Origin of the sequence: Fischerella sp. JS2, from assembly GCF_032393985.1 — a bacterium.
Classification (GTDB): domain Bacteria; phylum Cyanobacteriota; class Cyanobacteriia; order Cyanobacteriales; family Nostocaceae; genus Fischerella.
This window is the reverse complement of record NZ_CP135918.1, coordinates 5,767,157-5,882,499: the sequence shown is the minus strand read 5'-3', so window position 1 is coordinate 5,882,499 and position 115,343 is coordinate 5,767,157. Positions and strand designations below refer to the sequence as shown.

Annotated in this window: 107 protein-coding genes, 30 tRNA genes, 4 pseudogenes and 2 CRISPR repeat arrays (2 of these 143 running past the window's edge); of the genes and pseudogenes, 59 read left to right on the top strand and 82 right to left on the bottom strand. The window is 40.6% G+C overall.

Annotation, left to right across the window (positions count from 1 at the left end; genetic code table 11):
- A protein-coding gene (locus RS893_RS25270; RefSeq protein ID WP_315788385.1) for a hypothetical protein crosses the window boundary here: on the top strand, positions 1 to 111 show its 3' portion. It extends 1,419 nt beyond the left edge of the window; only the last 111 of its 1,530 coding nucleotides appear in the window; its start codon lies beyond the left edge, outside the window; its stop codon occupies positions 109 to 111.
- A gap of 139 nt (positions 112 to 250) precedes the next feature.
- Here the strand turns inward: RS893_RS25270 and RS893_RS25265 are convergent, their stop codons facing one another.
- On the bottom strand, positions 251 to 2,398 hold the full coding sequence (locus RS893_RS25265) for a flavin-dependent dehydrogenase (RefSeq protein ID WP_315788384.1): 2,148 nt from the start codon (positions 2,396 to 2,398) through the stop codon (positions 251 to 253).
- A gap of 162 nt (positions 2,399 to 2,560) precedes the next feature.
- Between RS893_RS25265 and RS893_RS25260 the strand changes: the two genes are divergently transcribed.
- Positions 2,561 to 2,794 (top strand): hypothetical protein, encoded by a 234-nt coding sequence (locus RS893_RS25260; RefSeq protein ID WP_009455806.1) that lies wholly within the window; start codon positions 2,561 to 2,563, stop codon positions 2,792 to 2,794.
- Positions 2,795 to 3,244: 450 nt separating this feature from the next.
- Here the strand turns inward: RS893_RS25260 and cimA are convergent, their stop codons facing one another.
- Positions 3,245 to 4,861 (bottom strand): citramalate synthase, encoded by a 1,617-nt coding sequence (gene cimA / locus RS893_RS25255; RefSeq protein ID WP_315788383.1) that lies wholly within the window; start codon positions 4,859 to 4,861, stop codon positions 3,245 to 3,247.
- A 414-nt stretch (positions 4,862 to 5,275) separates the two neighbouring features.
- On the opposite strand from cimA, the pseudogene RS893_RS25250 reads away from it, so the two are divergent.
- From RS893_RS25250 to RS893_RS25225, 6 genes and pseudogenes are all read left to right on the top strand, one after another.
- A pseudogene (locus tag RS893_RS25250) lies at positions 5,276 to 5,608 on the top strand (hypothetical protein).
- 14 nt (positions 5,609 to 5,622) lie between these two features.
- Positions 5,623 to 5,964 carry a hypothetical protein gene (locus RS893_RS25245; RefSeq protein WP_315788382.1) on the top strand — a complete coding sequence of 114 codons (342 nt, stop codon included), beginning with the start codon at positions 5,623 to 5,625 and terminating at the stop codon, positions 5,962 to 5,964.
- Between the two features lie 443 nt (positions 5,965 to 6,407).
- Entirely contained in the window at positions 6,408 to 8,483 is a 2,076-nt protein-coding gene (gene thiO, locus RS893_RS25240) for a glycine oxidase ThiO (protein WP_315788381.1), read from the top strand.
- 129 nt (positions 8,484 to 8,612) lie between these two features.
- Positions 8,613 to 8,792: a photosystem II assembly protein Psb34 gene (psb34, locus tag RS893_RS25235; protein WP_315788380.1), complete on the top strand. Its 180-nt coding sequence runs from the start codon at positions 8,613 to 8,615 to the stop codon at positions 8,790 to 8,792.
- A gap of 264 nt (positions 8,793 to 9,056) precedes the next feature.
- A complete protein-coding gene (locus RS893_RS25230) occupies positions 9,057 to 11,243 on the top strand; it encodes a tetratricopeptide repeat protein (protein WP_315788379.1) in 2,187 nt (728 codons plus the stop codon).
- Between the two features lie 46 nt (positions 11,244 to 11,289).
- On the top strand, positions 11,290 to 12,198 hold the full coding sequence (locus RS893_RS25225; RefSeq protein WP_315788378.1) for a DNA-methyltransferase: 909 nt from the start codon (positions 11,290 to 11,292) through the stop codon (positions 12,196 to 12,198).
- An 81-nt stretch (positions 12,199 to 12,279) separates the two neighbouring features.
- Here the strand turns inward: RS893_RS25225 and RS893_RS25220 are convergent, their stop codons facing one another.
- From RS893_RS25220 to RS893_RS25210, 3 genes are all read right to left on the bottom strand, one after another.
- Positions 12,280 to 12,693, bottom strand: coding sequence for a GNAT family N-acetyltransferase (locus RS893_RS25220; protein ID WP_315788377.1), 414 nt, complete (start codon positions 12,691 to 12,693; stop codon positions 12,280 to 12,282).
- A gap of 151 nt (positions 12,694 to 12,844) precedes the next feature.
- On the bottom strand, positions 12,845 to 13,711 hold the full coding sequence (locus RS893_RS25215) for an NAD(P)-dependent oxidoreductase (RefSeq protein WP_315788376.1): 867 nt from the start codon (positions 13,709 to 13,711) through the stop codon (positions 12,845 to 12,847).
- Between the two features lie 396 nt (positions 13,712 to 14,107).
- Complete coding sequence (locus RS893_RS25210) at positions 14,108 to 15,355, bottom strand: class I SAM-dependent methyltransferase (RefSeq protein ID WP_315788375.1); 1,248 nt, start codon at positions 15,353 to 15,355, stop codon at positions 14,108 to 14,110.
- 286 nt (positions 15,356 to 15,641) lie between these two features.
- Here RS893_RS25210 and RS893_RS25205 point away from each other — a divergent pair, with 286 nt between their 5' ends.
- Positions 15,642 to 16,319, top strand: a complete 678-nt coding sequence (locus RS893_RS25205) for a Uma2 family endonuclease (protein ID WP_315788374.1) — start codon at positions 15,642 to 15,644, stop codon at positions 16,317 to 16,319.
- Positions 16,320 to 16,323: 4 nt separating this feature from the next.
- Positions 16,324 to 17,343, top strand: a complete 1,020-nt coding sequence (locus tag RS893_RS25200; RefSeq protein ID WP_315788373.1) for a glutathione S-transferase family protein — start codon at positions 16,324 to 16,326, stop codon at positions 17,341 to 17,343.
- Positions 17,344 to 17,545: 202 nt separating this feature from the next.
- Here RS893_RS25200 and RS893_RS25195 read toward each other — a convergent pair whose 3' ends face one another.
- On the bottom strand, positions 17,546 to 17,695 hold the full coding sequence (locus tag RS893_RS25195) for a DNA-binding protein (protein WP_396336388.1): 150 nt from the start codon (positions 17,693 to 17,695) through the stop codon (positions 17,546 to 17,548).
- 239 nt (positions 17,696 to 17,934) lie between these two features.
- Between RS893_RS25195 and RS893_RS25190 the strand changes: the two genes are divergently transcribed.
- The 5 genes and pseudogenes from RS893_RS25190 to RS893_RS30575 all read left to right on the top strand — a co-directional run bounded on the left by RS893_RS25190 (position 17,935) and on the right by RS893_RS30575 (position 20,904).
- Positions 17,935 to 18,498: a metalloregulator ArsR/SmtB family transcription factor gene (locus RS893_RS25190; RefSeq protein ID WP_315788371.1), complete on the top strand. Its 564-nt coding sequence runs from the start codon at positions 17,935 to 17,937 to the stop codon at positions 18,496 to 18,498.
- A gap of 248 nt (positions 18,499 to 18,746) precedes the next feature.
- Entirely contained in the window at positions 18,747 to 19,592 is an 846-nt protein-coding gene (locus RS893_RS25185) for a DNA adenine methylase (RefSeq protein WP_315788370.1), read from the top strand.
- Positions 19,585 to 19,941 (top strand): type II restriction enzyme, encoded by a 357-nt coding sequence (locus RS893_RS25180; protein ID WP_315788369.1) that lies wholly within the window; start codon positions 19,585 to 19,587, stop codon positions 19,939 to 19,941. Before RS893_RS25185 ends, RS893_RS25180 begins: the two co-directional genes overlap by 8 nt.
- 12 nt (positions 19,942 to 19,953) lie before the next feature.
- Positions 19,954 to 20,379 (top strand): annotated as a pseudogene (locus tag RS893_RS25175) (DUF6997 domain-containing protein); the annotation flags it as partial.
- A complete protein-coding gene (locus tag RS893_RS30575; protein WP_425475846.1) occupies positions 20,380 to 20,904 on the top strand; it encodes a DUF7226 domain-containing protein in 525 nt (174 codons plus the stop codon). It abuts the pseudogene before it with no gap.
- 169 nt (positions 20,905 to 21,073) lie between these two features.
- On the opposite strand, the gene RS893_RS25165 is transcribed toward RS893_RS30575, so the two are convergent.
- Both RS893_RS25165 and RS893_RS25160 read right to left on the bottom strand, forming a co-directional pair.
- Positions 21,074 to 21,853, bottom strand: a complete 780-nt coding sequence (locus RS893_RS25165) for an ABC transporter ATP-binding protein (protein ID WP_315788366.1) — start codon at positions 21,851 to 21,853, stop codon at positions 21,074 to 21,076.
- Positions 21,843 to 22,964 carry a branched-chain amino acid ABC transporter permease gene (locus RS893_RS25160; RefSeq protein WP_315788365.1) on the bottom strand — a complete coding sequence of 374 codons (1,122 nt, stop codon included), beginning with the start codon at positions 22,962 to 22,964 and terminating at the stop codon, positions 21,843 to 21,845. The genes RS893_RS25165 and RS893_RS25160 overlap by 11 nt, the downstream gene beginning before the upstream one ends.
- Before the next feature lie 153 nt (positions 22,965 to 23,117).
- Here RS893_RS25160 and RS893_RS25155 point away from each other — a divergent pair, with 153 nt between their 5' ends.
- The 4 genes from RS893_RS25155 to RS893_RS25140 all read left to right on the top strand — a co-directional run bounded on the left by RS893_RS25155 (position 23,118) and on the right by RS893_RS25140 (position 26,015).
- Entirely contained in the window at positions 23,118 to 23,315 is a 198-nt protein-coding gene (locus RS893_RS25155) for a hypothetical protein (protein WP_009455825.1), read from the top strand.
- 157 nt (positions 23,316 to 23,472) lie between these two features.
- The gene (locus RS893_RS25150) at positions 23,473 to 23,724 is read left to right on the top strand and encodes a cytotoxic translational repressor of toxin-antitoxin stability system (RefSeq protein WP_315792092.1); all 252 of its coding nucleotides are present in this window, start codon (positions 23,473 to 23,475) and stop codon (positions 23,722 to 23,724) included.
- Positions 23,725 to 23,828: 104 nt separating this feature from the next.
- Positions 23,829 to 25,418 (top strand): glucose-6-phosphate isomerase, encoded by a 1,590-nt coding sequence (locus tag RS893_RS25145; protein ID WP_315788364.1) that lies wholly within the window; start codon positions 23,829 to 23,831, stop codon positions 25,416 to 25,418.
- A gap of 123 nt (positions 25,419 to 25,541) precedes the next feature.
- Positions 25,542 to 26,015 carry a dTDP-4-dehydrorhamnose 3,5-epimerase gene (locus RS893_RS25140; RefSeq protein ID WP_315788363.1) on the top strand — a complete coding sequence of 158 codons (474 nt, stop codon included), beginning with the start codon at positions 25,542 to 25,544 and terminating at the stop codon, positions 26,013 to 26,015.
- Between the two features lie 179 nt (positions 26,016 to 26,194).
- Here the strand turns inward: RS893_RS25140 and RS893_RS25135 are convergent, their stop codons facing one another.
- A complete protein-coding gene (locus RS893_RS25135; RefSeq protein ID WP_009455833.1) occupies positions 26,195 to 26,938 on the bottom strand; it encodes a response regulator transcription factor in 744 nt (247 codons plus the stop codon).
- A 158-nt stretch (positions 26,939 to 27,096) separates the two neighbouring features.
- On the opposite strand from RS893_RS25135, the gene RS893_RS25130 reads away from it, so the two are divergent.
- The 6 genes from RS893_RS25130 (at position 27,097) to RS893_RS25105 (ending at position 34,058) form a co-directional block, all read left to right on the top strand.
- Positions 27,097 to 28,182: a YheT family hydrolase gene (locus tag RS893_RS25130; RefSeq protein ID WP_315788362.1), complete on the top strand. Its 1,086-nt coding sequence runs from the start codon at positions 27,097 to 27,099 to the stop codon at positions 28,180 to 28,182.
- Between the two features lie 188 nt (positions 28,183 to 28,370).
- A complete protein-coding gene (locus tag RS893_RS25125; protein ID WP_315788361.1) occupies positions 28,371 to 28,550 on the top strand; it encodes a hypothetical protein in 180 nt (59 codons plus the stop codon).
- A 56-nt stretch (positions 28,551 to 28,606) separates the two neighbouring features.
- Positions 28,607 to 29,074 (top strand): MarR family winged helix-turn-helix transcriptional regulator, encoded by a 468-nt coding sequence (locus RS893_RS25120; protein WP_315788360.1) that lies wholly within the window; start codon positions 28,607 to 28,609, stop codon positions 29,072 to 29,074.
- 267 nt (positions 29,075 to 29,341) lie between these two features.
- Positions 29,342 to 30,814 (top strand): HlyD family secretion protein, encoded by a 1,473-nt coding sequence (locus RS893_RS25115; RefSeq protein WP_315788359.1) that lies wholly within the window; start codon positions 29,342 to 29,344, stop codon positions 30,812 to 30,814.
- 225 nt (positions 30,815 to 31,039) lie between these two features.
- Positions 31,040 to 32,314 (top strand): MFS transporter, encoded by a 1,275-nt coding sequence (locus tag RS893_RS25110; RefSeq protein ID WP_315788358.1) that lies wholly within the window; start codon positions 31,040 to 31,042, stop codon positions 32,312 to 32,314.
- 166 nt (positions 32,315 to 32,480) lie between these two features.
- Complete coding sequence (locus RS893_RS25105) at positions 32,481 to 34,058, top strand: DHA2 family efflux MFS transporter permease subunit (RefSeq protein ID WP_315788357.1); 1,578 nt, start codon at positions 32,481 to 32,483, stop codon at positions 34,056 to 34,058.
- 9 nt (positions 34,059 to 34,067) lie between these two features.
- Here RS893_RS25105 and RS893_RS25100 read toward each other — a convergent pair whose 3' ends face one another.
- Complete coding sequence (locus tag RS893_RS25100; protein ID WP_315788356.1) at positions 34,068 to 34,370, bottom strand: acylphosphatase; 303 nt, start codon at positions 34,368 to 34,370, stop codon at positions 34,068 to 34,070.
- A gap of 130 nt (positions 34,371 to 34,500) precedes the next feature.
- Positions 34,501 to 34,755 carry a polyribonucleotide nucleotidyltransferase gene (locus tag RS893_RS25095; RefSeq protein ID WP_315788355.1) on the bottom strand — a complete coding sequence of 85 codons (255 nt, stop codon included), beginning with the start codon at positions 34,753 to 34,755 and terminating at the stop codon, positions 34,501 to 34,503.
- Between the two features lie 208 nt (positions 34,756 to 34,963).
- Here RS893_RS25095 and RS893_RS25090 point away from each other — a divergent pair, with 208 nt between their 5' ends.
- On the top strand, positions 34,964 to 35,329 hold the full coding sequence (locus RS893_RS25090) for a DUF1823 family protein (RefSeq protein WP_315788354.1): 366 nt from the start codon (positions 34,964 to 34,966) through the stop codon (positions 35,327 to 35,329).
- A gap of 84 nt (positions 35,330 to 35,413) precedes the next feature.
- Here RS893_RS25090 and RS893_RS25085 read toward each other — a convergent pair whose 3' ends face one another.
- A complete protein-coding gene (locus RS893_RS25085) occupies positions 35,414 to 36,544 on the bottom strand; it encodes an FAD-dependent monooxygenase (protein ID WP_315788353.1) in 1,131 nt (376 codons plus the stop codon).
- Positions 36,545 to 36,779: 235 nt separating this feature from the next.
- Positions 36,780 to 36,866: transfer RNA gene (locus RS893_RS25080), tRNA-Ser, on the bottom strand.
- Positions 36,867 to 36,947: 81 nt separating this feature from the next.
- On the opposite strand from RS893_RS25080, the gene RS893_RS25075 reads away from it, so the two are divergent.
- Both RS893_RS25075 and RS893_RS25070 read left to right on the top strand, forming a co-directional pair.
- On the top strand, positions 36,948 to 37,316 hold the full coding sequence (locus RS893_RS25075; RefSeq protein ID WP_315788352.1) for a 2Fe-2S iron-sulfur cluster-binding protein: 369 nt from the start codon (positions 36,948 to 36,950) through the stop codon (positions 37,314 to 37,316).
- Between the two features lie 155 nt (positions 37,317 to 37,471).
- On the top strand, positions 37,472 to 38,002 hold the full coding sequence (locus tag RS893_RS25070; RefSeq protein WP_315788351.1) for a thermonuclease family protein: 531 nt from the start codon (positions 37,472 to 37,474) through the stop codon (positions 38,000 to 38,002).
- A gap of 17 nt (positions 38,003 to 38,019) precedes the next feature.
- Here RS893_RS25070 and RS893_RS25065 read toward each other — a convergent pair whose 3' ends face one another.
- Positions 38,020 to 38,910 (bottom strand): sugar ABC transporter permease, encoded by an 891-nt coding sequence (locus tag RS893_RS25065; protein WP_315788350.1) that lies wholly within the window; start codon positions 38,908 to 38,910, stop codon positions 38,020 to 38,022.
- Between the two features lie 102 nt (positions 38,911 to 39,012).
- On the opposite strand from RS893_RS25065, the gene RS893_RS25060 reads away from it, so the two are divergent.
- Positions 39,013 to 39,741 (top strand): DUF3891 family protein, encoded by a 729-nt coding sequence (locus RS893_RS25060; RefSeq protein WP_315788349.1) that lies wholly within the window; start codon positions 39,013 to 39,015, stop codon positions 39,739 to 39,741.
- Between the two features lie 240 nt (positions 39,742 to 39,981).
- Entirely contained in the window at positions 39,982 to 40,698 is a 717-nt protein-coding gene (locus RS893_RS25055) for a class I SAM-dependent methyltransferase (RefSeq protein ID WP_315788348.1), read from the top strand.
- A 278-nt stretch (positions 40,699 to 40,976) separates the two neighbouring features.
- Here the strand turns inward: RS893_RS25055 and RS893_RS25050 are convergent, their stop codons facing one another.
- From RS893_RS25050 to RS893_RS25035, 4 genes are all read right to left on the bottom strand, one after another.
- On the bottom strand, positions 40,977 to 42,110 hold the full coding sequence (locus tag RS893_RS25050; RefSeq protein WP_315788347.1) for a HAMP domain-containing sensor histidine kinase: 1,134 nt from the start codon (positions 42,108 to 42,110) through the stop codon (positions 40,977 to 40,979).
- A 7-nt stretch (positions 42,111 to 42,117) separates the two neighbouring features.
- Positions 42,118 to 42,828: a response regulator transcription factor gene (locus tag RS893_RS25045; RefSeq protein ID WP_315788346.1), complete on the bottom strand. Its 711-nt coding sequence runs from the start codon at positions 42,826 to 42,828 to the stop codon at positions 42,118 to 42,120.
- Positions 42,829 to 42,943: 115 nt separating this feature from the next.
- Positions 42,944 to 43,633, bottom strand: coding sequence for an NYN domain-containing protein (locus RS893_RS25040; RefSeq protein ID WP_315788345.1), 690 nt, complete (start codon positions 43,631 to 43,633; stop codon positions 42,944 to 42,946).
- 1,212 nt (positions 43,634 to 44,845) lie between these two features.
- Positions 44,846 to 45,364 carry a universal stress protein gene (locus RS893_RS25035; protein WP_315788344.1) on the bottom strand — a complete coding sequence of 173 codons (519 nt, stop codon included), beginning with the start codon at positions 45,362 to 45,364 and terminating at the stop codon, positions 44,846 to 44,848.
- Between the two features lie 1,179 nt (positions 45,365 to 46,543).
- On the opposite strand from RS893_RS25035, the gene RS893_RS25030 reads away from it, so the two are divergent.
- The 3 genes from RS893_RS25030 to RS893_RS25020 all read left to right on the top strand — a co-directional run bounded on the left by RS893_RS25030 (position 46,544) and on the right by RS893_RS25020 (position 48,497).
- The gene (locus RS893_RS25030; RefSeq protein ID WP_315788343.1) at positions 46,544 to 47,056 is read left to right on the top strand and encodes an inorganic diphosphatase; all 513 of its coding nucleotides are present in this window, start codon (positions 46,544 to 46,546) and stop codon (positions 47,054 to 47,056) included.
- 146 nt (positions 47,057 to 47,202) lie between these two features.
- A complete protein-coding gene (gene panD / locus RS893_RS25025; protein ID WP_315788342.1) occupies positions 47,203 to 47,586 on the top strand; it encodes an aspartate 1-decarboxylase in 384 nt (127 codons plus the stop codon).
- 11 nt (positions 47,587 to 47,597) lie between these two features.
- Complete coding sequence (locus RS893_RS25020; protein ID WP_315788341.1) at positions 47,598 to 48,497, top strand: MBL fold metallo-hydrolase; 900 nt, start codon at positions 47,598 to 47,600, stop codon at positions 48,495 to 48,497.
- A gap of 7 nt (positions 48,498 to 48,504) precedes the next feature.
- Here the strand turns inward: RS893_RS25020 and RS893_RS25015 are convergent, their stop codons facing one another.
- The 3 genes from RS893_RS25015 to RS893_RS25005 all read right to left on the bottom strand — a co-directional run bounded on the left by RS893_RS25015 (position 48,505) and on the right by RS893_RS25005 (position 52,132).
- Positions 48,505 to 49,599, bottom strand: coding sequence for an anthranilate phosphoribosyltransferase family protein (locus RS893_RS25015; protein ID WP_315788340.1), 1,095 nt, complete (start codon positions 49,597 to 49,599; stop codon positions 48,505 to 48,507).
- A 96-nt stretch (positions 49,600 to 49,695) separates the two neighbouring features.
- Entirely contained in the window at positions 49,696 to 50,634 is a 939-nt protein-coding gene (locus RS893_RS25010) for a LysR family transcriptional regulator (RefSeq protein ID WP_315788339.1), read from the bottom strand.
- A 283-nt stretch (positions 50,635 to 50,917) separates the two neighbouring features.
- The gene (locus RS893_RS25005; RefSeq protein ID WP_315788338.1) at positions 50,918 to 52,132 is read right to left on the bottom strand and encodes a HEAT repeat domain-containing protein; all 1,215 of its coding nucleotides are present in this window, start codon (positions 52,130 to 52,132) and stop codon (positions 50,918 to 50,920) included.
- Positions 52,133 to 52,776: 644 nt separating this feature from the next.
- Between RS893_RS25005 and RS893_RS25000 the strand changes: the two genes are divergently transcribed.
- From RS893_RS25000 to RS893_RS24990, 3 genes are all read left to right on the top strand, one after another.
- Complete coding sequence (locus tag RS893_RS25000; protein WP_315788337.1) at positions 52,777 to 54,468, top strand: ferredoxin--nitrite reductase; 1,692 nt, start codon at positions 52,777 to 52,779, stop codon at positions 54,466 to 54,468.
- A gap of 142 nt (positions 54,469 to 54,610) precedes the next feature.
- Positions 54,611 to 56,128: an MFS transporter gene (locus RS893_RS24995; protein WP_315788336.1), complete on the top strand. Its 1,518-nt coding sequence runs from the start codon at positions 54,611 to 54,613 to the stop codon at positions 56,126 to 56,128.
- Positions 56,129 to 56,993: 865 nt separating this feature from the next.
- Positions 56,994 to 59,228 (top strand): nitrate reductase, encoded by a 2,235-nt coding sequence (locus RS893_RS24990; RefSeq protein ID WP_315788335.1) that lies wholly within the window; start codon positions 56,994 to 56,996, stop codon positions 59,226 to 59,228.
- A gap of 283 nt (positions 59,229 to 59,511) precedes the next feature.
- On the opposite strand, the gene RS893_RS24985 is transcribed toward RS893_RS24990, so the two are convergent.
- A complete protein-coding gene (locus RS893_RS24985; RefSeq protein WP_315788334.1) occupies positions 59,512 to 60,870 on the bottom strand; it encodes a pentapeptide repeat-containing protein in 1,359 nt (452 codons plus the stop codon).
- 1,363 nt (positions 60,871 to 62,233) lie between these two features.
- On the opposite strand from RS893_RS24985, the gene ffh reads away from it, so the two are divergent.
- The 6 genes from ffh to RS893_RS24955 all read left to right on the top strand — a co-directional run bounded on the left by ffh (position 62,234) and on the right by RS893_RS24955 (position 66,812).
- Positions 62,234 to 63,694, top strand: coding sequence for a signal recognition particle protein (gene ffh / locus RS893_RS24980; protein ID WP_315788333.1), 1,461 nt, complete (start codon positions 62,234 to 62,236; stop codon positions 63,692 to 63,694).
- A gap of 217 nt (positions 63,695 to 63,911) precedes the next feature.
- Positions 63,912 to 64,172: a 30S ribosomal protein S16 gene (rpsP, locus tag RS893_RS24975; protein ID WP_016861838.1), complete on the top strand. Its 261-nt coding sequence runs from the start codon at positions 63,912 to 63,914 to the stop codon at positions 64,170 to 64,172.
- Positions 64,135 to 64,563 carry a KH domain-containing protein gene (locus RS893_RS24970; protein ID WP_315788332.1) on the top strand — a complete coding sequence of 143 codons (429 nt, stop codon included), beginning with the start codon at positions 64,135 to 64,137 and terminating at the stop codon, positions 64,561 to 64,563. The genes rpsP and RS893_RS24970 overlap by 38 nt, the downstream gene beginning before the upstream one ends.
- A gap of 62 nt (positions 64,564 to 64,625) precedes the next feature.
- Entirely contained in the window at positions 64,626 to 64,802 is a 177-nt protein-coding gene (gene rpsU / locus RS893_RS24965; protein ID WP_009455158.1) for a 30S ribosomal protein S21, read from the top strand.
- Positions 64,803 to 65,296: 494 nt separating this feature from the next.
- On the top strand, positions 65,297 to 66,250 hold the full coding sequence (locus RS893_RS24960) for a PhoH family protein (protein ID WP_315788331.1): 954 nt from the start codon (positions 65,297 to 65,299) through the stop codon (positions 66,248 to 66,250).
- A gap of 151 nt (positions 66,251 to 66,401) precedes the next feature.
- A complete protein-coding gene (locus RS893_RS24955) occupies positions 66,402 to 66,812 on the top strand; it encodes a ChuX/HutX family heme-like substrate-binding protein (protein ID WP_315788330.1) in 411 nt (136 codons plus the stop codon).
- Here RS893_RS24955 and RS893_RS24950 read toward each other — a convergent pair.
- The 7 genes from RS893_RS24950 to RS893_RS24920 form a co-directional block, all read right to left on the bottom strand.
- Positions 66,805 to 67,362, bottom strand: a complete 558-nt coding sequence (locus tag RS893_RS24950) for a GTP-binding protein (protein ID WP_315788329.1) — start codon at positions 67,360 to 67,362, stop codon at positions 66,805 to 66,807. The genes RS893_RS24955 and RS893_RS24950 overlap by 8 nt on opposite strands.
- Positions 67,359 to 68,240, bottom strand: coding sequence for a DUF4388 domain-containing protein (locus tag RS893_RS24945; RefSeq protein ID WP_315788328.1), 882 nt, complete (start codon positions 68,238 to 68,240; stop codon positions 67,359 to 67,361). The genes RS893_RS24950 and RS893_RS24945 overlap by 4 nt, the downstream gene beginning before the upstream one ends.
- 427 nt (positions 68,241 to 68,667) lie before the next feature.
- Entirely contained in the window at positions 68,668 to 69,549 is an 882-nt protein-coding gene (locus RS893_RS24940; protein WP_315788327.1) for a DUF4388 domain-containing protein, read from the bottom strand.
- A 689-nt stretch (positions 69,550 to 70,238) separates the two neighbouring features.
- On the bottom strand, positions 70,239 to 70,703 hold the full coding sequence (locus RS893_RS24935) for a hydrocarbon-binding protein (RefSeq protein ID WP_315788326.1): 465 nt from the start codon (positions 70,701 to 70,703) through the stop codon (positions 70,239 to 70,241).
- Between the two features lie 100 nt (positions 70,704 to 70,803).
- Entirely contained in the window at positions 70,804 to 71,391 is a 588-nt protein-coding gene (locus RS893_RS24930) for a roadblock/LC7 domain-containing protein (protein ID WP_315792091.1), read from the bottom strand.
- 245 nt (positions 71,392 to 71,636) lie between these two features.
- Positions 71,637 to 72,185 (bottom strand): GTP-binding protein, encoded by a 549-nt coding sequence (locus RS893_RS24925; RefSeq protein WP_315788325.1) that lies wholly within the window; start codon positions 72,183 to 72,185, stop codon positions 71,637 to 71,639.
- On the bottom strand, positions 72,185 to 73,057 hold the full coding sequence (locus tag RS893_RS24920) for a DUF4388 domain-containing protein (protein WP_315788324.1): 873 nt from the start codon (positions 73,055 to 73,057) through the stop codon (positions 72,185 to 72,187). Before RS893_RS24920 ends, RS893_RS24925 begins: the two co-directional genes overlap by 1 nt.
- Positions 73,058 to 73,721: 664 nt before the next feature.
- Between RS893_RS24920 and RS893_RS24915 the strand changes: the two genes are divergently transcribed.
- Positions 73,722 to 74,483, top strand: coding sequence for a DUF6816 family protein (locus tag RS893_RS24915; protein WP_315788323.1), 762 nt, complete (start codon positions 73,722 to 73,724; stop codon positions 74,481 to 74,483).
- Positions 74,484 to 74,531: 48 nt separating this feature from the next.
- Here RS893_RS24915 and RS893_RS24910 read toward each other — a convergent pair whose 3' ends face one another.
- Positions 74,532 to 74,978, bottom strand: coding sequence for a DUF2243 domain-containing protein (locus RS893_RS24910; protein WP_315792090.1), 447 nt, complete (start codon positions 74,976 to 74,978; stop codon positions 74,532 to 74,534).
- A 104-nt stretch (positions 74,979 to 75,082) separates the two neighbouring features.
- A pseudogene (locus RS893_RS24905) lies at positions 75,083 to 75,785 on the bottom strand (IS982 family transposase); the annotation flags it as partial.
- A gap of 98 nt (positions 75,786 to 75,883) precedes the next feature.
- Between RS893_RS24905 and RS893_RS24900 the strand changes: the two are divergent.
- The gene (locus tag RS893_RS24900; RefSeq protein WP_315788321.1) at positions 75,884 to 76,168 is read left to right on the top strand and encodes a hypothetical protein; all 285 of its coding nucleotides are present in this window, start codon (positions 75,884 to 75,886) and stop codon (positions 76,166 to 76,168) included.
- Positions 76,168 to 76,845, top strand: a pseudogene (locus RS893_RS24895) (DnaB-like helicase N-terminal domain-containing protein); the annotation flags it as partial. The gene RS893_RS24900 and the pseudogene RS893_RS24895, both read left to right, overlap by 1 nt.
- A gap of 13 nt (positions 76,846 to 76,858) precedes the next feature.
- Here RS893_RS24895 and RS893_RS24890 read toward each other — a convergent pair.
- A complete protein-coding gene (locus tag RS893_RS24890; RefSeq protein ID WP_315788320.1) occupies positions 76,859 to 77,452 on the bottom strand; it encodes an HD domain-containing protein in 594 nt (197 codons plus the stop codon).
- Positions 77,453 to 77,592: 140 nt separating this feature from the next.
- A complete protein-coding gene (locus RS893_RS24885; RefSeq protein WP_315788319.1) occupies positions 77,593 to 79,065 on the bottom strand; it encodes a TIGR03985 family CRISPR-associated protein in 1,473 nt (490 codons plus the stop codon).
- A gap of 129 nt (positions 79,066 to 79,194) precedes the next feature.
- Between RS893_RS24885 and RS893_RS24880 the strand changes: the two genes are divergently transcribed.
- On the top strand, positions 79,195 to 80,184 hold the full coding sequence (locus RS893_RS24880; protein WP_315788318.1) for a CRISPR-associated protein Csx3: 990 nt from the start codon (positions 79,195 to 79,197) through the stop codon (positions 80,182 to 80,184).
- 385 nt (positions 80,185 to 80,569) lie between these two features.
- Here the strand turns inward: RS893_RS24880 and RS893_RS24875 are convergent, their stop codons facing one another.
- Positions 80,570 to 80,944, bottom strand: a complete 375-nt coding sequence (locus tag RS893_RS24875; RefSeq protein WP_315788317.1) for a hypothetical protein — start codon at positions 80,942 to 80,944, stop codon at positions 80,570 to 80,572.
- Positions 80,941 to 81,273 carry a DUF5674 family protein gene (locus tag RS893_RS24870; RefSeq protein ID WP_315788316.1) on the bottom strand — a complete coding sequence of 111 codons (333 nt, stop codon included), beginning with the start codon at positions 81,271 to 81,273 and terminating at the stop codon, positions 80,941 to 80,943. The genes RS893_RS24875 and RS893_RS24870 overlap by 4 nt, the downstream gene beginning before the upstream one ends.
- Positions 81,274 to 82,280: 1,007 nt before the next feature.
- Here RS893_RS24870 and RS893_RS24865 point away from each other — a divergent pair.
- The 8 genes from RS893_RS24865 to RS893_RS24830 all read left to right on the top strand — a co-directional run bounded on the left by RS893_RS24865 (position 82,281) and on the right by RS893_RS24830 (position 90,523).
- Positions 82,281 to 84,095: a Cas10/Cmr2 second palm domain-containing protein gene (locus tag RS893_RS24865; RefSeq protein ID WP_315788315.1), complete on the top strand. Its 1,815-nt coding sequence runs from the start codon at positions 82,281 to 82,283 to the stop codon at positions 84,093 to 84,095.
- Complete coding sequence (locus tag RS893_RS24860) at positions 84,083 to 85,237, top strand: type III-B CRISPR module-associated Cmr3 family protein (RefSeq protein ID WP_315788314.1); 1,155 nt, start codon at positions 84,083 to 84,085, stop codon at positions 85,235 to 85,237. The genes RS893_RS24865 and RS893_RS24860 overlap by 13 nt, the downstream gene beginning before the upstream one ends.
- A gap of 15 nt (positions 85,238 to 85,252) precedes the next feature.
- A complete protein-coding gene (locus tag RS893_RS24855) occupies positions 85,253 to 86,062 on the top strand; it encodes an RAMP superfamily CRISPR-associated protein (protein WP_315788313.1) in 810 nt (269 codons plus the stop codon).
- On the top strand, positions 86,062 to 86,463 hold the full coding sequence (locus RS893_RS24850) for a hypothetical protein (RefSeq protein ID WP_315788312.1): 402 nt from the start codon (positions 86,062 to 86,064) through the stop codon (positions 86,461 to 86,463). The genes RS893_RS24855 and RS893_RS24850 overlap by 1 nt, the downstream gene beginning before the upstream one ends.
- Positions 86,463 to 88,157: an RAMP superfamily protein gene (locus tag RS893_RS24845; protein ID WP_315788311.1), complete on the top strand. Its 1,695-nt coding sequence runs from the start codon at positions 86,463 to 86,465 to the stop codon at positions 88,155 to 88,157. Before RS893_RS24850 ends, RS893_RS24845 begins: the two co-directional genes overlap by 1 nt.
- 219 nt (positions 88,158 to 88,376) lie before the next feature.
- Positions 88,377 to 88,580, top strand: a complete 204-nt coding sequence (locus RS893_RS24840; protein WP_315788310.1) for a hypothetical protein — start codon at positions 88,377 to 88,379, stop codon at positions 88,578 to 88,580.
- A gap of 445 nt (positions 88,581 to 89,025) precedes the next feature.
- Positions 89,026 to 89,253, top strand: coding sequence for a hypothetical protein (locus RS893_RS24835; RefSeq protein ID WP_315788309.1), 228 nt, complete (start codon positions 89,026 to 89,028; stop codon positions 89,251 to 89,253).
- Between the two features lie 133 nt (positions 89,254 to 89,386).
- Positions 89,387 to 90,523: a CRISPR-associated protein gene (locus tag RS893_RS24830; protein WP_315788308.1), complete on the top strand. Its 1,137-nt coding sequence runs from the start codon at positions 89,387 to 89,389 to the stop codon at positions 90,521 to 90,523.
- Between the two features lie 623 nt (positions 90,524 to 91,146).
- Here the strand turns inward: RS893_RS24830 and RS893_RS24825 are convergent.
- The 8 genes from RS893_RS24825 to RS893_RS24790 form a co-directional block, all read right to left on the bottom strand.
- Positions 91,147 to 91,518: a hypothetical protein gene (locus RS893_RS24825; protein ID WP_315788307.1), complete on the bottom strand. Its 372-nt coding sequence runs from the start codon at positions 91,516 to 91,518 to the stop codon at positions 91,147 to 91,149.
- A 9-nt stretch (positions 91,519 to 91,527) separates the two neighbouring features.
- Positions 91,528 to 91,965, bottom strand: coding sequence for a hypothetical protein (locus tag RS893_RS24820; RefSeq protein WP_315788306.1), 438 nt, complete (start codon positions 91,963 to 91,965; stop codon positions 91,528 to 91,530).
- Between the two features lie 270 nt (positions 91,966 to 92,235).
- Positions 92,236 to 92,829 (bottom strand): hypothetical protein, encoded by a 594-nt coding sequence (locus tag RS893_RS24815; RefSeq protein WP_315788305.1) that lies wholly within the window; start codon positions 92,827 to 92,829, stop codon positions 92,236 to 92,238.
- A gap of 225 nt (positions 92,830 to 93,054) precedes the next feature.
- Positions 93,055 to 94,455: a ThiF family adenylyltransferase gene (locus RS893_RS24810; RefSeq protein WP_315788304.1), complete on the bottom strand. Its 1,401-nt coding sequence runs from the start codon at positions 94,453 to 94,455 to the stop codon at positions 93,055 to 93,057.
- 225 nt (positions 94,456 to 94,680) lie between these two features.
- On the bottom strand, positions 94,681 to 95,166 hold the full coding sequence (locus RS893_RS24805; protein ID WP_315788303.1) for a hypothetical protein: 486 nt from the start codon (positions 95,164 to 95,166) through the stop codon (positions 94,681 to 94,683).
- An 8-nt stretch (positions 95,167 to 95,174) separates the two neighbouring features.
- Entirely contained in the window at positions 95,175 to 95,372 is a 198-nt protein-coding gene (locus RS893_RS24800) for a hypothetical protein (protein ID WP_315788302.1), read from the bottom strand.
- A 75-nt stretch (positions 95,373 to 95,447) separates the two neighbouring features.
- Entirely contained in the window at positions 95,448 to 95,822 is a 375-nt protein-coding gene (locus RS893_RS24795; RefSeq protein ID WP_315788301.1) for a hypothetical protein, read from the bottom strand.
- Positions 95,823 to 96,106: 284 nt separating this feature from the next.
- Positions 96,107 to 96,679, bottom strand: a complete 573-nt coding sequence (locus tag RS893_RS24790; RefSeq protein WP_315788300.1) for an NYN domain-containing protein — start codon at positions 96,677 to 96,679, stop codon at positions 96,107 to 96,109.
- A 256-nt stretch (positions 96,680 to 96,935) separates the two neighbouring features.
- On the opposite strand from RS893_RS24790, the gene RS893_RS24785 reads away from it, so the two are divergent.
- The 3 genes from RS893_RS24785 (at position 96,936) to RS893_RS30395 (ending at position 98,682) form a co-directional block, all read left to right on the top strand.
- A complete protein-coding gene (locus RS893_RS24785) occupies positions 96,936 to 97,904 on the top strand; it encodes an NYN domain-containing protein (protein WP_315788299.1) in 969 nt (322 codons plus the stop codon).
- A 46-nt stretch (positions 97,905 to 97,950) separates the two neighbouring features.
- Complete coding sequence (locus tag RS893_RS24780; protein WP_315788298.1) at positions 97,951 to 98,271, top strand: DUF2281 domain-containing protein; 321 nt, start codon at positions 97,951 to 97,953, stop codon at positions 98,269 to 98,271.
- 309 nt (positions 98,272 to 98,580) lie between these two features.
- Positions 98,581 to 98,682 carry a PIN domain-containing protein gene (locus RS893_RS30395; protein WP_396336387.1) on the top strand — a complete coding sequence of 34 codons (102 nt, stop codon included), beginning with the start codon at positions 98,581 to 98,583 and terminating at the stop codon, positions 98,680 to 98,682.
- 163 nt (positions 98,683 to 98,845) lie between these two features.
- Positions 98,846 to 99,400: a CRISPR direct-repeat array (repeat unit 36 nt; unit sequence GTTTCCAACTAATCCGAATTAACCCAATCGGTGGGG).
- A 90-nt stretch (positions 99,401 to 99,490) separates the two neighbouring features.
- Positions 99,491 to 103,628: a CRISPR direct-repeat array (repeat unit 36 nt; unit sequence GTTTCCAACTAATCCGAATTAACCCAATCGGTGGGG).
- A 218-nt stretch (positions 103,629 to 103,846) separates the two neighbouring features.
- On the opposite strand, the gene cas2 is transcribed toward RS893_RS30395, so the two are convergent.
- The 13 genes from cas2 to RS893_RS24715 form a co-directional block, all read right to left on the bottom strand.
- On the bottom strand, positions 103,847 to 104,122 hold the full coding sequence (cas2, locus tag RS893_RS24775; protein WP_315788297.1) for a CRISPR-associated endonuclease Cas2: 276 nt from the start codon (positions 104,120 to 104,122) through the stop codon (positions 103,847 to 103,849).
- 318 nt (positions 104,123 to 104,440) lie between these two features.
- Entirely contained in the window at positions 104,441 to 105,445 is a 1,005-nt protein-coding gene (gene cas1 / locus RS893_RS24770) for a CRISPR-associated endonuclease Cas1 (protein WP_315788296.1), read from the bottom strand.
- A 121-nt stretch (positions 105,446 to 105,566) separates the two neighbouring features.
- Positions 105,567 to 106,535, bottom strand: coding sequence for a reverse transcriptase domain-containing protein (locus RS893_RS24765; protein WP_315788295.1), 969 nt, complete (start codon positions 106,533 to 106,535; stop codon positions 105,567 to 105,569).
- A gap of 124 nt (positions 106,536 to 106,659) precedes the next feature.
- A complete protein-coding gene (locus RS893_RS24760) occupies positions 106,660 to 107,157 on the bottom strand; it encodes a DUF4174 domain-containing protein (protein WP_315788294.1) in 498 nt (165 codons plus the stop codon).
- A complete protein-coding gene (locus RS893_RS24755) occupies positions 107,141 to 108,058 on the bottom strand; it encodes a ParB/RepB/Spo0J family partition protein (RefSeq protein WP_315788293.1) in 918 nt (305 codons plus the stop codon). The genes RS893_RS24760 and RS893_RS24755 overlap by 17 nt, the downstream gene beginning before the upstream one ends.
- 76 nt (positions 108,059 to 108,134) lie before the next feature.
- Entirely contained in the window at positions 108,135 to 108,302 is a 168-nt protein-coding gene (locus RS893_RS24750; protein ID WP_315788292.1) for a hypothetical protein, read from the bottom strand.
- A 24-nt stretch (positions 108,303 to 108,326) separates the two neighbouring features.
- Positions 108,327 to 108,686: a ParA family protein gene (locus tag RS893_RS24745; protein ID WP_315788291.1), complete on the bottom strand. Its 360-nt coding sequence runs from the start codon at positions 108,684 to 108,686 to the stop codon at positions 108,327 to 108,329.
- 308 nt (positions 108,687 to 108,994) lie between these two features.
- Positions 108,995 to 109,077: transfer RNA gene (locus RS893_RS24740), tRNA-Ser, on the bottom strand.
- Positions 109,078 to 109,184: 107 nt separating this feature from the next.
- Positions 109,185 to 109,258, bottom strand: a tRNA-Ala gene (locus tag RS893_RS24735).
- 6 nt (positions 109,259 to 109,264) lie between these two features.
- A tRNA-Arg gene (locus tag RS893_RS24730) sits at positions 109,265 to 109,336 on the bottom strand.
- Positions 109,337 to 109,342: 6 nt separating this feature from the next.
- A tRNA-Val gene (locus tag RS893_RS24725) sits at positions 109,343 to 109,418 on the bottom strand.
- 5 nt (positions 109,419 to 109,423) lie between these two features.
- Positions 109,424 to 109,495, bottom strand: a tRNA-Lys gene (locus RS893_RS24720).
- 8 nt (positions 109,496 to 109,503) lie between these two features.
- A tRNA-Thr gene (locus RS893_RS24715) sits at positions 109,504 to 109,599 on the bottom strand.
- A 78-nt stretch (positions 109,600 to 109,677) separates the two neighbouring features.
- Here RS893_RS24715 and RS893_RS24710 point away from each other — a divergent pair.
- Positions 109,678 to 110,277: an HNH endonuclease signature motif containing protein gene (locus RS893_RS24710; RefSeq protein ID WP_315788290.1), complete on the top strand. Its 600-nt coding sequence runs from the start codon at positions 109,678 to 109,680 to the stop codon at positions 110,275 to 110,277.
- A gap of 14 nt (positions 110,278 to 110,291) precedes the next feature.
- Here the strand turns inward: RS893_RS24710 and RS893_RS24705 are convergent.
- From RS893_RS24705 to RS893_RS24590, 24 genes are all read right to left on the bottom strand, one after another.
- Positions 110,292 to 110,365, bottom strand: a tRNA-Leu gene (locus tag RS893_RS24705).
- A 108-nt stretch (positions 110,366 to 110,473) separates the two neighbouring features.
- Positions 110,474 to 110,549: transfer RNA gene (locus RS893_RS24700), tRNA-Lys, on the bottom strand.
- Between the two features lie 9 nt (positions 110,550 to 110,558).
- Positions 110,559 to 110,632, bottom strand: a tRNA-Leu gene (locus RS893_RS24695).
- 3 nt (positions 110,633 to 110,635) lie between these two features.
- Positions 110,636 to 110,736: transfer RNA gene (locus tag RS893_RS24690), tRNA-Arg, on the bottom strand.
- A gap of 6 nt (positions 110,737 to 110,742) precedes the next feature.
- A tRNA-Val gene (locus RS893_RS24685) sits at positions 110,743 to 110,817 on the bottom strand.
- 5 nt (positions 110,818 to 110,822) lie between these two features.
- A tRNA-Val gene (locus tag RS893_RS24680) sits at positions 110,823 to 110,895 on the bottom strand.
- 5 nt (positions 110,896 to 110,900) lie between these two features.
- Positions 110,901 to 110,996: transfer RNA gene (locus RS893_RS24675), tRNA-Thr, on the bottom strand.
- Between the two features lie 8 nt (positions 110,997 to 111,004).
- Positions 111,005 to 111,081: transfer RNA gene (locus RS893_RS24670), tRNA-Met, on the bottom strand.
- Positions 111,082 to 111,198: 117 nt separating this feature from the next.
- A tRNA-Lys gene (locus RS893_RS24665) sits at positions 111,199 to 111,274 on the bottom strand.
- Positions 111,275 to 111,278: 4 nt separating this feature from the next.
- Positions 111,279 to 111,350, bottom strand: a tRNA-Lys gene (locus RS893_RS24660).
- 25 nt (positions 111,351 to 111,375) lie between these two features.
- Positions 111,376 to 111,452, bottom strand: a tRNA-Pro gene (locus tag RS893_RS24655).
- Positions 111,453 to 111,457: 5 nt separating this feature from the next.
- Positions 111,458 to 111,538: transfer RNA gene (locus tag RS893_RS24650), tRNA-Leu, on the bottom strand.
- A gap of 9 nt (positions 111,539 to 111,547) precedes the next feature.
- A tRNA-Gln gene (locus RS893_RS24645) sits at positions 111,548 to 111,622 on the bottom strand.
- A 139-nt stretch (positions 111,623 to 111,761) separates the two neighbouring features.
- Positions 111,762 to 111,836, bottom strand: a tRNA-Asn gene (locus RS893_RS24640).
- A gap of 9 nt (positions 111,837 to 111,845) precedes the next feature.
- Positions 111,846 to 111,922 (bottom strand) — tRNA-Phe (locus tag RS893_RS24635).
- 6 nt (positions 111,923 to 111,928) lie between these two features.
- Positions 111,929 to 112,002 (bottom strand) — tRNA-Arg (locus RS893_RS24630).
- Between the two features lie 5 nt (positions 112,003 to 112,007).
- A tRNA-Ser gene (locus RS893_RS24625) sits at positions 112,008 to 112,114 on the bottom strand.
- A 4-nt stretch (positions 112,115 to 112,118) separates the two neighbouring features.
- Positions 112,119 to 112,200 (bottom strand) — tRNA-Tyr (locus RS893_RS24620).
- A 6-nt stretch (positions 112,201 to 112,206) separates the two neighbouring features.
- Positions 112,207 to 112,357: transfer RNA gene (locus RS893_RS24615), tRNA-Glu, on the bottom strand.
- 59 nt (positions 112,358 to 112,416) lie between these two features.
- Positions 112,417 to 112,483: transfer RNA gene (locus RS893_RS24610), tRNA-Ser, on the bottom strand.
- Positions 112,484 to 112,505: 22 nt separating this feature from the next.
- Positions 112,506 to 112,576: transfer RNA gene (locus RS893_RS24605), tRNA-Trp, on the bottom strand.
- A 3-nt stretch (positions 112,577 to 112,579) separates the two neighbouring features.
- Positions 112,580 to 112,656: transfer RNA gene (locus RS893_RS24600), tRNA-Glu, on the bottom strand.
- Positions 112,657 to 112,659: 3 nt separating this feature from the next.
- Positions 112,660 to 112,759, bottom strand: a tRNA-Asp gene (locus RS893_RS24595).
- A 202-nt stretch (positions 112,760 to 112,961) separates the two neighbouring features.
- Positions 112,962 to 113,498 carry an HNH endonuclease gene (locus RS893_RS24590; RefSeq protein ID WP_315788289.1) on the bottom strand — a complete coding sequence of 179 codons (537 nt, stop codon included), beginning with the start codon at positions 113,496 to 113,498 and terminating at the stop codon, positions 112,962 to 112,964.
- A 569-nt stretch (positions 113,499 to 114,067) separates the two neighbouring features.
- Between RS893_RS24590 and RS893_RS24585 the strand changes: the two genes are divergently transcribed.
- Positions 114,068 to 114,759 (top strand): IS1 family transposase gene (locus RS893_RS24585; protein WP_315784082.1). Its coding sequence is split into 2 segments (ribosomal slippage): positions 114,068 to 114,392 and positions 114,392 to 114,759, totalling 693 coding nucleotides; the frame shifts between segments, so codons are not numbered across the junction.
- A gap of 31 nt (positions 114,760 to 114,790) precedes the next feature.
- On the opposite strand, the gene psb34 (RS893_RS24580) is transcribed toward RS893_RS24585, so the two are convergent.
- Positions 114,791 to 114,961, bottom strand: coding sequence for a photosystem II assembly protein Psb34 (gene psb34 / locus RS893_RS24580; RefSeq protein WP_315788288.1), 171 nt, complete (start codon positions 114,959 to 114,961; stop codon positions 114,791 to 114,793).
- 276 nt (positions 114,962 to 115,237) lie between these two features.
- Positions 115,238 to 115,343, bottom strand: partial view of an EF-hand domain-containing protein gene (locus RS893_RS24575; protein WP_315788287.1) — the end only. It continues 125 nt past the right edge of the window; the window shows 106 of its 231 coding nt (coding positions 126-231); its start codon lies beyond the right edge, outside the window; it ends in the stop codon at positions 115,238 to 115,240.

The window sequence follows — 115,343 nt, the reverse complement described above, 5'->3', positions numbered from 1 at the left end:
TCTACAGAGTCTTCCAAATCGCCCTCACCACTGCTTTATCCCGAGCGACCACCTAAAGGAAGAAAGTCTTTAGCATCTGTAGAATTGCCGAATTTTCGACCTAATACTTAGTGAAGAAGGCAGCTATGCTGAAGGATGAAGGATGAAAGATAAAAGGCTGATATTTAAAAATAGTCATTTATACTTCACACTTCACCCTTCATACTTTACACTTCATCTTCACTTCACCTTTCCCCTTTCTCCTTCTTGACTATGGACTCTTGACAATTGACTCTTGACTATGGACTCTTGAGTCTTGAGTATGAACTTTTTTAATTTCTGGTTTTCCTTTACCTGTGGTCAAGGCATAACTAATTGCTAATAAGTGCAACCACAATGCTGGAGAGCGATTTTCCAACCACTGATTACGGTGCAGAAAATTCGGTAACCATCCACTTAGTAAAGCACTAATGAGGCTATGACGAATAAAGTCAAAATAGTTGCCTAACCAACGTAATAAATCTTTAGCACCAGCTAGTTCCCAAATCCACAGTAGCAATGCTGGGTTTTTCTTGGCTGCTTTTAGGGCTAAGCGATTAAAAGTAAGCAGATTAAATCTATCTTTGATAAAATCATCTGCTACTTCTGGAGGTTCATCTGCCAACAAACCAAAGAAGTTATTCAGCATGGTGTTTATGCGTTCTGGTGGTAAAAATTTACCAGTAGGAACCATCATACCTTTGGAGAACATCCAAGTCACAGCAATATTATTTTGAAAGGCACGAATTCGGTTCAAGTGTCGAGAAGAAAGTAAGTCGTGTTTGAGGGCAATATCTAAAAGAGTAGTGAGGCGTTCTAGGTTCCGAACTAAGGAACCAAATCCTGTGAAAACCAAGGGTGACTGGAGGGATGCAGCATCACCAATGGCAATCAAGCGATCAAATGCTACTGTGCGATCGCTACTTCCCACACTAAAATGCCCTGGTATATACCCAAAAGTTGGCTTTTTCCAGACTAGTTTGTCCATGTGACAGCGCCGATACTCTGGCAGTATTGTGAAAAAGTCCTCATACATTTCCAGCAAAGAACCGGGATTTCGAGAATTGACTTCGTGGTAATGAAATAAATAAATTGTTAGTTCTTCGTCTGCACCAGGAAATAATTCCCAAATCAACTGTCTCCCCCGCGAAATATCGCCGTGACTATTTAGCACATCCCCGTACTGAGAATCCCAGACTCCTGGCTCAAATCCCCGTTCTATTACTGCTCCTACCGTTGGACAAACACTGTCAAAAGCACGACCACCATTTAACTGCCAAGCGATCGGTGATGCTGTTCCCATCGCATCTAATAGCACTCGTCCCCTTGCTTGCTTGTCTATTTGATTACTTAAGTCTTTAACTGTAACAACAACTCCGGATGTGTAAATATCAGCTTTTATAAACTCTGTTTCATCCCAGATTTCACCACCTGCCAACCGCAGCTTTTGTCCGCATAGTTGGAGCAATTTCTCGGAATCTAACCCCAAATTTAGGACTGTGGGAGTGTGCAAAACAGGTGCTTTTAATTGTTTAGGAACATAAGCATCAAAAAATTTATTAAATCCATCTTTATACTCACGGGCAATAATAGATTCAACTTCGCTGGGTGTCAGCAAACCTAAATCAATCAAGCTTTGAATTTCATCACGAGAAATATTCCATTCTCGATTCATGCGCCCAAAAGGTAACCGTTCCACTAACAGCACTTTGTAGCCTAATTTTGCCATCACAGCTGCGTGAATCACACCAAGCGCACCACCGATGTAGATGAGGTCGTATTGGGGATTGGGGATCGGGAATCGGGGATCGGGAAAAGACAAGGGAGAAATATTACTTCCTTGTCCCCCTTGTCCCCATTCCCCCCGATGAGAAAACAGCACTTGACGCGGTTTCTGGGGATTGCGCACTCCCTGACGCCAGCGTTGCTCCCACCAGTACACCCGCTTAAGGTCATATTCGCCGTTAGGCATTTTTTGAAAATATTTAACGGTGAGGGGATAATAGGGAGCTAATGCTTCAAAAATTGATTGCTGGGATAAATCAATTGTTGGTGGTTCTGGGTATTGATGGGGAAAGCGGCTTCTAATCTCAGTTGTCAGCCTTTTGAGAATTTGTTTTTCCTGAGGAAAAACTTGCTCTGACCAGCGGAACACTTTCAAGTAAGTAGTCCGTTGTACCGACCAAACAAAGATAGAGAGTTCAAGGGGCAAGTTTTCCGGAATATTTCTGCTATCATCTGTATTTTCAATCATTCTTAGGTGAAAACCATCCGGTGTCAGCACTTTTTCCCCATTTCCTGGTTCAAACTCAGTTTGTAACCATTTACATACTACTGCTGTGTCTGGAGTGGGGATTTCTATGTAAAGTATCTCTTTCATTCGTTTTTTAAATCTCCAATCAATGATATGCATTAAGACAGATTCAAAACTGGGGTTATTTACGGTAAAATCCGCCCTATCTTGTTGAATAAAAATTCAATAAAGAAATTTTAAAAGTTTGTCAAAGTTTTTGTTCATTCTCTGTTTCATTAAACTTACGCCATGAATTATCCCATTCCAGACAACCCTCAAGAAATCATTGCCCTAAGGCAAAAGCCAGTTGATGAAGAAATAGTTGCTGCTGCGATCGCTGGTGTAATCAAAGTTGTTCGCGCTCAAGGTCAATCTCTGGAAGAATTAACAGCTCAATTGCTAGCTGAAGACACTCTACTAGATAAACAGCAGCGACGTTGGCTTAGTCAAGTAGTTGCCCAAGCCTGGGAAAGTTTCTCTTAGATTTTGCTGGTAGTTCTTGGTTAGTAGTTGTTTAGAATAATCAACAAACAACAAACAACAAATTCATTGCCAATCATTTTGTGTGGTGTGGGAGTATAAATTGTATGATCTGAGATTGGCAATTGGCAGGTTAAAAGTAATAAGCAACTCAAAAGCAAGAAATAGACTTGTGATTAACAAGTTACTAACTTTCAAGGTTATATCTTGATTTAATTTTTGACGCGGATAAATTGAGGATTACGCTTCAATGATTCCTCAAAAGTGAGTTGAACCGCAATTCTAACTAAATAGCTAGTTACAAAAATTTTGCGGGAAGCCGATTAATATGGTTCGGATAAGCTTGTTTATCTCTGTTGTGGTCTGGGAAAAGGGTAAGAGAAAAGGGAGAAAGGTTTGAATTTATCCTTTTCCCTTTCTCCCTTAACCGAACCGTATTAGTCCAATTACCTATTACCCATTACCTACTACAGCCGCTTCTGCTTGGGAGTGTAGCAATAAGCCATATTCTAATCCTTCTACTACTGCTTGATAGGAAGCCTCCAAAATATTTGTGGAAACTCCTACCGTTGTCCAACGTTGATGACCACTCCCCGACTCTACCATGACACGCGTTTTGGCTGCTGTACCTGTATGTCCGTTGAGAATCCGTACTTTGTAGTCTGTCAACTCAAAAGCTGCTATGTGGGGATAAAAATTCACTAAAGCTTTACGTAATGCTGCATCCAAAGCTGCAACAGGGCCGTTTCCTTCTGCTGCTTCCAAAATATCTTTACCATTGACGGCTACCTTAACTGTGGCTAAGGCGCTAGTATTATTTTCTCCCTGTCCTAAGTCACAGTGGACTTGGAAACCCCTGATTTCAAAAAATTGTTGGCGACTTCCTAAAGCTTGGCGCATCAACAATTCAAAACTTGCCTCTGCTGCTTCAAATTGGTATCCATCACTTTCCAAATCTTTCAACCGTTCGAGAATTTTGCGGGTTGTGGGGTTATATTTATCTAATTCAATCCCAAATGAGCGGGCTTTTGCTAGAACATTACTGACTCCTGATTGTTCGGAAATGACGATTCGACGGCGGTTGCCAATTTGTTCTGGTTGAATGTGTTCGTAAGTTAGGGGATTACGTTCTACTGCTGATACATGAATCCCGCCTTTGTGAGCAAATGCTGACCTGCCTACAAATGGTGCATGTTCGTCGGGAGCAAGATTAACTACTTCGCTGACGAAGCGGCTAGTTTCTGTTAATTGGAATAGTTGGTTATCTTCTATACATTTAAATCCTAGCTTCAGTTGTAAATTAGGAATTAACGAACAGAGATTAGCATTACCACAACGTTCGCCGTAACCATTGATTGTGCCTTGTACCATCCTGACACCTGTCATAACAGCAGCGAGGGCGTTGGCAACTGCTGTATCTGAATCGTTATGAGTGTGAATACCTAATTTGACATCAGTAGGAATAACTTTAACTATTTCAGTAACAATTTGCGTAATTTCATGAGGTAAAGTACCGCCATTGGTATCACAAAAGACTAACCATTCAGCACCAGCAGCGATCGCAGTCTCTAATGTTTGTAAAGCATAATCTCGATTGCGCTTATAGCCATCAAACCAGTGTTCAGCATCGTAGATAACGCGACGCCCTTGAGCGCGTAAGTACTCAATCGTATCGCGGATCATTGCCAAATTTTCAGTCAAAGTAGTCTTGAGTCCTTCAGTTACATGCAAATCCCAAGACTTACCAAAAATAGTCACCCAACGGGTGCTAGCAGCAAGAATAGCTTGTAGTATTGGCTCACAAGCCACATTTGTATTTGGGCGTCGAGTTGAACAAAAAGCTACAACTTCAGCTTGTTTGAGGGGTTCTTCCTGCAACTGCCAGAAAAACTGCACATCTTTGGGATTGGCTCCAGGCCAACCTCCTTCAATAAAGGGAATACCCAGTTGATCTAGCCTTCTGGCAATGCGTAACTTATCTTCTATGGAAACAGATAACCCTTCGCGCTGAGTACCATCCCTAAGTGTAGTGTCATATATCCAAAGTTGAGGTGAACAGTTAACAGTCATAAGATGAGCAATTGTTCAGAACTATGAGAATAAAAAAAGATCTGTCAGGATATAAAATTGTAATGGGAGTCAAGAGTTTATACTCTTGGTTATCCTTGAAGTTCATAACAACTACATTTCAAGGTGGTTTGTGACAACAGTAGACTGATGAAAATCTGCTGACAGATGGTGAGTTTATACCATTATTCAAATTCTAGAAAATATAGACATTAATAAGGTTTGTATTGCCAGCATGAACACCGCTTCACTATTTTTCAAAACCATAATAATATGACAAGATTAGATGATTTATGAACTGATCCTTAAGGATATTCTTGTGATTGTTTCATAACTTAAATCCGATTATGAAATAGTTTTTTAGATATCAAAAATAAATTGTTACAATACAACCTAAAACTTGTGTAGTGATCTGCAATGCCCAAGGTGCTAGCTCAAGGTAAAACAAGTGAGTGTATGTGTAGAGCCAATCGGCAGAAAATATTGCTGCAAAATGGTATTGACCTCTACAATAGCGGTGCTAAGGTAATTAATTGTCGCGTAATCGGCAGCTGTGCTGTGCAATTGCAAGTAGAAGGTAAAGTTTCAAAGGCTAATTGGCGTGAAGGGCGGCGCTCACTACCTCCTCATTTTCTGACAAAAAATCTGGGTTGAGCTTGTCAAACTCAGCCTATGGGAGATGTAAAAGTCACCAAATTTGCTGGATTGTGGGGAGAAGGTTCTCAAGTAGTCTGGACACCAAAAGGTTAAAAAGGAGAAAAAACATGGGTAGATGGACACCACTCATTTTGATGGCTGGAGGTTTGGCTATTTTACTAGGTACGTTGCTGGGGATTAGCTTTCCGATGGGCGGACAAAATACTGCTCAAGCCCCAGGAGGCAAAACATCAAAAGTTCTCCCTGCAAATATTAATGTCAATAGCACTGCGGCTGGTACAAATAACACCAGAACCAACAGAACCAATGTTGCCCAGAACAACGCTGCTGATGACACTCTAAGTGAAACCATGACTGACACAACAACTGCTCAAGATACAGGCGCCACAGACGATACTCAATCAAATGATACTAATCAGAATAACGAACCAATTCGAGCTTTGTGGTAGTGCTTGCCTATCGGTCGGTCAACAGTTATCAGTGACCAAAAATTAAGGGTTTCAAGCGCCGTTTCCAAAGGATGGCTTTGATACAATAGATTTCATCCGCAACACAGGCAGAGTCTCGCTTAAAGAAGGAGGAACCTGTCTGGCAATAGGCGGTATTTCCTGAGAAAATCTTCACTTTTAGAGTAGTTAAATTTTCTCATGCAGCCGTGGGGCACACGGTCAAGATGCTTGTCGAGGGTAAAGTAATCTAAGATGTTGCTAGGCAGGTTTCGTCCTTGAGGCATTTTGGATCTCCTGTTGAAGCAAGAATCCTCGGACTTTAGAATGAGGAGTGCCAACTAATTATGAGTTAGGAGTTATATAGTCAATTGTCAATTGTCAATTGTTGATAGCCATTACTCTTGACTATTGACTCTTGACTATGGATTTTGGACTCTTGACTAATGACTAACGATGTTTTAATTATCGGTGGCGGTATTATCGGTTTAGCGATCGCTGTTGAACTGAAACTGCGTGGTGCAAAAGTCATTGTGACTAGTCGTGATTTCCACGCTGCCGCTACACACGCTGCTGCTGGGATGTTGGCTCCGGACGCGGAAAACATCTCGAATCAAGCAATGCAAGATTTGTGTTGGCGATCGCGTTCTATTTATGCTGACTGGACACACAAATTAGAACAACTCACAGGCGTAAACACTGGTTACTGGCCTTGTGGAATTTTAGCGCCAGTCTACGAAGAGGACACGGGGACAGGGGGACAAGGAAGACAAGGGGGATACGGGGGACAAAGGGACACGGAGATTATTGTTGATAGATTCACAGCGTCACCCCTTCATCCTGTCACCGCGTCTTCCACAACTACCTACTGGTTAGACAAAGAAACTATTCACCAATATCAACCAGGGTTAGGAGAAGAAGTAACTGGTGGTTGGTGGTATCCTGAAGATGCCCAAGTAGACAATCGAGTCTTGGCAAAAGCACTACTGGGTGCAGCGCAATCTTTAGGTGTGGAACTGAAAGAAGGAATAGCAGTAGAAGGCATTTTGCAGCAGCAAGGGCAAGTTGTAGGTGTACAAACCAATGCTGGTATTTTGCGTGCTGAACACTATGTTTTAGCCACAGGTGCTTGGACAAATCAATTGTTTCCCTTACCCGTACGTCCCACAAAAGGACAAATGTTGAACGTGCGTGTACCAGAAGCGATCGCACAATTGCCCTTAACACGGGTATTATTTGGGCAGGATATTTACATTGTGCCAAAACGCAATCGGCGAATCATCATTGGCGCTACCATCGAAGATGTTGGCTTTACTCCGCACAACACCCCAGCAGGTATTCAAACTTTACTACAAGCAGCCATCCGTCTATATCCTCAAATTCAGGATTATCCCATAGAAGAATTATGGTGGGGATTCCGTCCTGCTACTCCCGATGAGTTACCAATCTTGGGACATAGTCCCTGTCAAAATCTCACCTTGGCTACTGGACACTACCGTAATGGTATTCTGCTTGCACCCGTAACCGCAGCATTAATTGCTGATTTGATTTGGGAGCAAAAATCTGATCCTCTTCTGTCGCATTTTCATTACTCGCGCTTCCAGAACAAATCATCTACCTCCTCTGTTATGCTTACTCATCCTCTGACCGCTTCTCCCCACAAAACACAAGTCAATTCCCTTATCCCTAAAAGTGAAGCATCTCCGGAAAAAAGCTTTGTACCTACCACCGATACACCACTTGTCATTGCTGGCAAAACTTTTACCTCCCGCTTGATGACGGGAACTGGGAAATATCGCAGCATTGAAGAAATGCAGCAAAGTGTGGTGGAGAGTGGTTGTCAAATTGTGACTGTCGCAGTGCGACGAGTACAAACTAAAGCCCCCGGGCACGAAGGTTTAGCCGAAGCGCTAGACTGGGCAAAAATTTGGATGCTACCGAATACTGCTGGCTGTAAAACTGCCGAGGAAGCGATTCGGGTTGCCCGTTTGGGAAGGGAAATGGCAAAACTCTTGGGACAGGAAGATAATAATTTTGTCAAATTAGAAGTAATTCCTGATCCTAAATATTTACTCCCAGACCCGATTGGCACTCTGCAAGCAGCAGAACAATTGGTAAAAGAAGGCTTTGCGGTTTTACCCTATATTAATGCTGACCCGATGTTAGCCAAGCGTTTAGAAGAAGTAGGCTGTGCCACAGTCATGCCCTTAGCTTCACCAATTGGCTCTGGTCAGGGATTGAAAACAACTGCTAATATTCAAATTATCATTGAAAACGCTAATGTACCTGTAGTGGTGGATGCTGGCATTGGTTCACCATCCCAAGCAGCACAGGCAATGGAAATGGGTGCTGATGCTTTGTTAATTAACAGTGCGATCGCTTTGGCAAAAAACCCACCTCTGATGGCACGTGCTATGAATATGGCTGCTGTTGCTGGTCGCATAGCCTTTGTTGCTGGTAGAATGCCCATCAAAGATTACGCCAGCGCCTCTTCACCAGTCACTGGAACAATTGCAAATTAGTCAATGGTCAACTGTCAATTGTAAAAGAGTCTTGAATATGGACTTTTGTAACGAATTATCTCTAATGACAAGAGTAGTGTATTGCATTTATGTAACATAAAATGAAAAAGCAGAGTAAGGAATTAATCCATGCCCTACACGACAGAAGAAGGCGGTCGCCTCAATAATTTTGCCCGTGAACCCAAAGTTTACCAAGCAGAACCTCCGACAGCCCAGCAAAAGCGCAATTATATAATTCTAGGAGCTGTAGGAATAATTTTGGTCAGTGGTTTGATTTTTGTGGCCTTCTCTGTTTCTAATCTTAGTTAATCAAAATTACTTTGTTAAATCAATTTAAATTTATATTTCTTCAGGTTTCTACACTTTATGGGAACCTGGTTTTTTTGTTTAATCTGCAAATAAGTCCAAAATATAAGTATAATAATATACACTTCCTCTATTCTTATTTGAAACCTTGATTTATCCTGAGCAGAGCAATCAGTACTTGAAAATCGAAGTCATAGTCATATTTACAGATTGCTTGCATATGCCCTTAAAAAGGGATGTACACTGCGTTTCGGCTCCTTAGCCACCATGAGCGTGAATGATACTGCACATTCGGATAAATTTGCGTGGAATCGTCAAGTATACCACCGTCTAAAACTTGCACTTACTCTTGGTTTGCGGCGACAAATTTTTGTAGCGGTATGTGATGATTTAAACCTGAGAAATCAGGTAGCAGCACGTTTGCATTCAACTTTGGCTTATCCAGTTGGTCAAGTGCTGTATCAACCATCAAATACACAGGAAGATAGTACGCCAGCCTATCCACGATTAGTTACCCTAAGGTTGAATTTAAGTGATCCTAACCCTATCGCACAGATAAATCAATGGTTGGTGAATTATCCACCACCAATGGTTGGTGTATCCAAAGATAATCCTGGACGGTCATTGCCAATACCAGCTTTTCAGATTGTAGGTGTTGAGCAGTTGACCAAACAATCAGTAGCGATACAGCGTTTATTTTTGCATTATCTCCGTTTAACTGAACAGCATTTATCAAGTCCAGAATCCAGTCGTTTTCTGGAATCGAGTTTATTACTATGGACGCCACGTCCTTGGTTGTATGCCATACAGCAGTCAGCACCACAGTTTTGGCGTTGTCGTACTGGTGTGTTTGTGTTTGCTGGAGAACCGACACCCACAACTCGTACCAAAAACTCACCAGAACGCTTTTCTAGTTCTAGAAGCTTAGACTTAGGAAATATTGAACAGGTAATCTGGGAAGAATCTGTCTCTGGTGACGAATTTCCTGTGGAAGATGTTGATTTTGCGATCAATACACCTGTCAACCGTGGACACAAACCGCAAGAACCTTCACCAATCAAATCAGAATTATTTGTTCCAGAAACACTTCAGGAAGAAACTAACGATAAAGTCCGAATCAGGGAGACTCCATCGCCACCACGTTTGTCGCACATTAGTAAAGAGTTAACAGAGTTAGTACTAGCAACAATTAACACTGCGATCGCTCACGATCAAGATGAGAGTATACAAGTACAACAACTTCTAGAAGAAATTGACTCTTTACATTCCACAAAAGCTTCACCAGAAACACTAGCAGCAGCTTATCATCGCTTGGGTAACTTATATCGCCTCCGCATTGAACAAGGACAAGCTAACTTAGAAAACTTAATGGTGGCTATTTTGGCATACCAAGAGGCTATTACCTACGATGAAACTTCGCCGCAAGTGCCAGATATTTTAAATGACTTAGGTACACTTTATTGGATGCTATACCGTACACCGCCCAATTCGGAAGAGGGACAATCTTATATAGAACAGGGAATAGAGTTTTATCAGTTAGCTTTAAAGCTAATTTCACTTGAAACCCATCCAGAAACTTATGCACGGGTGCAAAATAATCTGGGGACTGCTTATGGGGACTTAGCACGTTTTTCTAATCCAGGCGAAAACTGGCAAAAAGCAGTTGCAGCTTATCGAGAAGCACTCTGCTTCCGTACCGCCGAGATGGAACCATTAAAGTATGCCGCAACTCAGAATAACTTGGGTACTGCTTACTGGCATTTGGCCCAGTACAATCAACCGATGGAGCATTTAAAAAATGCGATCGTAGCTTACAGTCTTGCCTTAGCCTACTACAACCCCGAACAGGAACCACTTAAATATGGCATGATTCAAAACAATATTGGTACTGCTCATTGGAATCTAGCACAGTACGAAAATCCAGCAGAGAATCTGCGACTTGCTGTGGAAGCCTATGGGGAAGCTTTGAAATATCGTACACCAGCACATGTTCCCGCCGCTTGCGCTGCTACCCAAAATAATCTTGGTACTGCTTACTGGCACTTAGCCAACCAATCACAAATCTGTAAAGAAGAACAACAGAATTTTCTAGAAATGTGCATCAATGCTTATAAAGAATCTTTAAATCTTGCTCACTCACTTAATAATACTAATTTAAGTTTTGATATTTTTGCCACTCACAATAACTTAGGATTAGCACACTACCAACTAGCAACAGATCAGTATTTAAATGGTGATAAAATCGCACGTTCTCAACATTTAGAATTATCATTGGATAATCACCTACAGGCATTGAATGGATTAAACAATAAACCTGAATCATACCAAACAACTTTAAATTATGTAGTCAAAACAATTCGCGCTTTTCACAGTGAATTAGGAATACAAGGTCAAAATTTGGCTTTATCTAAAGTGCCTGGGCAATTACTACCAGAAATTCTGCCGAAGTTATAATTAGCAGATAGAAATTTTCTCTTTGAGTAATTATCAGTTCTAATTTGTGATTCCAGAAAAAAATTTAAACATCAAAAAATATGGTTCACAAAAACCTGAAGCTTTTTATTGTCATCCTCATGGAGAATTATGGATTGGTGATTCAATTCAATGGCTAAAAAATCTGCCTTCTGAATCAGTAGATTTAGTATTTGCAGACCCTCCTTATAATATAAAAAAAGCTACATGGGATAATTTTGAATCGCAAGCAGCTTATGTGGATTGGTCTTTAATCTGGATTGAAGAAGTTTCTCGGATATTAAAATCAACAGGTTCACTATATATTTGTGGTTTTTCAGAAATTATTGCTGATATTAAATTGCCAGCATTGAAATTTTTTAGTGGGTGTAGATGGTTGATTTGGCACTATAAGAATAAAGCCAATCTCTCAAATGATTGGGGACGTTCTCATGAAAGTATTTTACATTTTAGAAAGACAAAAAATTTTAAGTTTAATTCAGAAAATATACGCATAGCTTATGGTGAACATACTTTAAAATACCCAGATCACCCTCAAGCAAAAACAAGTCAATACGGTAACAATGGTAAAAATGATAGGAGAATTTGGCGTCCCCATCCCAAGGGTGCAAAACCCAGAGATGTGATAGAAATACCAACTACATGTAATGGAATGGATGAAAAAACTAAACATCCAACTCAAAAGCCAGAGGAGTTATTGAGAAAGATTATACTTTCTTCATCTTCTAGAGGAGAGATTGTGCTTGATCCTTTTTTTGGTTCAGGAACAACGCTTGTTGTTCCTGAACAACTTGGTAGAAGATGGCTAGGTTGTGAGATTATTCGTGAATATGCTATATGGGCAGTAGAACGTATCAAATCTGTAAAATGTATGTCAGATGAGGAATGGTTTTGGTTTGATCGCAAAAATGAAGAACGTAGAAAGAAAATTAGGTAATACTATTTCTGCTTACCAACGATTACATAGATGTTTAACCATAATTAGACAAGGATTAACTTCTCCCCAAATTTGTGTAATTTATTCTAGGGGTCTAAAACCCATTGCTAGATAAAACTCTCTTGTCTGTGTATAGAACTGATCTGGATGAGAAAAAGCTAAAGTTTTAACCTGCCAATACTCAATACCTTGCTGCTGAAGAATGGACTCCGCGTGGTTAATTAAGGTACGACCAATGCCATTACGGTGGTAGTGGGGAATAACACCCATAATATACAGTTCTGCTGCATATTTGTAATGTTGCTTCCAAGTCAGAAAGCCTATACATTTATGATTTATACAAGCTAGTATAGTTGGAAGATCATCAATTTCTTGAGTATATTGAGCGATCGCTTCTTCAATACTGAACCATTGTGGTAAGGCTCGAATAATTGATTCACAGACCTTTCCTTTGCCGTAAAATAAACCTTGAGTTGATATTTGGTTTAATTTCATTTAAGAACAGTTGTGGATTAATTCGTAGCTTTTTCAAACGCAGAGGATCGCAAAGGATAACGCAAAGGAACGCAGAGTTTTGTTACAGGAGTTTCGCTATGTATTTATGCAATTTTGTACTAAGGGGTGAGATGAATTGTGAATAATTATCTTAGTTTTCCCCTGATTTAATTACAGAAAATATAGATGAATAATCTTCGTGAGCAAATGACATTTTCATTGCCATTTCCAAGATTTTCCGTACACCTTCAATACTGCTAACATTTAATCCTGCGGCTTTTGCTTCTTCAATTAAGAAATCAGTATCTTTCATCAAGTGTTTAGTGGGAAAGTTGGGATTAGCATAATTACTATCCAACATTCTTGGCAACTTTTGATCGAAAGTAGGGGCGTAAAGGGCGCTTTGACGCAGAATGTACATAAACAAGTCTTCGTCAATGCCATAACGCTGCACAAAACTAAGACTAAGGGCAAAGCCTGCTGTTAAGGAAGCAATTAATTGATTTAAAGCTAGTTTCAGCGCCGCAGCAGTTCCCACTGATCCAACTAAGATAGGTTCTGGACTAAAGTGTTTTAATAACTCTAAGTGACGTTGGTATTGTTCTTGATGCGCGCCTACCATCACTATTAAATTACCAGCTTGTGCTTCTGGGATGCTACCTAGTACGGGTGCTTCTAAATATTCTCCACCTGCGGCAACTACTGCATCTCTAATTTCTCTGCTTTCGGTAGGGGTAATAGTTCCCATTTGGATGACGCTTTTTCCTGCTACAGCTTGTGAGGATCGATCTGAAAGTAGAACACTATAAATCGCTGCTGCATTCGTAAGCATGAGAATTACACACTCAGCTGCATTAATTGCCTGATAAGGTTTTTCTGCTACTTCCGCACCCATTTCTTTTAACGGTTCTAACTTTTCTGGGGTGCGGTTATAGGCAATTAGCTGGACTTTTGCTTCTAACAATTTCTGCGCCATTGGCAGTCCCATTAATCCAGTCCCCAGAAATGCTACCTTCATTTTTACGTTCCTTTGGTAGAGCGTTAGTAGTTAGTAGTTAGTTATTAGTTGTTAGTTATTGGTTGTTGGTTGTTGGTTTTTAGTTGTTAGTGGTTGTTTGTTAACCATCCCCGATCCCCAATCACCTATCCCTGATCCCTGATCGCTATTTCCTCTTCCAACTATATCTACTAACCACTAACTAGTTTTTTTAGCCACCTGCGGCAAAAGTAACCATAATCATTACTGACAGTAAAATGCCAGGAACGAGTAATACGATTAGCATTAATAAGTCATGAGTGGTCATAATTATTACCTTTTGATTAAAGAAGGATAAAGGTTAAAAATATTTACTTCAGCCTTTGATCATAAATTACCTATCACCCAAGTGAGATTAATAAATATAGTTTTAACTTTTCAAATGGACGTTGGTGGTAGTTCTGGTACAGTGAATCCCTTCAGTGGTTGAAATTTTTCTTTTTCCTTGAGTCCTTTACTTTGTGCTAATATACTAAACCCACCTAATCCAAAGGGATCTAAAAGCTGACGCAATGCATCCCGGCGACGCAGCAAATCAGAGATGGATTGATTTGTATAACAGAGGGCTGCAATGCGATCGCCTAATCCCAACGCCATCAAAAATAATTCTTGCTGCGTCAAACCAACTTTAGCTAATCCGCAGCGTTCACCCCATCGTTCTAAAGCAGTAAAGTCAACATGGGCTGTGATGTCTTGTCGCCCAATATTGATATAAGGGTTATTATGGCGCTGATGATGCCAGTAACACTGTAATGTGCCTTGCGATCGCCTGGGATTATAATAACGACTTGCTGGATAACCATAATCTATAGTTAACACATACCCTCGTTGCAAACGGTCTGCTACTACACTTAACCAATCCAGCGCTGCTAGATTTACTTCACTGCGATAACCTTCTGAATAAACATTTTCTGGGAACAGAATGCCAACTAAATCAAAGTATTCAGCTAGTTTTGGCGTGGAAGGTTCGGCTGTAATTTCTGTGAAGGGAGTGGGGGGAGTGTGAGGAGTGAATAACTCTTGACTATTGACAATTGACGATTGACTCTTGAGTGTTGACTCTTGTTGTAGAGTTACATAAATTTCTCGCAGTTGCCCTTGTTCTAAAATAAATTGATGTACTGGTAGAGCATCCACCAATTCGTTTGAAAAAAAGCAGCCGACAATAGAATTACTAAGTATTTCTTCTAAACTGCTCTTGATTTGAACTGTAAATTGTTGTAAGCGTTGCTGTTGTTCTTGCCTGAGAATTGGGGATTTTTCTACAATGATGTATTGTAGGGCAGCGAAAAAATTTGGATAGCGCAACTTTAAGTAATTTAAAATATCCAGTGCTAAATGCCCTTGTCCTGCACCCATTTCTACTAGAGAAAAAGGCACTGGTTGTCCTAAAATTTCCCACATCTGGACAAATTGTTCAGCTAGCAACTCACCAAAATCAGGGCCAAGATGGACAGAGGTAAAAAAGTCGCCCTGCTTACCGATATTTACAGCTTGGGTAGAATAGTAACCGTAGTCAGGGTGATACAATGCCATATCCATGTAGGTGGCAAAAGTAATTCGCTGATTGGGACTATTAGCAATGCGATCAGCTATGGCAGCACATAGCGCTGGATGAGAATCCATAAACTCTGAAATTTAAAATTTTCTCTTTAATGCGAATAAGCCTAGCATAGGCTGATTGAGGTTAAATCAGACTAACCTGGTAACTTGTATAGTTCTCAAGAACTGATAATGCTTAAAATCCTTGGCTGATAGCACAACTTATCTAAACTTCCATGAGCAGAGTTCACAATAAAGTTAGGAAAGTTTCTTTTACACATCGCTGCCATCTGCTATTAGCATAGCTGTCTTTCAAGACAGATTTGAGTATATATATTCTCCATGTAAAAATTAAGACTTATTGCCTCCTATGTCAGCTATATCTACTACTAAGCTTCCTCCTTTAGAAAGTGGCGATCGCCTGACTCGTTACGAATTTGAACGCCGCTATCAGGCAATGCCGCAAAATATCAAAGCAGAATTAATCGAAAGAGTTGTATATTTGGCTTCACCTGTACGTGCTAGAGGTCATGGCAGGCCTCATGCTCAAATAATCGGTTGGTTGCTAGTTTACACTGCTGCAACACCTGGAGTAGATTTACAAGATAACGCCACAGTCCGCCTAGATGCCGATAATGAACCTCAACCCGACGCCCTATTACGAATTGAACCAGAAGTAGGTGGCAATTCTCGTATTAGTGATGATGATTATATTGAAGGCACACCAGAATTAATTGTAGAAATTGCTGCTAGTAGTGCTGCTTATGACCTGAATGACAAGCTGAATGCTTATCGTCGCAATGGAGTACAAGAGTATATTGTCTGGCAAAGTTACGAGAATCGTCTAGATTGGTTCAACTTAGAACAAGGACGATATGTTTTGCGAGAACCAGATGCAGATGGCATAATTCGCAGTCAGATTTTTCCCGGATTATGGTTGGCGGTTAATGCTTTGCGCGAAGGTAATATGGCTGAGGTTTTAGCGGTTCTTCAGCAGGGGTTGCAAACAGTAGAACATCAAGCATTTGTGCAGAGACTAAGGAGTTAGTGTTGTGCAGGAAAAGAAGCCAAACAACGAAAAAATCAAGAAACAAGGCAAGTCACTGCCTTCTGGTATTATCATCCGGTTGGGAAAATTTGTTTGGACAACTATGTGGCATCTGATGATGTCGAATCTGGCCCCCCGTAACCAGTCAGGAGAATACATTCGTCCAGCTAGTCAGTTTCGTAACTCTGTTGGCACAGAAGTAGACAATCCTTATCAACCCCAAGCAGGACGCTATCGCCTTTTTGTAGGTTTAGGATGCCCTTGGGCGCATCGAACTTTGGTTGTGCGATCGCTCAAAGGTTTAGAAGATGCCATACTAGTTTCGATTGTGTCTCCTTCACCAGATGAAGGTATCTGGATTCTGAACCAGGAACAAGAAGGTTGTCGCACTCTTCCCCAACTCTACAATTTAGCCGTACCTGGTTATCAAGGACGCTGTACTGTTCCCGTACTTTGGGATACGCAAACTAATACGATAGTTAATAACGAAAGTGCAGAGATTATCGTTATGTTGAATTCCCAATTCAACGAGTTTGCCAAAAATCCTAAACTTAATCTTTATCCAGAAGAACTGCGTGAGCAAATTGACCATTGGAACGAGAAAATTTATCATGCGGTAAATAACGGTGTCTATCGCTGCGGTTTTGCCCAAACTCAACAAGCCTACGACAAAGCTTGTCACGAGTTGTTTACAACTCTCGACGAAATTGACGCCGCACTGGCTAAGAGTCGCTACCTGTGTGGAGATGGGGTAACGCTGGCTGATGTGCGTTTGTTTACTACCTTGTTCCGTTTTGATGTAGTCTACTACGGATTGTTTAAGTGCGATCGCCGCAGAATTCAAGACTATGAGAATTTAGGGCCTTACCTACGCGATTTATATCAGCTACCAGGAGTTTCTGACACTTGTGATTTAGATAGCGTCAAGCGAGACTACTACGGCAACCTCTTTCCACTTAATCCTGGTGGTATCATCCCCTGTGGCCCCGATGTCAGTTATCTGTTGAAACCACATAATCGTTAAGGAGTTAGTGGTTAGTGGTTAATGGTTAGTTGTTGGTTGGTGATGCTTGGTTAGTAGTTATGAGTTAGTTACTCCTCACACTCCTCACACCCTATCTCCCCATCACCCCATTGCCCCTAATCCCCACTCCTTGGAGGAGTGGGGACCGGTGAGTTCCCCATCTCCCTAAATATTTCCTTATTTGTTAATTAGCAAATACTAATCAATTTGATCTTTTTCTTGCTTGATAATCTAATAAAGCTCCTGCACTAATAGTAGTCCTTCCGTTTGTTCTACAAGTAGGAATTTCTCCTTTTTGTAAAGCCATATATAGATTGGCTTGGTTTACATTTAAAAACTTTGCTGCTTGCACAAGAGAGATACCTCGCTTCGGAAAACAAGGTCTTTGTCTTTTGTAATTAGATAAGCGGCTAAGCATGGCGAAATATAAAAAACTACTTAAGAAAATTAACTTTTCTTACAAAAACGTTACAAAATCACATAAAGACAAAATTCACCCACACAGCATTTCAGCTGTGTCGGAGGGATGTTGCACAACTCAGTTTGACGGAACACTAATTAGATTTTTGTCTAATTAGATCATAACATATTATGAAAACGGAACAATTTCAGATCGTGCTACGTTTTTTCAAAGCTTTAGCGGACGAAAGTCGACTAAAGATTTTGAGTTTTCTAGCTAATCAAGAATGTAGTGTTGAAGAATTAGCTGTATTGTTACAACTCAAGGAACCAACAGTATCTCATCATTTAGCTAAATTAAAAGAAGTAAATTTAGTGACTATGCGTCCTGAAGGTAATACCCACCTTTATCAATTAGAGAGTGGAACTTTAGAGAGTGTCAGCAAAGAAATTTTGACACCAGGGAAGATAGCTTCTTGGGTTGAAGATGTAGATATAGAAGGATGGGAAATAAAGATAATTCAAACATACATAGAGGGAGAACGCCTCAAAGAAATTCCCTCTAGTCGTAAAAAACGCTTAGTAATTCTTAGATGGTTAGCGAATAAATTTGAGGTAGGTATTCAATATCCAGAAAGTACTATTGATGAAATTCTCAAGCGCTACCATCCTGATTTTGCTAATCTGAGGCGGGAGTTAATTAATTACAATCTTATCCAAAAAAAAGATGGAGTTTATTGGCGTTATATAGATTAGTAGAGAGAAATTGTTAACGAAAAAATATCCTTGGTTCTCAACTATAAATTAAGGTTTTGAAAAATTAAGGTTTTTAAGCCTCTCTCATTACAGGGGAGAAGTTTGGGGACTTTTTTAAATTCGTCGAACTCAGGTTATTTTATGAAAGTACTAAAGTCAAAAAATATATAGAATACCTGTAATATTTATGAGCGAGGTGACTACCTGTATAGTACAATAGTACTAATAAAAATTTTTTAGGTCAAAAAATGGTCTTAGTAAATAAGCTAGTAAAACCGTTTCTGAAGTGGGCAGGAGGTAAAAGACAACTTGTTCCATTAATTATGGAAAATTATCTTCCTAAAAATTATAATTACCAAACTTACTATGAACCTTTTCTTGGCGGAGGAGCCCTCTTATTCACTTTGCAACCTAAAAAGGCTGTAATTAATGATAGTAATACTGAATTAATCAATTGTTATCAAGTTGTGAAAGACTCAGTTGATGAACTAATTGATAATTTAAAACTTCATAAAAATAATGAGGAGTACTATTATGCTATTAGAGATTGGGACAGAGAAGAAAATTTTCAAAATAGAACACCAGTACAACGAGCATCAAGAATTATTTTTCTAAATAAGACTTGTTATAATGGCTTATTTAGAGTTAATTCTCAAGGACAGTTTAATGTGCCTTTTGGGAAATACAAAAATCCAAATATTTTAGATGTAGCCGTTTTAAAAGCTGTAAGTAAATATTTGAATGATAACCAAGTTACAATATTAAATTTAGATTTTCAAGATGCTCTTAAAGATGCAAAAAGAGGAGATTTTGTTTATCTTGATCCTCCTTATGATCCAGTTTCGGATACTGCTTCTTTTACTGGCTATGATGTAAATGGATTTAATAAAGATGAACAAATTAGATTAAAAGAAACATTTGATAATTTGGACAAAAGAGGTTGTAAAGTTCTATTGAGTAATGCTTATACAAACTTCATTATAGACTTGTATAAAGATTATAAACAGATAAAAATATCAGCAATTAGAGCGATCAATTCAAATGCGAAAAAAAGAGGTAAAGTAGACGAAATTTTAGTAAAAAACTATGAGTGAATTATTAATTCAAAGGCAACAACCTAAAAATGATATTGCTTGGGAGAAGTTGTTTCAAAAATATCATATTTTAGAAACTATATCTAAAATAGGATGTTTTGAAATAGACTCTGCAAGTATTAATCAATTTAGAGAAAGTAGATTAATGGCGAAGTTTGACCATTATGCTAATTTACCTGAAATTTTTAAAAATCACAAACTTTCTATATTATCCATCTCTAGGAATAAATACATTATTGGCAAATTTGATTCTTATTTAAATGTTAAATACTCTGATACTGTAGAAGCAATTACTGTAGACTTTCCAAAAGCAATAGAAAGTATAGACTATACAAATTTATACTCATAAAGTTCAGCATTAAGTTGTGCTTTTAATACAGGTATCATAAATGATTTGATTGACGGAGAAGAGACATATCATACAGTTTACGGACGAATGTCTACGGGCTCATTTAAATTTAATATAAATAAAATAGTAGATAATACTCAATATAATATTGAAGTTAATAATGCTCAATGTGAAATAGATGCAGGTTTTGAAAGTGAGCATTACTTTCTATTATTAGAAGCTAAATTATACGACGTAGATGATTTTTTAGTTAGACAACTATATTATCCATATAGGCTTTGGTCTAGTAAACTTCCAAACAAGAAAGTAATTCCAGTTTTAATGACTTATTCTAACTCCAGCAATATATTTAGCTTTTTTATCTATAAATTTGATGATATATTAAATTACAATTCAATAAGATTGGTAGAACAAAAAAACTATATAATATCTCCTTAAATAATAACACATGAAGATGTATCTGAAATTTTTAAATCTATTAATATAGTTGCTGAATCAGATACTCCATTTCTACAAGCAAATAAATTTGAAATAATTATAGATTTACTTACACTTTTACTAGATAAAGAATTAACAAGAGAGGAAATTACAGCAAATTATCAATTTGATGAAAGACAAACTAGTTATTATACTGATGCTGCTAGATATCTTGGGTTAATGGATAAGTATGTAGACCCAAATACTAGAGAAATAACGTTTCGTTTAAGCGATGAAGGAAGCTATTTGCTAAAAAAAAGATACAAAATCAAAATCCTATCTTTAATTGAAAAGATTTTGCAACATCAGGTTTTTTATAAAACTTTTGAATTTACTCTTTCAAACGGTTTTATCCCTGATATTAATGAAATTCATCAAATTATGCAGTCCTGTAGTTTAAATATAAATATTACAACTATTAAAAGGCGGTCAAGCACAGTCCGTGGATGGATAGGATGGATTGTAAATATGCTGTCAGAGGAATAAAGTTCTAGCTTAATTTTTCCCAATAAGCAATGTCTGATAACAAGCTGATCCACGTCTACGCAACCAAGAAAGGGTAATGGTTATTTGTCATTTGTCGTTTGGTAATAGTCTTAACAATATTCTTTTATCTTCACTCTTCATCCTTCACCTTTCACCCTTCATAATTCAATTATTTTCCCAAATATGCTTCTAAAACCTTTGGGTTGCGCTGAATTTCTTCGGGAACACCGTCTGCTAAGTTTCTACCTTCAGCAAGTACCCAGACACGATCGCACAACGACATAATCACATCCATATTGTGTTCAATAATCAAAAAAGTCATTCCTTTTCGATTCCATTGGACAATGCGATCGCAAATCTCATCAATTAGTCTCGGATTCACACCTGCTGCTGGTTCATCTAACAAAATCAACTTGGGATTAGTCATCAATGCCCGTCCCATTTCTAACAACTTGCGTTGTCCACCAGATAGCCCACCAGCATAATCATCAGCTTTATGAGCTAAACCCACTGATTCTAATATGGCTAGCGCCTGTTGTTGGAGTTGCTTTTCTTCTTTAGCAACCACATGGGGTTGAAATTGCAACTGCCAAAAATTTTCCCCAGTTTGCTTTTGCGCCGCCAATAGCATATTTTCTAGCACCGACAACTTCGAGAGGGCGCGCGCTACCTGAAATGTCCTTACTAAACCTTGTTGGGCAATTTGATAGGATGGCAAGTGCTGAATTGGTTCGCCGTCAAAAATTACTTTTCCTTTATCGGGACGGATAAAGTTAGAGAGTAAGTTAAATAAAGTCGTTTTACCAGCACCATTAGGGCCAATTAAACCTGTGATACTGCCTGTTGCGACTTGAATTTCGGCATTATCAACAGCTTTGATCCCGCCAAAGCTTTTAGACATTCCACTAGCAGCTAATAAGGGAACCTGGGAAGAATGATTATTTACCAAGGGTAAGTTCCTCCTTTTTACCTAAGATACCTTGAGGACGCCAAATCATCAGTACCATCAAAATTAGTCCTATGATCATGATCCGAAATGCGCCCAATTGATCAGAGGTAAGGTTGGTAAATATTCTAGGTAGAAATTCACGTGTCAGGGTATCGTAAGCAAAGTAAATTACTGCCCCTAAAATCGTGCCGACATTATTACCAGAACCTCCTAATATCACCATAATCCAAGCATCGAAAGTTAGCTGCGGTTGGAAATTATCAGTATAAATGGCACTGAGTTGCCAGGCAAAGAAAGCGCCTGCAATCCCAGCGATCACACCTCCCAACATCAGAGATTGTAACTTGTACCAAAAAACGTTTTTTCCTAACGCTTTCGCAACTTCTTCATCTTCACGGATAGCTTTGAGGACTCGACCCCAAGGCGATCGCACCAAAACTTCTAATCGCCAAAAAACGAACGCTAGTGTCACTAAAGACAACAGCATCAAACCTGCTTTCGGGTTGTAATTATATAAGCCAATTACCCCAGAAATATAAATCGCTGCTGACAGCAGTCCTAACAAACTTGCTACCACTAGACGCGATACGAATTCTTGCTTTTTAGCTACCCGCTTAGCTGCATATGTCGGGCGAGTCCAGCGCCATAACCAATAAAAAGTTATACCAGCAACTAGTGTCAGTACCGCGATCATTACCAGTCTGATAAACAAATTGGGTTGCAAATTTACTAACGGAATTGGGTAACTTTGCACACCAAATGCCCCAGATATCCAGGTGTCACCCACAGGTAAATCCTGGTTATTGAGTATCAGCCGAACTAGTTCTCCCACACCGATAGTCACGATCGCTAAATAATCTTCCCGTAAACGCAGAGTCGAAAAACCGATTAACAAACCCAACAAAGCTGCAACAACAGCCCCAATCACCGCCGCTAGCAGCACAGGAACACCCTTAAGGCTCAATAATACAGTTGTATATGCTCCCAGTGTCATGAATGCTACATGACCAAAGTTAATTAAGCCTGTAAAACCCCACTGCAAATTTAGCCCTAAAGCAAACAAAGCAAAAATAGAAGTAGAAATTGCTAAAAAAATTAGATATTCAGCCATATTTAGTCATTGGTCATTGGTCAATTGTCAATAGTCAAAGGTTAGTAATTACTATCTATTCTCCTCACACTCCTCACACTCCCTACCTCCCCATCACACTTTTCCCCTTTTTTATGGGAACACTAGATGTTGGTTATTTTTGATTGATAATACATGAACTTGCTGCGAATCAGAATCCATCATTTAATTGAACAGTTAGCCGACGAAGAATTAGAAAAAGTTTGGAATGCAGTCTACGACTTACATTGTGATTTTTATATGCACAAAGCGATACAAGAAGTCAAGCGATCGCAGCAACCTTGGGATACCTTAACTCATGAAGAAGCTGTGCAATTGTTAACTTTTTCATAATATTTTGGTTATTGGTTAGTAGTTAGTAGTTAGTTGTTTACTCCCCACACTCCTCATACTCCCCATTGCCCCTAATCCCCACTCCCTTGGGGGAGTGGGGGCCGGTGAGTTCCCCATCGCCCCACCACCCCATCTCCCCATCCTCCCATCCCCCACTATGGAAGTACGCTATGCACGGTCTTTTTTAGTAGACCTCAAAAATTTAGAACCTGCTGCTTATCAGCTGGTGTATGATTTTGTGTTTGTTGAGTTTGCAGATAAAAGACAACTGCATTACTTACCAGATTTGCGACAGCTAGATAGAGAAGGTATTTTTTACCGCTTGACTTTGGAAAATTACTTAATTGGCATTGAACTAAGAGGTGAAATTGTAAAATTTCTGCGAGTCATACCAATGCCGGATGTGTAGAGTCTGGGTCACGTGAAGACTTAAAACTGTATAAGAGGGACAAAGCTTGGCTCTATCCTTAGCTTAAACTTGTTTTTGAAAATCACTTTACTTGAGATTTCCCTATGGACGCTACGGCACTTTGGCAACGATACCAGAAATGGCTATATTTCCATGAAGGATTAGGATTTTACCTAGACGTGAGCCGGATGCGCTTTGATGATGCCTTTGTGGAGAGGTTGCAGCCAAAGTTTGAGAAGGCTTTTGCGGATATGGCGGAACTTGAGAAGGGAGCGATCGCCAACCCGGACGAAAATCGCATGGTTGGACATTATTGGCTGCGAAATCCTGATTTGGCTCCTACTCCGGAACTGACACAAGAAATCGTCAGCACCATAGAGCAAATTGAAGTATTCGCCGAAAAAGTCCACACAGGTGCAATTCATCCCCCTAAAGCACCCCGTTTTACCGATATTATCTCTATTGGCATTGGTGGTTCTGCCCTTGGGCCGCAATTTGTTGCAGCAGCTTTAGCCCCAGATTTTCCACCACTGGCGATTCATTTTATCGATAACACTGACCCCGCAGGTATTGATCGGGTTTTGACTCACGTGCGAAACCGTCTTACCAGTACTTTAGTATTAGTGATTTCCAAATCTGGAGGCACACCAGAACCTCGTAATGGCATGGCGGAAGTTAAAAAAGCTTACGCTGGACATAACTTAGATTTTGCTAATTATGCGATCGCTATTACTATGCCTGGTAGTAAGCTTGATGAACAAGCAAAATCCGAAGGCTGGCTAGCTAGGTTTCCCATGTTTGATTGGGTAGGCGGGCGCACTTCGGAATTATCTGCTGTGGGACTAGTGCCAGCAGCTTTGCAGGGTATTGATATTCGCGCCATGCTTGAAGGTGCAAAAGAAATGGATGACGCTACCCGCGTTCCCGATATCAAAAATAACCCCGCTGCTTTGTTAGCCCTGTCTTGGTATTATGCTGGCAACGGCAAAGGCGAAAAGGACATGGTTGTCTTACCTTATAAAGACAGCCTACTTTTATTTAGCCGCTACCTGCAACAGTTGGTGATGGAATCCCTAGGTAAAGAAAAAGACTTAGATGGTAATATAGTTCATCAAGGTATTGCCGTATACGGTAATAAAGGCTCTACCGACCAACACGCATACGTTCAACAGTTACGCGAAGGTGTAGCGAATTTCTTTGCTACCTTCATCGAAGTTTTAGAAGATCGTCAAAGTCCATCCCCAGAAATTGAACCAGGAATCACATTAGGCGATTATCTTTCTGGTTTTCTGCAAGGAACCAGACAAGCACTGTATGAAAATCACCGCGATTCAGTTACAGTTACTATCCCCCAAGTGAATTCCCGTACTGTCGGAGCATTAATTGCCTTATATGATCGCGCTGTTGGTTTGTATGCCAGCTTAATCAATATCAACGCCTACCATCAACCAGGGGTAGAAGCTGGTAAAAAAGCTGCTGCTGAAATTCTAGAATTGCAAAAACAAGTAGTAGAAGTTTTGCAAAAAGAAAAAACACCCATCACTTTAGAGGAAGTTGCTCAAAAAACAGGTGCTACAGACAAAATCGAGTCAATTTATTTAATTGTGCGACATCTCTATGCCAATGGACGCGGTGTAAAATTGCAAGGTAATCTTGGGCAACCCAGCAGTTTAAAAGTTTCTATCGGCGGGTAGATTTAGTAATTTCCATATCATAATTTGTGTAATATTGTTCACTTGTAACAATATTTCATAATTGAGCATCTTAAATTGAAGCTTATAACTTCAATTTTTAGGATGCTTTTTTAGGATATTTTTATGAGTGCAAGAGGAATCACAATTAGGCAGTTGGAATCAATAAAAGGGGGAATGGCTGAGTTTTTCACCCCTCAGGCTAGTCACGAAACAATGCTTGTGCAGATTCCACCTCATACAATCGATGATTTATTTGTTCACAAATCACAAACCGATCAATTACTGGTAGTTAAAGGTGAGTTTGTTATTGTAACTTTAATTGATAAAGAATATCAGTATATTGCTTTAAGTGAAAATAATCCTGTAGTACTGACAATCCCGCCAGGAGTCATGCATGGAGCGATAAATTTGAGTTCCGAAACCTGTGTTGTCGTTAATGCTGTACTACGTCATCGACCAGTGCAAGAGCGCGATTACATGACTCGTGGACGACCATTTGCTTATGATTTGGAAGCAGCAACTCAGGTATTGAAGAATATACAAAATACAGTTCAAGACTCGCCTGCAAGTAAACTGAAATCAATAAACAGTTATTAATCAGCAGTGAGCAATAACTGATAATTATTAAGTTGATTCCCAATCTATACCAAAAGCGATCGCTTTCTGTACGCAATCATAAATACAAAACTTGATTGGCACTCTTGAAGTGACGACAACATAACGAGTGCCAATTTCAAAACTAATTTAACAACATTTACGCAACAGTCCGAACAGAATCAATCGACTTTTGATGTAGGGATACCTTCGCTTGATTGGGGAACACTGGGCAACTCTAGACAGTATCCAGCACCATATACTGTTTTGATGTAACGGGGGTGACGAGGATCTGGTTCTAGCTTGGTTCGTAAGTGGCGAATGTGAACTCGAATGGTTTCAATATCATCGTCTGGATCGTAACCCCACACTTCCCGGAGAATTTCACTAGGAGAAACGGTTTGACCGTGTCGTTGGAGTAAGCAATGAAGTAATTCAAACTCTAGATGAGTTAGTTTGACTGTTTGATTGAACCATATTGCTTCAAACCGTTCGGGAACCAGAGTCAAGGGTCCATAGTTGAGGATTTCACTGTGTTTAGCGGCTTGGGGAATACGGTCAGTACGCCGCAATAAAGCGCGCACCCGCGCTAACATTTCTTCAACTTCAAATGGTTTAGTTAAGTAGTCGTCTGCACCTGCATTAAAACCTTCTACTTTATCTTGAGTCTGCGAAAGCGCTGTTAACATCAATACGGGAATCTCGGCTGTACGCTCATCTCGGCGCAAGCGCTGACAAACAGTGAATCCGTCTACCCTGGGTAACATCAGATCGAGCATAATTAAGTCTGGCTGAAGTTGTAGAGCCAGGGCTTGTCCCTTGATTCCATCTTCTGCTTGGCTGACATCATAGCCAGCCATCTCTAAGTTGACGGCAACTAACTCTGAAATTGCTGGGTCATCGTCTATGACTAGAATCCTCGGCATTATTAAAAAATTATTACTACTTATTAAGGATAAATAAGAACCTTTGGGAAATACAAAGATTGCTTCATTAGATTATAAAAAATATTTTAAATCTAATATAAAGATTAAAATTCAAAGATTTAAAAAATAAGTCCAAGCTATACTAAATCCTAGAGCGAATGTGTTACTGGACATACAATCCGCCACGTTTTTTGCAAAACGGTGTAGCAATGACCCTCTACACCGCCCTTTGGTCTGGGCGTAATTGGGAACAAACAACGAAATACCCAGAACCTCTTTATCAAGAACATGTTTTTATCGGTGGGCAAAGCGTACCAATTTTTGGCTGGGTAGCTATTCCTGAAAATCCTCGCGGTACGATCGTAGGAACCTATGGTATTACAGGTGAGTTTGATAATCAATGGTTTCTCAAACTGCTAGGACGTAAAGCCTACGCTCAAGGATTTGCAGTGGCATTATTTGATTGGCGTGGTCATGGCAGGACAGCCCAATTATCGCCGACATTGACCAGCGATGGCTTGTACGAAGGTGAAGATTTTATTCGCATTGCGGCGGCGGCTAAAGCAATGGGATGTCCGGGGAAATTTTGGTTTACGGGATATTCCTTAGGAGGACAGTTAGCACTGTGGGCGGTGAGTTTAAGGTCGGGAGGTGAGGAGATTGGGAGATGGGGAGAGAATTTCTCCCTATCACCTGAGGTTCTGGGTTTAGAGGACGAAGATATTGGTGGTGCGGCGGTAATTTGTCCAAGTCTGGATTCTAAGCGATCGCTTACCTATTTAGTCAAACAGCCTTTTGGTCGATATATGGAACAGGCGATCGCACGTAATCTCAAAAAACTGGCGTGGCAAATTTATGCAGATCATCCTCACAGTATTGACCCAGAAGCGATCGCACGAGTAAATAGTATCTGGAGCTTTGATGAAGAATTAGTCATTCAACGCTTGGGTTTTCCTTCGGTAAAAGCTTATTACGATGCCAGCAGTGCTTTGCAATTACTACCAAATCTGCAAAAACCGACTTTGATTATTTATGCTGAAGATGATCCTCTTTTTGATCCAGCGATCATACCAGATTTACAATTGGCTTGTGCTGCTAATCCAATGATAGATTTGTTACTTACTCGTTCTGGTGGTCATGTGGGTTACATTAGCAGCAAAGCGTGTCAACGCCAAGCACAAGACCCTGATCCTTGGTGGGCATGGAATCGAATTTTAGAATGGCTGAGTGGGAATGTGGGTTAGGATATTGTCCCTCTTTATGTTATCTTCGGCAAAGAATAATCTGAAACTTCTATTTTTGCGTCTCTCTTTAACAAGGGGACTTAAAGGACAAATTTAGGATATTGCTCAATAATTCTGAGAGACAAGCTCCCCAATTTTTCTAAAAAGTCGGGGAGCTTGGCTTTACAATTCTTACAAATTAGATAGGATTGCTATATTCATATTCATCAGTAATTTCACTACATAGCACAAAAAATCTGGAATTAAAACGACCCAAAATTACTGGCGAAGACTTCATCCGTTGGTATCGAGAACAATCTCAAACTTTGACTAAATGGGCAGAGAAAAAGGCGGAAGATGTCAAGAAGGAGGAAAAATGGCTTTTGTGACAAGTTCATAAAAATAAGTGCTATGATAATAGTACGTACGCTAAGTATTTCTTCAAATGGTTCCTACATCTAAAAATTCTGTGGCTTTGGAGTCGTGGCAGCAAACTAGAGCGCCATACAATCTTGGCTATCGGATTAAATTGCTATCTCAACTCCTCTACCGCAAGTTTACAGAACGTCTGGAACCCTACGGCTTGACTCCCTTTCACTGGGTAATTTTATGTTGTTTATGGGAGGAAGACGGTTTACCTACTTCCGCTATTGGGGAAAGGCTTAAACAAGTCGGAGGTACGCTAACAGGCGTACTGGATCGGATGGAAGAACGGGGTTTAGTTCGCCGAGAACGAGATTGTCGCGATCGCCGCATCTGGCGGATTTGGCTGACTGATGCTGGCAAAGAACTAGAAAGTATTTTGCCTGATCTGGCTGTAGAAGTGCGTGAACAAGCTATGCAAGGTATTTCCCATGCTGAACGCGAACAGTTTGCCCGCATCATTAATCAGGCGATCGCGAATTTGTCATGATATCGGGGATTGGGGATTGGGGACAAGGTAAGGGAGATGGGGTGATGGGGAGGTGGGGAGGTGGGGAGAATAAATAATAACAAATGACCAACCTTAATCTTTCTTTATGAATAGACATATATCACCCGATTGGGTGTAGTTAGATTCAGTTTTTTTTCTGAATATAGTACGTATACGAAGTAATTAATCTCTAATTAATCCTAGTTAAATATTACGACTACTAAATAATTTCTATAATTCCGCGCTGGAGCAGGAGAATTTGCAATTATGGAACGTTCAAGCACTACCAATCTCAACAATAATAACGGACACAGCAAAACAGCAGTTTTGGAAAAAGAATTGGTTACAGATTTAGAAGAATTGAAAACTCGTACCCAGCCAGTAGCAACACCAGAAGCGCCGGAGGCAGAAAAGCAACAACCTGCTTCACCTCAAAAGCGTAAGAAACCGATCAAGCTAATTTTGGCAGCTTTGGGTGTAGGTGCAGTTGCGGCTAGTGGTTTTGGGTTTCGCTGGTGGCAGTACGCTTCTACTCATCAAGAAACCGACAACGCCCAGGTAGCAGGACATGTACACCAGGTTAGTAGTCGGATTCCAGGAACTGTGGCTCAAGTGCTGGTAAATGATAACCAGTTGGTAAAACAGGGACAGTTGCTAGTCAAGCTTGATCCCCAAGACTACCAAAGTAAAGTCCAGCAAACACAAGCAGCCCTAGCCAATGCTAAAGCTCAAGCTGAGGCAGCACAAGCAAATATTGCTTTAACATCACAAACTAGCAAAGCTCAGACAAATCAAGCGCAAGGAAATGTTAACGCCGCTATAGCAGCAATTTCTACAGCGCAAGCAGCAGTGCAAGAGGCGAAAGCAGGTATTCTTACAGCCCAAGCTCAAGTTCGTTCTGCCCAAGCTGCGGTTCCAGCAGCCCAAGCACAAGTAGCACAAGCTGAAGCGAATTTGCAAAAAGCCCAAGCTGACTATAACCGCTACCAAACTTTATATCAACAAGGTGCGATCGCTCGTCAGCAATTGGATACAGCCAAAGCTGCTTATGATGTGGCACAAGCGCAAAAAAATGCTGCTGTTCAAGGAGTTCAACAAGCACAAGCACAACTAGCTGCTGCTAAACAAGGAGTTGCCAAAGCGCAATCCCAACTAGCACAAGCGCAGGAAGGAGTTGCTAGCGCCCAAGCTAAACTCGCAGCATCCCAAGGAGGATTACAGCAAGCTACCGCTACCAAACAAGACACCTCCGTGAAACGCAGTCAATATGACGCAGCTAAGGCAGCTATCAGCCAAGCACAAGCTTCTCTCAACGATGCTCAATTGCAGCTATCCTACACCAATATTACCGCTCCTAGTAGTGGACGGGTAGGTAAGAAAAATGTGGAAGTTGGTAACAGAGTACAAACTGGAACACCGTTAATGGCGATCGTTGATAACGAGAATTGGATTGTCGCTAACTTCAAAGAAACCCAACTTGAAAACATGAAACCGGGAGAACTAGTAGAAATCAAGCTGGATGCTTTTCCCCATCATACTTTCGAGGGTCGTGTTGACAGTATTTCGCCAGCTTCCGGCGCTCAATTTGCCTTACTACCACCAGATAACGCCACAGGCAACTTTACCAAAATTGTACAGCGCATCCCAGTCAAAATCGTTTTTGACCAAAACAGCATCAAGGGTTATGAATCACAGATTGTACCAGGGATGTCTGCGGAAGTGAGTGTCAAAGTTAAGTAAGTTGGTCAATTGTCAATTGTCATTTGTCATTGGTCATTTGTACTATTTATTCTCCCCACTCCCCCAAGGGAGTGGGGGCCAGTGAGTTCCCCACCTCCCTTACCTTGTCCCCAATCCCCAATCCCAACTTCCTTCTGACGATTACTCCCGTCTCCGTCAATGGAGAGGGGTGAGGGCGAAATCTTTTCATTATCGTCAATTAGGTAAATCTATAGATTAACCTGCATGAAAACACAAACTCAAAAACAGGTGCTATTACCAGCACTAAGGTCAAGAAATTATCGTCTGTTTTTTGCTGGACAAGGTATCTCTTTGATTGGAACATGGATGACACAAACTGCCACAATTTGGTTAGTTTATAGTTTAACCCAATCGCCTTTAATGCTAGGACTTGTGGGATTTAGCAGTCAAATTCCTAGCTTCATTCTTGCTCCCTTTGGTGGCGTATTTGTGGATCGTTTTTCCCGTCATCGTACCTTAATTGGCACTCAAATACTTTCAATGATCCAGACATTGGTGTTAGCGATATTGGCGCTGACTGGTGTGATTCATATTTGGCACATCATTGTTTTGAGTTTGTTTCAAGGAATTATTAGTGCTTTTGATGCGCCTGCACGGCAGGCATTTGTGCCAGATTTGATTGAACGTAAAGAAGATTTAGCCAATGCGATCGCCATTAACTCTACAATGTTTAATGGGGCACGGTTAGTGGGGCCTGCAATTGGTGGTTTGTTAGTTGCTGGTGTTGGTGCGGCTTATTGTTTTTTAATTGATGGTCTTAGTTATATTGCCGTCATTATTGCTTTATTAGCAATGAGAATTAAGCCTCAAAAAACTGTAACAAGTATGAGTAATCCCTTACAACAAATTAAAGAGGGATTTTTATATGCCTTTGGCTTTCCACCTATTCGGGCACTCTTATTACTATCAGCTTTAGTTAGCTTTTTTGGATTGCAATATACTGTTCTCGTTCCAGTTTTTGCTGAAAAAATCTTACAAGGAAACGCGGAAACACTAGGTTATTTAATGGCAGCTTCTGGTGTCGGAGCATTATCAGGCGGGATTTACTTAGCATCACGTAAAACTATCTTAGGGCTTGGGAGATTGATTGTTGTAGGACCTGCAATTTTAGGAATTGGATTAATAGCTTTTTCTTTATCACGTTATTTACCACTTTCTTTATTCACAATGTTATTTGTTGGCTTAGGAACAATTTTCCAAGTTGCTGCTGGCAATACAGTTTTACAAACAATTGTTGAAGATGAAAAACGTGGACGAGTTATGAGTTTATTCACAATGTCATTTTTGGGAACTATCCCCTTTGGTAATTTATTAGGAGGAGCCTTAGCTGACCGCATTGGTGCTACCAATACGTTAATTATTGATGGAGTAGTTTGTATTTTAGGTTCTATATATTTTATGAAACAGTTGCCTAATTTAAGACAATTAATACGTCCAATTTATGTAGAAAGAGGAATCATATCTAGTAAAGTACATTAAAAAAATATAATTTAGTTAATTTTTGAGATAGTATTTTTAGATACTAAAATAATCGGATTTAAGTTACATCTCTCTTCCAGAGATAACTTAGTATTCTTCTCTTCTATTTTCATGCAGATAATTTAATATTGTATCACTCCTACAATTCTCTCATCGGAGTACCACTGTGGCGAAACAAAACGCAGTTATTCAATCTTCCTCTGAACAAATACCACTAAGAACATGGATTGGTGTTTTAGCTAGTATGCTTGGTGCATTCATGGCGGTACTAGATATTCAAATCACCAATGCTTCACTGCAACAAATCCAAGCTAGTTTAGGGGCAACTTTAGAAGAAGGTTCATGGATTTCTACTGCCTATCTAGTCGCAGAAATTGTTGTCATTCCCTTAACAGGTTGGTTATCAAGAGTATTTAGTTTAAAACGGTATTTGTTAGTTAACACTGCCTTATTTATCTTTTTTTCTATATGCTGTGCCTGGGCATGGAATCTCATGTCTATGATTATTTTCCGTGCTGCCCAAGGATTTACAGGAGGGGTTTTAATTCCGATTGCCATGACAGTTGTACTCACAACTTTACCCCCCGCAAAACAATCAATAGGCTTAGCTGCATTTGGTCTAACTGCCGTTTTTGCACCTTCAATTGGTCCGACATTAGGAGGTTGGTTAACAGAAAACTTCAGTTGGGAGTATAGCTTTTATATTAATATGGTTCCTGGCTTGTTGATGTTAGCTGGGGTTTGGTACGGAATTAAGCAAGATAAACCCCAACTTAACTTACTTAAACAAGGTGACTGGTGGGGAATTATTGCTATGGCAATTGGTTTAGGTTCCCTGCAAATTGTTTTAGAAGAAGGTAGTCGTAAAGATTGGTTTAGTTCTGCATTGATTGTGCGTTTAAGTATAATCGCAGCAATTTTTCTCGCATTGTTTTTCTGGATTGAATTAACTCGTAGACAACCATTTATTAATCTGCGACTTTTGAGAAGACGTAACTTTGGTTTAGCCAGTATTGTTAACGTATCCTTGGGAGTAGGTTTGTATGGTTCAATTTATATATTGCCGCTATACTTAGCCCAAATTCAACAATATAATCCGCTACAAATTGGTGAAGTGTTAATTTGGGCAGGTATACCCCAATTATTTATTATTCCTTTCATTCCCAAAATAATGCAAAAAATTGATGTGCGGTTAATGGTAGCAGTGGGAGTGGCTTTATTTTCTATCAGTGTTTTTATGAATTCTACAATGACCTATCAAACTGGATTAGATCAATTGCGGTGGTCACAACTTGTTAGGGCAATGGGACAACCTTTAATTATGGTTCCGCTTTCTTCTATTGCTACAGCTGGTTTAAAGCCACAGGAAGCTGGTTCAGCGAGTGGTTTATTTAACATGATGCGGAATTTGGGTGGTTCGATTGGTATTGCATCCTTAGCAACTTTATTAACGAACCGAGAACAATTTCACTCAAACAGACTGGGAGAAGCAGTATCTCTATATAACCCAGCAACTCAAGAACGAATTAATCAATTCACACAATATTTTGTTAGTCGAGGGGCAGATTTAAGCACAGCACAAGACCAAGCGATTAAAGCTATTGATAATATCGTGCGTCGTGAGGCTTTTGTGATGGCTTTCAATGATTGTTTTTACTTTATTGGAATTTCTTTATTACTAAGTGGCATTGCAATTATTTTCTTCAAGAAAATCAAACCGACTGGTGGTGCTGTGGCACATTAGAGACAACAGTTACTCAAACCGCCTAACTTCAAATCTATTCAATCCCTCTGGTTCTTCATATTCCACAACAACATCTTTAACCATCGCCGCAGGCGGTCCTTGATGACACCAGCGAATCATTTCTTCTACAACTTCCTCCACACCTTCAAAAACAGCTTCTACGCGGCCATCGGGAAGATTTCGCACCCAACCACTTAATCCAAGCTGACTAGCTGTATCGACGGTAGCAAAACGATAACCTACGCCTTGAACTCTGCCAGAAATAAATAAATGGGCGCGGATTGACTGCGACATCTGTGTAGGATTCTGCATTGACCGGCATATTCTTTACGATTTCCAGTCTACATGCTTTGTGGACAAACAATGCAACTTTTAACAATTATCAGTTATCAGTTATCAGTGAGCAGTTATCAGTTTATGTTTGTGATAACCGCTCAATGACTTAATCGCGATCCTCATCGTCATCGTCGTCGCGATCGCGGTATCTGGATTCTCTGTCTTCGTCGTCGCGATCGCGGTATCTGGATTCTCTGTCTTCGTCGTCGCGATCGCGGTATCTGGATTCTCTGTCTTCGTCGTCGCGATCGCGGTATCTGGATTCTCTGTCTTCGTCGTCGCGATCGCGGTATTCTCGCTCATCATCACGACGTCTTTGCTTGCCGCCCATTATATTACCAAAAAAATCACCGAGTGCCATAATCTTTCTCCTAACTTAGTTGAAGCTTAGTTTCAAAAATGGTTACTCTTTCTTGTAGTTTGTTTGATCGTTTTGGTAGATAAATCTTCCGATAGGGATAAATAGAGATAAAATCATGCCTATCTCTGGACATTGACCTAGTAACCTAGACAGTAGACTACTTGTAAAAGTTCAAATCCTTTAATTTTGCTGGAATTTTGAATTGCTTATGTCTAATTTGCCACCACTCAATACAGATACCATTTGGGCAATTCTCAACGAAGAAATTGATGACGCTACAGTTAATCAATTGGTATGGCATTGTTTGGGTTATCGCTATGATCCAGTAACAGCAAAGTGGGATAATCAGGAAGTATCTGCCGAATGGCGAGATGAGTATCCACAACCACCTGATTTTATTGAGAGTCGCCCCGCAACTGTCAAATTGACTCGTTCTATCCCAACAGAATATAAACAAATAGTTAAAGAAAAGCTGGGTTTTAAAGGTTATAAAATTGGGGAATTTGGCCCTCGACAAACTCGCAGGGCAACAGCAGCTAATTGGTTATTGAGTTATATGGAACAAAAAAGCTAGTACAAGAAGGCGATCGCACACTACTTTTTTGAGTACAAAAGCGATCGCCATTACTTTTTTGGCATAAAATTCAAAATCGAATCACTAGGCTCGGTAAGCATGAAGAGACTGGAAACTGTTGCTGATTAATAAACCCATTACCTTCATCAAAGTATTGCGAAATCCCACAGCTATCGGGTTTTTCAATTCGCCCATTTTACTGGATTGCAAAGATTGTTCAACGATCACCTTAGTACGTGGAAAACGCACAGACTCATACTGTTGAAAAGCAATACTTGGATCTGGTTGTGCTTGCAGGCATTGGGCAACGACATAAGCATCCTCCAAGGCTGTACAAGCGCCCTGTCCCATTGTAGGTAGCATCGGATGGGCAGCGTCACCGAGTAGGGTAATATTTTGTTGACTCCAAGGCTGTTTTGGAGGGCGATCATATAAATCTGTAGTCAAAATATTAGCTTCGTCCGTAGCAGCGATTAATTTAGGAATAGCTCGGAACCAACCCTGATACATCGTCTCAAGCTCTTTTTTACGTCCAATTGCTGCATCCGGTTGTGCTTCTGGCGCACTTGCTGCTGCATACCAGTACATTTTGCTCTTGCCGAGCATCATGAAACCGAATCCTTTACCGCATCCTAAAAATTCTTGAATGTAACCAGGACGATATGTACTTGGAATATAATCAGTCAAACCACGCCAAGTCTTAAAATTGCGGTAAATGGGAGGTTCGTCACCTAAAATAGCAGTTCTGACTTGTGATCGCAACCCATCTGCACCAATCAAGGCATCCCCTGCAACGTTTAAACCTGAAGCAAAATAGGCATGAACCTGATTACCCTGGCGCTGAAATCGCTCAAAAGTTTCTCCCAAAATAAATTTCTCACCGGGTACATTGCGCCACAATAGCTGATGCAATTCAGCACGATGAATGCCGATCACAGGCAACTCAAAGCCATCAACAGGCACATTTACTAACTCCTTACCTCGTTGCGAATTGAATTGGTAATTTGTCGTGAGACAGCCAACCCGGATCGCATCTTCGAGTAAATCTAATTGCTTTAAAATGTGGGTTGCGTTTGCCCAAAGTGCAATACCAGCCCCAACTTCTCGCAACTGTTTGGTTCGCTCATAGACTACAGGTTCAAAACCAGTACGACTTAAGGCAAGCGCAGTTGCAGCACCACCAATTCCACCACCGATGATGATTACTTTTTTCATAAATAGCAAACATTCAACAGTTTCCCTAAATAAACAGCTTTTGAGCAAAGCAATGCTGGGGCAGTACATTTAATAAGCGATCGCGCTTATCCTAACAGGTGTGCAACAATCCTGACAGCGACAGCACGACACTGTTGCTTTTGATTACTTCAACCACTACACCATTGATTAAACCATTTAGCTAAATCTCTTCTAAGTTAGCTAATTGCTCAAATCCTTGCAATATAAGCTTTAACGGAGAGAGAGGGATTCGAACCCTCGTTGAAGTTGCCCCCAAACAGCATTTCCAGTGCTGCGCCTTCAACCACTCGGCCATCTCTCCAGGCGTCACGATCTGCAATTGTACAATATACTTCTATAAACTGCAATCAAATTACTCAAAAATCTTAAATTCAAAATCAACATGTCCCAGACATATAAAATCACAGTTCATGATCGCGCCAAAGGCATAAAACACACATTAGAAGTACCTGATGACCGCTACATCCTGCACAGTTGTGAAAAACAAGGGAAAGAACTGCCTTTTTCTTGCCGCAATGGGGCTTGTACCACCTGTGCTGTACGGGTGCTGAAAGGAGAAATTTACCAACCGGAAGCAGTAGGGCTATCCCTAGAATTGCGCCAGCAAGGCTATGCGCTGTTGTGTGTTAGTTATGCCCGTTCCGACTTGGAAGTAGAGACGCAAGAAGAAGATGAAGTCTATGAACTTCAGTTTGGACGCTATTTTGGCAAGGGGAAAGTGCGGGCAGGTTTGCCGTTAGATGAGGAGTAGGGATTGGGGAGGTGGGGAACTCACCGGCCCCCTGGAGGGGATTAGGGGCAATGGGGAGTGTGAGGGGTGGCAGGGGTAGTAAGCACTAACTACTAATGTACAGACGCGATTCATCGCGTCTGTACCCATTAACTACTAACCTCTGAACAAGATAAATGAAAAAAATTGTAATTTTATTTTGCTTATTACTTTTAGTTGTTGCTTGTCAACCTCGAAGCAAATCTTCTGAAAATGCACAGGTACAGGTCAAAGTTGCACAGGTAGTAAGTGGGCAAACCTTAGAAGTACTTGGGATGGGCGACCAACCTAATTTAATTTCCCAAGTGCGTCTGCTGGGTATTGACGCACCGGATTTGCAACAGCGCCCTTGGGGAAATGCCGCAAAAGAACACTTGCAAGCACTAATTAAAGGAGACAAAGGAGACTCTGTGACGTTGGAGTTTGATGTGGAAGGGCAAGATAAATTTGGGCGGATTCTGGCTTATGTGTGGAAGGATAAAGTTTTGTTAAATGAACAGTTGGTGAAAGAAGGTCAGGCTTTGTTTGTAGGGCGATCGCCTAACCACAAATATGATCAAAGTTTAGAACGCGCCCAACAATGGGCAAGAATCATGGGACTGGGCATTTGGAACCCAGAAAAACCCATGCGTTTTACACCTGCTGAATTTCGCCGTCAGAATCGATGAGTCAGAGATGACAAGGATCAAGCACTAGCACCGCTAATTGATAGTCGTAAAATTGATAATCCTAAAATGATCAAAAACAGTACCAGCCCAATTGTACAGGCATAGCTAATTTCTAAATTATTAAATGCTTGTTCATAGAGGTAATAAACTATTGTTTTTGAGCTATTACGTGGCCCGCCTTGAGTCATAATGTATACTTCTTCAAATACTTTAGTAGCGGATATTGCTGAAATAACTCCTACTAAAGCTAGATAAGGTTTCATCAAGGGTACAGTGATATCCCAGTGTTTGTTGATGCCATCAGAGCCATCTATAGCTGCTGCTTCATATACATCACTTGGTATCGATTGCAACCCCGCTAGATAAATCACCATGTAGTAGCCTAATCCTTTCCAGACAGTCACAGCCATAACACTGAAAAGGGCAAAGCGGGGACTAGTTAACCAGGGAATTCCCTCTGGGAAAATGCCTTTGAGTAATTGATTGAGTAAGCCGTTTTCAGCATACAACCATCGCCAAGCAATTCCTGCCACTACCATCGAAATTACCACGGGGGTATAGTAAGCAGCTCGAAACCAATGCATTCCTTGCAGTTTTTGATTGACCAAAATTGCCAGTGCTAAGGGGGCTATGACTAAAATCGGCACGACAACTACAAGATAAAGCATAGTGTTTACCAGGGTTTGCCAAAAAACAGGATCAACCCATAGGCGGCGGAAATTAGCAATACCAATCCATGCAGGTGTCTGGGTTAAATCGTATTCGTAACGGGTAAAGCTGAGGTAAAACGCTTGTAGTGCGGGCCAAAAGACAGTAAGTACCAGAATTAGCAAAGCAGGCAACAAAAATAAATAAGGTGTCAGTCGCTGATTGATAAAAATCCAATTTTTCGATGTCAATTTATCCATAGTGGCACTTGATTTTCGTGCTGTTGGCAGATGAGTGAACAGTCCTTACTCATGCAAGATTGGGAAGCTAACTCATATTACACGAAGGATCGAGACTGATTCATGATTGTGAATCAACACCAAAAGGGTTGGGAAATAATTTACCATCGCGCCCATGCTTTGCTGGCTGCCGAAATTGCGGGACATTGGAATGCAAAAGAACGTCCTATACGTTGGCTAGAGACAATTGCAGCGATTTCCCATCACGATGATTTGGAAAAAGAATGGGAAGAAAAAAACATTACTGAAGCTGGCGCACCCCTAGATTTTACTTTGATTACAGATATTGATGTGCCAAAAATACGGCAATTGACCCAGAATGCCCGCTATCGGGGACGTTGGGTAGCGATGATGGTTTCTATGCATATGAGTTTTTTACACGAAGGTAATCGTGGCAAATTACCAGAGTTAGATGAGTTTCTAGATGAACAGTTAAAGAATCAAGAGCAATGGCGTCAGGAATTAAATATTACAAAAGATGATGCTGTGAAAGCTTATGAATTTTTTCAGTGGTGCGATCGCCTCTCACTTATTCTCTGTAATCGGATGATACCTGTAGGTGAACGTGCTTTAGAGATTGCGACTTTATCAGATGGTAAGCGCTATGATGTTATGCAACGCAGCGACGGTAATCTCACTGTCACTCCTTGGCCTTTTCAGGAAAAGGAATTTACTGTGAGTGTGGAAGCTTGCTATGTGGAACAGTTGCAATTTGCAAGTAGTAGCGAACTATCTCAAGCGCTGCAAACTGCACCGATAAAAACTTTAGAGTGGACTTTTGTGAAGTCATAAGTTTTTACGCTTAACTTAGATAATTGATTCACTAAAACACCTGTCATCTCAAAACAGGACTTACACCATTTCACGTTAATCACGATAATTTAAATCCTGTAGAGACATGCCATAGCACGTCTCTACAACACAAATAGGTTTCACGTTTAAAGGGAATTGGTATCAGTTGTTGGGTTCACCCAAAATATATTTGATCAGGAACCGATATTTTATTTTTTAGAGATCCTTAAGTGCCATATTATGTCCAACAAATCGTCTCAAAAGCTTAATAAAAGCAATATGCATCACTCAGATCAATGGCAAGTGAGGTTAGCACAAGTAGCATATCGCTTTAACCGACAATATGAAAATCAATCCTTTGAAGTACCAGCAGAAGTGCAGGCAATGCCAATATATCGGGAGTGGATGAGTGGGATATTGGCGGCAAAAATAGTTTCTAGTTTTTGGGAAATAGCCCAACCACAAAAGAACCAGCACTGTTTGGATATAGGCTGCGGTGTCAGCTTTTTGATCTATCCTTGGCGAGATTGGCAAGCGTATTTTTATGGACAAGAAATCAGTACTGTAGCGTGTAATGCTCTCAATTCCCGTGGTTCGCAGTTGAACTCAAAGCTGTTCAAAGGTGTCGAGTTAGGTGGCGCTCATCAGTTAAACTACTCTAGTGATCGGTTTGACTTAGTGATTGCCACAGGATTTAGCTGCTATTTTCCACTTGAGTATTGGAGTGCTGTGTTAGTGGAAGTCAAACGGGTGTTGAAACCAGGCGGACAATTCGTCTTTGACATCCTCAATCCCGAACAACCGTTAGCTGAAGATTGGGCAGTTTTGGAAACTTATTTGGGTGCTGAGGTGTTTTTAGAGCCGGTAGCAGAGTGGGAAAAAATAATCAAAGCTGCTGGTGGTAAAGTGATTGCACGGCAATCAGGAGAACTATTCGATTTGTATAAAGTGCGTTAGACAAAATTAATTACACATCTTAGAAGATTTCATTGCGATCGCTCTTATTCATATTTCTGTTGTGCAACGTCCACTTCTAGCCATCGGTCACATCAAAATAGAATGATTGAGAAGGAATAGTTGTGCCTCAATGACACGGAGACTGGCGAAGCTGTTGGAGTTACCTCACAATTTCCTCAACAGTGTTACTTAAACTGACTGGTTGCAGGAGATTGTTTGAGGTTAAGTCATACTAATTTGGAAAGAGAATGCAACACACCAATAGTATCAAAGCTCTCTCAACCCTGCGCTGAACTTGAAGATAAAGGTAGGCAAAAACGAAAAGTGCTACCCACTCCGAGTTCACTTTCTACTTCCATATAGCCACCATGTAGCTCTACTAAGCGGCGAGAGATAGTTAAACCGATACCAGTACCACCAGAGTGGCGATCGCGAGATTTGTCAGCTCGCCAGAAGCGTTCAAATATATGAGGCAAATCTCCTGGGGCTATTCCCATACCTGTGTCAATAACTGCTATCCAGAGTCTTGAGTCATCAACCCAAGCCCGGATAGTAATTTTGCCTTGATTTGTGTAGCGTACTGCATTGCCAATTAAATTCACTAACACCTGTTCTATTCGATCAATATCTGCTAAGACAAAGGGTAGCTGGGGTGAAGACTCTAGTTGCAGAATCGGGCCATCTTCGAGCAATTGATCGGCAAATCTAGCCACTAGTGACTCTAATAAAGGACGTATATTTACAGACTGGATATTAATTGGCAAATAACCAGCTTCTGCCTTGGAAAGTTCTTGCAAATCATTTACTAAACGTTCTAAGCGCTTAGTTTCTCTAACTAACCGCAGATAAATTTCTGGGGAAGGTTCTATACTCCCATCAGCTAGTTCTTCTAAATAACCACGTACTACTGTCAGGGGTGTCCGCAATTCATGAGTCATATCTCCAATTAATTCCCGTCGCCGCGTTTCTACCCCTTCTAAGCTGGCTGCCATACGGTTAAAACTTGTCCCCAGTCTGTTGAGTTCTGGAATGTCGGACATCGGTAGCCGAGCATTTAGTCTTCCTTTGGCAAACTCCTGGGTAACTTTTTCCATCTCGGTTAAACCTTGCATAATCCGCCTAGAAACCCAGAAACTTAATCCTCCTGCTGCTGTACCACCGACTATAACTGACCAGATAGTACTGCGTCTCCAGGCACCTTCAAATCCGTCAACTAATTCTGTACGGACATTAAATAATCTATAACCTCGTTTTTCTAATTGCTGTAAGTGCAGGACAAAAAAACGCGGAGAAGAAAGTTTACTGATGATTACAAGGGTAAGTACCCCTACAATCATCACTACCAAGTGGGAGAAAAATAAGCGAGTTGCCAAAGGTAAGGACTTTGTTGATCGCCGACCCTTGTTAATCATTTAAACTTCACACTACATGAGAGTCTTCAAATTTGTAGCCTATGCCTACAACAGTTTTAACAAAAGTGGGATTAGCAGGATCTGGCTCTATTTTTTTCCGCAACCGCGCTATATGAGTATCTACCACCCGTTCATCACCATAAAAATTATCACCCCAAAGTTTGTCGATTAGCTGGCTGCGGTTCCAGACTCTACCAGGACTACTGATCAAAGTACTCAACAAATTAAATTCTAAAGCTGTTAACTCTAGAATTTCTGGTGGCTGAGAATCTATCTGACGACTGATAGTACGTTGTTCTACATCTACTGTAAAATGTTGCGTACGATAAATTTGATGTTGACCCCCACCCCGCAGACTACGCCGCAAAAGAGCGCGCACTCTGGCAACTAGTTCTCTTGGGCTAAAAGGTTTCACCATATAATCATCAGCGCCAGTAGATAAGCCAATAACGCGATCTATTTCCTCACCTTTGGCTGTGAGCATCAATATGTAAGGATCTTTTGCCCCCGGTTTTTGACGAATTCTGGCACAAACTTCCAGTCCATCCAAGCCAGGAATCATTAAATCCAGAACAATTAAGTCTGGAGGTTGCTCTTGAAACATCCGTAAGGCGGTGTGGCCGTCGCGACAGATACGACAAACAAATCCTTCTTTTTCTAAAGAGTGTTGGATTAACTGAGCAATTTCTGGTTCATCCTCAACGATTAAAATATCCATTGGAGTTAGAGGCGAGTAAAATGCACAGAATAAATTAAGAGCAGTTTACTCCAGAAAATATCTACTGCTCTGGCAAGATACCAGTATAGATGAGGATGAATTGATCAGGAAATATTTATTGTACGCTGGTGTTTGATAGAGGACGGTAGTTGTAACCAGAATTAGAGTCTTTTTGAATGTGTTGTTTGATTGTATCTAGGTCAATGAAGCAGTCGGCAACATCAATTAAGCTATCACTAGTCATTGAGCGGACGCTGACAATTTCTACTCGTACTCCTTTATAAGCGATCGCATTCACAGCATAGGCTAAATCTCCATCCCCACTCACTAAAACCGCAGTATCGTAGTAAGGGACTAAATTGATCATATCTACAGCCATTTCTACATCTAGATTGGCTTTTTTAGAACCATCGGGAAACTGGACTAATTCTTTGGTAACTACCCGATAACCATTACGACGCATCCACAATAGAAAACCCTGCTGTTTGTCATTATTGCGATCCACACCAGTGTAGAAGAATGCACGCAATAGTTTGGCACCCTCAGTTAAGCAACAAAGTAGTTTGGCATAATCAATTTCAATTCCAAGTTGTAAAGCTGTATAAAATAGACTTGAGCCATCAATAAAAATAGCCACACGACCGCGATTTGAGTGACTGGAAATGACTGTATCTGCTGAAGAATCTGGTATGATTAGATCTTCAGTTTCAATACTGGTGTCCATAATACTCTCTCCCTGCCATTGTGGTCTTTGTTTAAGTAATTTATATGAATTTGTCTGTTTGCTAAAAGTAGTAAAATTCATTGATACCTCTGGATTTTAAATCTGGAAAGTCTTTCCTTGAAATTTGTCAACACCAATACTTTACTGATTTGTGAGTGTGACAGCAAAGCATATCTATTCATATGTGGACTCCTTAAATGCAGCATACTCTTTAGGGAGAGAATTAAGTGAGTCATCAACACATAATCCTATTTTAACTAGGCTATTAGTCTTCGCTTCATAGCATTATCTGACTTATCAAAATAAATGGGTGACATTAAAAGAAATTAATGTCAATCGTTTTAGTTAAATATGCAACAAATGAATACTAATATATTGTTCTATCCCTACATTATCTGGACAATATCAATTTAAAAATTTACTTCCACTCAAAGTTATCTGAAAAAATATTGAACAAATAGGATTATGTATTTGCAAAAATTTCTGTTCTCACTTCTCATCTTGTACCAGTCTCAATAACTTGTAGGAATAGCCGTGGAATCAATTCCGGCTATCAATCTGAAATCTTGTATTTAGTTGTGGTTCTTATTGCAGTAGAGATCTGGCTGAAATACGAATTTAATAATAAATTCAATTACAAGTTTTAGTTGCAACAAGAATTTCTAGTTGATATTGACTAGTTTCTTTATGCAGTCTATTGGATTTTTTTATCTCCTTATTAAAAAATTACACCAGTTTTTGAATTGGTCTTTAGCACCTAAATGCTAAAAATAAGCAGTAAAAAGCTTACTAAAAACCAACTTATTGCAGCAGTTTAGTAAGTTATGACTCACAAAATAGCTGAAACTTCAATATCAAAATGATTCTTTTTGAAACTTATACAATACTCTATTTATTACTGCTATGTTGTAATTTATTCAACATTGTTATAAAAATAAAAATAAATTATTTTAATGCTAAATATGTTGAAAAGTTATAAATATCTTAGGACTTACGCAGTAGTAACGGAAAAACGAACCGCCCTCCGGGTACTCTACCTTGAAGCCGCCCTTACGGGCGTCTACGCCAGTCCCCCTAGCCTTACCTTAAGCCACTGAGTTGCAAAGCGACACGCTACGCGAACGTGTCTACGTGACGGAAACCGCCTTTTTGAGGGGCTGGACTCACAAAGGACACAAAGAACACTAAGAAAGAGGCTTTCAGAGAGATTTGCGTAAGTCCTATATCAGGTAATGGATTATCAGGAAAAATAGCAACTACCTATTACCAAGTATCTACCAATTATCAATCTACTTAAGTTTTTGTAGTTAGTTGATTTGGTTCAATTGCATGAATTAATCCCTGTACTGTCAAAACAGAGCAGGGAGCGTGATGCAGAATATAATTACTTACACTACCAAGGAAGAACTCACTGATACCCCGACGACCTCGACGACCAATCATGATTAAGTCAGCTTTCCAACTTTGAGCTACTTCACAAATCACTCTACCTGGTTCACCAAAATTCTGGGTATATTCAGTTGTTACACCTCTAGCGATCGCTTGATCATAAAAAATCTTTAAAAATTCCATACCTTCTTGTTTGAGTGTTTCCCAGCGACTCATGTAGTAATTGACAGCTTCTGGGCGAAAACTAGGATAGAGAGTATCTGTGTGTAAAGCTATAGAATTTGGGTAACGCTCATCAAAAGGATCGAGAACGTGAAGCAACATTAGACTAGCATTTAGTTTTTGTGCTAAAGCGAGAGCTTCACTAAAAACGCATTGTCCAATTTCAGATTTGTCTATGCCAACCAAAATTTTATAAAACATACTAATTCTTCCTTGGTAAAAAGATATGTATAGATCTGATTTATCAGGTCTATAAAAAAGATAAATGTTTATAAATATTGTGCATTTATTTACAATTAGGACTATTAATTAGCTCTCAAGAAATGGGCTTCGGGGTATAGGGATATAGGAGAAACATTTTTTGATAGTCATAACTTAGTTCTAAATTAGATTGACTAGTGATCATAGACTTTATTTATAATTATAGAAAATGAATGTGAGTATTTTATGAATAATGACAGAAACTGAAGTTACGATTAGATGGTTAGCTAGAAATTTTTATTTATATTTACATTTTAGCAATAAACACTCGCTGCAAAATTGAGAAAAATTACATAATTTAGAAATATTTTAAAAAAATATCATCAAATCCTTACATTAAGTGATGATTATATATAGATAAACAATTTTCTGTTTGGCAATAGACAAATAAATTGGTGGGAAAAGTTACTGTTCGTGAACAAATGTGAATAATTAATTTGATTAATAACCGAGAAATAAATTAAAACTAACAGGAGAGTAATTTGTCTGCAATCTACCTTTAGGATTCTTCCCAACTTTTGCTGAATCTCGGTTATGCAAGATATTTCACTACCTACCAACAGTTAAATCACCAAGTCGTCTTTTTGATGTCAATTTACTTAATCAAGAATTTGTTTTAATTTGCAATAAACCCATTTAAGTTAAAATTTTTCAAACAATTATGAATTACTGTCCTTGCTGTTCCGGCCCCCTTTTATTACATATACGCGGCTCCGAAATATATTGGTTTTGCCGTCACTGTTGGCAAAAAATGCCTGTGTTGAACTGGGAAACGCGCAGTTCATCATCTAAGTTATTAGTGAAAAATTTGACTCCTTCTACTGTTGCTTCATAAAAAGCCCCTTTTCAGTAGGGAATAACTTCATTGGGAACAGAGAACAGAACAAATCTATTCCCCGTTCCCCATTTAAGAGTAGGCGCACTGGCGGCACATCACCCGCTACTGAGGAAATAAAAACTTTTCCTCCCCCACACCTGTGTTTCTTCAGTGTTTCCCTTTGGTTTTGAAAGTTTGATTCTTTTTCCCTATTGGGATATGTCCCTGTTGGCCCTAAAATTCTACACGGGGAGCCAACCAAGGCTCCGCCCATGTTTTACTATTAACTCAGGAGTTTTGTTGTGGACTTATCCCTTATTCCCCCTCAGCCTAAGCCAGGTCTAATTAACGTTCTGATTGAAATTGTGGGTGGAAGTAAAAATAAATACGAGTACGACAAAGAGCTACAAGCTTTTGCTTTAGATAGAGTACTTTACTCATCAGTGCAGTATCCATATGATTATGGCTTTGTTCCCAACACTTTAGCCGATGATGGAGACCCACTTGATGGCATGGTGATTATGGACGAACCTACCTTCCCAGGGTGTATAATTGCCGCACGACCCATCGGTATGTTAGAAATGATAGACGGTGGCGATCGCGATGAAAAAATCCTTTGTGTGCCTGACAAAGATCCTCGCTATGCCAACGTCAAATCTATTAAAGACATAGCCCCACATCGGTTAGAAGAAATAGCCGAGTTTTTCTGTACTTACAAAAATCTTGAAAAAAAGGTGACAGAAATTCTTGGTTGGCATGATGTTGACCAAGTTATGCCTCTAGTTGAAAAATGCATTCAAGCCGGTAAAAAATAAAGGGGATCAGGGATCAGGGATCGGGCATTAGTGTTTATTCTCCCCCTTGTCCCCCTTCGCCCCCTAATCCCCTCCAGGGAACCCCGAGTTCCCCCTTGTCCTCCTTGTCCTCAATTCCCAGTCTCCAATCCCATTCCCCACAGGCAATGCATCGCACCCTTCTTCTCGCAAAAATTCACAACTGTACTCTTACAGCAGCGAATCTCAACTATGTAGGCAGTATCAGTATTGATCGCATCTTGATGGAAAAAGCTGGTATCTTACCTTATGAGCAGGTTCAAGTAGTGAACATTACTAATGGCGAGCGCTTTACTACTTATGCGATCCCAGCTCCGGCAAATTCTGGGGCGATTGAACTCAATGGTGCAGCAGCACGTCTAGGCATTACAGGCGATCGCTTGATTATAATGTCTTACGGGCAGTTTACTACAGAAGAGTTAAAAACTTACTCTCCGACTATCGTCATTGTGGACGAAAAAAATTGTATTTTGGAAATTCGCTACTATGATGACCTGCTAAGTAAGACCTAATCGCAAAAAAGATGTCAAATTTTGAGCTGTCGTCTCCCCAAAGCTACGTAAAGCAGAAGCTAGCTACTCAAGTCCCTAACCATGAGGAAAAATTCGTAGTGCAATTTTGGGGTGTACGGGGTTTAATTCCCACCCCAGGGAGTAATACCAGTCGTTATGGTGGCAATACTGCGTGTGTAGAGATGCAGTTAGCCAACAAACACCTCGTTTTTGATGGAGGTACTGGTTTACGTGTACTTGGTAAAAGTTGGCTAAAACAACAACAGCCTATAGAAGCTCATTTATTTTTTACTAACTCCCAATCAAATCGTATCCAGGGATTTCCATTCTTTGCCCCAGCATTTATTCCTGAAAATAGATTTCACATTTATGGAACAGCAGCCTCAAATGGAGCTTCGATCAAGCAATGTCTTTATGATCAGATGCTGTTACCCCACTTTCCTTATCCTTTACAGGTGATGCAATCGGAATTGCAGTTTCACAACCTGAATCCAGGTAAGGTAGTAAAGCTAGATGATGTCACAATTACAACAGCACTAATTAATAAAACGCAAAAGTCTATTGGCTATAAAATCAGTTGGCAGAGTTATAGTGTTGCCTATGTCACTGATTTACAAAAGGAAATTGATGCAGTTGAGCAAGAAAGTATCAAACAGCTAGTAAAAGAAGTTGATTTGCTAATTACTAATATCAGCACTCCTTTCACATTCCACAAAACTGATTCTGATAATTCATACTGGCAAACTGCTGTAGATTTAGCTATTACATCTAACATCAAGCAAATAGTGTTTTCTCACCATCACCCTGACGATAGCGATGATTGGCTTGATCGGGTGCAAATAGAAATTGCAGCTACTTTTCCAGAAGCCTTAATTGCGCGTGAAGGGTTAATTTTGGTTGTTGGTCAATAGTCAATAGTCAATTGTCAATAGTCAGTAACCTGGAATTATAGACTGGGGAATGTAGACTCTGGACTATCTGAGTAACTTCTTGAAGTTTGGCTGCTACTGCACCAGTTGCCAGTAATTCTTTGGCTTTTGCAATACCTGCTGCCATATCTGAACAAATACCAGAACGCCACAAGTAAAACCCACCGTTCCATAAAGCTGTGTCCATCACTTCAGAAGGTATGCCTTTGAGTACAGCTTGCATATCTCCTACTAGTTCAACTGTAGTACCCAGGGGTACATTTTTGCTAGTAAAGCCGTACTCACGGGGAACCAAATGCAATCTTTCTATTTCATTGCTGGTTGCAGGCGTTAACAAGCCAATAATAGCAGTCCGATCGCGTGGTAAATCACAACTACCCTCTAATCCTTTTACGGTTGTAAACTTAGTTACTCCCCGTCTAGCTAAAGCATCTTGAAACATAGCTTCTGTGGGAGGATGGACAAACCCGGCGACAATATGGGCATTGCCAGCATAAGGACACCAAATTAATTCCATCGTAGCAAAAGGTGGGCGCTTACCTAACTGGTCACGGTACTCCCAAATACTTTGTGTTAAGGGAAAATTCTGAGGTGTATAAACAAAGCCAATTCCCGTTTTCTCAAGCACCTGCTGAGTTTTTTCCAACTTTAATCCAGTCCAATCCACCCCCAAACCCTGCCAAATTTCTACTAAAGGTAAACCATATTTGGTTGGTAAGCGATCGCCTCCATGCATCACCACTGGTTGTCCAGCAGTGGCTAACAATAACGTTATGATCGGGCTAATCGGTGCTGTGCGGGTTCTGCCATCATAGGGTATACCCAAAACCATCACTGGTCGCACAGAAGATATAGATGCCAGTTTAGGCCCAAGCTGATCATAGGCATCTAGCATCCCTGCTAGCTCTTCTCCTGTAGGACGTTTAATGCGGTGGGCAATTAAAAAAGCCCCGATTTGGGCTGGTGTCGCTTCACCCAGCAGCATCATCCTAGTTGCAGTAGCAGCTTCCTCACGAGTTAAGTTTTCTCCCGTATGATTACCACTGCCTACCTTTTTCAGTAAATCTCGAAATGTATTGCTCATAGGTCAAAAGTTAGTGAGTAGAGACGCGATTCATCGCGTCTGTACATTAGTGGTTAGTGGTTAGTGGTTATAAAGTCAACAACTAACTACTATCAATTAACAGGCCGATCGCTCTAAAGTAACTTGTGGTGGTACATTTTCCCTTACTAACTCCCAAAAATGCTGAATAGGAGGAATTTGCAAACGGTCTTGAGTTGTCACCATCACAACTCGGCGAGTCAAATTAGGGTTGTCAGCAGAACTATTATTAGCTAAGGGACGAACCGCGAGGGTTGCGTCTTGACGTGCTTCTACTAATGCTGAATTAGGTAGTAAAGCTACTAATTCTCCCTGACGCACAACTCCCCGGAAAGCGTCCAAAGTGTTGACTTCTAAAACTGCCTGGAGTGTAGCTTGCAGGCGTTCAAACCGATCTTGGACTAGACGTTGCATTCCATAACCATCTTTGAATACAACTTGCGGATAACGAACTAACTCTGACCAAGGAATACGTTCATGCTGGGCTAAAGGGTGATTGGCTCCGACCAGAACTTCTATCGGTTCATCATATAAAACTTCTACCACCATTTCTTTGCCGGCAGTTAAAAAGCGATTATTCATGACAATCGCCATATCTACTAGCCCATCTTTCAGGACTTTTAAAGCCCGATCGCTACCCAAGGATGTTACCCGCAGTTGCACATTGGGATAATCGTGACAAAATTGTTGCAATACTGGTGGTAAATAGTAAGCACACAGCGAGTGAATCACAGCTACACACAATTCAGGTTGCTTTCCTGCTACTAAATCTGTTATCTCTTGGGTGGCTGTGTGCCACTCTTGGCAAATTTTGCGGGCGCGGGGTAACAAGCGTTCACCAGCCAGTGTCAGCTTTGCCTGACCAGTTCTGTGAAATAATTCCAACCCCAAATCTGCTTCCAGTGCCTGGATTTGGCGACTGATAGTCGATTGGGTAACACTACATTTTCTTGCTGCCCCTTGAAAGCTACCGGTGTCCGCGATCGCTAGAAAGGCTTGCAACTGCTCTAGTCGCATGTTGGTGTAGCCTGCATTACATTTATGGCTTTGACTAAGTTAACGTATTTGTAGCAACATTTTAGTAGAGTTTGTTACATCTAATGAATTTTCGCAATTAAAACGACAATTTTTGTGTTTACTTATTTACGCGAATAGTTGGTAGTTGATTGTTAGTAGTTAGTGGTTAGTAGTTAGTGGGTACAGACGCGAGGAACATCGCGTCTGTATATTAGTAGTTAGTGGTTAGTTGTTGGTTATTTCCAATGCCCAACGCCCACTCCCCACACTCCCCCCATCCCCTTCACTCTCTTCTCACCTCAAGATTTCTCAGGGCTGCGATCGCATGTAGTCTCACTAGTTCATCAGCATCTTTTGTTAGGGTAATTAAAGCTTCTTTAGTCTCGATTCTGCCTAATTGTCCTAATGATAAAGCGATGGCTCCTTTGAATGCGGCATTTTCGAGTGCTGAGTGTTGTTTTTGCAATATTGCTAATAATATCTCCGTTGCTATTGGCGTCAACTGTGGTTGTTTGATTCGTCCTAGAACAGTTACTATTTCCTGACATAGTGCCACTGATTCTAGTTGGTTAAGCGCTGTACAGAGATATTCCAAGCTAGAAGGCGTTTCCATCCAGCTTAAAGCGCGGATAGATTCCATTTGTAATTTTACTGGTGTATGGGGTGACATGAGTACCTGAAATAAATACTTAGCAACATCGTCACCACCTATACGTGATAAAGCAACTGCGGCTGTACAACAAACCTCCAGATTAAAGTCATAGAGCCTGGGTTGCAGTTTTGTAACTAAATCTAATGTGTCGCGTAATTCTGGACGGAAGCTCAAACCCTGTATAGCTTCTCGCCGCACTGGGGCAGCAATGTCATCCAAAGCTCGTATCAGTACTGGTGGTACACGTTGATCATGAAAGCTACCAAGAGCTTCAATTGCAGTAGCGCGAACAGCCACTGAGGTATCTTCTACTACACTCAACAAAGGTGTAATAACTTCTGGATGACGAATCAGGGAAAGCGATCGCACTGCCAACAAACGTGTTTCGTTATCTCTCAAAAGTTCTGTTAAGGCAGCAATCGCAAGTATACCCATTTGTCCTAGTGCGGATACTGCCATTGCCCTGAGGTCTTCGTCATCTTCTGTTTTCAGTAATTCTATTAGGGCAGAAATTGCATCAGGGTGCTGAAATTCTCCCAAAAGCCGTGCTGTATACCAGCGCAGTTCTTCTTCCGCCTCTTCATCTGTCAATATCTCTATCAGTGAGGGAATAGCGATCGCTCCCAGATATTTAATCACCTTGGCTATTTCCCAGCGTTGCTGAAAATCCCCCATTGCCAGAACTGAAAGTGCTAATTTCAGTATTTCTGCTTCATTTTCTAGTATTTCTAAGTTTTTTGGTTTCTTTTCTAGAACTAACTTATGCAGATAATAAATTAACAACTGCCAGTCAGCAGTGTCTTGTGCTGCTTGTGCTTGCAATAAAAGCTGGTTGATATTATTCACTGTTTGTAATTAGTAGTTAGTGGTTGTCAATCAGTTAATAGTAGACAGTGTAGACGCGCTCATAGACTTCCCGTAGGGTACAGTTATCACCTTGGGAATTATTCTGATAACTGAATAACTGATAACGGTTGCAGTTGTTGGTGGCTACTTTATCAGTCGTCTTGAGAGGACTTTAGCTTTATATAAGCAAAGGATTTTAATCTTTGGCGGTTGTTGCTTTCCCGCAGCGTACAACAATCAACACACAATAATCAACACACAACAAAAACTTGCGAACGCAAGTATTTAAGAGCTTTACGGCTATTTTTGGGTTAGATTTAATGCACTAAATGCATATTTTTGATACATTATGTGCATTTTTGCAGATATTTCGTAACAAGCTATACGATTTTTATGTGTTTACAACTTTAACCTAAATGCATGTGAATCAAGATTAAGATTCAGTATTCCAAAAGAATTGACCAACTGACCGAATATTTGAGTCCTTTTTAAGAAGGCTAATAATTAATAATTCCTTGATGGTACAAGAAAGCGGATTAATCCGTAGCATCAATCCAAAATCCTAAATCCAAAGTCACATGACCGACGATTAATGGCCAGTATCTAATGACGATGACTAATGACCATTGACTGAATGATTAATCATGACAGAAGCAGTAACTACCATCACGGCCAACCTCAATAAATTCGAGAAATTTAAGGCAGAAAAAGATGGACTTGCCGTCAAAGCAGAGATAGAGAAATTTGCCTCCATTGGGTGGGAGGCAATGGACGAAACTGATCGTGAGCATCGTTTGAAGTGGGTGGGAGTATTTTTTCGCCCAGTCACTCCAGGCAAATTTATGATGCGGATGCGGATGCCAAATGGTATTGTCACAGTTGCTCAAATGCGAGTACTAGCTGAAGTAGTGCAGCGTTATGGTGATGATGGCAGTGCTGACATTACTACTAGGCAGAATATTCAATTACGAGGCATTCGGATTGAGGATTTACCAGAAATTTTCCATAAATTTCATACAGTGGGCTTAACCAGTGTGCAGTCAGGAATGGATAACGTCCGCAACATTACTGGCGATCCCGTGGCAGGATTAGATGCCGATGAGTTGTTCGACACGCGCGAGTTGGTGCAACAAATTCAAGACATGCTTACCAACAAAGGCGAAGGCAACCCAGAGTTTACTAATTTACCACGGAAGTTTAATATTGCTATCACCGGCGGACGCGATAATTCTGTTCATGCGGAGATCAATGATTTAGCTTTTGTACCTGCCTTCCGTGAAGATGGGGGAATAGGGAGATTAGGAGATGGGGAGAAAGATTTCACCCCACCTTCCTACCTCCCCACTGCCCCTAATCCCCACTCCCTTGGGGGAGTGGGGGCCCCGAGTTCCCCACCTCCCTATCACTCCACCAATAAAGTCTTTGGCTTCAACATTCTCGTGGGTGGATTCTTTTCCGCTAAACGCTGTGAAGCTGCCATTCCCCTAGATGCTTGGGTTCCACCAGCAGATGTAGTTGCCGTATGTAGAACCGTCTTAGAAGTTTTCCGCGATCACGGCTTACGTGCTAACCGTCAAAAATCGCGGCTGATGTGGTTAATCGACGAATGGGGTTTAGAGAAATTCCGCTCAGAAGTCGAACAGCGTTTGGGTAAGCCGTTGTTACCAGCAGCACCTAAAGACGAAATTGATTGGGAAAAACGCGACCATATCGGCGTATACAAACAAAAACAACCAGAATTAAACTACGTAGGATTACACATTCCTGTTGGTCGGTTGACAGCCGAAGACATGTTTGAAATCGCACGTTTAGCGGATGTGTACGGCAATGGTGAAATCAGGTTGACCGTTGAGCAGAACGTTATTATCCCTAATATTCCTGATTCGCGCTTAGTGTTATTTTTAGCAGAACCATTGCTAGAAAAATTTAGTATTGATCCTAAACCACTAACGCGATCGCTCGTTTCCTGCACAGGCGCTCAATTTTGCAACTTTGCCTTGATTGAGACCAAAAACCGCGCCTTAGGGATAATCAAAGCCTTAGAAGCCGATTTAGAACTAACTCGTCCGGTGCGAATTCATTGGACTGGTTGCCCCAACTCCTGCGGACAACCCCAAGTTGCAGATATCGGCTTGATGGGAACCAAAACCCGCAAAAACGGCAAAGCTGTAGAAGGGGTTGATATTTACATGGGTGGTAAAGTCGGCAAAGAAGCCCATCTAGGAACCTGCGTCCAAAAAGGCGTCCCCTGTGAAGATTTACTGCCTGTATTGCGAGATTTATTGATTCAGCATTTCGGAGCCAAACCCAGACAAGAAGCCTTAGTCACTTATTAGTGGTTATCGGTGAGACTACTTGCCGTCTTGGCTTGGTGCCAGATGGCAAACTAGCGAACCCGAAGGGTAATGGGGAATGGGAAAAATACCGATTGCTAATTAACCACTAACCACCAATAATCAACAACTGAAGAAGGTTTGAATGCTTAAAGGATTATTATCATTTCAAGGCCGTTACCGCATCTTGCATCTAACGTGGTTTGCGTTCTTTTTATCATTTGTAGTTTGGTTTAACTTTGCTCCATTTCAAACAGCAGTAAAAGAAGCGATCGGTTTAACTGAAGGACAAGTCAGAACTATCGCTATCTGTAACGTTGCCCTTACCGTACCAGCACGTATCATCATAGGTATGGTTTTAGACAAATACGGGCCGCGAATTACTTATTCACTGTTGTTGATGTATGCAGCTATTCCCTGTATTGGCTTTGCAATGGCACAGAACTTTAGCCAGTTAGTGATTAGTCGCTTGGCATTGAGTATTGTCGGCGCTAGTTTTGTGATTGGCATTCGTATGGTTGCTGAATGGTTTCCTCCCAAAGAGATTGGCATAGCTGAGGGCATCTATGGTGGCTGGGGTAATTTTGGTTCAGCAGCAGCGGCTTTTACCCTGCCTTCTATTGCTGTAGGAACAGCATTTCTAGCTGCTGGGCAAATTAACTGGCGTTTAGCGATCGCCCTAACTGGAATTATCGCCGCTATTTACGGAGCTATTTATCTATTCAACGCTCAAGATACTCCATCTGGTAAGGTATATCAACAACCTAAACGCCACGGTGGTATAGAAGTAACTAGCCGTGGAAGTTTTTGGCTGCTGATGTTAATGAATATTCCCCTAGTCGGCATCTTAGGCGTATTAGCTTGGCGTATTGCTCAAATTGGTTTACTCAGTCAAAGTCAATTGTTAATTGTCTACCTTCTGTTAGTCGGTTTATACCTCTTCCAAGCCTATAAGTGCTGGGATGTGAATCATGAATTGATGACAGGGAAAAAGCATTATTCTCCTGATGATCGCTATAAGTTTTCTCAGGTTGCTCTACTGGAACTAACCTACTTTGTTAATTTTGGTTCAGAGCTTGCAGTTGTCTCCATGCTTCCCGGATTTTTTGAGACAAGCTTCGGTTTAAGTAAAGTGTTGGCAGGAATGATTGCTGCTAGCTATGCATTTATGAATTTGTTTGCACGTCCTGGTGGTGGCTGGATTTCTGATACTTTGGGTAGTCGTAGATGGACAATGACTGTATTGACTGCTGGTATAGGTATTGGTTATCTGCTAATGAGCGGAGTAAATAGCAATTGGTGGCTACCCCTAGCAATTCTTGTAACTATGGCTTGTTCTTTCTTTGTGCAAGCAGGGGAAGGTTCGACGTTTGCGATCGTGCCTCTAATTAAGCGGCGAGTTACTGGTCAAATAGCTGGTAACGTTGGTGCTTATGGCAATGTGGGAGCCGTGGCTTACCTCACCTTATACAGCTTGTTACCTGATGGTGAAGTCGGAAATCGAATCTTCTTCCAAACTTTGGGAGTTACTGCGCTGATTGTTACTTTCTTATGCTGGTTCTTCCTTAAAGAACCAAAGGGTTCTTTTGCTGAGCATCATGAAGGCGAAAGTCCTGAATTGGCAGCCGAAATACTCCCCGTTTTCAACGAGGAATTAAAGTAGGAGAAAAGCGCTGATTTCAGCTTTGAATAGCATTGGGGCATAACCTAAAATTCCTTGGAACTTACTTAGGATTTGCTTCTTGTCTAATATCTTGCACCATTCTCTATAAAAGCCGAATACTCTAGTTTCGTTACCAGGTTGAACCTGGTAACGAGGAGTTGGAGGCTTTACTTCCCGATTATTGAACTTGGTGTAATTTATGAATTTTGATATTAATTTTATAAATAAACTTACCAAAAACTATTTTTTCAGGCAACCGAATTAAGATATAAAGTTTCAGTTAATAAAGATTGATGAAATTTGAGTTAATAATTAATTACTATTCATGTTTAAATTGTCAGCAATCATTAACTAATTAGCTAGAAATTAATTAAGTTATTTTTTCACTCTTAGTAGCAAATTAGCTCTCTCCATAAGACTTTGAAAGATTGAATTCCTACTGTAAACATGCATTTTATTTAAAAAATATAATTAAAAACTAACTTTGATTGGCGATACATTAGATTATTTTTCTATATTAATTTGGCTCATTGTGATTGTATTTTTCAAAAATATGCATAACTATTTTTTATAAATTAAATAATATAAAATCAGTTTAAAGAATAACGAACTGTATCAGACATGACATTTTGTATTTTTGATTTACTATTTAATTGAGTAAATATACTTTTACAAGTAATTAATCGAATTTAAAGAGACTAAAATTTGCCTATTTGATATTTAATATAATCTAATTTTTGGAATGCATTTTTTCAGGAATTTAAATTAGATAGAAAAGTCTTGAAAATACAGTAATTTTTGAAACCTTCCGTCTAAAAATCTTGACTTCAATATTTAAATAATCAAGGAACATGGTGCGATTTCCATGACTGAAATTACCAAAACACTCTGTCCTTACTGTGGTGTTGGCTGTGGTCTAGAAGTTTCACCGCCAGCCCAACCAGGCAAAGCAACTCATCGAGACAGTCAAGGGAACCCAATTTGGCGCGTGCGGGGCGATAAAGCCCATCCATCTAGTCAAGGCATGGTTTGCGTTAAAGGTGCAACGATCGCTGAGTCTCTAGATAAAAACAGGTTGTATTACCCAATGGTGCGTGACTCCCTAGACCAGAAGTTTCGACGCGTGAGTTGGGATGAAGCTTTTGATTTGATCACCAAACGCATTCAAACTGTGCGTTTCACTCAGGGACCAGAAGCGATCTGCATGTATGGTTCTGGTCAATTTCAAACCGAGGACTACTACATAGCCCAGAAATTGCTCAAAGGATGCTTGGGTAGCAATAATTTTGATGCTAACTCCCGCTTGTGCATGTCTAGTGCTGTAGCTGGTTACATCCAAAGCCTTGGTGCGGATGGGCCTCCCTGTTGCTACGAAGACTTGGAATTAACTGACTGTGCATTCTTGATTGGTACTAATACAGCTGAATGTCACCCCATCATTTTCAACCGACTAGAGAAATACCACAAAAAGAACCGTAAGGCAAAAATGATTGTGGTTGATCCCCGTCGTACACCAACCGCAGAAGCTGCTGATTTACATCTAGCAATTCGTCCTGGTACAGATATCGACTTGTTGAATGGTATTGCTCACTTGTTGATGCGTTGGAACCACATTGATGTCGGGTTTATTGATGACTGTACTGCTAACTTCCCCGCCTATGCTGAGGTAATCCGTCATTATTCTCCAGAAATAGTAGCTGACCGTTGTGGGATCGATGTCAAAGATTTGGAAACAGCAGCTAGGTACTGGGGTGAATCACAACGGGTATTGTCCCTGTGGTCAATGGGTGTGAATCAATCTTCCGAAGGAACAGCTAAGGTTAGAACAATTATTAATCTGCACTTAATGACCGGACAGATTGGCAAGCCAGGGGCGGGGCCATTTTCCCTCACAGGTCAGCCCAACGCAATGGGAGGTAGAGAAGCGGGAGGCTTAGCGCATTTGTTACCTGGTTATCGCTTAGTGAAAAATCCCCAGCACCGCGCGCAAGTAGAAGAAATTTGGGGACTGAAGCGGGGGCAAATTTCACCCTATCCTGGTTTGACAGCTTGGGATATGATTACTGGCTTGGAAGATGGGACTGTCGGCTTGTTATGGATCGCTGCTACTAATCCGGCGGTGAGTATGCCAGATTTAGAACGAACCAAAGCAGCGTTGATGCGATCGCCTTTTACTATTTACCAAGACGCCTATTACCCCACAGAAACTGCTAGTTATGCTCATGTCCTCCTACCTGCTGCCCAATGGAGTGAGAAAACTGGCGTTATGACCAATTCTGAGCGTACAGTTACCCTGTGTCCAGCATTTCGCCGTCCACCAGGAGAAGCGAAAGCAGATTGGGAAATCTTTGCTGAAGTTGGGCGGAGATTGGGTTTTGTCGGGGAATTTGCCTTTGCTAACTCCGCCGAAGTTTATGCAGAGTTTGTCAAATTAACTCGCGATCGCCCCTGCGATATGACAGGATTAAGTCATGAGCAATTGCAATCCCAAGGCCCGACTCAATGGCCACACCCCATCGAAGAGATAGTTGGAGGGAAAGATGGGGAGAAAACTTCACCCCATTACAAAAGTCCCAGCACTCCGTCATCTAAAAGGCTATACACCGATCTCCGCTTTCACACCCCCGACGGACGCGCTAGATTTGGGGCATATCACTCACGGGGACTAGCAGAACCACCAGATCCTGATTATCCTTTTGTGCTAACCACTGGTAGGCTTTACGGACATTGGCATACCCAGACACGTACCGGTCGAATTGAAAAAACTCGGCAAATGCACCCCGAACCATTTATCGAAATTCATCCCCGTGATGCTGCTAGATTAGAAATTACTGATAACCAATTAGTGGAAGTGCGATCGCGCCGTGCTAAAACTTTCTTCCCCGCCAAAATTACCAAAGCGATCACCCCTGGTACAGTGTTCGTCCCCATGCATTGGGGGGCGCTGTGGGCAGACAACGCCGAAGCTAATGCCCTCACCCATCCTGAATCTTGTCCCGATTCTCTACAACCAGAATTAAAAGCCTGTGCAGTGCAGCTAATACCAGTTACAGCGCAGTTAACAGTTAACGCAAAAGTTTCAATCGCTGCAAAAATCTAATTAGCCTTTAATCATTGCTGAGTTGAAAATAGGGATTGGGGATTGGGATAAGGGGAAGCAAGATGGTTTGATACGATCCGATAAAAATTACCAATCCCTACCAACTTCTTAAACTCTTTGTGTTCTTTGTGTCTTTTGTGGTTCCTTAACATAAATATCTCTGGGTGGAAGGAATTAATTCAAATTTTCTCTACTTTTATGAAACCACCCTGAGATATTGCTACTCATGGCAGTAACAAACACGGTGGTTTACTAAAACTCTCAACAAAGAAGCGATCGCTTTTTAATCATCCTCAAAAACTGCCCCTCGTAGTTTTAACTCTAGCTTCATCTCCAAAGAAAGTCCTTGATTATATCCAAACAGAGCATTGTCTACTTTCGCTCGTGTAAATTTAACATCACTCAAATCAGTATTTCTTAAGTCAGCACCTTGGAGATTTGCATCCTCAAAATCGGCATTTCTTAAATCTGTGCGCTTATTTTTATAATTTAAAATTTCCCAAATTAAACGCCATTTATCATCTAACTTTGTTGCCTGGTTAATTTTCACACACTTTAAGTTTGCACCACTCAAATTAGCTCCACGCAAGTCAGCACCTTCTAAATTTGCATCTTCTAAATTTGCATCTTCTAAGTTGGCATGAGCTAATATAGCACCCACCAACTGTGTACCACAAAGGTTAGCATTCTTCAGGTTGGCATTTCTCAGTCTGGCCCCACTCAACTGAGTATTTTTGAGAACAGCACAGCTAAGATTGGCATAATTTAACTTAGCACTGCTCATGTAAGCATTACTTAAGTTTGTATTGACCAATTGAGCATTGTTCAAATTACCATTCCACAAATACACACCAATTAGATTAGCTTTAGTAAGATTTGCACTTATAAACCGAGCATCACTAAGGTTAGCACTGTTGAGGTTTACATCCACTAACTCAGCATTGCTCAAGTCGGCACTACTAAGATTAGTATGTTCAAGATTTGCATTGCTGAGATCAGCACCTATTAGTTGAACGCTACTAAGATTAGCACTCACTAACTGAACACTTACAAGTTTTGTACCGCTAAGATTAGCATCACTGAGGTTAGCGTAGTTAAGATTAGCCTTGCTGAGGTTAGCACCACTGAGATTCGCTCCATTCAGGTAAACATTGCTAAAATTAACACCTACCAATTCAGCATCACTTAAGTTAGCAAGAATTAAGCTTGCAGTATTTAAATCTTGACCTATTATTTCCTGATTGATTTTTGTTTGAAGTATATTTTTGTTCACATCATTTTCTTGAATTTGGTTAATTTTCAAATTTTTAACATTGCTATTTTTAAAAAAATGATTGAACAAAAAATTATAATTTCCGAAATTATTGAAGAGTTTGTGAAGTGATTTATTTAGCAATATTTTTTGATTAAAACCCACAAGAAAAATGGCTAATATAAAACTCACAATTATTACAAAGAGAGATGGTTCACCATTTGTCATCAGCAGCATCATTATCAAACCTAAGCTAATTAAAGTCATTTGCAAAACCGATAAAATTAATTTTGCTTTAGCTTTTTTACTAAAATTAATCTTTTTACGATTGGCTATAGTCATGCTAATATCCTCCATTCTCTTCGGAAAATCAACTAAAAGTAATATCAAAGATAACTATGAGTGAAAATATAAATATTTTTTTTCATAAGAAAATTCACAACCTCTGATACTAAAACTAATGTAATTTTAGAAAATCAAGGCTATGTTTCCTAATTAAAAGTTAAGAGTAAAAACATTGATAAAATCTATTACTTAATTCAAAAATTAAGTAGAATATGCCTTCTAGCTTAGCAATCTAGAATGAATTAAGAATAAATTGATAGAATTTAACCCATGATAAGTAGTAATAATTTTTACACTTTTATCTGAAACTTTCCAGATGTCAATAGGCAAAAATTATTTTTTGTCGGTAAAATTTTGTATTTGATTTAGCCTGTGTAGGCTAATTTGTACTTAAAATTAAGATACTATAAAGTTTTTCCCATAAGCCATCTGTCTTAAGAATAGAGATTGGGAAAGGATTTTTATGTGATCGCTGTGTGATTGATCACATGAGTGTCGAACTTGAAAATAGGGGACTCTTAACGGGGAATAGGGAACAGGAAAGAGGTATTTACATCTCAAGGTTAGTGGAATTTTTTCATGAGAGGCTATTTCGAAAATAAAAATAGGGGATTCTTAACAGCCAACTCATGAGCCATCTGTGTTATCTTTGGTCGATTTTTCCTTCCCTTGTTGTGGGCTATTGCCTGTAGGGGTCTAGCTTGAGAGTAATTCAAGATTAAATTGTTATATATAGATATAGTTATATTACTTTAATGCCAAATAACGCTAATCTAGCTCTTGCTGTCTCAGTATCTGTCTTTCAAAGAAACTACAATATAGTAATTGTTGTTTTGTCTTCAAATTTCGATATCTAAAAACTTATCTAAAGTAATAGCTCTAAATAGCTATTTATTGAAAACGCTTATTTACATCTCAATTTAAATTGAGACTCATTGATGAGACCAGAATAAAAAACATCAGAGTTAGCTCCATCTGACAAAGGAAGAGATATAATCTAAGATTACACAATAATTTTAATAATTATATGACAACACAAGAGCTTACTTATACTATTTTGTACTTAATCAGTTTTGATTATTCTCAAAAATATTGAAGTAAAAAATAATCTAAGTGTAAAATTCATTATATATACATTCAATTACATACGTATTTCATGGCAACACTTAGAGAGCAAAACTACTAAGCTGGTAAATAGCACCTTCAAAAATCTACCAGAATTTCTAGTCTTGTGATTTAGAATTGGCTAAAGTCTGTCTCAGGCAAAAGCCCATAAACCAGTGAACAGTGAACAGTTATCAGTGAACAGACTGATGGTGGAAAATTTAAACCTAAATACGAAGATGCGCTCTTTACTGATAACTAAAACTGTTATATAGCTAACTACCTGTAAACAAATTTAATTGCTATGTTTGATGCACTTGCTGACCGTTTAGAAGCTGCTTGGAAAAAACTGCGGGGACAGGACAAAATATCCCAATCTAATATTCAGGATGCTTTACGGGAAGTCCGCCGCGCCCTGTTGGAGGCAGATGTCAATCTCCAGGTAGTTAAAGAATTTATTAGCGAAGTTGAAGCTAAGGCGCAGGGAGCCGAGGTTATTACTGGCGTGCGTCCTGACCAACAGTTCATCAAGATTGTTTACGATGAATTGGTTCAGGTCATGGGGGAAACAAATGTACCCCTAGAACAAGCACAAAATCCCCCCACGATAGTTCTAATGGCTGGGTTGCAGGGAACAGGTAAAACTACTGCAACTGCTAAGCTGGCTTTACACCTACGTAAAATTGATCGCACTTGCTTGATGGTAGCAACAGACGTGTATCGTCCAGCAGCGATCGAGCAACTGGTCACACTGGGTAAACAAATTGACGTACCAGTGTTTGAAATGGGAAGTGATGCTGACCCTGTAGAAATAGCTCGTTTGGGTGTAGAGCGCGGCAGGGCCGAAAACATTGACACTGTAATTATTGATACTGCCGGACGTCTGCAAATAGACGCAGATATGATGGCAGAACTAGCTCGGATCAAAGAAGTCGTCCAACCCCACGAAACTCTCTTGGTTGTGGACGCCATGACTGGTCAAGAAGCAGCTAATCTGACTCGTACTTTTCACGAACAAATTGGTATTACTGGTGCAATTCTCACCAAGCTGGATGGTGATAGTCGTGGAGGGGCAGCGTTATCAGTACGCAGAATCTCAGGAGCGCCAATTAAGTTTGTTGGTGTTGGTGAGAAAGTCGAAGCTCTGCAACCATTTTATCCCGATCGCATGGCTTCGCGAATTCTTGGCATGGGCGATGTTCTCACTTTGGTGGAAAAAGCCCAACAAGAGTTTGACTTGGCTGATGCCGAGAAAATGCAAGAAAAAATTCTCGCGGCCAAGTTCGACTTTACCGACTTTCTTAAGCAACTACGCTTGCTGAAAAACATGGGTTCCTTGGGTGGCATCCTGAAGCTAATTCCAGGGATGAATAAACTGAGCAGTGATCAGTTGCAGCAAGGAGAAACTCAGCTCAAGCGCTGCGAAGCAATGATCAATTCCATGACCCAAGAAGAACGCAAAAATCCAGATTTATTGGCTAGTTCGCCTAGTCGACGACGACGGATTGCAGGCGGAAGTGGTTACAAAGAAGCGGATGTCAGTAAGCTAGTAAGTGACTTCCAAAAGATGCGTTCTCTCATGCAGCAAATGGGCCAGGGTAGCTTTCCTGGTATGCCGGGAATGTTTGGCGACGGTATGGGCAATCCTGTAGCTGCTGGGGGCAATCGTCCTACTCCTCCCGGATGGCGGGGTTATAGTAGCGGTGCTAGTAGCAAAAAGAAGCCCAAGAAGGATAAAAAGAAGAAAGGCTTTGGTACTTTATAGTTAAGGATCAATGGTCATTGGTTATTAGTTCTTAGCCATTGGCTTTTGACAAATAACAATTGACAATTGACAATTGACAATTGACTAATAGCAGTTAAGCCCGTGCAAGTGCTAAAATTAGCATTCTAGTATGCAAGTTATGATCTTCTTTAAAAGAAGAACTAACACAAACTGACTGCCAACTCGTTGCTAACAATAGGAGAATAGTCCCTCAATCATGATTAAATTGCGCTTGAAGCGATACGGTAAAAAGCGGGAAGCGAGCTATCGCATAATTGCTATTAACAGCCTTGCTCGCCGCGATGGTCGTCCCCTGGAAGAACTGGGATACTACAACCCCAGAACCGATGAAGTACGACTAGATGTTCCCGGGATCGTCAAGCGACTACAACAAGGTGCCCAACCGAGTGACACCGTGCGTCGCATCCTACAGAAAGCCAATGTCTTTGAACAGGTCAGTGCAAAAGCCGCTTCCTAAGTTTGTCACAAAATCCCCAACAGTAAGTCCTGACTACGTTGGGTTAGTACGTTTTTTAATGCAGCCGTTTTTAGAATTTCCTGAGTCTTTGAGCGTCGATTGTGAAATGTATCACACCCGTAAGCGAGCTTGGATTCGCATCGCTTTTGAAAGCACAGACAAAGGTAAAGTGTTCGGTCGGGGAGGACGCAACATCCAGGCGATTCGTACAGTCATTGCTGCTGCTGCTGAAGCTGCTGGTCACTCAGTATACTTAGATATCTATGGCAGTAATGGTGTTAGTCGAGAGAACGCTGCTTTTGAAGAAGAGGGAGAAGAGCGATTGCCCCCGAAATCAAGAGAAAGACGCGCTAACGGAAGCCGTCCTGTGATTAAATCTCGTTCCCACTAGGTCTAAACATACAACTGGAGTAAGTGACTCAGATAATCTCTGTAAGGAGGTGAAACCAGAGAGTGGCTGAAGTCCGTTTGGGTGAAAATGAGTCGATTGACTCGGCACTAAGACGCTTTAAAAAGAAAATTCAAAAAGCTGGAATTTTATCTGAAGTCAAGCGCCGAGAAAGATACGAAAAACCTAGTCTGCGCCGCAAGCGCAAAGAGGAGGCTGCACGTAAAGGTAGTCGCTACTAAGACTAAAAGCTTTTAGCAGTCTGTAGTTAGCAATTAACTACAAAGTTGACAGCTGGATTAGAGGTTTGCAAACAGTTGTTGTAGTCAAACCCATATAAAGTGAAATGCTTGACTTTCCCACCCCTAGAAACCCCTAAACAGGGGTGGGTTTTCATAGGATTTTATTTAACCCTTTATAACCAAAAAATTGCAAATTGCAGGTTAGTCAAAACTAGGAAATTAATAGCTTTAAAGTAGAAATTGAACAAAGTAAATGTTTTTAATCTACCCTTCGGCCAAGGCAAAGGGCACAGAGAGCGGCTAATTGCTTACGATATTATAATTATGCTTCGCTGTTAGGTATTGAGCATTGGGAAAATCATCATTTTCTTAATTATCAATTACCCATTACCCATTACCGATACCGAAGCATAACATAAGTGTTTAAGCGGACATGTTACTTATTAGAACAGTAATTTCTGTAAATATAAGCTATTGGTAATACAGTAAAAACTATGGCAGATGCCTTAACAATTGAACTGCCGAATATTGCAAGTGCAATCACTCTAGCTGGACAAGGAGAAGAAAATCTTAAAACTCTGTCTAAGCAAACAGGGGCCAAGCTGGTGCTGCGAGGACAGGAACTACATATTTCTGGAACAGACAAACAAGTTGATTTGGCTTGTCGATTAGTGCGATCGCTCGAATATCTGTGGAGCAAAGGTAATATTGTTTCTAGTGCTGATATTCTCACTGCTCGTCAAGCTTTAGACACTCATAGAGAAGATGAACTGCGAGATTTGCAAAAAGATGTCCTGGCTAAAACTCGTCGAGGCGAAGAAGTCCGCGCTAAAACTTTTCGGCAAAAGCAATATATCCAAGCCCTACACAAGCATGACATGATTTTCTGTACCGGGCCTGCTGGTACGGGTAAGACCTTCCTGGCGGTAGTTGTAGCAGTACAAGCACTTCTGGCTAACCAGTATGAAAAGCTAATTCTCACTCGCCCTGCTGTTGAAGCAGGTGAAAAACTTGGTTTTTTGCCAGGAGACTTGCAACAAAAAGTCAATCCTTATCTGCGTCCACTTTACGATGCCATCAATGAATTTATCGATCCAGAAAAAGTACCATCATTGATGGAAAGAGGTGTGATTGAAGTTGCTCCTTTAGCTTACATGCGGGGGCGCACACTCAATAATGCCTTTGTGATTGTGGATGAAGCCCAAAATACTACAACTTCCCAGATGAAAATGGTGTTGACTCGCTTGGGTTTTAACTCCCGTATGGTCGTCACAGGCGACATTACACAAGTTGATTTACCATTGCATCAAGAATCTGGGTTGACAATGGCAATCAAGATTTTGAGGCATGTGGAAGGAATCGCTTTTTGTGAATTTAGCCAAAAAGATGTCGTACGCCATGCCCTAGTTCAACGTATTGTGAATGCATACGAACAGTATGAAAAGTAGTGATTGGTTATTGGTTAGTGGTTAGTGGTTAATGGTTAGTAGTAAAAATACTAACAACTAACAACTAACAACTAACAACTAATGTACAGACGCGAGGAACATCGTGTCTCTACCCACTAACTACTAACTATTAATAAAGGACAAATGACAAATGACAAATACATTAAAAGAATTTTTGGAAGCTTGCGAAACTTTGGGAACTTTGCGTTTAATTGTCACTAGCAGCGCCGCAGTATTGGAAGCACGGGGCAAAATCGAAAAGTTGTTCTATGCAGAGTTACCTAAGGGTAAATACGCAAATATGCATACAGAAGGTTTTGAATTTCACTTAAATATGGACAAAATTACTCAAGTGAAATTTGAAACAGGTGAAGCGAAACGGGGTAATTTCACCACTTATGCAATCCGATTTATAGACGATAAACAGGAACCTGCTTTGAGTCTATTTTTACAGTGGGGTAAGCCGGGTGAGTATGAACCGGGGCAAGTAGAGGCTTGGTACACTCTCCGGGAAAAGTATGGAGAAGTTTGGCAGCCTGCACCCTTGGCAGAGATTAGTTAATAGTTGTTTGTTGATAGTTGTTTGTTGTTTCTAATTGTTCAACAAGTACAATCAAAGCCTGGAAAACCGAGGCTTGTTCGGTAGGGTTTACAGCAATCAGAGGCGGTCGACTGGCTTCATGCAAAAGTCCCAAAGCGATCGCCACATCTTCCATCTCCCAAGCATCTGCATAATCTGTGTGTGTCAGCCCAATCAACATCGGAATCTGCACCCGTTGCTTCATAAAATTCAGAATCCGACGACCATGACGGAAATCCTGAGGACGGTGAGCATTCACTAAGAGAATATACGCATGGGCTTTGTTAATCAAGATGTCCCACATAAAGTCAAATCGCAGTTGTCCTGGTGTGCCATAAAGGTGCATTGCTTGGTTTGGTGCAAAGGTGAGACGGCCAAAATCCAACGCTACCGTAGTGTTTGCCTTTATTTGTGCTGCTTCATCCGTAGTTCTTTTATCGGTATCAACCACTTCAATCTCACTAATTGTGCGAATTAAGCTGGTTTTACCTGCACCAACGCTACCCGTGACGACAATGCGAATGGTGTTCATGAAATATTGCTCCTTAAATACCCAACCAGATTGTCCAGAAAAGAAGTAACTATTTTGAGCATTTCTGGTTCTATGAATTTTTTGTTTCCTAGAGCAGAAGAATTTACACAGTTAACATCCAAAGGATAGTCATTTAGTTCTGGCGTAGATGTTGATAAAGGAACTTCTTCTACTAAACCAGCAATCTTGAGTCGCAAAGCTGCTTGCTGAATTAAAGTAACTGGTTGGTTGAGTTGATGAGCGATCGCACTCAAAGAAACCCTACCATTAGCAAATTCCCATACCTGCCACTCCAAAGCGTGCAAGTGAAGGAGTGGTTTAGTTTGAGTAATACTGTGTAGAGCCGAACTAGCATCTGGCAAAGCATCAGCTAAGGCGTCCCAGTTTTTTAAAGTTCTCAGAGCCATCAGCGCCACTTCTGTAGCCCCTAGACTTAACCCTGTCATTTCTTTACTTGGCTGCGGCGCTCTGCTATCTAGTTTAAATACACCTTTTTGAATTTCAAAAAGCTCTCGAATTTGCTGTAGCTGACTGGCAAATAACAAATTTAGTTGCTCGCCATTTAGCACTCCTGCTGTTTTTAGTTGTAAACCAAGGGGTGTTCTTGCTGATGCGATCGCATTATATCCATCTATAATTTGCGGCTTTACCCACTTACGTTGTTTAATTTTACTAATTAAACCTTGATTATCTAAGCTATTTGCCGCAGCAACTAAACGTCCTTGTCGAAACCAGATGAAATAATATTTGGATGTTGCTCCTGCGCCATGACTATCTAGTAATTTACAGACAGTTAAGCAGCCAGACTTTCTTCCTTGGTCTATGATTTGAAACAATTCAGCCAAGGAAAAATCCGTCAATGAACTAGATATGCTCATTTATTCAAGTATTCTCAAAAAGTTGTTTTTCTAAACTTACACCCTGGTAATTTATGACGATGCTTATTGCAAGTTTTATACATAAATTCATAGTGAAACTTATGCTTAAACTTTCGTATTAATTAATGAGTATTATATACAGTTTATTATTAAAATCCTGAATTTTTACTTATTTTTTTTAATTTATGGATTTTTGTTTATTTTTTTAACCAATTTATTTATTCATTATGATGTTTGTTGCTTGATTTTTCATACCTTGTAACTAGCCCTGAGTACGCGATCAACTGAAGTGCAAGGCTCATAGTTAAAGTCCATTAAATTGCAGACTTCGTCTCTCGATTACTGCGACTAGTACAAGTTATCAGTTAAAACTGACTCAGATATATATCTAATAAGCTAATCGTAAACTTGAGGTTTTAGATGATTTTTATGAAATATTGCTCTTTAGATATCCACATAGGTTTTGTAAAAATGAGGTATTTATCTTGAACGTTTCCGGCTGTGTGAATTTTGTCTTTGCCAAACTAGAGGAATTTACCTCATTAACATCTAGAGGATAATTTTTCAGTTCTAGGATAGATGACGATAAAGGAACTTCTTCTACTAAACCAGCAATCATTAGTCGGAAAGCTGCTTGCTGAACTAAAGCTGGTGGTTGATTAAGTTGATGAGCGATCGCACTTAAGGAAATACTGCCATTTGCAAATTCCCATATTTGCCATTCCAAAGGTTTCAAGTGGAGATGCGGTTTGTTTTGAATAATGCTGCACATAGCAGAACTAGTATTTGGAACTGCATCAGCTAAAGCATTCCAATTTTTTAGCGTTCGCAGAGCCATCAAAGCAACTTCTATTGCCCTAACGCTTAATCCTGTCATCTCTTTACTTGGCACAGGTGCTTTGCTATCGAGTTTGAAAACACCTTTTTGAATTTCAAAAAGCTCCCGAATTTGCTGTAATTGACTGGCAAATAATAAATTGAGTTGCTTAGCATTCAACAATCCTGCTGTTTTTAGGCATAAACCAAGGGGTGTTCCTGTCTCTGTATTAGTATAAAATTTATCTATGACTTGTGGCTGTACCCATTTACGCTGCCTAATTTTACCGATTAAACCCTGACCATCCAAGCAATTTGCCGCAGCGACTATACGTCCTTGCCGAAACCAAATAAAGTAGTATCGGGATTTCGCTGCTGAAGTATTCTCATCTGACAATTTACAGACAATTAAACAACCCGATCTTCTTCCTTGATCTATGATTTGAAACAACTCAGCCAAGGAAAAATCCGCCAGAGAACTATGTAGGCTCATGATTTCAAGTATTTTAAAAATCTATTTTTCCGAATTTGCACCCCGGAATTTATGCTTGTGCTTGCTGCGAGTTTTATACCTAATATTTTTGGAAATTTTATTTTTGCTGAAGCTCTCGCAACTATAAGAGTATTATATAGAATTTATAACGAAAGCTTACTGTTTTTTGCTTATTTTTTTGACAATTAAGAAATTTTTCTTAATTTATTTGAGAGTATTTACTTTAATATTATATTTTTTGATTAATATATTGATTTTTATAATTTCACGTCTTATATGAATTGAAGAAGCAATATAAGGTTTTTTGGGAATTGTCCAGTTTGATTTTGGTTAATTAACACAGATGCCCACTGAGTAATCTATAGTATTCCTAAATCATTCGTGAACAAAAATATCCCCGACTTCTACCCTCTGGGAAGCTACCTTAAGGGTGTTTACAAGAAGTCAGGGATATGGCTTTCTCAATTTTTATAAATCAGATATGATTGCTATATCTGTGCTTATCTGTGTGCATTTGTGTTCGTTTTTCCTCTAATAAAGTTCATTGTAAAATAAATATCAACAAATTAAATTGATTTCTGGTAGTGCAGGGTATGTGAATAATGCACCCTGAAATATTATTTTGCTTTCACTTGGTAGTAGTGGGAAGTTATTAGTAAGCAATATCAACTAACAACGAAACAATTAACCTATGACAATTTGGTAAATTCAAATACATCATATTTGCCACCGCGCAATACAGATTCGGTATGCTTGCCTTGCAGGCGTTGATTAAAAGTTTGTTCTAGTACACCCCAAATAGCACCAAGAGTATAAGTACATTTACGCTGTGAACCTTGGGGTTCGCCCGCAGAACATAAGGTTTCTGATGTATTTACCTTGATTACCTCATTATTTTCTTGGAAAATTTTCTCGACTATACACAGACAAGTACCATCTTTACCCAAAACATGATTGAGTTTGTCGGCCAGTTCCTCTAAGGACATTGACGAGTTTGCTAGGTTTAATTCTTGAGCTAAGGTTTTGCCACGATAACGACCTGCCGCAGTTAAAGCGATCGCAGTTGCTTTTTCGCCCAAAGCTTCTTCCATACCTGTAATTGCTGCTTTAAAACAGATAATACTGCTAAAATCCCCTAAGGTAGGACGTAACATCTGTGATGCTCCTGTAAATTTAATGCAATTTGAGATGGGAAACTTAAGAAATGAAATTGGTAATCCAAACACTTGTGTATGGACTGTTTTGTGTTTCTAGTCAGGCTAACAAAGGCGCAATTCTAGATACAGCGCGTTTGACTTCTAGAAACAGTAAACCTTGTTTGACTCCTGCACCAGCAAGTACTAATAAAACTGCATCACTACCACAAGCAACTAAGACGCCGTAGCCTTTTTCTCCTTCCACAACAATACGTTCTACATTGCCACGAACCAGTTCACGGCCAATGCGTTCACCCAAGGACAGCATAGATGCAGACATAGCAGCAGTTCGTTCTTCATCCATCCCACCTGGTAACACAGAAGCCAAAGCTAAGCCATCTGGACTTACTAAAGCCGCACCTTGAACATCAGAGGTTCCAGACACAAAGTTTTGCAGTTCGTCTTGCAACATTGAGACGTTAATCATGAATTTGTCCTCTACAATATTTAATACAGATGCATGAGTCTTCTGGGCTGTTGTTGTGAATACAGAGTCTACTGTTACCACTGGTAACGAGTGTGCTGTATTTTCCGCAATTGTTGATTCTGGTAAATGTGTTTTTGTTAACAAGTGTGATTCTAGCGACACAGAGGGTTTTTTCTGAAATGCCCTGGTAAGTAGCTTTAGTAAGTAGCCCAGAGGCATAGCAGTTAAACAGCAGACTATGAATAGCGTGATGGCGATCGCATCATCTGCGGTCAATAGCTGACTCCAAGAATTGAGACAACTCAAGTACAAGTAACAAGGAAAATTCCGGATAACAGGATAAAAATTGTTACTTGTCTTATCTTTTACTAAGACAGGCAGAGGGCAGAGGGCAGAAGGCAGAAGGCAGAGGGCAGAAGGCAGAAGGTAAAGATTTACAAAAAACGTTACACAAGTCAAACTTGTTATTCTGTGGAATACTGGTAATATTTAGCAAATTCTTCCAACAAGGCAATTAAACTTTTTTTTACAGAAGCAGCTTGTGTAGGATTAATAGATATTATCGGTAATCTGTTGTTTTCGTCTAATAGTCCCACAGCTAAGGCTATATCTTCCATCTGCCAAGCATCAGGGCAATCTGTATGAGTTAACCCTATTAAACATGGTATTTGTACTCGATGCTTCATAAACTGAAGAATTTTTCGGCTATGGCGCAGATGTTCTGGACGGTGTGCATCAATTAGCAAAATGTAGGCATGGGCTTTCTGAATTAAGATATCCCACATGAAATCAAAGCGTGCTTGTCCAGGTGTGCCATAAAGATGTAGCGATTGGTTGGGTGCGATAGTTAATCGCCCAAAGTCTAATGCAACTGTAGTTTTGTCTTTCAGGAGTGCAATTTCATCAGTTGCTTTTCTATCGGTATCTACCGTTTCTATTTCACTGATGGTACGAATCAAGCTTGTTTTACCTGCACCTACGCCTCCAGTTACTACAATGCGTAGGATTTCCATCAATTATTACTCCTCAAAAAGCCAACGAGATTCTGTAGAAATAAAGTGCTGAGCTTGATTGTTTCCATGACTGGAGATTGTCGTAATTCAAAGGAATTAACTAAGTTTAAATCTACTGGGTAATCACTCAGTTCTAGTGTTGATGATATCAAGGGAAATTCTTCCACTAAACAAGCTAATATTAACCGAAAAGCTGCTTGCTGAACTAAAGCTATTGGTTGATTGAGTTGAGATGCGATCGCACTTAAAGCAACACTACCATTAGCGAATTCCCACACCTGCCACTCTAAAGCATGTAAATGAATTTGTGGTTTACCTTGGGCAATACTGCGTATAGCAGAACTAGCATCTGGAAGTGCATCAGCTAATATTTTCCAGTTTTTTAGTGTTCTTAAAGCCATGAGAGCTACTTCTGTAGCCTTCAGACTTAACCCTGTCATTTCTTGAGTAGGCAAAGGTGCTTTGCTATCAAGTTTGAATACACCTTTTTGAATTTCAAATAACTGTCGCACCTGATGAAGTTGACTTGCAAATAATAAATTTAATTGTTCAGTGTTGAGTAATCCTTGTGCTTTCAGATATAAACCAAGAGGCTTGTCAGTGGAAAATATTTGTCGATATTGTTCTATTAATGGCTGATTTAACCACTTTCTTTGAGTAATTTTGTAGACTAAACCCTGACCATTTAAGCGATTAGCTGCTGCAACTACACGCCCCTGTTTGAACCAAATGTAATAATATTGCGATTTCGATTCAGGAGTATGAATATCTGGTAAAGTACATACACTTAAACACCCAGATTTTCTGCCTTTGTCAATTATTTGAAATAACTCAGCCAAAGAAAAGTCAGTGAAGGAACTAGATAAGTTCATTAGTTCATCCAAACATAAATAAAGTAATTTATGAAAGATTACACCCTAATAACTGAATATCCTGTCGGTTTTAACTGACTACTATTCAACAATGAGAAGTTCTCGGTTCTCAATTAAATTCACATCTTACTTTAACAACTTTTTACCAATAAGCAAGGTTGATAATTGCTATTTTGCAAAATTATTTACATTTTTGTTGTCACATCATTCAGAAGTATAAATATAGAATTCGCTTATTAGAATGAGTAATTTTACTAATTAAACTATTTATTTTTGATATGTTTTCAGTAATAACACTAGAAAAACGATTTTACAAGTATAAATTAAAACTTTAAATTTTATCTGTTTATACTTCTTAAGCACTTAATGGATACTAATATCAAGCAAAAAAGCATCAATTTACATTACTTTTAGACAAAACATGTAGAAAATACGCAGGCTTAGCCAAATTATGAGTCTTTTTCTCATTCAGCTTCTTTAAGCAGAAAAACAGACTTTGAAGACCACACACACTTCAGTAGTTTTGTCATCAGGCAATGTTTTTATTGAGTTTGTTTATTGGATAGCTAAATTTAGTAACGAAATTGCAACATAATTTCTAATTAGATGAGCTTTTAATCTAAAAAAAATTTACACTTTGCAAATTATTGTGCTGATAGTTAACATGAGGAAAATCTGGAGTTTTTGCTTGATTTTTTTATTCCTGCTGTGGAGTGGAGATGCAAAAGCAGGAGAATTAGCCAAACGTTTAGATAGTTTCCCTATTTGGGAAAAAATAACTTCCACAAAACCTGCTGTGGGAGATTTAGTATATCCTGACTGGATGGCGGGTGATTGGCAACTTGTTAGCACCCTTGTAGATATGGTTGCACCTTTAGCTCCTGATATTGTCACTCCTGGGTTTGAGGGAAATCGTCAGTATCTGAATCGACCTCTTAAATTTCCAGTAAGATTTGTACGAGAAACCACACCTGTTGCTGGGTTAAAAATTAATTCTGTTGCAAATACTAAATCAGCAGTAGTTGCGGATAGAGCGTTTAACGGATTAAATTTGGCACGGGCTTATTTGGGCGACGCAGCTGTCATCTGTGTCAAAGTAGATCCAGATTCACCCAATCGGCAGATAACCTTTTTACGTCATGAACGCCAGCTAGTTTCAATTGTTTCTGCACGGGCTACAGAAACTACATCCGATGGTAGGTTTATAACAACCGAAGTTTTTCAACAACTATTTAAAGGTGGTGGACGTCCCTATTTCAACTCTGTAGAATCTACAACTGCTTACCGCAATTTATCTACTGCTAATCCAGCTATAGAAGGGGATCAAGTTACTGCTGTTTACCTTTCACCACAAGATCCCGATTATTTTAAAGCTGGTTCTCGTCCAGTTGCTTTGTATAGGTATCGCTTGGAATTTTTTCGATAGTTGATACCATTTCACAAAATTCTTGAGACAAATCTTCCCCCTTGTTACCTACTTATCAGTTGTTTGGGGAAAGGCTTGTAGCATGAACCACCCAATTACAATTAGCAACACACCGCTACCTAAAAATCCTAAATCCCAAGCTAATTGATGCACTCCTGTTTTGACATGATGAATACCAAGAATTTGATGGTCTATTAATCCTTCAACTAGGTTCAATAATCCACCACCGATGAGTAAAGATCCAACGAAGGTATTTGCTGACCAAGGTACATCATCGCGTCCTCCGGCACGCCATAGCAACACCACTCCGATAACGGTTATTATCCAGTCCAACGCATGAAACAAACCGTCCCAAACCATGTTTAAATCTATGTTAGATTTGCTGACCAAGGGTTGAATGCTGCTTAACATATGATGCCATTGCAAAATCTGATGCAGCAGAATACCATCAACGAACCCTCCTAGTCCCAAACCTGAAAAAATTCCAGCAGCAATTAGGGGAGTGCGGTTGTTGCTAGTCTGTTTAACGTGAGTTCGACGAACTAAAAAATGGCAGGAGGCAGGGCAGGCAAATCTTTTGGATAAATGTCAATCGACGGTTAATTGGGCAAATAGGTGTAAGCAGCCAAACCAGCCATCAGATTGACCAAAAAGTTAAACACACTGCGAGGTCGAGGGTGTTCAATTTGACACATATTTTTGAGATGGTCGTTAACAGACTCAATTACTGCGCGTTTGCGTAAAAGAATTTTCTCAATCATTTTTACCAAACGGTTTTTCATCTTCTTTTTAGATTTAGTAACTAACTGTAACCCTCGTTGATATAGTTCCTCAAAAAGTTTTTGTGAGATATATCCCCTGTCACCAAATAGTTGAGCCAGTACGTTGGGCGGCTCTGCCGACTTGAAGCAACTGGCGTTACCAATCAAGTCCTTAGTCATGTCTGGGACTGGTTGACGGTCATCAACATTTGCAGGAGTTAGTTTGAATGCCAACAATTCTCCACAGTCGTTAATAATTAAATGAAGTTTAAAGCTGAAGTGCCACCCTACCGAATTCTTACCCCATTTAACTAATCCTTTAAACACTTTCTTTATGTGCATGGGAGCGACAATTGTGACAAACATCTATTGGGGTCAAATCGATAAAACTAATCCCTGTAACCTTTCCCGTGCGTGTATGTAAGAAACAACACAATAATATCAAACACCAAGGCATCAGTTCCACAAACCTTGTGTAGCTGACTAAGTTGGGAAACGCCTCACGCCAGCTTTTTAGCACGTGCAACGTGTAAAACTCCTCTGAAACCCTTGTCAGGCAAAGATCCTAGCATCTCTCAGATCAATCATACTTATTCAGATTTTATAAAGACTCTCTCAGAAGAGGAGCGAGCGAATTTTTTGAATTTTTGTCAGGAAAAGACAAAGAACCTTAGCCAAGAAGTAAATGACATTGAAGCTTGGCTGGCACATAAAAACAAAGCCGGACAAAACCGTTGGGAGATTTATTACGAAAAGTATCTAGCTTCAAAACAAGCACAAGTCAAAAAAACTAAAACTCAGGTTGCAGCCAAAAATGCTCTAGACGAATTTCGCCGAGAACTTGAACAACAGCAGCGACAGGCTCAGAGAGCTTGGGAAGAGTCGCAAAGCCAAAATCGTGAGAATAACGGAGGTACGACGTGATTGGCCTTGACCGACTACCACCCCAAAACATCGAAGTAGAGGAAGCGATTTTAGGCGGGATAATGCTTGACCCAGAAGCAATGGGTAGGATAAGCGATTATTTGGTTCCAGAAGCTTTTTATATCAATCCCCACAAAGATATTTACCAAGCAGCGCTATGTCTTCATAACCAAGGCAAACCTACAGATTTGCTCTCTGTTACAAACTGGCTTGCTGAGCGTGATTTACTTACACCCATTGGCGGCAGAAATAAACTTGCGTCCCTTGTAGACCGCACGGTATCAGCAATCAACATCGACGCTTTAGCAGCGTTGATCATGGACAAGTATTTGCGGCGGCAGTTGATTAAAGCCGGGTTAGAAATTGTGCAGCTCGGCTATGACACAGAAACTGAGTTGCCGATTATACTTGACCACTCAGAACAGAAAATTTTTCAAATTTCTAATGAAAGATTTTGTACGAACACTGAGCATAACAGCACAATTACTGCTGCTGCTTACTCAGAATTAGAGTCATCCAACCCTATTTACCCAACAGGACTGCATGACTTAGACAAATTGATAGTGGGATTTGAAGGCGGCACACTCACCATAGTTGCAGGCAGACCTTCAATGGGGAAGTCTTTTATTGCTAGCTTTTTAGCTCTCCAGATGATACTGCTCCACAATCTGCCTGTCGGAGTTTGTTGCTTCATATCGAAGCAACTTGCTCCAATTGTGCAATAACTCTCCCTAATTCCTCACTCAGAAAACTTGACCCCGCTTCAGTATACACTGCTAACAAACTGCGATAGTACCAGAGTGTTCCTTCTTTACCTCCTTTAAATTTATTCCAAACAGTTTCTCCTTGGAGATACCAATCCGTTAAAATTGAACGGGCATTGTGTAATTTATCAGCTTGGGAAACTCGTTGCACTTCAGGACAAACATGACGCATTCGTTCTATATATTCTTGTTTACGTTCTTTCCAAGGAGGTTTGGGAATAACTTCTGATTCAGTACACCCATCAACAATACTGACTACTTTTTCCCCAAACTGTTGACGAATTTCTTCACGAGTTTTTGCCCCACCTTGGTCTTCTATTGCATCATGGAGTAGAGCTGCGATCGCTTCATCTTCACTACCACCATCTTCTAATACTAGTGCTGCCACACTCAACAGGTGACTAATGTAGGGAATATCACTACCTTTTCTGAATTGGTTAGCATGGAGTCGAGTTGCATAGACTAAGGCTAACTCAAAGCGGTAGGTTAATTTGGGTTTTTTTAAGGCGTTTGAACTCATGATTTTTTCGGTATGTATTTATATAGGCTTTAACTATCATTCAACTAGAATGATGCTGGTTAAGTTGAGGAAACAAAATTCAACCTAATCATGGGGAAGAGAATAGATTTAACTTTCATTCAACCCGACCCGAAATTAATTTAATTTTGGTAAAATTTCCAAGTTTCTTGAATGTCTTTCGCCATGCGCGAGCGTAAATCTCCAGGTAACAATATCTCTACATTTGGACCCCAAGCTCTCAAACGCATAATCACATTGTTATCATTCACGCGATACATAGCTGTATAGTAAGCATCCTCTGGAAAACGCTGCAAAATTTCTATGAGTTGCTTTTCTTGTTCTGAATTATTAGCATATTTTTGGATTAACGAAAGCTTTCCCCGATGGGATTTTACAAGAGTGAATGTTTCATGGCGAAAGGTATCTTTAATGTGCGAATCGTGAAAATTGCGGTTGAAGCGAAGCAACATCAAACGAGAGGGCTGATAAAAATCAAAACCCCAAACTTTTTTCATATCATCTTGAACATCTTGGGGTAGAGGAAGATTGTTGACGCGATATTTTTCCAATAAAAACTCAGGAATACGAGCATCTGACCACTCTAAAATTTTTTCTGATTTAATACGCTCAAGACGATAGTTATACCAGTTCATATTTCCATCAGGATTAATGCCATAAGCACAAAGATATTTAGCACGTTGAACATAGTAAATACAGACAGGATAGACAAGGCACTCCCTTTTACCTAACCGAGCGCTGTGATAATTAAATAAGATTGGCTTAATTTCATCTGAACGCCAATTTTCTTGTAATTTATCTTGAAGGTCATCAACTTCAAATTGAATATCTTCAGGAACAATATAATCAACATGTAAAAAAACTCGGCGGGTTCCAGAAACTTCCTGAGAAATTCGGTCTGCAATTGGAGCTAATTTAGGGTCGAGAAAAGTTAGCATATCTAAAGCCTGAGCTAAGTCAGCTAATTCAGTAGGATTTAAGCCACCAAGAAAATTAGGTTCTTCTTGTGTTGATTGAGGAGATTCTTCTGCCATCCAACTAGGTAACTGCTCAACTTGATAAATTTCATTTTGTCTTTTAGATAAAGAGTATTCAAATTGAATCCACTCCCTATCTTTAAGGAAATTAATATCATTTTGTAGAGTTTTACGAGTTTTAGCAAATATACGTTCTTTTAATATCTGCTGAAAAACTTGTTTAGATATTGCACTATGCTTTTGCACATCTTGTTGCCATTGAGCAACAGAAATTCCGTAAAAATCTAGCCAATCTTTTGTGGTTTTATAACAAGGACATTGGGAATTATGAGGTTTTAAGATATCTTCAGTCTTTTCTAGTGACTTACCTCGAGGATGATTTGATTGATGAGGGGGCTGCAATTTCAAGAATTCTTGACACCACTCATTAAATGTTAATCCGTCTTTTGACTCTGATTCTATGTGAGGTTTTTGTTCTCCATCTCCATAGAACCAATTGATCAATCTCCATCGCCGCATAGCTGTAATCAAATTTTGGCTTTGGTTAAGCGAACCATCGACTAAATTTTGTAAAAGTCGAAAGTTAGGAAACAAGGGAAACTGTTCAAGGTTAGACATAAGATGTTTTTTCAAAGCTGTCACTCTACATTAACAACCCTTTGGAAACCTTACCTTCCAAGCCTGGAAAACCCCCTTTCCTCCTCTATGCGATAGTGAGACTGTTCCAAAACACATCCATAATCATCTATGCATAGCTACCAGCTCAAACTAGAAGGCGAGGTATTACGAGTCGGATTTAACCGTGTCCTACCAGCTCAGGGCGATCGCATTGTGCGCGATGCTCTGGAACAATTAGAGCAGATGATTGACTCTAGGCAAATTCCCGGTGGACATCGCATCCTGATTGACGGACCCCAATCTGTCCCTGTCGCCTATGTTCTCTCCCATAAACTGGTTCATTTATACGAACTTGTTGCTGTACTTGACCCAAAACTTGGCGGTAAAATCGGTACACCAACTGGTGCAATAAGATACAAAACCTATATAGTCACCTCTGCTCATGGTTCCGCAGAATATAAAGTGGGGGATGTGATTGAAACAAAAGAATCCCAACCAGAGCGTTCTATCATCAAAGTAGTATTGTGTGGACCACCACGTTCTGGAAAGTCCTGTTTGCGAGAGGCATTAAAAAAGGCAATTTTGAGTAATTTGGGCGCACCTTATCCCTACGTGATTACCGCTTGTCCTGATGGCGAAGGGGCACATTATCAAGAAACTTATGAAAAAAACCAGCCACTAGCCAAAGACATAAAACCCAGCAATAAAGCAGATGTGACCCCAGAATTTGCACAAGAAGCAGCCAAGTGGGTCAAGAGCGCTAACCAGTTAATTAACATTGTTGATGTTGGCGGTAAAACCTCACCAGAAAATAAAATCATTATGCAGCCAGCGACCCATGCGGTGATCTTGTCAGGAGATACAAGTAAGTTTGCTGAGTGGGAAGATTTTTGTCTGTTGTTGGGACTGAAGGTGATTGCTAAGATTCATAGCCAATTGGATGCACAACAGGACGAAGTATATCTCCGTGATGACTGGAAACAGAGAACAAATGAACTGCTAGAGCAAAATCCGCTACTTACAGGTAGTGTATATGGACTAAAGCGAGGACAAAATTTATCAACCCGTCCGATGGTACAAAAATTGGCTGAGGTATTGATTCATTTGACGAAGTGTTAAATCAATACAATAATGTTACGAAAAATTATTTTGTTTTTTCGTAAAATAAATTTTATCTAGTTAAATAGTGAATACTGAAAGCAAGAATGATTTGGTGTTTTAATTTTCGATTTTAGTACCGTTTCATCTTGCTATTCAGTATTTTTTAAATTAAACATTTAACAGGTACACCTGATTATTGCGTTTCGTTTCCAACTAATCCAATTTAACCCAATCGGTAGGGTTAAGTACGAATCAAAGATATTTGATTCTATTCTTTAATGTTAGCTTAAATTTCAACTTAATGAGTTTTATTAATTGAGGATTTTATCTTAAATTACATAAATTTGATAAAATCAATTTTAACTTGAATTTCTCAAAATTAAAAACGTAGCTCTATTTATAACTACGCACTAAGTGATTCTGGCTCTTTACCAGAAATCTCCAGAACCCGACGCAACCAATCTTGGGTTTGCCTAGCAGCAGATTGCCTTTGTTCAGCATCAGACCAGAAGTTGTCCCAATGGAATAGCCAACGAGTCAGAAGACGAATTAAGTCAACTAACTCTGCGGCTCGGTCAATATCATCTGCCTTTACCATGTCTGGTACAGTCCACTCAATAAAGTACCTGCTTTCATTGACCAAAGTCATTATCAAATCTGGGGATGATGCCTGAGTCCACAAAAATTCAATTTGTGATAAGTGTGCAGCTAAATGATGCAAACGGGTAGGAACATCATCTTGTATAAAAATTTGCTGTTGTGGTGTCACTTCGATCATAGGTTTTCCAGGAACTCAATAATAACTTGCACTACTCTTTCTTTAATATTAGAGTCCAATATCTCCATTGAGCGGTTTTGGCGAGGACGAAGATTGACCATAGACTCATAGATGATTTTCCCAGTCAAAGGCATGAAGCTGGCAGCCCAAATGTCTTGTTGCCTACTGCCGTCATCTAGCAACTTTTCTTCGCAATCAGCGTGCAGCTCACCACCACCAACCAACATCTGACGTTCAATATCCACTGCGGTTTTGATGTAGAACTTATGCTGTTCCAACATTTGTTCAAGTTGTTCAGGTGTGGCGCGACTGCGTAACAGCAGAATCATTCAAATCATAACCTCTATACATAGTTTATTTGTGCCTACCGACTTATTTTAAATATCGTTCAAAAACGAGGATTTTTTCTATGAAAAGGATAATATCAGACGCTGCAAGGGGGAATCCCACCGTGACAGTTAAACGTTTGACAGGCACACCTGATAATCATATGTTCACAATAGACAGCAAGCCTCAGCAGAAACCAGCAAAGGCTTAATGGTCTAAAATCATACTTTTTAATAAGTATAGGTTGCAAGTTCAACTCAGAATTAGAAAAAACTCCAAGTCTGCTTCTACAAGTCATTCACCAGAAGAACGCTACAAAAATCAAACAGAAGCGAGAGTTTTTCAGATATTTTATACAAAAGAGCCTACCACCTCATCTACAAACTTCGAGATTAATCTCACATAACGAGGCTTTGCATATTCAACAGTAATGCGATCAATTCGCATTCTTTGATGCTTGCATACCTAAGTAATTGCCTTGGTAATGATTGAATCTCTGGAAATTTTTTGTAGATAATAATGAGGGTTATATGTGTCGAAACAAGTTAATTGTTTGGATTAGCTTAACTGTTGTTTATATTACATGTCATTTGGTTGTTGCAATCTATTTGGGAAAGCCTTGGCAATTGAGTTTACCACAATTTGTCACTTTGACAACTAGTACATTTACAGTGATATCAGGTGGTAGTATAATCCATCAAATAATTACTTCACAGCAACTATTACAACAATTAACGAAGTTATTGAGTGATGATAGCATTATTACCCTGTTTGTAGGTGCAGCTACTGTGATCTGGGTGTCCATACAAGAAATACTGAGACCTTAAATTTAGGACTCAGATAAAAAGAGGAGAAAAAGGGTAAACGCGGTTATAAGGGGAATTTTGAAATGCTCTTACCGCGTTCCTGTTTCACTGAAGTTAGTCTAAATACTGGAAATTGCCCTTTCCATCTACCTGCTAAATTTAGGTGTTACTGAAACTCCAGCAGCCTTAATAACCATATCTAAATGATAGACAACATTTACACTGCAATCACCTTTGCACCCGTTCAGGGGTTCATTGAAAAGTCTCGCAAATTGCGAGATCTGTACGGGAGTTCCTATTTACTTTCCTTTTTAGCTTGGGCTATTTGCTATGTTGCAGAATGCAATGATTGTAAAGTTGTATCTCCAGCTTTACCGAATGTTACTCAAGGAATGCCGAATCAAATTATTATTCAAGGAGATTTCAAAAAAGAAGATGCCGAATTTGCATTAAACACAGCTTGGGAATGCGTGACAGAAACTTGTCGCGAGTGGATTGAAGCACAAGTTGTAGACAGAGGTGATGGTAAAAAATGGGATTATAAATCCTGGAAAAGAATTTGGGGATTGTGGACTAAATATGCTTGGGAATTCTTCTGGGTTCAAGGAAAACCTGGTGAAAGTATTAGTGATGTTCGTCAACGCTTGAATGAGAAAAAACGCTCCCGTGCTTGGACTGGGATAAATTGGCAAGGGGAAAGTTCTACACTCTCTGGTGCGGATGCGATCGCTTACCCTGGACTTGGTATTCATGAACCCCAAAAATACAATTATCAAGCAGAAAAAGCTGCTGTTAAGGAGTTTTATACTCAATTAAGTAAGAAACTAGGAGAAAGTTTTATCGATTCGATGGGGTTAAAGCTTTCACAGGCTAGTAGAGTTGAACTAAGTAAAAAATACGGGGAATCTTTTATTGTCGGCAATGAAGAACTCAACGTTCCTGAATTGGTGAAGCGGTTAGTTACGCATAACGCGATCGCAGAAAGATTAATCGAACGATTTCAACAGCTTTTCCAAGTTGATCAAACTCAGCTTCCAAAAATTTCTAGGCAAATCCAAGAGTTGTCAGAAGACCTCAACCCTGATTCCTTCAAAGATATCAGCCGACTCAACGAGGCTAAATATATTGATGATGGCTATCAGCTTGTAAGAGAAAAACTACCTCACCAAGGCTGGTTTGTTGGGGATGGTGACAAAGCTGGTGATTACTTGAAAAGTTTTGCAGACAAACCAGAAGAAGCAAGTAAAACCAACGAGTTTAGCGAATTGATGCGGAACTGGGGTAAGGACTTTAAAGATTACTTTAAAAATCACCCACCCGAAGATTGTCGTGTCGTTTACGCAGGAGGTGATGATTTTCTAGGCGTTTTTTATGAAACCAAACAAGCAGGTGAATTGAAACCAAAGCGTTGTGTTGATTTCTTCACTACCTTTAAAAAGGATGTATGGGATCAAAATAATAATCAAGCAGAGAAAAAACCCATTACTGTCAGTGTTGGTTTCGTCTGGGCTGCGTCTGGTATCCCGCAACGCGATGTATTACAACATTGCCGTGAAGCTGAGAAATCTGCAAAAAATAATGGACGCGATCGCATTGCTTTTCGGGTTTTGTTTAACAACGGTAATTATTTAGAGTGGGTGTGTCCTTGGTGGCTATTAGAAGCAGGATTGTTGTCGAGTTATTGCGATCGCGAAGGAAAACAAAACTGGACGCATATATATAATGATGTCGCCATTTTGGAATCCCGTCATGCTTTCGACAATGGAAGCACAGATATTGCTTTAGGTTTATTTAAGGTATATTTTCCAGAGCAAATAGTAGACATCATCAAAGACAAAAACAACTGGCTGCATGATCATAATGCAGATTTAACAGTTGTAAAAACAGGAATTTTAGGCGATCGCAAGAATTACTACAAACTGGAGACCAAAGAAATAGATATTACCAAAGTCAACAAAGCACTTAACGACTGGATTATTAACCTTGCCAAAGTGGGCTTTCAGCTATGTCAACAGTAGAAGAATTGCAAAATAATTCTGCAAAATCAAAAGATTTTCATCGTCCGCCATTCAAATATCTAATAGCAATTGAACCTCTGGGTCTACTCTATGGTAGTGCGGGAAAATTTCTCTCGCCAGAAAATTTAGTGGGGCGTTCTGGTAGTTATTTTCCTCCCAGTACTGCAACTTTATCAGGTTTATTTGCAGCCTCCTACACAGATGCAGAAATTCATGATTTACTTTTGGCTGGCCCCTTCTGGGGAATCACAGATGAGTTGAAGCCAACTGAGCAAAACTTTTATGTTCCCACTCCACGCAACTATTTAGTTAAAGATGGCAAAATTGAAGCTAAATTAACCTGGAAAAAATACAAAGATAAGCAGGATAAGGAATCCTACGGTTGGCGAGATGGGGACAAAGAACCTCCGAACGACAAATTTGAGAGTAACACTTGGCTAGCAATCAATCAGTGGGATGAAGCTAAAGAAGTAAAAAAAGCTCCTTGGAAATTCTTACCTCATTTACATCCACGACTAGAACTAGATGAGCGTCGAGTTGTGAGACAGAAAAATGACCAAGAAGCACCGCAGGGTAGCTTGTTTCTGGAAAACTCAGTCCAAATGGAACCCGGTACTTGTTTGGTTTATTTTTCTAACACCAAACTTGAGCCTGGTTGGTATCGCTTTGGTGGTGAAGGACACATGGTCGATGTCAGCTGTCTTGACTTAGCTCAAAATATCACAACTAAAATCAATCGCACGATTAAAAACAGTTTTGCTTTAATTACTCCTGGGGTTTGGGGTTCTAATCGCCTATCCTATCGAGAACCTATTTATTTACAAAAGGGCGATAAACAGAAATACTCTAAACCAGACCAACAAAGCGATGAGCAAAAAGTTTGGTCAGTCGAAGCCCTTCTAACAGAACGCCCTATACCCTTTCGTTACCGCTTGGGAAATCGTGAAAATCAGCAGCGCGATCAACCCAAACTCCTGTCTCGCGGACGTTATGCCGTTCCTGCGGGTACTGTCTACATATTGAAAGAACCGCTAAATCAACCTTGGCAAGAATGGTCGGATGAGTGGTTCCCAAAAGAAGGCCCATCCCTCAAACGTTGGGGATGCGGTTTGGCGCTACCTTTACCGAGTGCAATAAACTAATTTGGAGAAATATAAATGTACAAAAAAGCCTACGGTATCATCGAAACTATGGCTCCTTTGCATGTTGGAGCCAGTGCGGGTGAAGAAACTGGCAATCTTAACCTAATCTTCCGCGACCAATTTACCCAAACTGCGATTATCCCTGGAAGTTCAATTCGTGGTCGCTTCCGTGCAGATATGCGATCGCACGAACGAGGTATGGAAAGAAAATGGTACGGTCATGAAGCTATCTCAGGAGAGGAAAACACGACAACCGAAGCACTGGTCAAATTTGAGTATGCTTCTTTAGTATGGCTACCTGTTTTCTGTCCTGGTCAACCAATTGTTTGGGTTACTTGTCCTTGGCTGCTCAAACGTTACAAGCAAATTACTCAAATCTCCGCAACTCTGCCCGAACCTTATACTGCACCTAGAGCTTTGCAGGGTCGTCAAGTTGACACTAATCGTAAAGTTTTGTTTTTCAATCTGGGCTTTATCGAAATCGAGCATGAAGCAGACCTATCAGCCTGGATACCGGCTGGATCTAATTTGAATGCAGACAACTTGGTTGTAGTAGCCAACAATGATATTGCCATGCTGCATGACATGGCGCTTTACCGCCAAAGCCGGGTAAAACTGTCAGATACCGAAAAGAAAGTAGACGGCGGTGCATTTTTCAACCTGGAAGCTTTACCCGAAGGAAGTATTCTGGTGTTTCCGATTGCGCTGAAGGAAGCAGGCTGGAAACCCTTTGGTAATGATGTATCTGATGAACTTTATTTTGGTGGCCTGGAGTCAATTGGGTTCGGTCGTTGTCAAGTTACTTTGGGAGGAGCATATCAATAATGGCTTGGAAATCTTACGGACTAGACCGAGAAGCACAAAAATTGGTAATAAATGCCAAACAGCGAGATGAAAAGTCTCTCAATCAATCTTACAAAATGCGGATGGCGGTTGCTTACGGGTTGGAGCGTTTTTGGGGAGAACATTTGCGTCTTGTAGCTAAAGAACGGGAAAAGTCTCAGTATTGGAAAGAAACTTGGGATGCACTAGTCGCAATTATGGCAAAGGCCGGAGTTGAAATTCCCAACGATCCTGTCAACATCAACAATGTTAACGAGATTCAAGCAATGTCCGATAAACTCTGGCAATTGAACATAGCTGACCAACGGGTGGCGTTAGCAGTGCTGACGCAACTGTGTGACTGTATTGTTTGGTGGACACAACGTTATAAAGGTGACAAATAATGCCTGTAATTCCCGAACCAGCTAAAAAAGTTCCGATGATGTTTCGGGCGCAGATTAATGGACGTTGCCAAATCCAAAGGCTTGTTCCTGGTGCGCCAGAACAGGATGCTACACGTTGGGCTTCGGAATGGGTAGACAAGGCTTATCCCAAACTTCCCGAACCTAGTGCTGAAGTCCAAACCCGCACTTACACTTTGACTTGGCGATTTATCACTAATAGTGGACAGGATGACGGTGTAATTCGCCCAGTCATTGGTGCGAGGGGCTGGCCCTTTTATCCAGGTAGCAGTATGAAGGGTATTTTCCGTCGCGCCTGCACAAAAGAACAAGCAGAACACTATTGTGGCAAAACTTCTGCTAGTGGAGAATTGCAACCTGGTATCCTACGTTTTCATGGCGGCTATCCTACTGATACCGCCTGGACTGAAAACTTAGTAGATATCGTTCATCCGCAGCAGAATTGGCAAGTTAAAACAGGGAACAAAGATGGTGGTGCTTTTATTCAGATTTCTCTGTATAAACCGGAACTTCAATTTGGCATTTCCAGTATCGAAGAACTGGCAGCATCAGAATGGGAGACAATCTGGATTATCTGGGAAAAAGCACTTTCGACGGGGATTGGTTGTCGCGTCTGTGCTGGCTACGGACAACCACAGCAAAATACTGGTAATATTATTTACCGTACTCGCATCAAAGGTCAGGGGCAAGCTGCCAAGCTAATTGACGGGACAGGAGAGTTTCGCGCTAATGTCTTCAGAGCAGCTTTGCGGGGTCATGCTTTGCGAATTTTTGGTGGGCTGACTAATGCAGATATGGGAGATCGGATTGTTAATCATCTGTTTGGTAGCGTCCAAGGTAATGGAAATATCGGGCTGCTGGGTATGAGTTTTCGGGATTCTCGTCTGGAGATAGGAACGTTTGGCAGAGGTTCCTATGCCCAGCCCACTTACAGTGTTGAAGGAGAATTGGTGTGGTTGCTGGCTTGTCAACTTGCTGACCCACAACATGAGGAAGTCTTGAAAAAATTGGTGGCGGATCTAACGCGATTCGCTTTTGTGTTAGGTGGTTTTGGCAAATCCTGGCGACGGGCAGACCATCGCCTATTTTACGAGGAATACTACGAGGATGAATATAAGCCTTTAATTGGCTGTCACTGGCAATGGTCAGGGGAGCGATCGCTCGTTCGAGATGTGCAAGTGCGTAAACTAGAACAGGTGGGTGAATTTATTGACAAAGTGCGGCAAACTGCCCAAGAGTGGATGCAACTTCAGGGCATAGCTTCCAATTGTGGGCAAAAAGCTCCCTGGCGCGAAGCCTGGCATCCACAAACGGTGCAAGTCTGGGGACGACAAGCCAGTGACAAAGAAGACTCTGAAGCTATCTTTTGGCTGCATGGCCCCTACCAAGAGGCAATTAGGGGAGTCCAGGCTGAGGGTTCAATTTACCGTTCATCAATTACTGGTCAAATGGGATACATTGGTAGACTCTGGCATCGCATGTATCCCCTTGTTCGCCTAGTCAAAGATCCACAAAATCCCAGCAAACCTATTCCTAAAACTACCCCAGGATACTTAGAACTGATGACACTCTTTCCAGATGATTCTACTGAGTCAAGACAGTTTCTACAATTTCTCAATTCACAACAAGACCGACCAAAAGGTTTTCAGCAACTTTGGCCGCGATCGCAATCTTAATACCTTATATCATGTTCGCTCTTATTACTTATACTGTTGCGTAGGCTGGTAATAGGTAATGGGAAAAACCAATGACCAATGCCCAACAACGAAGCATAATATCGTAAGCAATTAGCCGAACTTGATATCAGAATCGGAAATCTCTGTTTCCACTGCTATGTCATACTTCAATTGCAATCAGAAAAAGCAATTACATAGCTATCTGGAGCAGAGATACATATGAAAAGAAATGCAGGAATCATCACTTCCAAAACGGCAGAATATGGAATTCTAGAATTTCATCCCTCCTTAGTCAATATTCTCACCGAAAATTTACTTTTGAATCTACTGCTAATTCTTCTATTTTGGACAATTATGCCTCTTCCATATTTATTTTGGAAATATCTGCAAATTAAATCTACCAACTATATCTTAACCAGCTAAAGGCTAATTACCAAAACAGGCGTTTTTTGGAAAGAAATCAATTTTGTTGAACTTTATCGGGTACTGGATATTAAGGTAGAAAGAGGTCTTGTATACCAACTGATAGATTTTGGCAGAAGTTGCTTAGGAAGGAAACCAATTTTATTAGGAGATATTTGGGTATTCACCAGTGACTATTCTCATTCCAAGCTATTTCTAGACACTATTCCTAATGCTTTAGGAGTTACCGAAAAAATGAGGAAAGCAATGAACGAGGATAAAGACATCAAAAGAGTTATCCGTCGAGATTAATCTTCTTGGAAATTTAAAAGGGAACGGGGAATAGAGAACAGGGAACTCTTAATAGATAATAATCTTTAATTCGTGAGAAGCCAGATCCCCGACTTCTCAGCAGAAGTCGGGAATCTAAACCCGTTAATCAGATTTTGTAGCTTAGGAAAAAATCATGTCAAGCGATAATTCTTTCGGTTTTAACTTTGATTCAACTCAGAAGTCTGTGGATGAAGAAAGCTTACAGCGAATTGAAGAACAGTGCGATCGCTCAACTGAAAGTTTCCTTTGGGGAGCATACAAAGTTGAAGAAGTGGACTGTCCAGAACCGCAGTCAAGTCATGAAGCATCAGATACAGATGATGATGACGATTCTTTTCAAGATGATTTCGATGACTATTGATTGCGCCTTATTCTTGCAAGAGTTGAAACATCACACTCAACATGACAAGTTGGGACTTTTGCAAGAGACTCCATAAGATGCGATCGCAACAGAAAATAAAAATATCTTTCACCTTTACCCTACTAAAATAATCATGCGTCGAGCTATTATTTCCACTATTGGTACTAGTTTACTCACTAATCAAATCAACCGAGCTAATCCTGATGAAAAAGACTGGTATTCGCACTTGCGGGATACAGCAAATCTGAGTGAGGAGAAAACACCAGAGGATGTTCAGCAGATTATTGCAACTCTTAAACAAAGAGCCGATAAACAACTTGCAGGTGCTAAGATCCCCCAAATTCGTCGTGCAAGTGCAGAATTAAATGGAATTTATGGTATTTATCAAGGGGATTTAAGCCAAGGAAAAGAAGATATTCACTTTCTCGTTGCTACCGATACAATCCAAGGAAAAATCACTGCTAAAATTGTTGAGGATTTTCTGAGAAAGCAAGGATTAAATAATACTAGTATTTATTCTCCAAGCGCGCTTTCTACTGCTAGTACCGAAGCTTTTTCTTTGGGAATTGATGCATTAATTGTTTGGTTGCAGGATACAATACCACCATTGAAAGAAAATAAATACAAAATTTGTTTTAATCTGGTTGGTAGTTTTAAGAGTTTACAAGGTTATCTCAATACTATTGGGATGTTCTATGCCGATGAAATAATTTATATATTTGAAGGAGAAAAATCTGAATTAATTACTATTCCTCGCTTACCCATTGCGGTCGATATCTCTCTAATTAAACCATATACACTTCAACTAGCATTATTGGATGCTGGTGCTGGACTTTCTATTAGTGAAACCCAAGGGATTCCTGAAACAATGCTAGCGGAAGTTGATGAAAAAATGACGCTTTCGACTTGGGGACAGTTAATCTGGAATCAATGTAAAAATGACCTGCTTTGCGAAGATTTACTTCCCTTCCCTAGATTAGAATTTCAAGATTCTTTTAAGGCTGACTACAATAAAGAAAGAGAGGAGCAACCAAGAGTAAAGCTCCAAGAAACTCTCGCTAAAATTTCTTATTTATTAAAAGAATCTAATGGTGATGTTAGCATTCTCAAAAAACATGGGGGTTTGCAGTATGACAAGTATACAAATATGGGAAATGTTGACCATTTTCGAGTAACTCAAGGAGTGCGGGTTAGCTGTCGTTCTGACCAAGGAAAATTAATACTATATCGCTATGGTAAAGAGGAAGAGGTTAATAAAAATCCCTATTAAGCTGTTGTGATAAAATCGCCAACGCCAAATATAATAAAGTTCACAAAAGGGTTATTTGACCCTGCGGGTTTTCAAAAAGATAATTCGGAATTTAAACCTGATTAGTTTCCAACTAATCCTAATTAACGCAATCGGTGCGGGGTCTTAAAGCAACCCATCCTAGTACCACAACCAGCAGTTTCCATCCTTACCGAATTAACGCAATCGGTGCGGGAACCTTAGGTATTGGTAATAATGAGTTTGCACGTTTAATGTTTCCATCCTTACCGAATTAACACAATCGGTGCGGGTCTGTGCCCTGAAAACGCTACATAGTAAGCGTTTCAGAACGGGTTTTGGCAGATCTCAAAAAGAGGTTAATTTCAGCCACACTTGTTGAGACATTTTTTCATTTATCTCGACACTTCAAACCTTCAAAGTATTTACTTGTCTAGGTTCTAGCGTTTTTGGCAGAACCCCCCAGGTTTTAGCCACCGCTTCGTTCTGCCAAACATCAAGCTGATAACCAAACCATAAATCGATCACCTGCTTTTGTCGAGATTTTGTCAACCAAAAATCAAATCTTTAAATCGCGTAAAGCCAGACGAATTTGCTCACCCTAATCCCACAATATACTATGTAGGTCACTTGTAGGTTATTGTTAAGAGTTTCTTCTGAATAATTGCTTCAACTTGTTCCTCTGCGAAACTGTTGTTTGAGAGTAATTTCAATCGGGTTGAGAGAACATCCTGTAGGCTTTCCATCTTGTGACTGATAGCCCACAGTAAAGCGACAGGAAATAAGGCAATTATTGAAGCAATAAAAATACCAGCTGAAGCAATCATTGAAAAGGCAAATACTGCTTCAATGACACTAAGAGATACACTAATAACCAGCGCTTCTTTGTCAGGTTTATTATAATGACATTCCTCTAAATCATTGAGCAGATTTAATTGAGTTTTATGATTGATATCTTCTGGATTATCTTGAGAGTAATTGAATTCATCTTGAATCATAATTTCTCCTTAGTTTTTCTTCTCTAGAATTGCTTTGCGAGTATTTTGTGTATCTTTTTTTAGCTTGATTCCTACTAGCACTTTAGTAGCATTAGCATGAGCATAGAAACTAGCCAGTCCACCACCGACTAACCCAGCTGATATTGCCAAAGGTCCTCTTCCTGCTTGTTTGGCAAGTAATTGAGGCACCATTGCAAATATCAAGCTTCCAGCTATAATGACTATAAATTGGGTAATTTGCCGTTGGTTGCGTGATAATCGGCGATCGCACACAGCATTATATTTAGCAATCTGCGATTTGGCTAAATCATGTTTAGCATATTCTTCAATAGCAGTCATGATATATATGCGATCATATTCAGGCATTTTTTTAAGAATTGTTTGGGAAGTTTTGAGCCAATGTTCAAGTCTAGCTCTACGTTTTGATGAAATTTTTTCAGGTATCATCTTTTTTTACTTGATAAAATTGAGAAAGATTGTTGATAGTTAATAGCTAAAAAAATTAAATGATAACTGATAACTAATAACTTTTAACCATCAACCATTGATTACTAAAATCAGATTAGCAGACTACAGGAATGGTCTATTTCCGTACTATTTGAAAGAGCCAATCCAGACAAGCCTGATTGTCAGCATATGTGCAGATTTGTGTATTCTTAACTGACATCAGTTGACGGCTTAATTGGTTTTGCAAATCGACAGCTGGACCAATTATTACTACAGCGCCTCCTTTCTGGACAATACTTGCAATTTTTGATTTAATGAGAGTAAAATCTTTTGCTGATGATTGACAAGTTCAGCAGATTGAATCACAATAACTGCTGCTACAGATTGATTATTCCCCTGGCTTTGTTGATGCTGAATCTCTGTTTCTAAACGAGTAAGTGCATCTATTAAGGAAGTTCCCTGAGCTTTACCAATTCCGGGTGGTTGGAGGGCGATCTGTTTGCACTGGTTTTGTAGCAACAAGCGATCGCGCTCTTGAAATTCCTGATTGCTCAATATAGCTACCTTATCCGCAAACTTTCCTTGAATATTAGTATCACCCTCCACTAAATACTCAATGTATTGGTGACAAAGCGCTTCTAGGGATGCTTTGTAAGGTAGATTTGACAAAGATACATCTATCATTAAAACGCTGATTACCCGATGGGTAAACCCGTCCATGAGCAGAGGAATTCCTATTATTAATGCTCCCGCAATACCACAGAGCCAAATTAGCGGAGATTTCCACAAGGGTGGTTCCTTCTGAGTCTGTTCAAAAGAGCTATTATAATTATCTTTTGAATGATTACGGTGAGATAAACTCATAGTAATTGTCTCCCATATATTGAGTTTTCAAGGTACTGAATATACTTCTTGCATGAATCCTCAAAATCCTACCTCAACCCTGCCATTTATAAAGTAAGGAAGTTGATTAGGAAGTATTTCAAATATTTGTGCAAGAAGTTTTTAGTGAACCAACACTTTCAAGTTTTACATACTCTTGGAAACTGGAATTTCCATCAGCAAGAGCTAGTTAAAATCGAACTAGAACTAGAAGATAATTATTTTATCTTCATCTAAAGTAATTTTCAAATCAGAAGCGGATGAACAAAAATAACAATCAGGAGTTTCTAAATACTCTGTATTCGTCTTATGCCAACTAGAACTAGGAAAATCATAAATCCAGTCAAGACCAGAATCTAAATTCAGAAAACCACTGACCATTCCATGAATTACCCCGACCCCTGTACTAGCGCAAATACTATTTAACCAAAATACTGCTGGGTCATTGATTCCTTCTAAATAACCTGCACCAGCAGCGAGTGTATTAATCTCAGCAGGGGCTGATTCTAGCGCTGCTCTTTGCAGATTGATAATATTACCACACATCAAACACCAGCCACCTCCAAGTGGAGGAACAGTCACACGACAATACATCCGAGGTGTATTGTCTGATTTAACATCTATGTGAGTTCCAAGACAAACCAGAGGACGCATATATTCCAAAGCTAATTCTTGGGCGATTTGTCGAGAAAGATGATTATCAGTTGCAACGACAATTAAATCTGAAGCTGCAATTTCTTGTTTAACTGACTCATTTGCAACCGAGGTTGGTATTGCTTTTACACAAGAACCTGTAGAGTAGATTCTTTTGATCAGATGTTTCACATAGTCAACTTTATACCATTGCTGATCTACCATTTTCTGTGTAGCCCCAGGTGTTCGATTGAGATTGACTGCTTCTAAACGGTCTGGGTCGATTAACACCCATTTTTTCACACCCAAACGTTCCAGCAATTCCGCAAAAATTGAACCGATACCCCCACAGCCTATTAAAGTAACTGTGAGTTCGCTCAGTTGTTTTTGACAAGTTTCTCCAAAAACTTTTTGACGAGCAAACATTAAGTCTGCATTGTTTAGTAAATCTTCAGATTCTGGAACTTCAAACCATGATTGATAGCACTTAATTCTCTGGAAAGACAGCCCATTTCTGTCCCAAATCCGAAATTGATATTGTTGCAATGACTCATCAAAAACTCCGGAAATTAAGCGAGGTTTTTGATGAAAGCTAGACGAGATAAACTTAGCATATTCAGATTCATAGCGGTCATCAACACCGGAAAAATCGGGAATTCCTTGACCAGCATGAGTGTGAATATGAACTACATTAAGTCCTTCACTCAGATAGGTTTTAAGCAGATACCAGTGAAATGGCTGTTTCAGTACTAACCCACTCACAGATTGACGTTCATAGCAATCACCAGAGGGAACTACCCAAGCTTTGGGGAAGTATCGAATTTTGTGTTTTGATACCTGATGACGTTTACAAAACAAGAAACCAATGACTTCTTCATTTCTTCTCTGATATTTTTGCATACATTGGCGAAACTGACTCCACATTTGCGGGGGTATGTGTAGAGAAACTTCGGGTGATTTTTTCTGATTATTCATCCTCTTTTCATCCTTACTGAAGCGTAATTTTGGTCGTCATTAGTCATTTGTCCTTGGTCATTTAGAGCTTGCAAAGTACAAATGATGGTCTTAACGAAAATATGCAAGCTTTATTTTTTGTTACCAGGTTCAACCTGGTAACGAGGTTTTGGAGATAGAGTCTCCCAACTATTGCAACTATTGCAAACTCGTAACTGATAACAGTTAACTAATAATTGTTAACTGTTAATCATCAGTGTTGATTGCGTAACGTGCTGTGACAAACAAAGTAGCGAGATTATGTCCTTTTTCAGCTTGATTGCTAGGTTTCCAACTATTGAGCCATTTATCTCGATTAAATCCTCCGCCAAGTCCAACACAATACCAGTACCATCCTTCATCGCTTAAAAATGGCGCTCCGTAGTAGCTCTGTCTGGTAAAATGATGGTCTCCTTCTCCTACCGTGTCCCAAGGATAATTGAGATAGCAGCCAATCGGAGGAAGTCGGGGATATTCTGGTGGTAACAAAAACAAAACATCAGTATTAGAAGCCTTGAATTTTTTGGACGATAAAGGCATTCCTTTGACTAAAACTGCTGTGTATTTCGTATCACCAATAGTTTTGCTACCAGCAATAATATTCTTGGCAACTTTTTCTAATAGTTTGAGTTCTTCAATAATTCTCGAACTCGGTTTATTTCCTAATTGATCGGGATTAATTGTGATTGTCATACTTCACCTCAACCTTTAACAATTTTGGGAACAGTCCATACTTTTGAGCCTTCTTTGAGGGCTTCATTATTTTTCATTGGTCGAGTACCACTAAAACCTTCTTCCATGACATCATCACTACCAATTTCCGGTAGTCTGGCTTTTAAATCTTCAACTGTTGTACCTTCTGGTAAATCAACCAGTTTCCCATTAACAACTGCTCTCATCTAATCTCCTCGTTTTTTTCTGAATTATTTGATGAATTTAGCCGTAGGTTCTAAGGCTATAAAAGCCTAACTGTCTCAAACTTGTTTGATTAACTCCAGAGATTCAGCGTGTTTAAAAGGTTTAGTCTTGTGATATTGTGGTTGATTATTCATTCCAAACCAGAACCATAAGCCAACTAATCCCACAGCGCCACAAACCTTTAGCAATAACAATTGTTTGGTTTGATTTGAGATAGTTTCCTCCAGATAAGTCAATTTTTTATCTAGCTTTTGGATATACCTTTTAACACTGTCAATTTCCTCTAAATGTTTTGTGTTATTTTGTTTAGCGATCGCACTGATTTGTAACTCTAAATTTTGATAGTTTCCTTGCAATTCTTCTGTTTTTCGTTTAATCGAATCTAATTGATTTGCTTCTTGGACGATTAATTTTCCATTAATTGTTGTCATGATTACTCCTTTGTTTGAGCAGTCGAAAGAATTGTTAAATTAGTGTATGTTTACAAGCAGTGAGACAGCGCGGTCTTGGGGGTTTCCCCCATGTAGACGCGCAAGCGGCTTCTCGTAGAGTGCGACTGCGTTCGCGTAGACGCGGAGCGGCTTCCGCAGGTAGCGTCCCTACCCAAAGGGCTTGCTGTAGGCTATACTAAACAGTTAGCAATTCAATTTGATAACTGAATAATTGTACAGACGCGATTAATCGCAAATTGTACAGACGCGATTAATCGCGTCTCTTAATCAAAGACATTCGCGTTGCCAATTCTGTGATAACTTTGATTTTCATTTTGGGCATTAAATTTATCAAATACTTCGATTAAGTCCACAACACTATTGGCGGAATTTTTTAATTCACTACCTAGAGATTGTTCCACTGAAGCGACTTCAACCCGCATTCCACGCTTTCTGAGTTTTTCTGCTAGATAAGCAAAATCAGAATCTCCAGTCACCAAAACAACAATATCTGGTTTAACTTCTAGAGCTAATTCAACAGCATCCATCGCCATTACAACATCAACATTAGTTTCATACTCATCTCCTTTTGCTTTACCTTCTTTGGAGACAACTAGAAAGCCATTACTTCTTGCCCAATAAACAAATTTCTCTTTAGTTTTACGTTGTTCTTCAAATCTCTCTCTAGCCGGAGGTAAACCAATATAAATCACCATTTCAATCAGTTCTCTACCTTCCTTGGGATCGGCTAGATAGTCCCGAATTTTATGCCAGTCTATCTTTCTGTTAAAGCTTTGGGCTGAGAAGAAAGTGTTATCTGCATCTGCAAATATTAACACGCGACAATTTGTTTTCATACGCCTCACTGATGTTTTTTGGATTTGTGCTTGCGCTTGTATGTTTGTTATTAAAACCTATGGTTGGAAAGGGGGAGTTCCTTCACATACAGAACCCCAACAACACCTGTAAAATCGGTGATTTTGTTTGTCATGAGTGGAACAGTAAAGTAGGGTGCGACTAATGCACCCGACAAATTGAACTTGGAACAATCCCTTTCCGTTCATCTTTTATATTGAGTTTGTCGCAATCAAAGACAAGCAAATAAATATTCTTATGAAATTTGATAGAGCAATTCTAATTACGATGAGTTTCTCGGTTGGATGTATTGTGACTGGTACTATCACAGAGAAACCTTTGCTGAAAGGAGTGGGTGAAGTGGCTGCGATCGCAGCTATTTCTTCTAAAGTACTTGTCAAACAAAATACCTCAGACACAAACAAGCAAGAACAATTGACTGAGTTTAAAAAAGAAAATTCTTGTCTGCAAACTCAACTTCAGCAGACACAGAACGAACTAAATAAATTGGGAAAAAAATTCCAAACTCAAGATACTCGTCAACGCCTTAACCTTTCTGAACTGCAAAAATTGCAGCATCAGCAAAAAATAGTCTTAAAAACAATCGCTCATCTCGAATGCAAGTTAGCCAGTAATGAGAAAACTGCTTCCATCAAACCCGATAGTTCTACTCAAAACTCAAAACAAACCTCTAGTAAACCCCTCACCCAATCTCAAGAATCAGTCACTCGTGTATATATAGATGGTAACAACTTAAATTTTGCCCTTCAGGGATTGCTAGTTGAGCTTGACTACGATGCGTTACGGATAGAACTCACTTCATTTGCTACTTGTACAACTTTTAAATATTATACAGGTGTTTTAGAACCTGTTACTGAAGGACACAAGCGGTTCATTGCTTATTTAAAACGTCTGCGTTATGAAGTGGTAGAACTCCCTGTCTTACACCGTTGTGATAGCAATGCTTTCAAAACTGTTGGTGATGATGTCAAAATTGCTGTAGACATGATTGGTGAAGTCAAAAGTGGAGATCAAGTGATTCTTGTCAGTGGAGATGGGGATTTTATTCCAGCTATTGAAGAAGTTCAACGTCGGGGTGTGAAAGTTACTATAGTTGCGAAAAAGGGGATGTTGAGTGAGCAACTTTCCCAAATAGCTGATGATGTTGTCTTGTTAGATGATATTCAATATAAAATCGCTAAGTATAGAAAGTTAAATGTGGCTTAGAGACCAGAGTTTTCAATACAATGGAGAGAAGCTATTAGAGGTAAAAATGACTACTAAAGATTTATTAATTCAAGAAATAGAGACTTTACCACCGGAATTGCTAATAGAAGCACTCGATTTGATTCGTTCTATTAAGGTTAGTCATGCAAAAAAGGAGTTGGAACCAGTCCAGCAAGAATCTATCCCGTTAACTGATTCTACAAAATCGAACAGCGAGCAAGAGCAACTTACATACCGTCCTGCTTCCGGACGTTCTATCCTCCGACACGCAGGAACTTGGGAAGGTGATGATTTTGAGGAATGTCTTCAATTAGTATATGCTACCCGTGGTCAAGCTAAATTTGATGACGAAAACCCATTTGAATAATGTATTTATTCGATACAAATCATTGTAGTGCCATTATCTTAGGCAATATAAATGTTATTCGTCGTCTTAGTGAAGTTGGAGAAAATAATATTGCAACTTGTGTAATTGTGCAGGGTGAACTGACATTCACGATGAAAATCTCAGCGCAGAGAAGTAAATCTTGCTCGGTTAGTAGAGTTTTTAGAAGATATTCGTATCTACAGGGTAACGGAATCTACAGCAACTATCTACGGTCAATAAAAATCAGCTTTATTCAATCAATTTGCACCCAAGGATAAAAACAAGCGGCGAAAAACTAGAGTCACTGATTTGGGTTTTGATGAAAATGACCTTTGGATAGCTGCTATTGCGCTGCAAAATAATTTGACTGTTGTTTCAAGTGATAGTGATTTTTACGAATTCAACAACTGAGAAAATTTGCTCTTGAATCTTGGGTTTGAATTGCTGTAAATCTATTTGAAAGTTTTAGCAAAGTTTTTTTAAAAGGGAGAGAATTATCTCTCCCTTTTTTTATCCGAATTAACCCAATCGGTGGGGCTGCCTCGAAAAATCTTCTTTGTTTTGAAACTTGAGGGTTTCCAACTAATCCGAATTAACCCAATCGGTGGGGGAGGTCTATCTCGCCTTGCCGGTGTAGCTCATAAGGTTTCCAACTAATCCGAATTAACCCAATCGGTGGGGGAAATGGTTCCAATTCAAGGGTGTTTTGTTCTCTTACGGTTTCCAACTAATCCGAATTAACCCAATCGGTGGGACTTTGATGCTGAATTGAGTGATCTTCCAGATAACCTCTGGGGTTTCCAACTAATCCGAATTAACCCAATCGGTGGGGTACCGACCTGGATTTGTGCGTTGGAATTTATTCTGGTTTCCAACTAATCCGAATTAACCCAATCGGTGGGGGCCTCGGTGTTGCTGTAAAGCCCAGCACTGCGTCTAAAAGTTTCCAACTAATCCGAATTAACCCAATCGGTGGGGAACGGCAAAGAATTACGCAGAGGTTGTATACCTTCTGGTTTCCAACTAATCCGAATTAACCCAATCGGTGGGGACTCTGCTACTACTATCGGCGCCCAGCGAGGTCCTTATAGACGTTTCCAACTAATCCGAATTAACCCAATCGGTGGGGGTAACCATGGCTATTTCATTGCAGCGCGGAGTAGGTTTCCAACTAATCCGAATTAACCCAATCGGTGGGGATGTCCCAAGCGGCATCAAAAGTTTCCAACTAATCCGAATTAACCCAATCGGTGGGGGGGCGTCCAACCGCTACAGGTGCATGTTACAATAAGTTTCCAACTAATCCGAATTAACCCAATCGGTGGGGTCTTCTGAAGGCTTTACCGCCGCAGAATGCGCCACTATGCAGTTTCCAACTAATCCGAATTAACCCAATCGGTGGGGAACATGGTATCCATCTTCAAAGCACTCTGCTGTTAGTTTCCAACTAATCCGAATTAACCCAATCGGTGGGGTACGCTGCTCCGCTTTAGCTGGCTGGGTCGGTAACCGTCGTTTCCAACTAATCCGAATTAACCCAATCGGTGGGGAAGACCAAGAATTGCAGGAAGCAGCCAACCTTGCGTTTCCAACTAATCCGAATTAACCCAATCGGTGGGGACGTTTTGGAGTAACGCTATGAATAACAACGAGTTTCCAACTAATCCGAATTAACCCAATCGGTGGGGTTTTGTCTGAACCGCCGATGGGTCCAATAAATTGAATGGTTTCCAACTAATCCGAATTAACCCAATCGGTGGGGGACATTTGCCTGGTTTACCGGCGGACTCCTCCGTTTCCAACTAATCCGAATTAACCCAATCGGTGGGGCAAGTCGTAAGTTCAGAAACATCAGAGAGTCTGACGCCCCGTTTCCAACTAATCCGAATTAACCCAATCGGTGGGGTCACCTTGATCGCAGGAGTAGGCTTCACGCTCGTTGTTTCCAACTAATCCGAATTAACCCAATCGGTGGGGTTTTATCCACCTTCGCAAGAGGAGGGTGAACGTGAAGTTTCCAACTAATCCGAATTAACCCAATCGGTGGGGCCTAAGACTGCTCGAGCCGTTTCTACGCCAACCCGAGGTTTCCAACTAATCCGAATTAACCCAATCGGTGGGGTCTCGCACGGCAACAAACCCGGCTTGGGCAGCGTGTCGTTTCCAACTAATCCGAATTAACCCAATCGGTGGGGCAAAAAGCAGTTGCTAATCCACCTCGTGCTCAAAGTTTCCAACTAATCCGAATTAACCCAATCGGTGGGGGGAGACGGCCCGCCTGCTTGGGCTGCGGCTCAAGAGTTTCCAACTAATCCGAATTAACCCAATCGGTGGGGTCCAAAAGGGGCAGATTCTGATGCTCCACCTCGACGTTTCCAACTAATCCGAATTAACCCAATCGGTGGGGAATCACGATTATGGGTTTATCGATTAACTGCCGGAACGTTTCCAACTAATCCGAATTAACCCAATCGGTGGGGGGTACGAAAATCTTCCAGGCGATCTCCCGGTTAGAAAGTTTCCAACTAATCCGAATTAACCCAATCGGTGGGGATTACGCTGGCGGCGGAAAAAACTGGAATGCACTGGTTTCCAACTAATCCGAATTAACCCAATCGGTGGGGGGTAGTTCAGCAACACACGTTGATGCAACGTGTTTCCAACTAATCCGAATTAACCCAATCGGTGGGGTCCATTTGCTCCATCTGCCTTGGCTCAAACTGCAACGTTTCCAACTAATCCGAATTAACCCAATCGGTGGGGTCTCTAAAAAATGCGGATGGCAGCTAAACGATACTGTTGTTTCCAACTAATCCGAATTAACCCAATCGGTGGGGCCTAGATGGAATAGGGCAAGACACGCTAGGGTTTCCAACTAATCCGAATTAACCCAATCGGTGGGGTTTAGGCTCTGAGACATCGAGACACTTGTTGCTGTGGGTTTCCAACTAATCCGAATTAACCCAATCGGTGGGGTAGCAGGCGACTCGGGTAATGACCGGGATATGCTCGTTTCCAACTAATCCGAATTAACCCAATCGGTGGGGTATTATGTTTTAAGTAGGTAGGAAGGGGTATGTCGGTGTTTCCAACTAATCCGAATTAACCCAATCGGTGGGGGGTACAGCGATGTGCCTGTGCGCGAGCAAACTAAGCGGTTTCCAACTAATCCGAATTAACCCAATCGGTGGGGTATTTCCTGATTCGGCATCATGCCCAACAGGATATAGTTTCCAACTAATCCGAATTAACCCAATCGGTGGGGTCGGGTCAGGGTTCAGGCGATGATGAGTGGGCTAAAGTTTCCAACTAATCCGAATTAACCCAATCGGTGGGGTCACATGAACACTGTGGTGATGCCATTGGATCGTGGTTTCCAACTAATCCGAATTAACCCAATCGGTGGGGCACAGCAGCGCTTTGATGCATTTCGGGATTCTTTAGCGTTTCCAACTAATCCGAATTAACCCAATCGGTGGGGAGCCTGACCACCTGTTTACTATAGACCTCATCCGGGGTTTCCAACTAATCCGAATTAACCCAATCGGTGGGGGCAGAACTATTCAGGCGTTGACCATACCCAAGATATAGTTTCCAACTAATCCGAATTAACCCAATCGGTGGGGTTGTCTGCACAGGCAGCCAAAGTAGGACTTACCATTGAGTTTCCAACTAATCCGAATTAACCCAATCGGTGGGGAACATCAACCAAATCCTGTTGCCTAACCCTGTTCGTTTCCAACTAATCCGAATTAACCCAATCGGTGGGGTACCTGTAAAGCCCGCTCAAGCGAAAGACGCTATTGTTTCCAACTAATCCGAATTAACCCAATCGGTGGGGATTACAAAGTATGCCAGCTGTCCCACTAGCTTAGCGTTTCCAACTAATCCGAATTAACCCAATCGGTGGGGAAAACGCTTCAGGTAATAATGGTTCAAACGTTCTCGCGTTTCCAACTAATCCGAATTAACCCAATCGGTGGGGACGTCATTTTGCTGCCATCTAACGTTAACTTTTTGGCAATGTTTCCAACTAATCCGAATTAACCCAATCGGTGGGGGAGTTCCAGATTGCAGATAGCGGCAACGAGGGTTTCCAACTAATCCGAATTAACCCAATCGGTGGGGAACTGTAGCCATCAACGACAAGGGGAATTACGTAGTGTTTCCAACTAATCCGAATTAACCCAATCGGTGGGGAGTCATTTGTTATTCCGGCACGTATAAATCCTCAAACGTTTCCAACTAATCCGAATTAACCCAATCGGTGGGGACCAGAGTTGCAAATACTCAACAGCAAATTATAGGGTTTCCAACTAATCCGAATTAACCCAATCGGTGGGGTCGTCTCGGTGAAATGGATGAAGTCTTTGTTTCAAATGTTTCCAACTAATCCGAATTAACCCAATCGGTGGGGCAGGCAATAAAGATAGAGGTGAACAGAAATGTAGACGTTTCCAACTAATCCGAATTAACCCAATCGGTGGGGAAGCTACGAATCAAAAACATTGAGGAGATGTTAAGTTTCCAACTAATCCGAATTAACCCAATCGGTGGGGGCCCTGTACATTGTCAATCTACCCGTGGGAGGATATCGCGAGGGTTTCCAACTAATCCGAATTAACCCAATCGGTGGGGCCGATCAATCAGACTATATCGGCTCCGCTCCTGACGAAGTTTCCAACTAATCCGAATTAACCCAATCGGTGGGGCATCATCGGCGGTTCTCTGTTGGTTGTGGGTAAGTGTTTCCAACTAATCCGAATTAACCCAATCGGTGGGGTAGGATTCTGCAGTTGCCTGGGTTTAATCGCCGCGTTTCCAACTAATCCGAATTAACCCAATCGGTGGGGGCTCGCGCTTCCATCGATAACCCTGGCTCTGCACTTGTTTCCAACTAATCCGAATTAACCCAATCGGTGGGGCGTCGGGCAAGCCGAGTTGCAGAATCTCTGCCACGGCAAGTTTCCAACTAATCCGAATTAACCCAATCGGTGGGGACCAAGTATTGCCCAACAGAATGCTGTTCCAATCATTGTTTCCAACTAATCCGAATTAACCCAATCGGTGGGGTCGAAGGCGCAATCGCGGCCAACAATTATCGTGCAGTTTCCAACTAATCCGAATTAACCCAATCGGTGGGGGTGATACGAACAGACGTCCGCGCGCCAGCGCAGGTTTCCAACTAATCCGAATTAACCCAATCGGTGGGGAATGCGAAACCAGAAATTCGAATTCGGTGAGCACGTAACGTTTCCAACTAATCCGAATTAACCCAATCGGTGGGGACTACTTTCGCTTCGGCGAGAACGCGGTCTCTCGTTTCCAACTAATCCGAATTAACCCAATCGGTGGGGAGTTCGTCTAGCAGCCCTTACCCAGTAAGGGTTTCAGCCGCCAAATCGACACCACTGCTAAAAGTATAGTACATCCTCCCAAAAATCGAACAAAACACATATCTTAAACCCTTACCTAGTAAGCAATCGACACCACTCAACGAAAAATATAGGGTTTTGGGGATTTGGTGAGTGGTGTCGATGACCATGTTCCAAAACCTACCTAATTATCCTAAAACCTAGATAACATAATACTTTGGTGGTGCTGCTGGTTCTTGACCACCAATAGTTAACACTCTGGAAACAGCTTCTTCCGAAATCCAATAAAATCTCACATTGTCCTGGGATGGTATGACAAGTTTTTTTGATTTCTCAAAAAGTTGCCGCATTTCCTCCAAACTTAAAAAACATTCAAACACAGAAAACTGTACTCTTCGCCCGTAACCCTCTAGAAAATTGGATAACTTAGTCCGCCTTTTATCATCAGGAATATCATATACAACAAGCACTAACATATGAAAGGAGTAAGAATTAATACTTCACGAGAATATAAGCTTTTTTACTGACAAGATATAAGGGTTAACTTAAATCATAAGTATGTTAGGATGTCCAAATATATTATAAATATCGACCGAATTTAATTATGCGTTACCTAAAATTATTATAGAGACGTAGCATTGCTACGTCTCTACACATCTGTGAATTGTAAATTCATATTTTGTTTAACAACGCCCTCATCTTAAAAGGATTTTTTCTGTAAGCCAAGGATTGTGAATCCTTGGCTTATGGATTGATAATTCCACCAAACCCAGAAACCCAAAATCCAAAAATCTTTAACCTGCCCTTAAAAAAGATTCATAGGGAACTCCAGATAACAAACAACGTTTATATCTTCTCACCTGTAACTGAATCGCATGTCTGTATGTCACTTGAGATATTAAATCTGGATGAGAAACTTCTTCATTCATCCGATTTTCAAATTGTTTCAAAAAAACTTTTCGCGCAGATTGGCTTAAATACACCCCTCCCGTACTAGCAACCACATCAAAATCTTTCGGTTTAACTAAAGAATGGTTAATAATATTTAAAACCAAACTATCAACAATAGGAGATCGAAATTCCTCCATCAAATCGAAAGCTAAATATGCCTTTTGCCTCTCACCATAATGAAAATTACCTATATATGGAGAAAGTCCTTCCGCAATAATAAAACTCAACACATTATTAAACAAAAGTGTATAACCAAAACTCAATAAAGAATTCACCTCATCAATAGGAGGTTGACGAAATCTCTGGGAGAAACTAAAAGCAGAATTAGTAATCAACTTCCCAAAAGCTGGAAAATATCTAGCAGCAGCAATCCCTTCATAACCACGCAATGCATCCAACTCATCTACATATTCCAAGGCATCAATATCTTGATTAATGCCATAAATAGCCTTTTCCACATCTTCTAATTTGCGTTTTCGATTAAATCGCATTAACAACTGCTTGGAATTCATTAACTTACCCAAAACAACAGCTTTAGATACACTAAATTGAAAATAATCATCATTACGTCTTTCAATTTGGATTACCTGATTATCCAAATGAGTAGATTCTTCACTCCACAAATGACCATGATATCTACCGTTTTGGCTGAGAAATAATACTGGAATTTGTTCTTGTAAGCAGACTTGAAGTACAGGAGTAGATAGTTGAATATTACCAAATACGAGAATTTGCTGTACTTCCCGAATCAGGATTTCAAGTTTGGGCTTTTCTGAGACATGAATAATAAAACGTTGATAGTCTTTATAGATATTTGTCCCTTGTTCAATTAAATATATAGCTGCCATTTCTTGATTCCAAAGATTTTTTTGCTCATGTGTTGTCTCATCTTCATTTAATGAAGATGATGATTCTATTTCTGTTGTTTTCAGATAGGGTTGATGTAGAGACGCGATATCTTGTATCTGGTCATCTAACGTCGCAACTTCCTCTTTTTTTTCCTCTGACCCAAGCTTGAGACTTTTTTTTACCTTTATTTTTTTCTAGCTTTTCTATTCCAGATTTCAGCTTTTCATCTTTAACATTTACAGGAAATATGGCATTCTCTAAAAAGCCATGACCTAAAAACCGAAACCCCCGCTCAAAATTAGTAATTTGGGTTTTCTCAGTATGCATCATCAATCCCATAGAATCAAGAAGATTAGAGACTTCTGAGTAAGCTGATAAAATTCGCTCTTGAGTCTGGGATAAAATTAAAAAATCATCAGCGTAGCGCACCAACTTTAAATCTGATGAAGATATCACCCGGTCAAATTCATCCAGATAAATGTTAGCCAGCATCGGCGAAATAACGGCTCCTTGTGGGATACCTTTTTTTGGTAATACTACTCCTGATTCTGTTAATATCCCAACAGAAATCCAAGATTTAATCAAACATAAAATTCCTGGATGATCGACGTGTAATCTAACTTCTTTTAATAACCTTTGATGATCGATATTATCAAAAAATTTAACGACATCAGCATCTAAAACCCAACAGTAACCACTATCTCGCCAATCGGCGACTTTCTCAACAGCATTTAAATAGGAAAGATTGGGACGATAAGCAAAACTAGCCGGGGAAAATTTCTGCTCAATTACAGGGTAAAGCACATTCAATAACGCTTGCTGAACAATTCTGTCCCGGACTGTGGGTATTTTTAATTCTCGCTGACTGCCATTTTTTTTTTTAGGAATTATTACTTGCTTGCAAGGACGAGGTTGATAAATGCCATTAGCAACAGCATCTCGCAACTGATAAATATTCAGCGTCTGATTACTGGCAAAACTATCAATAGTTTCCCCATCTACACCTGCACAACCTCGATTTTCTGCTACCTTTTCCCAAGCACGTTGAAAGTTACTTAAATCGAGAAATTCTTGAACAATTCTGGTCATAGGAACTTTGAATAAAATTTATTTTTGAATATAGTTCCTAAACGGAAAGGGGAGTTTCCAACACCAGAAAATCACTTGATTCTCAGTAGATACTCAGTAAATAAAGCTATCTGTGCAATTCTAATTACTTACTACCTTGCTCTCGTATTTCTTGCTGTCGCATGGGCATAGCATCAATCTCAGCAAAAATTGTTGTTGCCTGGACTGGTATAGTGTCATGGCGCTTAACGCCACCGTCTTTACCTATCAAAAAGACATGAAAATCGTCTTTACCTACATTAAAGCGATCGCGCAACTTGGTAGTAGAAGACTCATCTATTTGCTGTTCGTTGGCATAGCTGTTACCTTGAGTTAAAACTTGAACTTGAACTAAATCCCGGTCTGCAAAACCAGTTTTATACTCTTGCAATAACTGCATCTGCTGCTGGTAGTCACGATTTTCAACAGATGGTGCAAACACTAGTAGGACGCGGTTTTCCCATTGTTGAGAACTCAGGCTAAAAGAGGACATATTGATGGCATGATTAGTTGAACTTTGAACAGTACCAGCTTCGCTCACTAGCGATAAAATGTACTTAAGTACCACAATATTGGTTGGTGTTTCATCAATTGGTCTTGTCATCTTTCATCAATGCTTCTAACTGTGCCAACAGCTTCTCTACCTTGGCTTTTTTCTTGGGGTCATCCCACACTTTAGATTGTTTGAAGCGGCGTAAAGTATCATCAACTTGGTCTTTTATTGATGAGGTTTCTGGGAAAAATTGCTGCTCAATTTCTTTAATTTTGCGTTTGATTTCATTGAGTGAGAGATTGTAGGCTATGGCATTCTCTAGCAGTTCTTTTCTAGTTTCCTCATCACCAACTCGTGCGATCGCTTTGGCTTTACTTGTCTCCAATTTCCCCTGGCGCAACACCTCTAAAATGTCGCTGGGTAAATTGAGTAAGGGCAGACGATTACTGATAAATGAATCTAGTTTGATGTTGCCGAGTGAGGTTAAACAAGATTGCACTACAGCAATTACATCATTGCCAATAACGTTATTGGTGGCGAGTCTACCCCGAAGTTGGTTTTGGATGTGATGCAGCAGTGGTGGTACTTCTTGGGGTGAAATTTTGAGCTTGACAGCTAAAAGCCTTACAACTCCATCTGTTTCTTCAAGGTCAGTGAGTGCTGAACGAGCAAAGTTTTCTATGAGGGCAATTTCTAGGGCATCTTCGTCATTAAGTTCGCGGACGACTACAGGGACGGATGCAAGTTCAAGAATCTGTGCTGCTCTGTAGCGTTTTGCCCCTGCTACTACTTCATGTTGCTTACTACCAGGGATAGGACGAACCAAAAGCGATTCGAGTATGCCGTTTTTTCTGGCACTAGCAACTATTTTTTCTACTTCTTCTGGGTCAATGTAGTAGCGCAGTTCCTCTTTGGGCAACACAATCAAACTTAGAGGCATAGTAGTCGGCTTTTTATTTGCCTCCTCGTCCCTAAAGATGAAATCTTCTACCAGTCGTCTATCCTTTGCCATTGGCTACCCCCAAGGCTTCAGTAAAAAGTTCCTCAAAGTCCTTGGCTGCACGTTTGGCTGTTGCTCCCCCTAATCCTCAAACTGTCGTGCCTTGCCCTGGTGCATCGGCAATTACTTGGAGGTCATACACCATCGTTTTTAGTAGAGGAAACCCTGTATTTTTCTGTGATAATGCTCTTTGGGCATCTTTGAGCAGGACAGTCCCTTTTTTGGCCTGATTTAAAAACAAACCTACATGAGGCATTCCCGAACGTAATTCTCTTGCTTGTCATAGGATACGTAACATCTTGGATGTACTGTGCATATCTAGACCTGCTGGTTTACAGGGTACTAAAGCCAAGTCACATCTAGATAAGATTGCCTTGGTTGTCTCACTCAGGCTACCTGGACCGTCTACAACTACAGCATCATATTGTTCTGCTAGTGCTGGAAGTTCATCAAATAAATCATCCGGGTCTATCATTGTTTTACACGGCAGTTGCAGGTCTTTCATCCAATTGGTACTGCTAGCTTGTGCATCTGCATCCCCAACCATCACTGTTCCGCGTTGGCTTAACCAATATGCCAAATGCCCAGATACAGTGGTTTTGCCTGCTCCCCCTTTTTGGTTCGTTAACCCAATAATCATAATTTTTAGACGATGCGTGCTAAATGTACTACTGCGCTTTCATCACGATTAACTTTCACTATTTAGCAGCAATAGTATCAGTTTTTTTATGAGATGACTTGATAGCATCCCATTTATGTTGTTTTGAAGATAAATTCTTTGCCAATAACGTTATTGGTGGAAATGCTTTTATTGAGAAAAGCGGTTTTTTGGAAAATCTTAGTTGGTATTAAACCAACGGAAAAGCTAATCCACCAGGGAGGTACTGCCCCTCCTGTATCTGTGTTATCAGCACATCGCCGTGGCGGAGTCGGCAAAAGAGTGGAAAACGGAAGATGGAGGAATTGAACCCCCAGGTGTGACCCTGCTCTAGTTTTCAAGACTAGTTGCCCTCCCTTGAGCAGCATCTTCCATGAGGGGTGTCTGACGGGACTTGTAGCTTGCTTCCGCGAAGCGGTACCCGTTATGACTGGTTCCACAAAGGGGCGCCGCGACCGCTTTGGCTTCAAACACCAAAAGTGGAATCAAGGGGATTTGAACCCCTAACCTCCCGCTTGCAAGGCGGACGCTCTAGCCAGTTGAGCTATGACCCCAAATAGCAGGAGTGAAGGGACTTGAACCCCTACAAATCGATTTAGAAGATCGATGCCCATCCATTAGGCGACACTCCCATAAATTGGTAGCCCTGGCAGGAATTGAACCCGCTACTTCCTCTTTGTAAAAGAGGCACTCTACCAACTGAGTTACAGGGCTAAAAGAGCGATCGACGAGACTCGAACTCGTACCGTGAGGAGAGGAAGACTCTGATGCTGCCGTTACACCACGATCGCATTAGTCAAGCTGGTGACAGGAGTTGTAGCTTGCTTCTGCAAAGCAGTACCCACAACAAAGCTGATTACAAGTCAGTTGCTCTGCCACATTGAGCTACACCAGCATTTGGTAGCGGAGCCGGGATTTGAACCCGGTACGTGAGATTGAGCTATAGTGTTGCCAGAGGTTTAGGGTTGTTTTTGTGTCTCAAAGGCTTTGTGAATTTTGTTCGATTCCTTTAATAAGACGTGAAGAAGAAAAAACTCGTGATTTTGCTAAAAGAAGATTTTGTAACAAATCCTGCTCAACAAGATACACAAATATAAAGCACCCGAAACCCAAACTAGGAAGGCAGATCAACTGCTTAGGATGCAACACAATCGTTCACCTCAAACCCTACAAGGGAGGGGGCTACATTAGACGAAAGTATTGCGATGCCTGCCTGAAAAAGGCTAAAGGAAAGATTGCTATTGGAAACCAAAGAAAGCCTGATTTTCTACAGAGAACCAAGGCAGAGGTTTTTTCTAAGAGTGCTTCTTGGCAGGCTGCTAGAAGCAAAGTTCAAAGGAGTGCCTCTAAGCTGTTTCACCAAAAATACCCTCAAGCCTCCTGTCAGATTTGTGGATATGACAAGCACATTGAAGTTTGCCATATTGAACCTGTTAGTAGCTTTCCTCAAGATGCCTTAATCTCTGAAATAAATGCATTGTCTAATCTTGTAGGCTTATGCCCTAACCATCATTGGGAATTTGATAATGGATTACTAATCCTACCCCTTGAAAAACCTCATAGCGCACCATAGCTCTATCTCCGCGATACCCCTGACTGGATTTGAACCAGCAACTTCCAAATTTTAAGTTTGGCACCTCTTCCAATTGGGTTACAGGGGCATAATTTGGTGAGCAGGAGTTGTAGACAGGAAGTGGCTTCCCGCAGGGTACCTGTGGAGCGCCTGATTAAGAGTCAGGAGCATAACCGTTCTGCCAAACGCCCATATTTGGTGGGTCGCCAGAGACTCGAACTCTGATCACTCCGCTTAAAAGGCGGGAACTCTAGCCATTGAGCTAACGACCCAATTTTTAATACCCTTGGTGGGATTTGAACCCACAAAATCTGGTTTCTAAGACCAGCACGTTTGCCAGTTTCGTCACAAGGGCAAATGGTCGGAGTGGTAGGATTTGTAGACGCGGTAGCGGCTTCCGCAGGTACCTACATAAAACCGTTTAGAAGACGGTTGCCTTGTCCATTAGGCGACACTCCCATAAATTGGTAGCCCCGGCAGGGATTGAACCTGCAACCCTCTGTTTGTAGGACAGTTGCTCCACCATTGAGCTACAGGGCTACGAGAGCGAGTGATGGGATTTGAACCCATGCGCGCTCGTGTGGCGCACTCAGATGCTAGCCACTACATCACACCCGCATCGAAGCTGGTGACAGGAGTTGTAGCTTGCTTCTGCGAAGCAGTACCCGCAACAAAGCTGATTACAAGTCAGTTGCTCTGCCACATTGAGCTACACCAGCACTAATTTTGGTGACGGGGGCAGGAGTTGAACCTGCCGATGTTCAGGTTATGAGCCTGACGAGCCACCGTTGCTCCATCCCCGCGATGTTACCAAATACCCCTGACAGGAGTCGTAGACGCAAAGCGGCTTCTCGAAGAGTACCTGCAACAAACCCGGTTTAAGCGGGCTACGTCTGCCAATTGCGTCACAGGGGTTTGATTTGGTGGGCTGTGTAGGGGTTGAACCTACGCACTTCTGCTTAAGAGGCAGCTGCTCTGCCAACTGAGCTAACAGCCCAAGGTGGGTCGCCCAGGGGTTGAACCTGGATAAGTCCGCTTAAAAGGCGGCTGCATACCCGCTCTGCCAACGACCCAAGTTAGTACAAAAACAGAAGCAAATGGTCGGGATGGTAGGATTTAAACCTACGACTCCGTGACCCCAAATCACGGCTTCTAGACCACTGAATTACATCCCGATATCTGGTACTCCTGACGGGAGTCGAACCCGTACAAAATAGACTGTTTTTGAGACAGCCGCCTCTTCCAATTGGGCTACAGGAGCATACATAGGCTGGGAAGGCAGGAATCGAACCCGCGAGATCCTGAGCCAAAATCAGGTGGCTTTACCAACGTCGCCTACTTCCCAATAATTGGTTGCCGAGGTTGGGGTCGTAGACACGAAGTGGCTTCCCGTTCCCTCGAAGAGGGTTCCCGAAGGGTAGGGTACCAACTTCTCCATGATTCAGAGTCACGGTGACTTTCCAAGTCGTCCACTCGGCAATGAATGGCTGCCCCAGCAAGAGTCGAACTTGCAACATCGCGGTTAACAGCCGCGTGCTCTGCCATTGAGCTATGGGGCAATGTGCCAGTCCCCCAGGTCGGAATCGAACCGACGACCTCTGATTTTTCAGACCAGCGCTCTCTACCAAAACTGAGCTACCGGGGGATAAGGCGAGAATGGAGAGACTTGAACTCTCAATCTTCAGTTTCGTAGACTGATGTGTTATCCAGTTACACCACGTTCTCAAAGGCGGAGAGAGAGGGAGTTGTAGGCGAAGCCTTCCCGAAGGGTACCCACAATGAACTTGCATCCACGACTGTTTAGCAAACAGCTTGCCCTGCCAATAGCAATCTCTCCATGATGGGTCGGGCTGGAATTGAACCAGCAATACTGAACGCGGCGGTTTTACAGACCGTTACCTACACCAATAGGTGAGCCGACCCATGAGGCAGTGCCGACAGGAATTGTAGACGCGTTCGCGCAGCGTGTCGCTTTGCGACTCAGCGGCTTCTCGTTCGCCGTTAGGCGTTCCCGAAGGGTAGAGTACCCGCAAACCCAGGATTGAAAGACCTGTGGCTTTACCAATTTGCCTACAGCACCAAGAGTGAGATTTCTACCACGTGCAAGTTTGAGAAGCTGTTTTTTTCAGCCTCCAGGTTTGGCGGAGGCTGTAGGAGTCGAACCTACTTCGGTTTTATAGACCGATTAACCAGTTTGTAAGCTTCCCGTGTTAGGACACGCAGTAGAACGCAAGGACTAGGATTTGAACCTAGAACAACAGTTTTGGAGACTGTGATGTTGCCGTTACACCATCCCTACATTTGGAAGCCTTGACGGGAGTTGCACCCGCTTCTCCATGCTTGAGAGGCACAGCGACTTGTCTATTTGTCCACAAGGCTACACGGGGATGATGAGATTTGTAGACGCGGAGCGGCTTCCGCAGGTACTCACGATCTTTCGCTCGACAGGCGACTGCTTTAAACCGGACTAAGCTACACCCCCACATTGGGTGGCAATTATTCAGTTTTCATGGTTCTGATAGTGTTAGCTCTGTGCCTTTTTGGGAGGCTCTTTTGCTTTACTACATTTATACTACATAATGTAGTATAAATGTGTCAAGGGCGTACTACAAAATTTTTTGAGAAGTGAGAGGGCAGTGTTATTTAATCGCGGTATTACCCTCTCTGATTGAGTTTGAAGTCAATTACTCAGATTCACTCAGGCGTTGTACATTCCAAAACTGTTCGGCAAATGCCACTGCTGGGTGAATCGGGGCTTTAGGCTTGGTTTTCAGTACCATTCCCGCTTCATGTGGCAGGCGATCGCTCTTGGTTGAGTTGCATTTTTCGCACGCTGTTACAACGTTGTCCCAAGTATGCTGTCCACCTTTTGAGCGGGGTATTACATGTAAGAGCGTTAAATGCTTGGTACTACCGCAGTATTGGCAGGTGTGGTTGTCTCGCCTCAAAACTTCACGACGGTTGACAGGAGGTACTTTCCAATGCCGTTCGGGATTGCCAACAGTTAAGCGGATATGTGATGGTACTTGTAGTACAACGCTGGGTGAACGGACTTCCCACTGCTTTGTGCTGCTGAAATCCAACGACTCTGCCTGACCCGTGACTAACAGCACAACAGCGCGTTTGATGTTAATCCGTGCCAGTGGTAGGTAGTTTTTGGAGAACACCACCACTGAGTTTTGTAATATGTGTGGTTGCTGAAAAGGTGGTTGAGCTTCCATAAGTTAATTTACTCCTCAAAAAATAACCCCCGCCTCTGGTGAAGATAAGCGGGGGTCAGGTAGTTGATACTTTTGTCCCTATGTTGGTGCTAGACATCTGCACCTCCCGCTCTGGATAAGTTGATCCCGATTCAGCCATTCGGCAATTGCTCCCAAAACGCCTACATTTGTAGATTTATCGGCGCAGCTAAAGCGATATGTTCTTCCCTCAAACGCAAACAGCGCAATGACTCTGCCTAAACCCTGGCTGGGTCGGCAATGCATCGCGCTACTAATGGTTGAGGAGAATCTGCGTATCATTGAAGGCTTGTAGTATTTGTAATGAATACTAATATTACATATGTAGTATGTATTTGTCTACTGTGCAGTTTTGGGGGATGAGCATGACAACCAGGCGATCGCCCTTTGGTGAAGTGTGCCAAACAGAATCTCGTGCGATCGCACCCAAACAAAAAAACCCGGTGTTAAGTACCGAGGCAAAGAGGAAGTACAAATGACGATAAGAGATATAGCGAGAAACAAAAAATCTGGCGTTGCATAATAGCGGTATGAATTGAGGTCAATTAATCATGGAATGTCCACGCTGTGGATCTTGTCATAACCGTAAGAATGGAAAGAAAAGAGGTAAACAGAATCACATTTGCTGTGATTGTGGTCGTCAATTCATTGATGTCTATAAACCACCCAGGGGCTACTCGGATGAAATCAAACAAGAATGCCTAAAAATGTACGTCAATGGTATGGGATTTCGTGGAATTGAAAGGGTGAAAAACGTTCATCATACTACCATTATTCATTGGGTTAAACGAGTGGGTACACAATTGGCGGATACACCAAATTCAAAGGAAATTCCGCAGGTGGGAGAACTAGATGAATTAGAAACATTTATTGGTTCAAAAAAAATAAAATCTGGTTGTGGACGGCGGTAAATCACTTTACTCAAGGTATTCTTGCTTGGGTTTTAGGTGATCGTAGTTCGACTACTTTCCAACAGTTATGGAACATTGTCCAGTGTTGGCAGAGTTATTTTTACGTCACAGATGGATACCCTGTTTACCCTTGTTTTGTTCCTGATGGTGACCAAATTGTGAGTAAGACCTACATGACACGAGTCGAAAATGAAAACACAAGGCTTAGACATTATTTGGCTCGTCTTCATCGTAAAACTTTATGTTATTCCAAAACCGAGGAAATGCTGAGATACTCTGTTCGATTGTTATTGCACTACCTCAAATATCGTTCTGTTCCCTTACCTGCCTAAAACATACCTTTATTCAGCAACGCCAAAAATCTTAGCTAACACTAAAAGCAACCAAAACTAGAGTAGTGACAATTAAAGATGCAAAAACAGCTTGGATAACGTATTTGCGTTGTTCCCAAATTGCAGGGTACTGGGCATAGTACATCTTGGGTTCAGTTGCGTAGTTATTGAGAACACCGTCTTCGTTAACTGTTGTATACATAGCTCGTTTCCTTTATTTGTATCTTTATGTAAATTAATATAACAATATTGTTACAAAAATTCAATAAAACTTGACAAAAAAAGTTAATAGCGTTAATTATAACTGCTTATCAGGAATAGGAGATTCAGGCGATCGCAGGAAGTGCGATTGTACCTATCACGATTACGCCATCTCCAGCGCCCAAAAAATCGCTCTCCTACAACAAAACCCCTCTCAAGGTATCCTGGAAGGGCTAATAAGGGTAATAGGGGGTAGGATACCCTTGTTTTTTGAGTGTTAGTTTAAATTCCCTGCTTTCTCAACAACTTTCTTTAACTCTTCAAAGGTGATACTACCGTCTTTATCTCCATACATAGCTAGCAATTCCTGGGGGCTACTGATA

Excerpts from the sequence above, each read along its gene's own strand:
- RS893_RS25265 (WP_315788384.1), bottom strand. The coding sequence starts at position 2,398 with ATGAAAGAGATACTTTACATAGAAATCCCCACTCCAGACACAGCAGTA.
- RS893_RS25260 (WP_009455806.1), top strand. The coding sequence starts at position 2,561 with ATGAATTATCCCATTCCAGACAACCCTCAAGAAATCATTGCCCTAAGG.
- cimA (WP_315788383.1), bottom strand. The coding sequence starts at position 4,861 with ATGACTGTTAACTGTTCACCTCAACTTTGGATATATGACACTACACTT.
- RS893_RS25245 (WP_315788382.1), top strand. The coding sequence starts at position 5,623 with ATGGGTAGATGGACACCACTCATTTTGATGGCTGGAGGTTTGGCTATT.
- thiO (WP_315788381.1), top strand. The coding sequence starts at position 6,408 with ATGACTAACGATGTTTTAATTATCGGTGGCGGTATTATCGGTTTAGCG.
- psb34 (WP_315788380.1), top strand. The coding sequence starts at position 8,613 with ATGCCCTACACGACAGAAGAAGGCGGTCGCCTCAATAATTTTGCCCGT.
- RS893_RS25230 (WP_315788379.1), top strand. The coding sequence starts at position 9,057 with ATGAGCGTGAATGATACTGCACATTCGGATAAATTTGCGTGGAATCGT.
- RS893_RS25220 (WP_315788377.1), bottom strand. The coding sequence starts at position 12,693 with ATGAAATTAAACCAAATATCAACTCAAGGTTTATTTTACGGCAAAGGA.
- RS893_RS25215 (WP_315788376.1), bottom strand. The coding sequence starts at position 13,711 with ATGAAGGTAGCATTTCTGGGGACTGGATTAATGGGACTGCCAATGGCG.
- RS893_RS25210 (WP_315788375.1), bottom strand. The coding sequence starts at position 15,355 with ATGGATTCTCATCCAGCGCTATGTGCTGCCATAGCTGATCGCATTGCT.
- RS893_RS25205 (WP_315788374.1), top strand. The coding sequence starts at position 15,642 with ATGTCAGCTATATCTACTACTAAGCTTCCTCCTTTAGAAAGTGGCGAT.
- RS893_RS25190 (WP_315788371.1), top strand. The coding sequence starts at position 17,935 with ATGAAAACGGAACAATTTCAGATCGTGCTACGTTTTTTCAAAGCTTTA.
- RS893_RS25185 (WP_315788370.1), top strand. The coding sequence starts at position 18,747 with ATGGTCTTAGTAAATAAGCTAGTAAAACCGTTTCTGAAGTGGGCAGGA.
- RS893_RS25180 (WP_315788369.1), top strand. The coding sequence starts at position 19,585 with ATGAGTGAATTATTAATTCAAAGGCAACAACCTAAAAATGATATTGCT.
- RS893_RS25160 (WP_315788365.1), bottom strand. The coding sequence starts at position 22,964 with ATGGCTGAATATCTAATTTTTTTAGCAATTTCTACTTCTATTTTTGCT.
- RS893_RS25155 (WP_009455825.1), top strand. The coding sequence starts at position 23,118 with ATGAACTTGCTGCGAATCAGAATCCATCATTTAATTGAACAGTTAGCC.
- RS893_RS25150 (WP_315792092.1), top strand. The coding sequence starts at position 23,473 with ATGGAAGTACGCTATGCACGGTCTTTTTTAGTAGACCTCAAAAATTTA.
- RS893_RS25145 (WP_315788364.1), top strand. The coding sequence starts at position 23,829 with ATGGACGCTACGGCACTTTGGCAACGATACCAGAAATGGCTATATTTC.
- RS893_RS25140 (WP_315788363.1), top strand. The coding sequence starts at position 25,542 with ATGAGTGCAAGAGGAATCACAATTAGGCAGTTGGAATCAATAAAAGGG.
- RS893_RS25135 (WP_009455833.1), bottom strand. The coding sequence starts at position 26,938 with ATGCCGAGGATTCTAGTCATAGACGATGACCCAGCAATTTCAGAGTTA.
- RS893_RS25130 (WP_315788362.1), top strand. The coding sequence starts at position 27,097 with ATGTGTTACTGGACATACAATCCGCCACGTTTTTTGCAAAACGGTGTA.
- RS893_RS25120 (WP_315788360.1), top strand. The coding sequence starts at position 28,607 with ATGGTTCCTACATCTAAAAATTCTGTGGCTTTGGAGTCGTGGCAGCAA.
- RS893_RS25115 (WP_315788359.1), top strand. The coding sequence starts at position 29,342 with ATGGAACGTTCAAGCACTACCAATCTCAACAATAATAACGGACACAGC.
- RS893_RS25110 (WP_315788358.1), top strand. The coding sequence starts at position 31,040 with ATGAAAACACAAACTCAAAAACAGGTGCTATTACCAGCACTAAGGTCA.
- RS893_RS25100 (WP_315788356.1), bottom strand. The coding sequence starts at position 34,370 with ATGCAGAATCCTACACAGATGTCGCAGTCAATCCGCGCCCATTTATTT.
- RS893_RS25095 (WP_315788355.1), bottom strand. The coding sequence starts at position 34,755 with ATGGCACTCGGTGATTTTTTTGGTAATATAATGGGCGGCAAGCAAAGA.
- RS893_RS25090 (WP_315788354.1), top strand. The coding sequence starts at position 34,964 with ATGTCTAATTTGCCACCACTCAATACAGATACCATTTGGGCAATTCTC.
- RS893_RS25085 (WP_315788353.1), bottom strand. The coding sequence starts at position 36,544 with ATGAAAAAAGTAATCATCATCGGTGGTGGAATTGGTGGTGCTGCAACT.
- RS893_RS25075 (WP_315788352.1), top strand. The coding sequence starts at position 36,948 with ATGTCCCAGACATATAAAATCACAGTTCATGATCGCGCCAAAGGCATA.
- RS893_RS25070 (WP_315788351.1), top strand. The coding sequence starts at position 37,472 with ATGAAAAAAATTGTAATTTTATTTTGCTTATTACTTTTAGTTGTTGCT.
- RS893_RS25065 (WP_315788350.1), bottom strand. The coding sequence starts at position 38,910 with ATGGATAAATTGACATCGAAAAATTGGATTTTTATCAATCAGCGACTG.
- RS893_RS25060 (WP_315788349.1), top strand. The coding sequence starts at position 39,013 with ATGATTGTGAATCAACACCAAAAGGGTTGGGAAATAATTTACCATCGC.
- RS893_RS25055 (WP_315788348.1), top strand. The coding sequence starts at position 39,982 with ATGTCCAACAAATCGTCTCAAAAGCTTAATAAAAGCAATATGCATCAC.
- RS893_RS25050 (WP_315788347.1), bottom strand. The coding sequence starts at position 42,110 with ATGATTAACAAGGGTCGGCGATCAACAAAGTCCTTACCTTTGGCAACT.
- RS893_RS25045 (WP_315788346.1), bottom strand. The coding sequence starts at position 42,828 with ATGGATATTTTAATCGTTGAGGATGAACCAGAAATTGCTCAGTTAATC.
- RS893_RS25040 (WP_315788345.1), bottom strand. The coding sequence starts at position 43,633 with ATGAATTTTACTACTTTTAGCAAACAGACAAATTCATATAAATTACTT.
- RS893_RS25035 (WP_315788344.1), bottom strand. The coding sequence starts at position 45,364 with ATGTTTTATAAAATTTTGGTTGGCATAGACAAATCTGAAATTGGACAA.
- panD (WP_315788342.1), top strand. The coding sequence starts at position 47,203 with ATGCATCGCACCCTTCTTCTCGCAAAAATTCACAACTGTACTCTTACA.
- RS893_RS25020 (WP_315788341.1), top strand. The coding sequence starts at position 47,598 with ATGTCAAATTTTGAGCTGTCGTCTCCCCAAAGCTACGTAAAGCAGAAG.
- RS893_RS25015 (WP_315788340.1), bottom strand. The coding sequence starts at position 49,599 with ATGAGCAATACATTTCGAGATTTACTGAAAAAGGTAGGCAGTGGTAAT.
- RS893_RS25010 (WP_315788339.1), bottom strand. The coding sequence starts at position 50,634 with ATGCGACTAGAGCAGTTGCAAGCCTTTCTAGCGATCGCGGACACCGGT.
- RS893_RS25000 (WP_315788337.1), top strand. The coding sequence starts at position 52,777 with ATGACAGAAGCAGTAACTACCATCACGGCCAACCTCAATAAATTCGAG.
- RS893_RS24995 (WP_315788336.1), top strand. The coding sequence starts at position 54,611 with ATGCTTAAAGGATTATTATCATTTCAAGGCCGTTACCGCATCTTGCAT.
- RS893_RS24990 (WP_315788335.1), top strand. The coding sequence starts at position 56,994 with ATGACTGAAATTACCAAAACACTCTGTCCTTACTGTGGTGTTGGCTGT.
- ffh (WP_315788333.1), top strand. The coding sequence starts at position 62,234 with ATGTTTGATGCACTTGCTGACCGTTTAGAAGCTGCTTGGAAAAAACTG.
- rpsP (WP_016861838.1), top strand. The coding sequence starts at position 63,912 with ATGATTAAATTGCGCTTGAAGCGATACGGTAAAAAGCGGGAAGCGAGC.
- RS893_RS24970 (WP_315788332.1), top strand. The coding sequence starts at position 64,135 with ATGTCTTTGAACAGGTCAGTGCAAAAGCCGCTTCCTAAGTTTGTCACA.
- RS893_RS24960 (WP_315788331.1), top strand. The coding sequence starts at position 65,297 with ATGGCAGATGCCTTAACAATTGAACTGCCGAATATTGCAAGTGCAATC.
- RS893_RS24955 (WP_315788330.1), top strand. The coding sequence starts at position 66,402 with ATGACAAATACATTAAAAGAATTTTTGGAAGCTTGCGAAACTTTGGGA.
- RS893_RS24950 (WP_315788329.1), bottom strand. The coding sequence starts at position 67,362 with ATGAACACCATTCGCATTGTCGTCACGGGTAGCGTTGGTGCAGGTAAA.
- RS893_RS24945 (WP_315788328.1), bottom strand. The coding sequence starts at position 68,240 with ATGAGCATATCTAGTTCATTGACGGATTTTTCCTTGGCTGAATTGTTT.
- RS893_RS24940 (WP_315788327.1), bottom strand. The coding sequence starts at position 69,549 with ATGAGCCTACATAGTTCTCTGGCGGATTTTTCCTTGGCTGAGTTGTTT.
- RS893_RS24935 (WP_315788326.1), bottom strand. The coding sequence starts at position 70,703 with ATGTTACGTCCTACCTTAGGGGATTTTAGCAGTATTATCTGTTTTAAA.
- RS893_RS24930 (WP_315792091.1), bottom strand. The coding sequence starts at position 71,391 with ATGCCTCTGGGCTACTTACTAAAGCTACTTACCAGGGCATTTCAGAAA.
- RS893_RS24925 (WP_315788325.1), bottom strand. The coding sequence starts at position 72,185 with ATGGAAATCCTACGCATTGTAGTAACTGGAGGCGTAGGTGCAGGTAAA.
- RS893_RS24920 (WP_315788324.1), bottom strand. The coding sequence starts at position 73,057 with ATGAACTTATCTAGTTCCTTCACTGACTTTTCTTTGGCTGAGTTATTT.
- RS893_RS24915 (WP_315788323.1), top strand. The coding sequence starts at position 73,722 with ATGAGGAAAATCTGGAGTTTTTGCTTGATTTTTTTATTCCTGCTGTGG.
- RS893_RS24890 (WP_315788320.1), bottom strand. The coding sequence starts at position 77,452 with ATGAGTTCAAACGCCTTAAAAAAACCCAAATTAACCTACCGCTTTGAG.
- RS893_RS24885 (WP_315788319.1), bottom strand. The coding sequence starts at position 79,065 with ATGTCTAACCTTGAACAGTTTCCCTTGTTTCCTAACTTTCGACTTTTA.
- RS893_RS24880 (WP_315788318.1), top strand. The coding sequence starts at position 79,195 with ATGCATAGCTACCAGCTCAAACTAGAAGGCGAGGTATTACGAGTCGGA.
- RS893_RS24875 (WP_315788317.1), bottom strand. The coding sequence starts at position 80,944 with ATGATCGAAGTGACACCACAACAGCAAATTTTTATACAAGATGATGTT.
- RS893_RS24870 (WP_315788316.1), bottom strand. The coding sequence starts at position 81,273 with ATGATTCTGCTGTTACGCAGTCGCGCCACACCTGAACAACTTGAACAA.
- RS893_RS24865 (WP_315788315.1), top strand. The coding sequence starts at position 82,281 with ATGATAGACAACATTTACACTGCAATCACCTTTGCACCCGTTCAGGGG.
- RS893_RS24860 (WP_315788314.1), top strand. The coding sequence starts at position 84,083 with ATGTCAACAGTAGAAGAATTGCAAAATAATTCTGCAAAATCAAAAGAT.
- RS893_RS24855 (WP_315788313.1), top strand. The coding sequence starts at position 85,253 with ATGTACAAAAAAGCCTACGGTATCATCGAAACTATGGCTCCTTTGCAT.
- RS893_RS24850 (WP_315788312.1), top strand. The coding sequence starts at position 86,062 with ATGGCTTGGAAATCTTACGGACTAGACCGAGAAGCACAAAAATTGGTA.
- RS893_RS24845 (WP_315788311.1), top strand. The coding sequence starts at position 86,463 with ATGCCTGTAATTCCCGAACCAGCTAAAAAAGTTCCGATGATGTTTCGG.
- RS893_RS24840 (WP_315788310.1), top strand. The coding sequence starts at position 88,377 with ATGAAAAGAAATGCAGGAATCATCACTTCCAAAACGGCAGAATATGGA.
- RS893_RS24835 (WP_315788309.1), top strand. The coding sequence starts at position 89,026 with ATGTCAAGCGATAATTCTTTCGGTTTTAACTTTGATTCAACTCAGAAG.
- RS893_RS24830 (WP_315788308.1), top strand. The coding sequence starts at position 89,387 with ATGCGTCGAGCTATTATTTCCACTATTGGTACTAGTTTACTCACTAAT.
- RS893_RS24825 (WP_315788307.1), bottom strand. The coding sequence starts at position 91,518 with ATGATTCAAGATGAATTCAATTACTCTCAAGATAATCCAGAAGATATC.
- RS893_RS24820 (WP_315788306.1), bottom strand. The coding sequence starts at position 91,965 with ATGATACCTGAAAAAATTTCATCAAAACGTAGAGCTAGACTTGAACAT.
- RS893_RS24815 (WP_315788305.1), bottom strand. The coding sequence starts at position 92,829 with ATGAGTTTATCTCACCGTAATCATTCAAAAGATAATTATAATAGCTCT.
- RS893_RS24810 (WP_315788304.1), bottom strand. The coding sequence starts at position 94,455 with ATGAATAATCAGAAAAAATCACCCGAAGTTTCTCTACACATACCCCCG.
- RS893_RS24805 (WP_315788303.1), bottom strand. The coding sequence starts at position 95,166 with ATGACAATCACAATTAATCCCGATCAATTAGGAAATAAACCGAGTTCG.
- RS893_RS24800 (WP_315788302.1), bottom strand. The coding sequence starts at position 95,372 with ATGAGAGCAGTTGTTAATGGGAAACTGGTTGATTTACCAGAAGGTACA.
- RS893_RS24795 (WP_315788301.1), bottom strand. The coding sequence starts at position 95,822 with ATGACAACAATTAATGGAAAATTAATCGTCCAAGAAGCAAATCAATTA.
- RS893_RS24790 (WP_315788300.1), bottom strand. The coding sequence starts at position 96,679 with ATGAAAACAAATTGTCGCGTGTTAATATTTGCAGATGCAGATAACACT.
- RS893_RS24785 (WP_315788299.1), top strand. The coding sequence starts at position 96,936 with ATGAAATTTGATAGAGCAATTCTAATTACGATGAGTTTCTCGGTTGGA.
- RS893_RS24780 (WP_315788298.1), top strand. The coding sequence starts at position 97,951 with ATGACTACTAAAGATTTATTAATTCAAGAAATAGAGACTTTACCACCG.
- cas2 (WP_315788297.1), bottom strand. The coding sequence starts at position 104,122 with ATGTTAGTGCTTGTTGTATATGATATTCCTGATGATAAAAGGCGGACT.
- cas1 (WP_315788296.1), bottom strand. The coding sequence starts at position 105,445 with ATGGCAGCTATATATTTAATTGAACAAGGGACAAATATCTATAAAGAC.
- RS893_RS24765 (WP_315788295.1), bottom strand. The coding sequence starts at position 106,535 with ATGACCAGAATTGTTCAAGAATTTCTCGATTTAAGTAACTTTCAACGT.
- RS893_RS24760 (WP_315788294.1), bottom strand. The coding sequence starts at position 107,157 with ATGACAAGACCAATTGATGAAACACCAACCAATATTGTGGTACTTAAG.
- RS893_RS24755 (WP_315788293.1), bottom strand. The coding sequence starts at position 108,058 with ATGGCAAAGGATAGACGACTGGTAGAAGATTTCATCTTTAGGGACGAG.
- RS893_RS24750 (WP_315788292.1), bottom strand. The coding sequence starts at position 108,302 with ATGCCTCATGTAGGTTTGTTTTTAAATCAGGCCAAAAAAGGGACTGTC.
- RS893_RS24745 (WP_315788291.1), bottom strand. The coding sequence starts at position 108,686 with ATGATTATTGGGTTAACGAACCAAAAAGGGGGAGCAGGCAAAACCACT.
- RS893_RS24590 (WP_315788289.1), bottom strand. The coding sequence starts at position 113,498 with ATGGAAGCTCAACCACCTTTTCAGCAACCACACATATTACAAAACTCA.
- psb34 (WP_315788288.1), bottom strand. The coding sequence starts at position 114,961 with ATGTATACAACAGTTAACGAAGACGGTGTTCTCAATAACTACGCAACT.